Raw genomic sequence first — 115,343 nt, 5'->3', positions numbered from 1 at the left:
ACGCCCGACCCGTACAAATTTTTCTACCAGAAACGCGCCCTGGAAGTTAATCCGTTTGACTTGTATCCGTACCTGTTTCCGGAGCTGAGCGGCAAGCGTTCCAGCACCGGTGGCGACGGTTATGATTTGAGCAAACGCGTGAACCCGCTCACCAGCAAACGGGTGAAATTGGTAGCCTTTTGGAGCGGAAGACTCAAGGCCAATGCCAACGGTGAGATCAGCTACAAGGTGCCGGTACCGCAGTTCTCCGGGGCCTTGCGCGTGATGGCGGTGGCCTACAAAGACCAGGCTTTCGGGGCTTCGGAAAAGTTCATAAAAGTGGCTGACCCGGTGGTAATTTCTACGGCGCTGCCGCGTTTTTTGAGCCCCGGCGATACCGTTTCGGTGCCGGTTACGCTGAGCAATACCACTTCTAACTCCACTTCGGCTACGGCGAAATTGCAGCTTACCGGTCCGCTGCTGGCTTCCGGCAATACGAGCCAAACGGTGCAGCTGAAACCGAATTCCGAAAAGCAGGTTACGTTCAAGATCTATTCGAAAAACAGCATCGGCAACGGGTCGGTTTTGGTGAGCGTGAATGCGTTGAACGAAACGTTTCGGGAGAAAACCGACATTTCGGTAAGGCCGCCGGCTTCGCTGCAAAAGGTGGCTGGAAACGGTATGGTTGCGGGCGGAAAAAGTCAGGACATCAGTTTTAAAACCGATTTTATGCCGGGTTCTGCTTCGGCGCGCCTTATTGTGAGCAAGTCGCCGATGGTGCAGTTTGCCGGCGATCTGCGCTACTTAATTCAGTATCCGTACGGCTGCGTGGAGCAAACCATTTCGGCCGCTTTCCCGCAAATTTATTACGCCGATTTGGCCAAAGCCCTGAAACAAGACCGCAAAGCCACCCGCTACAACCCCGATTACAACGTGCAGGAAGCCATCCGGAAACTGGAAACGATGCGACTTTACAACGGCGCGATGACCTACTGGCCGGGCACCGACGACGAAACCTGGTGGGGTTCGGCCTACGCCGCGCATTTCCTGCTGGAAGCCCAGCGCGCCGGTTTCCAGGTAAACCAGAAAATGCTGAACAAGCTGTTTGAATATTTGCAACTGAAGCTGAAAACCCGCGAAACGGAACGGTATTATTTTACCGACGAAAAAGGCGCGAGCCAGACCAAAACCATTGCCAAAAAGGAGATTTTCTATTCGCTGTACGTGCTGGGGCTGGTAAATAAATACGACGTAACGGCAATGAATTATTACAAAGCCAACCCCGGTCTGCTCGCCATCGACAGCAAATACCTGCTGGCCAGCACCTTCGCGATGTACGGCAACAACCGCAATTTCCTGGCTTTGCTCCCGAAACAATTCTCCGGCGAAAACTCGAAGCGCGAATTTGGCGGCAGCTTTTACTCCGCCATCCGCGACGAAGCGCTGGCCCTGAACGCGCTGCTTTCCGCCCAGCCCAACCACCCGGCCGTTGGCGAAATGGCGCGGCATTTATCGCAGCAACTGAAGTCGGAACGCTGGCTCAACACCCAGGAACGGAGCTTTGCGTTGCTGGCGCTCGGCAAGCTTTCCAAGGCGAATATGCAGCAGAACGTAACCGCCACGGTAACCGCCAACGGCAAGCAGATCGGCAGTTTTAAAGGCGAAGAACTGGTGCTCACGCAGAACCTCACGAACCAGCAGATTACCCTTAAAACGAACGGCAACGGCAGCCTGTACTATTTCTGGGAGCAGGAAGGAATCAGCCCGACGGGAACTTACAAAGAGGAAGACAGCTACCTGAAAGTACGCAAGCATTTCTACGACCGCAACGGCACCGAAATTACCAGCAACCGTTTCGCCCTGAACGATTTAATTATAGTAAAACTCACCATCCAGACCTCCGACCTTACCCGCAGCGTAGAAAACGTCGCCATCACCGACATCCTGCCGGCCGGCTTCGAAATTGAGAACCCGCGCATCGGCGCCGTCCGCGAAATTGCCTGGGCCAAAGACGCCGCCACCCCCGATTATTTCGACATCCGCGACGACCGGATTAACCTCTTTACCACCGCTACGGGTAGCCCGAAAAACTTCTATTATTTAGTTCGCGCGGTGAGCAAAGGGCAGTACAAAATGGGTCCGGTAAGCGCCGATGCGATGTATAATGCGGAGTATCATTCTTACTGGGGAAGTGGGGTTGTGGGGGTTAGATAGGAAAGGAACTATCGAAATTATATATTTTAATCAAATGATTTTCAAAGACAAATTCTCAGACATCAATTTCACTATTGATTCTGAAATAAATAGGTAACTTGATTTAGCTCAAAAGAATCAAAAACATCGTAACGATTTACTATTATTTTTTATCAATGGCATTTATGATGAAACAATTAAAGATTTCTTTTTTGATGATGGTAAAAAATTAAATCCACATACAATTGGGCCAGGAATACAAGGATTATCAGCAGATGCTCATCAAACTTTTATTTTAAAATACAGGAAGAATAATTCTGAAAATATAACTCTCCAAGAATACAAAGAACTACTAAAGTCGGACTCAATTAAATCTAATGAAATTGATAAACTTACAGAAGAAGAGGAAAATTCCATCCGTTTTGAAATGCTGATTTATCTTAAATTTTGGGAAGGAGATTTATTTATTAAAAAACTTTATCAATTTACACGTCTTCTTTTAGGTGAACATTATGATTGGTATTTTAAAATTTCTGATTCTCCAAAAGATAAAAACACCAGTACAGGAAAAAGACACGAAATTATTCGCGAAAAAGTAAGGGATTTATTAAAGGGAATTTCTCCCATTATTTACAATTTACTGAAAGATAGCTACATCCCTCAACTTCGAAATTCTATTGCACATTCCAATTATTCATTTTTAGGAAGGGCAATACATTTAAATAATGATGACAAAAATTCTAAATTTCCTCAGCTAACTGGAATTAGTTTTGATAGTTGGATAGATATTTTCCATAAGACTTTAGTTCTACATCATCAGTTATTAAAAATGGACTATATGATAAATGATTATTATTCTAAAATCTACCTAATGGATAACTCTCCTTTACCAATCTTAATTACCGAAAAAAATGGAATGCAATACGAACTCCCTATTGAATATGATAAGGATTTTAATAGGTGGCATTACCTTCAAATAGCTGATTAAAATTCCTCCGCTAGAAGGATTGTTATTAAAGTAATGTCTGAATATGAAAGAATCTAATTCCTTACATCCCCAAGCTGACTATAGAAGAAAAGTCCCCCTTTGGAGGGGGTTAGGGGGAGGACCACGCATATAGAATCAAATTATCGGATAATGTAAAATCCTCCCCCTACCCCCTCCAAAGGGGGACATCGATTTGAACCAACTTTCTGCTAAAATTTATGTCGGAGCCGGAAAACCACCACTACAATAAAAACCTGAAGCCGCTGGCCCGGAACCTACGTAAGGATTCTACCAAATCGGAGATCAGGCTGTGGTGCGAACTGCTTTCCGGGAAAAGGATGCTGGGTTTCGGTTTCCGAAGGCAGCGGCCGGTTGGGAATTACATTGCGGATTTTCTGTGCAAAGAGTTAAACCTGATCGTGGAAGTGGATGGCTATACGCATAATTTTAAAACAGGGGAAGATGCCAAACGGGATGCAGATTTGCAGGTAATTGGCTTTAAGGTATTGCGTTTTTCAGACCGGGAAGTGATGCAAGATATTGAAAATGTGCGGCGGACGTTGGAGATTTGGATTGAGGAAAAGACTGGTAATTTGTCGCAATGATGTTTTCTCCCCTAGCCCCCTCCTAAGGGGGACTTGATCGTGATAAATTGTTTTTTACCATTGCCTTCCTTTCCAAAAATCCGTATCTTTAAATTATGAAAGAGCAAGCGCTGAAAGCATCCAGAAATATCTCGGTTTCCGAAACAGCTTATTTAACGAAGCGGGTTTTGCTGCGGGCGGCCGTTCCGGCTATTAAGAAAGCTTCGAAGGCGGCCATGGAAGTGGCGGGCTACGTGATTGAAGCGAAAGACGGCTGGCTGGTGCGCATCGATAAAGACGGGCACGAAGAAAAGCTTAGCCGGCTGAAGACCGTAAAACGTACCGGGAAAATTGCCCTCGACTAATTCCAATCTTCGGCTCCGCGTTTTTGCCGGGCCTAACGGTTCGGGCAAAAGCACCATTATCAATGCCGTTAAAGCTTATAAAGTAAGCCAGATTCCCGTAGATTTCGGCATTTATGTAAATGCCGATGACATTGCCAAAGCGGTGCGGGAAAATAAATTTACGTTCAATTCTTACAAAATTCAGGTTTCCGTTGAAGAACTTACCGAAACGGTACTGGCTTCGGGTTTACTTTCCGGTTCTTTCAAGCAAGCCGATTTTCTGAATTCCTTTCAGCTAAGTAATAATAAAGTAACACTGCTTGATGCTGCGTCCGATGAACGGCTGGCTCAGATCCTGGCCGATTTTCTCCGCAAAAAGTTATTAAAAGAACGGAAGAAATTCTCCTTTGAAACGGTATTTTCCCATCCTTCCAAACTCGAAATAATGCGGGAAGCGGCCGCAGCCGGTTATAAAGTGTATTTGTATTTTGTGTCCACCGAATCGCCGGAGATCAATAGATTCCGGGTTAGCGTAAGAACAAAGCAGGGGGGCCACGACGTACCCACCGACAAAATAGAAAGTCGCTATTACCGTTCCCTGGATTTGCTTTTCGAGGCTGCTCAATTAGTATATCAATGCTACTTTTTCGATAATTCCAAAGACGGCGAAATGTTCCGGTTATTTGCGCATTTCAAAAACGAAAAAGGCGAAAAGCACTGGGATGAAATTGATCCGGAAGAAGTGCCGGATTGGTTTATCAAATACTATTCGAATAAAGTTAAATCAGCATAGCACTCCTTTAAACCCAAACGCTATGCTTTCTTCGGGAAAATCTATACTCAAAACCTTCCTCCGCAACCGCTATCTCCGCGCCGCTGCCCGTTTGTTTTTAGCACCGGTTTTTGGCTTCCTTTCCCTGGCGTTTTTACTTAACTTCTTCTTCCCCCTAAAAGTCCAGCTGAATTATTCGCCTTTGGTAACGGCTGCCGACGGCACTGTGCTGCACGCCTTTCTGAACCACAACCAGAAATGGCGGATGAAAACAGAGTTGGATGAAATTACCCCCACGCTGCAAAAGGCCATTGTTTACAAGGAAGACAAATATTTTTACCGGCACCCGGGCGTAAATCCGGTGGCTATGTTTCGGGCTTTATTCAACAACGTGGTGCGGGGACGCAAAACCAGCGGCGCCAGTACCATCACGATGCAGGTAGCGCGTTTGATGGAACCCAAGGAACGCACCTACAGCAATAAACTAGTCGAGATTTTCCGGGCAATGCAATTGGAATATTATTTCAGCAAGGCCGAGATCCTGCAGTTTTACCTGAACCTGGCGCCTTACGGCAGCAATATTGAAGGGGTGAAATCGGCGGCGCTGCTTTATTTTCAGCAAGCGCCCAACTACCTGAGTTTAGCCCAGACCGTTACGCTGGCCATTATCCCTAACCGCCCGACTTCGCTGGTTTTAGGCAAAAACAACGACGCAATTTTAAAGGAACGGAACCGCTGGCTGCATTATTTCCGGCAGGAAGGTTTGTTTCCGGAAAAGGAAATTGAAGATGCGTTGCAGGAACCCTTAATTGCCAAACGCCACGCTGCACCCAAGTTTGCCCCGCATTTTGCCTATCGTTTGCTCAGGCAATATCCGCAACAGCCCATCGTCCGCACCCATTTAGACCGGCAGAAGCAAACCAAGACCGAAGTGCTTACCAACAATTACGTACAGCGGCTGCACAGCCTGGGCATTACGAATGCTTCCGTTTTGGTGATCGATAACCGGACGCGCAAAGTAGTTTCCTACGTGGGTTCTGCTGATTTTGAAGACCGCGAAAATTACGGACAGGTAGACGGCATTCGCGCGGTGCGGTCGCCGGGAAGTACGCTGAAGCCGTTTCTGTATGCGCTGGCTTTCGACCGCGGTTTGATCACGCCGAAGATGACGCTGACTGATGTGCCTACTGATTTTGGCGGCTACCAGCCCGAAAACTTCGACAAGAAATTCAACGGAAACATTACGGTGGAAAAGGCCCTGGCCTATTCGCTGAACGTACCGGCGGTGAAGGTCCTGGAGCAGATGGGCGTGAATATTTTTGTTCAACAGCTGAAGCAGGCTGGTTTTGAGCAGGTAAAGAAAGACGAACGAAAATTGGGTTTGTCCTCGGTGTTGGGTGGCTGCGGGGTGAAGCTGGAAGAACTGGCGAACCTTTTCGCTACCTTTGCCAACGAAGGAAAATACGCGCCGCTGCAATGGATCAAAACAGATTCTTTGGCCAAAAGCATCCCGTTATTTTCGCCATCGGCGGCCTATTTAACCACCGAAATTCTGGCGCAGCTTACCCGTCCGGATCTGCCGAATACATATGCCAGCAGTATGCATTTGCCGAAGATCGCCTGGAAAACCGGGACATCGTATGGCCGCCGCGATGCCTGGAGCATCGGCTACAACAAGCACTATACCATTGCGGTTTGGGTCGGGAATTTTAACGGCGTAGGCGCTCCGGCTTTAACCGGCACTGAAATCGGCACACCACTACTTTTCGACCTTTTCAATGCGCTGGATTATAATTCTTCGAACGACTGGTACACCCCGCCGGCTGCTTTGGCATTCCGTTCGGTTTGTACCGAAAGCGGTTTGGTGCCGGAGGAATTCTGCCAGAACGAGCAAATGGATTACTTCCTGCCCGGCATCACCCAAACGCCAAAATGCAGCCATTTAAGAAGAATGTTCGTTTCTGCGGATGAGCAATTTTCTTACTGCCGTGATTGTTTGCCTGCGAACGGGTACATCAAAAAATTCTACCCGAACGAACCGCGCGAACTGGTGGCTTTTTACGAACGCGAACGGATTCCGTATCAGAAACTTCCGGCGCACAACCCGGCTTGTTCCCGGGTTTTTGCGGAAAATGCGCCATTCATTGCTTCGCCGGCTGATGGTTCGGAATATTTGGTGGAGCGGGAAGAAAAGCAGCAACTCCTGCTTAGCGCGCAGGCCGATAAGGAAGTAAAAAAAGTGTATTGGTACGTGAACGATAAATTTTACAAAGAGGCTTTGGTGCACGAAAAGGTGTTCTTCTTACCGGAACCGGGGCAGATCAAGATTTCCTGCGCCGATGATAAAGGCCGGAGTTCGGATTGTTTTGTGCAGGTGAAGTATTTGAATTGATTCTTTTTTGTCATTTTCCTTTTTTGTCATTCTGAGCGCTAGCGAAGAACCTCGTCGGCGGTTAGCAGTTTTTTATCCAAAAGAAATACCTTTTTCATGCCGTTCCAGCGTCAGGAGAAACCGAAGTTCGGCGGTGCCAAATCGCTATAAGTTAGTAGTTAAGTATGCTGCTGGGTTTTTCTGCCTGAAAACATAGCGTTTTTAAAGCAGGCTTTTCTTTTTTAGCTTCCAACTTTTTACTTTCAATTGTGCTTTCTCCCTCAAGCCGGGTGGCTTCGTTTCTGCGTTCGCGGCTGCAACCTTACCTGCCCTTCCGGGCTGCCTCCTGCGTCGGCACCAGTAAGCTTGGAGGCCGCTCTCACAGAAACTGGTATCAGCACTCCTCTGTAGTGAGCATCTTTTAAGTTAGTTTTTATCCAGCTAACGTGGTTTTCAGGGGCGCTGCGCTGGCGATATGCGTGAAAACACAATATTTAATCAGATGTCAGGAGAAACATTCCTTTCTGTCAAAGCTCCAAATGTTGGATTTTGAGAAAAAATGATTCTGCTGTTGCTTTCCTTTTCTATCTAGCAGCATAGCGTTTTAAGTTTTTCTTTTCGCTTGAAAAGCAAAGCCTTATACTATTCCTTTCAAAAACCTTAAAAATAAAATAACCCAAACTCCTTGACATTACGTAAACGCTTAATAACTTTGGAATGCAAAGTACTTTTATATGAACCAGCAGCAAGACCAGTTAGCTACCCTGCACGAGATCCGCAACATCATGGATCGTTCTTCCCGGTTTATTTCCCTGAGCGGGCTTTCAGGGGTGGCAGCCGGGGTTTCGGCGCTTCTGGGGGCTGCGGTGGTGAAATGGTACCTGGTTACCCATGGTATAAATTATAATGAAAACTTAGGCCGCGGCCTGAGCAACGAAGTTATCTTTTTTATGCTTTCGGCAGCGGCCCTGGTGTTTATCCTGGCGTTTTGCTCGGCTGCTTATTTCACGATCCGTAACGCACGCAAATCCAATCATCGGGTTTGGGACAGCAAAACGGAGCGGATGCTAGTTAATTTGTTTATACCATTAGCGGCGGGTGGGATTTTTTGTGCGGTGCTCTTCTACCACAACCTGCTGTTTTTAGTAGCACCGGCAATGCTTGTTTTTTACGGTTGTGCTTTGCTGAACGCCAGCAAATACACCCTGAGCGACATCCGCTACCTGGGTATTTTCGAAATTGTACTGGGTTTGCTGGCCGGCTTTTTTGTGGGTTATGGGTTATTAGCCTGGACGGTGGGGTTTGGCGTGCTGCACATGGTGTACGGCATGCTGGTGTATTTTAAGTACGAACGCTAACAAACCCGTGAAAAGTTACCTTGAAAACATAAACAAAGCCTTCGAAAGCAGGGCGCGGCTCGGCATAATGTCGGTGCTGATGGTGGACGAACGGGTAGATTTCAATACCTTGAAAGATACGCTGCAATTAACCGACGGCAACCTGGCCAGTCACCTGCGCGCTTTGGAAGAGGCCGGCTACCTGCATGTAGAAAAGCAGTTTGTGGGCCGTAAACCAAATACTACTTACCAGGCCTCGGACCTCGGCCGCGAAGCTTTTAAAACTCACTTAGATGCGCTGGAGCAGCTTATTTTAAGCAACCGGAAAGAGAACTGATATTTTTTTAGATTTTCACTTTGAATTTCAAAGCACTTTAAACACAAACATTCTTATCCTTAATTTGAAAACAGGATTTTACTAATCAGCTTATTATCAACCTAAAAACAGAAAGATCATGATCATGCAAAACAAAAGACTTTACGGCATTTTGCTTACCGTAGCCCTTATCCTGAGCATTCCCTTAATTGCCATGCAATTCACAAATGAAGTAAACTGGACCCTATCCGATTTTATTATTATGGGTATTTTGCTCACCGGCACGGGGCTTTTGTGCGAACTTGCTTTCCGGAAGATACAAAAACCCACAACCCGGATCCTTATAATCGGCGCTATTCTGCTGGCACTCTTGCTGATCTGGGCGGAACTGGCCGTGGGCATTTTTGGATCACCTTTCGCCGGAAGTTAAAAGACTGCGCTATGAAAGATGTCAATTTAACGCTGCTTTTCAGCTGGCTGATCGGGCTGGTAGTTTTTATCATCGGCCTGTCGAATTTGCTGCTGGTGCACCCCGTTCCGGGAATTGTCTTCCTGTTGATTTCCGCGCTTCACTTTCCGCCTGCCGATGCGTTATGCATGAAGATCTTTGGCCGTCCGGTTCCGTTTTTGGCTAAAGTTTTCCTGGGCTTCGTTATTATCTGGTTCACGTTGGGCGTAAGCGATCTAGGGGATATGATCGATGACTTGTAAGGCGTTTCCGGATTCCTTCGGAGTTTTAGACCTGAAAAGCATAGCATTTTGACCCTACCTAAATAGCTGAAAACAGGGGAGGATTTGTGACCAGGAATGCGTGAAGGAATCACCCCCAGCCCCTCCTTGAAAAAAGGAGGGGAGCTTTTTGGTTCCAGCTACTTATGACTTTTGGAGCTTAAAAGGCTACCGTTTGCTATAAGCACATACTAAAAATTAAGCTACGCCGCAGCTCCCCTCCTTTTCAAGGAGGGGTTGGGGGTGGTTGACCTTACTGCAGCAAAAGTCCTCCCCCTACCCTCCCGAAGCAAGTTCGGGACAAGCTCTCCAAGGGGGACAATCGCATTACATTTTAATCTTATAACAACCCTTTAATAAACGCCGCTGCCTTTTCTAAAACCAGTTCCGGGGCTTCTTTGTGGGGCGTGTGGCCGACGTTGGGAATAATAAAACTGGTTGCTTTTCCGGTGGTTTGGTTTACGATGCCTGCTACTTGCGCCAGGGTACCGTATTCGTCGTTTTCGCCCTGGATAATGAGGCTGAAGCATTGGATTTGGGGCAGGAAGTTTTCGATGTTCCAAGTGCGGAATTGCGGGGTGAGCCAGGTGTGGGCCCAGGCCTGGAATACGGCTTCGGTTTTGTTTCCGTGGTATTTGGTGAGGCGGATTTTGAGGTCGGTGGTTTGGTAGGTCTTTACGGCTTCGCGGATACCGTTCAGGGTTTCTTCTTCCACAAAAATATGGGCGCCTTCGGTAACGATGCCGATGATCTGCTTCGGGTATTTGGCGGCGGCGATCAGGGCAATGGAACCGCCGTCGGAGTGGCCGAAGAGGATGGCTTTTTGGATGCCGGTGGTTTGCAGGAGGTGGTGCAACACGTCGGCTTCTTTTTCTAAATAGGTGTTATCTCTTTCCGGATGGGTGAAGGGTGCGGCCTGGCCATAACCTTGCCGGTCGTAAACCAGCACGTTACATTGGGTCAGGTTGCCGAGCTTTTCCGGGAAGTTTCGCCAGAGCTGGATGCAGCCTAAGGAATCGTGCAGGAAGATGATGGTGGGGCGGTTTGGGTAGTTTTGGTGGCGAGTGATGTGGAGGTTGTTTGTGGAAGGCATTCAGACACTGGGATTGTTTTTAATAACTATTCAGCTCTACAACATTTTATTTCAGCTGAATTATTATCCTTCTCCTTTTCTATTTGATTAGAATAGGGAATTGAAATGAAGCTTAAAACAATTATAAGGAAATGTAAATACACATAGATTAAACTTCGTCTAAACCAATCTTGATCGCTATTAAAAGAATACGTCTTTTTATAATAATATTTAGTTAAGAAGTTTTTACCTATATACCTATCCTTTACCAATTTCTCTGCTTTACCCTCAATCTTTAAAAGCTTTTTTGAATACTTTTCACTAGCTAATTTTGCTCTCTCTTGATGAAGTTTTACCCAAGGCCTTGTCTTCCAAACAAATAAAATTGAAGCAAAATTGATTAAAATAACAAAACAGGCTAAAATGTATAAATTTTCAAAATCTAACTTTTCCAAAAATGCAAAACCGGCTACATAAATTGCAGAGCTTATAGTTAATACATAATTGCAAAAATTTTCCCTTTTAGTTTCTAGTTTATCAATTCTATCAAATTGTAATAAGTAGAACATTCGATAATTTTCATATTCTTCATCTTGAAACTTCTTCTTTTCCTCCTGATTCAAATCCATTTATTCTAACTTATATTTATTGCAGTACTCTATTGAAAATAATATCTTTCATATGATTATATTGTCAGAATAAAATTGATAATAATTAGTGATTTAACTCAAGTTCAAAGGATACTACTTCAAAATAATCTTTTATAGATTTCGCCATTTAATGTTTGAGTGACTATTTTATCGACATTAAATCCATTTGGGTATAAATAAATAGCCTTAACCAATTTCAACTCTGACACTTTACTTTTCTCATCAGATCCATTTATATTTATTTCCCTTTTATAATATGCATCCGTTATATCTCCTTCTGAGATTGATAAAAAAATAGTCAATAAAGTTTTTAATGGCAAAAAGAAGATTCCTACTTTCTTTGTCTGATCAGAATTAATTAAAATCCCATCAAATTTATCTGTATCATCAGTTGAGTAGATTAAAGAAAAACTATGAATAAGCTGATTTAAAATAAATCGCCAATCTTTTTCAACTTTAAATACTTTATCAAAATCATAATGCTTTTCAAATCTATGCCAATTTAAATGATCAACTACCGTATCCTTTTTACTTCGAAAACTTAGTATTTCCTTGTTCAATAAAAAATCTGGTGGAATTTTCTGGGCTTCATCCAGTTTTCTGATAATATAAGCCCCCATTAATAAGGCCTTTTCAAGTTTGACAAGGGATTTTTCAGACACACTTTTTAAGTGCCTAAATTTAGCTACAGTCAAATAACTTTTATAAAGCTCTTCCTTCCAATAAAAACTTTCGTGTATCATTTAACCAAATAATCAACTTGTAACCTAATTAATAACCAAACTTTACCTCTCCCCTTTCTCCTTCTTACTTCCTCTATACAACTCATACTTCAGCAAACGGCTATCGATGGAGCCGTTGTAGAGCGGGATGCGGCGGGAGGTTTTGAGGCCGATGTTTTTGGCGGCTTCCAGGTTTCCGGTGAACACGTAGGCGTCCCAGTCCTGGTAATTGGTTTTCAGGGTGTCGCCGATCATTTTGTAGAGTTCGTTGATGTTTTCGTTTACCAGACGTTCGTTGTAGGGCGGGTTCACGATCAGGATGCCTTTTTCTTCGGGCTTCTGGGTTTCCTTGAAATCGGCGGTTTTTACCCGGATGTAATCGTCGAGCTCGGCGCTGGAAATGTTGTTGCGGGCGGCTTCCACGTAATCGCGGTCGATGTCGGAACCAATGATGGGCACGTCGTTGTCGGGGTCTTCCTGCTGGCGGGCTTCGCGGATCACCTGCTTGAAAAGTTCTTCGTCGAAATCCTGCCAGTGCGTGAAACCGAAATCGTGGCGGTACAGGCCGGGCGCAATGTTGTGGGCGATCATCGCGGCTTCGGTGAGCAGGGTGCCGGAACCGCACATCGGGTCGTAAAGCGGCGTTTTTTTGTCCCAGCCGGTAAGCAGGATGATGCCGGCAGCCAGAATTTCGTTTAGCGGCGCCACGTTGGTTTGCAGGCGGTAACCGCGTTTGTGCAGCGAATCGCCGGAGGAATCGAGCGACAGGTTCACGCGGTTTTCGAGCATGTGCAGGTTAATGCGCACGTCCGGGTTATCGAGGTCTACGGAAGGGCGTTTGCCGAATTTATCGCGGAACTGATCGGCAATGGCGTCTTTGGTAAGCTGGCTCACGAACAACGAATGCTCAAAGGTGCTTTGGTTTACCACCGAACTGATGGCAAACGTGCTGTCCACGGAAAGGTATTCGGTCCAGTCTATTTTCTGTACTTGTTTGTAGAGGTCTTTTTCGTCGCGGGCCGGGAAATTGGCGAAGGGTTTCAGAATTCTAACCGCGGTGCGGCACCACAAATTAGCTTCATACATCAGTTTGGTATCGCCCAAAAACCGTACCGCCCGGCTGCCAACTTCTATGTTTTTCGCGCCCAACTGATAAAGTTCTTCCGCCAGGATTTCTTCCAGCCCGAATTGGGTGGTGGCAGTCATTTGAAAGGTTTTTCCGGCGGTTGGTTTCATAAGGCGTGGTTTGTTTTTTGGGATTGTAAAGTTGCGAAAATTTGTCTGAATTACTTGTCTGAATTGGGATTCGTCAGATTAGAGGATTATAGGATTGTTGTCTGAACACGATTTTTGGGATTTAAGGGATTGCCAGGATTGGTTTTGGGAGATCGGAAGGCAGTTTGTGGTTTTTATAAGTTATTCCTTCTCTTACCTTTTATCTTGCAGCTCCGAATTCCAACCACCCCCAGCCCCTCCTTATCTAAGGCGGGGAGCTGAAACCGTCAGCTAAAGCAGACGGCAATGAAAGTTTTGCAAATTTCTAATTTGAGTTTTTCCGCCTGAAAGCATAGCGTTTTATAAGCATTAAAATAAAAGATCAGCAGTAACGCAGCTCCCCTCCTTTTTTCAAGGAGGGGTTCGGGGGTGGTTACACCACGCATTCCTGAACAAGATTACCCTAATCCTAGAACTTCACGCATTCCCGATCAAAAGTCCTCCCCTGTTTTTAGGGGAGGATTTAGGTGGGGTAAAACGCTATGCTTTCTGCCGGAAAAACTCACCCCGACAAACCAATCCAAAAATCCCTAAATCTGACGAATCCAAATTGGCTGCGCCGAATATTATTTCAGACATTTTCATTACTTTTAAAGGCTAAACACATACCATTTCCATTTTTATGGCAGCACCTGTTTCTTCTCCTAACCAAACTTCTGCAAATCAGGCGGTAACCCGGAATTACACCGGCCCGCTGATGATCGTGATCACGCTTTTCTTTACGTTCGGCTTCGTTACGAACATGAACGACATCCTGATCCCGCACCTGAAACGGGCCTGCGAACTGACCGATTTTCAGTCGAGCCTGGTGCAGTTTGCATTTTTCGGGGCTTATTTCCTGATGTCTATTCCGGCGGGCAATATCCTGAACCGGATCGGGTATAAGAATGGCATTGTGCTGGGTCTGGGCATTTGTGCGGTGGGCGCGTTCCTGTTTTTACCGGCGGCCATGACGCGGCAGTACCCGTTCTTTTTACTGGCCTTGGCGGTGCTGGCTTCCGGCGTTACCTTGTTGCAGGTGGCCGCCAATCCGTACGTTTCGGTGCTGGGGCCGGCGCATAAAGCGGCCAGCCGGTTGAGCTTGATGGGCGCTTTCAATTCCCTGGCCGGAACGCTGAGCCCGATCATTGGCGGCATGCTGCTGTTGAGCGGGGTAGATTATACGGCCGAGCAACTGGCGAATATGCCGGCGGCGCAAAAAGAGAATTTCCTGAATGCCGAAGCCGGACTGGTGATCCTGCCTTATGCCATTATCGGGGCGGTGCTGCTGGTACTGGCCTTTATTGCCAAAGCCACCAAAATGCCGAACATCGAAAGCCTGCAGGATGAACATACGCCCGTGGAAGCCGCTTCGGGCAAAACAAGCGCGCTGCAATTCCGCCACCTGGTGCTGGGTATTGTAGCTATTTTCGTGTACGTGGGCGCGGAAGTGGGCGTGGGTTCTTTCATAATCCGCTACGGCCAGGACCTGCACATTACCGACCTGAGCAGTTTCAGCAACTGGCTTTTCTCGCTGGGGCAATCTTCCAGCCTGGGCGGTTTCACGGAGCAGATCGGTTCTAAATTCGTGGCCTGCTACTGGGGCGGTTCCATGATCGGCAGGTTCATCGGTATTCCGTGGCTGACCAAAATTAACGATGCCAAAGCCTTGCGCATTGTTTGCGCGGTGGCTATGGTGCTGGTAGTTGCTTCGGTGGCTTTAACCGGTGAAACCGCTTTGTGGCTGATGGTGCTGGTAGGCGTTTGCAACTCCGTGATGTGGCCTATCATTTTCCCGCTGGCCATTAAAGGCCTGGGCATTTATACAAAACAGGGTTCTTCTTATCTCATTATGGCTATTGTAGGTGGTGCCTTAATTCCGCCGCTGATGGGTTTGATTTCCGATGCTTCGCATATTCAATTCGCTTACCTGGTGCCGGCGCTTTGCTATTTGTATCTGCTGTATTATGGTTGGAGTGGGTATAAGCAGCGGGGGTAACAGAATTTATAAATCATGAAGTTTTTTTCAAGAAGCCTATTTAATTCAAGGTTTTAGTTTTAAATTTAACAAGCCTTAAACATTTCAACATGAATAAATTTTCTTTTTTCTCATTTTTCTTTTTGGTTCTTTTGGTATGTAGCCTAACTGCGAATGGACAAAATAATGATTTGCCTCATGCTACTATTAATTTGGTTAGAACCGGGAATTATTTTGGCTCTGCCTGCAGATCAGATATTACTTTTCCAAATCAGAGAGAATTCAATCTAAGCTTAGGTTCTATAGTAAAATATAAAATTTATTCTGAAGGTGATATCGCAATTACTATAAATCAAAGTTGCCCTGCCAGCCAATATTCCCCGGCTACTTCACGTTCCGCCCAGATAAATGTTAACGTTAAAAGAGGTAATGAATATTACGTACTTTATAACGGTGGAAATTTTAATGAAGCGCAGAAAGCAGATGTTGAGAAATACTTAAACAAGATAAAGAATGTAATGAAACAGGAGGAAAATCTTGATTTTCCAATAAATAAAAGTTCTTTACGAGGAATTGCCAGTAAAAGCGGCGAGGGTCAGGGCACTTGCTTTCTAGTTTCTGATGCCGGGTATTTTGTTACAAATTACCATGTAATTGAAAATGCTAAAGAAATTACTGTTAAAGGCATTGATGGGGATTTCTCAACAAAGTATGGAGTAACCATTGTAAGCACAGATCCAAGCAATGATCTAGCGTTACTTAAAATCAGTAATAAAAATGTGAAGTTTAAGATCCCTTATGCTATCAGGAGTACTAATATTCAGCAAGGTGAAAAAATCTATGCTATGGGTTATCCATTAACCTTTGCCCTGGGGGATGAAATTAAATTAACAGATGGAATTATAAGTGCGAAAAGTGGCGTGCAGGGTGATATAAGTAAATTCCAGATATCTGCAGCCGTTCAGCCGGGAAACAGCGGCGGCCCTTTAATTGATGATGAAGGAAATGTTATTGGCGTAATTTATGCCAAATCAACTATTGCCGATGCCACCAACTATGCAATTAAAGCCAGCTATTTAGAAACCTTCCTTAAGAATGTTGAGGGATTTGATTATCCGGTTTATTCGAATTCCTTAAAAACGAAACCTTTAACGGCTAAAGTGGCAGAATTAAAAAACAATATTTTTATAGTTGAAACCAAGTAGGGTTTCCATATGACTCAAATTTTAGAACCAGCTTCCTATAAGCTGGTTTTTTTATAGGCTTTTCGCCTTAAGAACTTTAGACAAAAAATTGATTCAAACCTTGCGCAACCAAATAATTGCGCATATATTCGCAACCATATAGTTGCATATCAAGTATTCTTACCATGAAGCGCGATGTATTTCAGGCCATTGCCGACCCAACCCGGAGAGCCATTTTAGTGTTGCTCGCTGCCCAGGCCATGACCCCGAATGCCCTGGCCGAACATTTTGATTCTACCCGCCAAGCGGTTTCGAAGCATATCAATATACTGGCAGAATGCGAACTGGTGAAACAGGTAAAAGTTGGGCGGGAGATCTACTACCACTTGGAAGCTGCTAAAATGAAAGAGGTCGATAAATGGCTGGAGCAGTTCAAAGGGATGATGGAAAGCCGTTTCGATCAGTTAGATCAGGTATTGTTCAACTTAAATAAAATGCAAAATGAAAAGTAGCCTCCTAATGAATTTCACCGTCGACAAAGAAAACAACAAGCTGCTGGTAGAACGGGAATTTGCCGCGCCGCTAACCAACGTCTGGGCCGCCTTTACCCAGGCCGAACTACTGGACCAGTGGTGGGCGCCCAAGCCGTGGCAAGCCCGCACCAAAACCATGGATTTTCGCGAAGGCGGCTACTGGCTTTATGCCATGCAGGGGCCGGAAGGCGAAGAGCACTGGGGCCGGATGGATTATAAAACCATAAACCCGCAAAATAATTTTTCTGCTGTAGATAGTTTTGTTGATTCAGAAGGTACCATTAACCCGGAACTTCCGCGGGCTACTTTTAAAAATGCGTTCCGCGAAACCGGCGAAACCACTACCGTTACCATGGAAACGACTTACGAAAAACTGGAAGACCTGGAAACGGTGATAAAAATGGGCATGAAAGAAGGCCTGACCATGGCCCTGGAAAACTTAGATGGTTTGCTGGAAAAACAGTTGGCTTAGCTTTTTATATCTCAAATCTTTTTGTCATCCTGAGCGCTAGCGAAGGACCTTGTTGGCTTATAGTAGAAAAGCAAACAGCAACGTTGTTTAGAATTGCTATGGTTTGGAGCGCTAAAAGTGCTGCTTGGAAATAGCCCTTCTATGGGAAGCCGACAAGATCCTTCGCTAGCGCTCAGGATGACATTTTCAGCAATCCGCCAGGAAACCGGATCGGTTTTCTTATTTTTGCGGGCACCTTTTTCGTTTCCACAGCGCTTACCAGATGACTTCCCGAAAAACAATTGCCATTATTGGTGGCGGCGCGGCCGGTTTAATGGCAGCGGATGTGTTAAGTCCGCATTGCGAAGTGCACATTTACGAAAAAGGAAAAGCGCTGGGCCGGAAATTCTTAGTAGCCGGAAACGGCGGTTTTAACCTGACCAACAGTGCGGAGGGCGAAGAACTTTTCAACCAATACACTCCCAAAGATTTCCTGGAACCTGCTTTAGCAGCTTTCAATTCCGAAGACACGCGTAACTGGCTGGCATGTTTAGGCATCCCAACTTTTGTAGGATCCAGCGGCCGGGTTTTTCCGGAAAAAGGCATTAAACCCATTACGGTGCTGCAAAAGATCAAATACCGGCTTTTGCAAAATGGCGTTTCCTTTCATTTTCAGCACGAGTTTGTTGGGTTCAATGCTGCATATAAACCAATCTTAAAACTTCAGGAAACCGAAATTACACCCGAAGCCGATCATTATATTTTTGCTTTGGGCGGCGCTTCCTGGCCGGTAACGGGTTCTACCGGAAACTGGCTGGATGCTTTCAGACTTTTAGGCATCAAAACCCTACCGTTTCAAAGCTCCAATTGCGGCGTAAACGTAAACTGGCCCGAAGATCTCCGTAATAAATTCGCCGGTGCACCTCTGAAAAACCTTCAGGTAATGGTTGAGGATTTCAGTTTAAGAGGCGAAGCATTAATCACGGATTATGGTCTGGAAGGCAATGCTATTTATCCGGTTGTGCCGAAGATCCGGGAGGTTTTAAATACCGGGAAAGAAGCTTTTTTAACGCTGGATTTCAAACCCCTAAATTCAGTAGATCAATTGCTCCAAAAAGTGCAGGGCAAACAAATTCAACCGAAAAATTACGAGCAGGATTTTAAGCTTAGCAAAGCGCAATTAGCCCTCATCAAACTTTTCACTTCTAAAGAAGATTACCTGAATCCGGAAAAACTGATGCACAAGATCAAGCAACTGGAAGTTCCAATTTCGTCTTTGCGTCCCATCGAAGAAGCGATTTCTACGGTTGGAGGTATTTCGCTGGAGGCAGTGAATCAGGATTTTTCGCTCAAATCTTTTCCGCATATTTCAGTAGTTGGCGAAATGCTGGATTGGGACGCTCCTACCGGCGGCTTTCTGTTGCAAGGTTGTTTTTCAACGGCTTACTTTGCAGCTCAGGCTATTTTAATGAAAGCCCCGGTAGCGTAGGGTTTAAACCCTACGCTACCGGGGCTTTCCCGTTTGCCGTTGCAGGCTTCAAAAACCACGATTCTCCAGGAATTGCTTTTTTTCCAGGAATTTCAGAGGCATCACAATAATTAGGGCCTCCGCCCGTAATGGAAAAGCAACTGTTTTCCCAACTATGAAAAAAAACCTTTCTTTCCATCTTTTCCTTATTCCTTTCGCTGCAGGTTTTCGCCCAGGCGCCGCTTGAGCCTTCCGAAAAAAACATCCACAACCAGCAGAACTGGTTTACCTATTTCGGCCAATACAAATTGGGCGAAAAGTGGGGCATTCATGCCGATGTGCAGTTCCGCATGGATGAAGACGTAAAATTTGCCAAACAAAACCTGCTACGCGCCGGCCTGATCCGCTACCTGAACCCGCAACTTAATTTAACGGCCGGTTACGCGTATATCAATTCGCACAACGCCGGCCTGAATGCTTATGCCACGGAACACCGCATCTGGGAACAGGTGATCTTCAACCACAGGCCAGCCAACCTGAACATGACGCACCGGTTACGCCTGGAACATCGGTTTGTAGAACAACTCCGCCTTCATATGGATGGAAGCGTTTCTCCCGGATCCACCAAATACGGCAACCGAATCCGCTATTTCAACCGTACCATTCTGGATCTTACCAGAAAACCGGAGGCAAAAAATGTGGTTTATTTTGCCTTGCAGGACGAAATCTTTTTAAACGTAGCCGCCCCTGCGCTTAACAGTAATGTCTTCGATCAGAACCGTTTCCTGGCTGCCGTTGGGGTGTTCCACGATAAGAAAACCCGCCTGGAACTTGGCTACATGAACCAGTTCCTGACCCCTTACCGGCAAGCAAATGCCATGAACCATATTTTGCATGTATCGGTGCTACAGACCTTGGATTTTAGCGGCAATAAACCGAAAACGCCGGTGCAGGAAACCATTAACTAATATTCAGGATACCGGAAAAGAAACCTGGATCTCAGATTTTTGACGCAATATGCTTGCGGACAGGTCGCGACCTGTCCCTACATTTAAAAATAATAACGAAAAACCAATTCGCCTGAAAACCGGATTGGTTTTCGTATTTTTGGGACAAATCTGAATCCATGCTTTTACAGGAAAATTTTTCGCTTAAACCTTACAACACCTTCGGCATCGAGGTGAAAGCCCGCTATTTTGCTACGTTCGAGAATGTGGCAGAACTGCAGCAGCTTTTGCAACACCCGGAAATCAAAAACGCTGAAAAGCTGATCTTAGGCGGCGGCAGCAACGTGTTGTTTACCCGGAATTTTGAAGGCGCGGTGCTGAAAAACAACATCAAAGGCATTTCGCTAATTGACCAGAACGAAGATTATGCGTTCGTGAAAGCGGGCAGCGGCGAAGTGTGGCACGAAATGGTGCTTTTCTGCATCGAGCACGGTTTAGCCGGTGTAGAGAACTTAAGTTTAATTCCCGGGACGGTTGGGGCGGCCCCTTTGCAAAATATTGGCGCTTACGGCGTGGAATTAAAAGACGTGTTCGAAAGCCTGGAAGCGGTGAACGTGGAAAGCGGCCAAGTAGAAACCTTCAATAAAAATGCCTGCGATTTTGGTTACCGCGAAAGCTATTTCAAAAAAGCCGGGAAAGGCAAATACATCATTGTTTCGGTTACGCTGAAGCTGCGCAAAAAACCGGAATTCAACACTTCCTATGGCGATATTCAGAAAACCCTGGCCGCCATGGAAATTACCGACCTGAACCTGAAAGCCATCAGCGAAGCGGTTTGTGCCATCCGGAAAAGCAAGCTTCCGGACCCGGCGGTGATCGGCAACGCGGGCAGCTTCTTTAAGAATCCGGAAGTAGATAAATCGGTATTCGAAAGCCTGAAAAAACTGTATCCGGAAATGCCGGGCTACGTGGTTTCGGAAACTAAAATTAAGGTGCCGGCCGGCTGGCTCATTGAACAACTAGGCTGGAAAGGCAAACAGATCGATAACTACGGCGTGCACAAAAACCAGGCACTGGTGCTGGTAAATTACGGCGGCGCGGAAGGCAACAAGATCAAAGCTTTGGCCCACGATATTATTGCTTCGGTAAAGGAAAAATTCGGGATCGAGTTAAGCCCGGAAGTGAATATTCATTAAGCAGAAGAATTTACACATCGCCTCAAGGGCTAACTGCAGGAGAAATCCAACAAAATATACCAGCCTAAAAATTTGCATTTCCTTAACAGGGAAAAATGCTTTTTTTATTAAAAAACCACTATCTTTACCGGCTGCTTTTCAGAGAGATACTGAAAACGGACATATTCATTCAAATATATTTAGAATTCTATTTAAAGCAAATTTCATTACTCTAAAATCCAGATATGAAAAAAATTCTATCTCTGTTTTTACTGGGTGCTTTAGGCCTTGCTTCCCAGGCACAGGCGCAAAGCATTTCGGCAGCACGGGCTCAGGCCGTAAACAGCACTGTTACGGTGCGGGGCATTGTAACCAATGGCCCGGAACTAGGCGTGATCCGCTACCTGCAGGATAACGTGGCCGGCATCGCTGCTTATTCCTCCGCTCCCATGATCACCAACCTGGTTCCGGGCGACAGCGTGGAAATTACCGGCACGATGAAAAACTACAATGGTTTGCTCGAAATTGATCCGGTAACCAGCGTAAACGTACTGGCCAGAAACAAACCGCTTCCTGCCCCCAAGGTAGTAACGGCCGCAAACGCAGCAAACGTTTACGTAGAGCAATATGAAGGCATGCTGGTACAGATTACTGGCAACAGCAGCATTAAAACTACGGCTGGCGCCAATGTTACAACTCTTGCCGGCAATACAACCTATCGGCTGAATGGCGTTTCAGGTCAGGATGTACGGACCAACAGCGCCTCAACCGGACCGAACGGCATCGTGAACAAACCAGCCCCGACCAATACGTTCGGCCTGACGGGTATCATGAGCCAGTACACCAGCACCGGTACCGGCGGTTACCAGCTCCTACCGCGGGTTTATTCCGATTTCGACATGGGTGCAACTCCTAACGTAATTACGGCTCCTTATCCTACCAATATTACCACTTCCGGCTTCACCATTAACTTTAAAACCCAGAATGCCGGTAGCACCCGCGTAGATTATGGCACCTCGCCAACTGCGCTTAATCAGAATGCCACCAGCGCTGCAAGCGTAACTACCCATAGCATTGCTCTTTCCGGCTTGCAGCCAGCTACGGTTTATTACGTGCAGGTTACTTCTACCAACAGCATTGGCTCGTCGGTTTCTACCGTGGTTCCAATGATCACGGCCTCGAATTCAACCGGAACCATTAAGCCTTATTTCAACCGGTCGGTAAATACCGCTTATGGCCCGGCAAACAATGCCGCCACTACCCTTACCAACGCCATAGACGACACGCTGGTAGCCTATATCAACCGCGCAACTCAAACCATCGACCTTACCATGTATGGTTTCAACAGCGGCACTTTAGTTAACCTGCCAACCGCCTTAAATAACGCAAAAACGCGCGGGGTTACGGTACGACTGGTAATTGACGACTACGGCAGCCAGGGTCTGGCCGGCCTGAACGCCGCTATTCCGGTGGTAAAAAGAAATACGCCCCGCGGCATTATGCACAATAAATTTGTGGTGATCGATGCCAATTCCACTAACCCGAACAAACCAATTGTATGGACCGGTTCTACCAACTATACCGTAGGCCAGGTAAATACCGACCCGAACAGCGCCATTGTTATTCAGGACCAAAGCCTTGCAAAAGCCTTCCGGATGGAATTTGAAGAAATGTTCGGCAACGGTACTGCGACCGGCGGCGTATTCGGTCCGGCAAAAGCCGACAATACCCCGCACCACTTCAACATTGGCGGTTCGGCCGTGGAGCTTTACTTCAGCCCTTCCGACAACGTAAATTCCCGCCTGATCGAAACCATTGGTACTGCCAACAACGACCTGCATATTTCTACCATGCTCATGACGCGCTCCGACATTGCAGTTGCCATTAAAAACCAGATCCAGGCAAATCCAGGCATGGAAGCCCGTTCTGAAATGCTCATGGACGACAGCACCCAGGCAAGCGGACCGTTTATGACCGTGAAAGGAGTTTTAAACAACCGGATTCAGCTTTGGAAAAACACTGGCGGCATTTTCCACCACAAATACATGGTAGTAGACGTTGGGGCAACAAGCTCCGATCCGCTGGTTTGGGTTAGCTCTCACAACTGGAGCAACTCTGCCAACAACGAAAACGACGAAAACACCCTTGTAATTCACAACTTCAATATTGCCAATCAATACTACCAGGAACACGCAAAACGGATCCAGGATTTAAATAAAGGCTTCACGGCGGTTAATTTCCAGCTCCTGGGTTTAGGTAAAGACCTGAATGCAAGCGTGAAAACGGTGAAAGTTTATCCGAACCCGAACGCCGGTTCTTTCAACGTTTCGGTAACGGATAAGAATATTGGTTCTGTTCGCCTGATCCTGACCGATGTGGCCGGTAAAAAGGTTTACGAGAACACGGTAAAAGTAAACGGCGCCGAAGACATCAAGATCGAAACCAACAACTTACCGAAAGGCATTTACAACCTGCAGCTGAACAGCAGCAAAGGCATGCAAATGAGCAAAGTGGTGGTTTACTAAATTGAGATTCCCACATATAAAAAAGGAGCCCCTGAAAATTCAGGGGCTCCTTTTTTATATGTGGTTTTTAGAAAGAAATGCTACCGTTTCTACTTCAAAACCACCACCGTAGCCCCATCGCCGCCGCGCTCAATGTGCTCATCGGCTACGCTGGCCACTTCGCGTTGTGACCGCAAATAATCGCGGATCATCTGTTTCAGGATGCCGGTGCCGCGGCCGTGAATGATCTTGATCTCCGGGATTCCCAGCATAATGGCATCGTCGGTGAAGGCCATTACTTTGGTCAGGGCTTCCTCGGCGCGTTCGCCCCGTACATCGATCGTGGAGGTAAAATCGGCCATGCGTCTGGTCATATTCACGTTGGAACGGGAAGCTTCGGCAGTTTCCTTTTCCGGCTTCATTTTGGCGGCTCCCGCAACTGCTCGTTCCAGGTTGTCTACCTTCACGATGGTTTTCAGGCCACCGAACAACACTTCCGCGGTTTTGCCTTTTATGCCTACCAGTTCGCCGTAAGAATCCTGCCCGATCAGCGAAACCTTATCGCCGGGTTGCAGCGGCCGGTTATCTGGCGTGGTGCGTTTTACTTTTTTCGACTCCGGGGTTACCTTTTTCTCGGTAAATTCCTGCAGCTGCTGCCGGGCTTCTTTGGTTTTTTCCTTATCGGCCTGGCTTTCCCGGATCTGGGAAATGGTACTTTCGATCTGCTGATTGGCTTCCTTCAGGAGCAACTTCGCTTTGCCTTTCGCTTCCCGGATAATATCGGTCCGGCTTTCTTCAATGTGTTCTTTCAGTGCGGAATATTCCTTTACCGCCTTGTCGAGTTTGCGCTGCTGTTTCTCAAGGTCGGCATTCTGTTTTTCCAGCAAATTCTTTTCGCTTTCCAGCTGCTCCAGCAAGCGGTCGTAGCGGATCTTGTCTTTACCAACCAGTTTCGAGGCTTTCTCTACAATTTCCTTCGGAAGGCCGATCTTGCGCGCAATTTCAATGGCAAAGGAACTACCGGGTTTACCGATTTCCAGTTGGTAAAGCGGCTGCAGTTGCTTATGGTCGTAGCGCATGGCGCCATTCACGATGCCCGGCGACTTTTCCGCGTAATCTTTCAGGTTGGTATAGTGCGTGGTAATTACCCCGTAAACTTTCTGGTGGTTCAGTTTTTCCAGCACGGCTTCGGCAATAGCTCCGCCCAGGATCGGTTCGGTACCGGTACCAAATTCATCGATCAGCACCATGCTTTTCTTGCCGGCGAACAGCACGAATTGCTTCATGTTCTGCAGGTGGGAACTGTAGGTACTCAGGTCATTCTCGATCGATTGCTCATCGCCGATATCCAGGAAAATATCTTCGAAAATACCGGCTTCCGAGCCCTCTCCTACCGGAACCAATAAACCACACTGCAGCATGTATTGAAGCAGGCCAGCCGTTTTCAGAGCGACCGATTTACCGCCGGCGTTGGGTCCGGAAATAAGCAGGATGCGCTGATTTTGATCGAGTGAAAGGCTGAGCGGCACTACGCCCCGCCCCTGGGCTTTGTGGCTCAGGAAAAGCAAGGGATGGGTAGCCTGTTTCCACCGGATATGCGGTTGCTTTTGCAGCTTCGGCAGCGTAGCGTTCAGCTCTCTTGCCAGTACGGCTTTGGCCCGGATAAAATCGAGCAAACCTAAATACTGGTACGCTTTGCGCAAGTCCGGAATGTGCGGGCGCAGGTAATCGGTAAGCAAAGTAAGCAAACGGATCAGCTCGCGCTGGTAAGCATTTTCCAGGTCCTTAATGTCGTTGTTCACTTCGAAAACCGGTTCAGGCTCAATGTAAACAGTATGCCCGGTAGTCGATTCGTCGTGAATGAGGCCTTTCAGGCGGCGCTTGAATTCGGCAATGACCGGAATTACCAGACGGCCGCCCCGGATGGTAGGTTCGGCATCGTCCGGCGACCAGCCTTGCGATTTGGCGTGCCGTAAAATGCTTTGGATCTGTTTGCGGAGCGTGCTTTGCTGAGCGATCAGGTCGCGCTTGATGCGGCCCAGTTCCGGCGAGGCATCGTCTTTTACCTGGCCGTTATCGTCGATCACTTTATCGATGGCGGCCAGTAAAGCCCGTTCCACGAGTACATTCGCGCCCAATGCCTTCAGGGCCGGGTACAATTCTTCCGCTTCCGGGTTGGCAAAGAAACTCAGCGAAGCGCGCACCGTTTTCAAAGACATTTTGATCTCGAAAAAAGCCTGCGGCTCCAGGAAAGTATTCTGCACCGAAGCGCGGTGCAGGTGGGTATTCACGTCGAAGTAATACTGGGTCGGGAAATCGGTGCCGGCGTTCAGCAGGCGCACGTATTCGTCGGTTTGCTGCAGCAGTTTTTGCACCAGGTCGAAACGGTCCAGGAAACCCATCCGCTTCACGAAATAGAGGCCCAGCGGGCTCAGGCAATAGCTTTCCAGGATCTCGCGGATTTGCTGGAAACCTATTTTCTGCTCAAAATTCTGAGGATATAACAATTCGGTTCGTTCTTTATTTTTGTAAAATTAAGGCTTTCGGGCAGTATTGCGCCATTGGGGCCGGTTTTTTAACACTATTTTTGACTTTATAGTTTAGCTTCGCTGCCTTTGTTTTGGTACTTTAGTGCCTTGGCAGCCAAATTCCTGCTTTTACTTTTTTCGCCTGAAATCCTACCATTTATTATGATCCTCGATTCGATTCACAATTCCGCCAATTATACCAGCCTGCATCCGCTTTTCGAAAAGGCTTTAAATTATCTGCAGACTGAAAACCTGGAAACGCTGGCGCCCGGCCGCTACGACCTGGAAGGCGACAAACTTTTTGCCATTGTTTCGGAAGCATCGGGAGTTGCCAAAGAAGAGGCCAAGCTGGAAGTGCACCGCAAATACCTCGATATTCAGTACATCGTTTCCGGGGTGGATCACATGGGCTGGCGGCCGCTGGCTTTTTGCGAAGAGGTTTTTAAAGCCTACGACGAAGAAAAGGATTTCGCCCTTTACGCGGATAAAACCGAAACCTGGTTCGATGTTCCGGCCGGGCACTTTACGATTTTCTTCCCAACTGATGCTCATGCCCCGATGACGACGCTGGAAGCGGTTAGGAAAGTAGTGGTGAAGGTGGCGGTTTAGCTTTTTTTCATAAGGTTTCTTTGCTGAAACGCCCAATTCATCAATCAAGCTTCCACTCTTAACTAAATAGCTTATCACCTCCCATTGAGCTTTCTCCCTCAAGCCGGGTGGCTTCGTTTCTGCGTTCGCGGCTGCAACCTTACCTGCCCTACCGGGCTGCCTCGTTCCTCGGCACCAGTAAGCTTGGAGGCCGCTCTCACAGAAACTGGTGTCAGTTTCCCTTCGTAGCTGGCAGTTTATTAATTTAGTTTTAAGTTATCGTGGTTTTCAGGGGCGCTGCGCTAGCGATATGCGTGAAAGTTCTAAAAAGGGAAATTCTGAAAATTCTGATTCAGCCGAATATCATTGCCGGCTGCTTTAGCTAACGGGATAAGCCCCCTCTCCTGTTTTTAGGAGAGGGTTGGGGTGAGGTAAAGCTCCCCTCCTTTTTTCAAGGAGGGGCCGGGGGTGGTTTGTTTCCTTAGTAGCCCAAAGGTCACCTAGAACTTCTCCTCAATCCCCAGACCAAACAATGCAAAATCGTACTTCACCGGGTCGTTAGGATCAAATAAACGTAAGGCGGCGGTGAGTTCTTCGGCGGTTTGCCAGTCGGTTTGCTTGCGGGTGATGAGGTTGAGTTTGCGGGCTACGCGGTCTACGTGTACATCGCAGGGGCAAATGAGATCGGCGGGCTGCATGGTTTGCCAGAGGCCGAAATCCACGCCGGCTTCATCTTTCCGGACCATCCAGCGGAGGTACATGTTTATGCGTTTGCAGGCGGAATTCCGGGCCGGGGTTGAAATATGCTTGCGCGTGCGGTGCGGGGCTTCGGGCAGACTGAAAACCGTGTGGTAAAAGTGCATGAGGCGTTCGCGCTGGGTTTTGATTTCCTGGTTTGGACCGGTAAAGGCGGTTTCCAGGGTTTCGGACTGGCGGTAATGCTGCTGCAGAAAGTGCACCAGGTAAAGCAGGTCAGTATCGTTGAAGGTGCGGTGCTTGAAACCCAGCAAGCCTTGCAGGTCGGTGTCGCTGTGGTGCAGGATGAAATCGTGCGGGGCATTACCAAAGCGCTGCATCAGTTCCCGGCATTTATTGATAATGGTTTTACGCTGGCCCCAAGCTAAAATGGAAGCAAAAAAACCGCTTATTTCAATGTCCTGCTTTTTAGTGAAACCGTGCGGAATGCAGATCGGATCGTTGGGAATAAAGGCCGGATCGTCGTATTTCCGGTATCGGTCATCCAGTAAGTTTTTGATGTTTTGCAGGGCGAGTGTGAGCATACTTTTTTCGGTTAAAAGAATACTATTTTAGGCTGAGGCGGATAAAAAAAGCGCCCCGTTTTTCACAAGACGCTTTCTCATTCATTTCTAATTTTTAATTTCTAATTTCTAATTAATTACGGCATATACGAAACTTCTACCCGGAAGCGGTTATCCAAAGCAGCTAAACGCTGATAGGCTTTTTTCGAGATGCGCACCAGCACTTTGTCGTTGGCGCCGGTTTCCGGCAGTTTGCCGATCACGCGCACGTACACGTTCTGGCCGTTCATGATGTTTTTTACTTGCAAAATGGTACCGATCGGGGCGGTTTTGTGCAGCGCAAGGAACTTGTTGTTGTCGCCCGGCGTGGTGATCACTTCGGCCATGCCGGTTTCGGTAATCTTTCCGGCCGATTCCACCGTCCGGGTTTCGTAGCGGTCATCGTCTTTTTCGCCGGCCACTTCGCGGGCTGTTTCCTCTTTCGGAGTTTCAGACTTAACGGTGCTTACGGTTTCGGTCTTGATCTTGCCTTCGGCGGTTTTAACTTTGGTTTCGGTTTTGGTTACCGCAACGGTAGCTTTCGATACTTCCGTTTCTTCGTCTTTTTCCGGCACGTAATGCGGGGCATGCTGGGCTTTCTGGTCTACGCCAACAATCAGCATCTGGCCGGGCTGCAGGGCATCGGCTTTCAGGTTGTTCCATTTCCGGATCTCGGCCATGGTTACCCCGTGCATGATGGCTACGCCGTATAACGTTTGCTTGGGCGCTACCTTGTGCATTTTTTTACCGCCAGCATCTACGGTATAGGTGCGGCTTACGGGCGTTTCTGGTTCCGCTTTGGGAGCTGCTGTCGCCAGAGCAGGTGTTGGTTTAACCGGCGCTGGCGCAACCGGGGCAACAGGTTTAGCCTCGGAAGCCGTAGCGTTTGGTTTATTCGGCACTTTCAGGAGCTGCCCTTTTTTCAGGCCGTTTTTAAGCGAAGGGTTTAACTTCGTTAGTTCGGCTACGCTAACCCCATATTTGCGCGACAAGGAATAAAGCGTTTCGCCGGAAGCTACTTTGTGCGTGCCGTATTCCGGATCGTTCTGCACCAGTTTGTTCCCGGGCATAATGGAAAAGGCAGGAAGGGAAACAACAGATAAGCTTAAACTCAAACAAAGAATAACTCGAAACATAAAAACGCTATTACGAAAGCGAAAAAGCGGTTTATCCAGCTTTTTCTGAGTAAAAAATAATTCACCTGCAAAGATAAAAAAAGTATCTGTGCCAAACCTTTCAGCTTTTGCTTCCTGGCAAATCTTTGGCTGCAAATTCTGCCGCCCGACCAACAAATTACCTGCCAAACGGTAGGTTTTTCAGTAAAAAAGTAAACCAATTTCCGGATCTGTTCGCGATTTCTCGACTTCCCTTCCCTACCGGATTTTCAGAACAGATTAAAAAGGCCGCTCTTGCCCAACCTGTTACTGGTTCATTTATCGCCGGAAGCAGGTACAGGTAAAGATACTTATTTCTTGCTGTGCTTCAGCGGGTAAAAAACAAATTCCCGGTAAGTAATAAAACGATATTGGAAAAAGCCTAAAAGGTGAAAGCTCAACCTTACGGCCTGTTGTTTTGTCTGAAAATCGGTATGTTTGTGAAAAGGAAAACCGATAACATGAGTATTTTAGGAATAATCCCGGCCCGCTACGCTTCCACCCGTTTCCCGGGAAAACCCCTGGCCGACATCGGCGGGAAATCGATGATCCAGCGCGTGTACGAACAGGCTGGTAAAGCCCGGCTGCAGAAAGTAGTGGTTGCCACCGACGATGCGCTTATTCTGGAACACGTGCAAAGCTTTGGCGGCAGCGCGGTAATGACCTCCGGCTCCCACGAAAGCGGCACCGACCGCTGTTTTGAAGCTTATCAGCAAAACAACGAGGAGTTTCAGTTCGTCATCAACATCCAGGGCGACGAGCCGTTCATTCAGCCTGAACAAATAAACCTGCTCGCCGACCTGCTGCAGGATACTACCGTGCAACTGGCTACTTTAATTAAAAAGATCCACATCACGGAAGAACTGCATAACTCCAACCTGCCCAAAGTCATTACCGACAACCACGGACAAGCCCTGTATTTCAGCCGCCAGACCATCCCGTTTTTGCGCAACGTCCCCCCTGCCGACTGGCTGCTGCACCATACCTTCTACAAACACATCGGCATTTACGGTTACCGCACCGACATCCTAGAGCAAATTACCCGATTACCAGTTGGCGTGCTGGAAAAGTGCGAAAGCCTGGAACAACTTCGATGGCTCGAAAACGGGTTTAAAATCCGCACGGCCGTTACCGAACTGGAAAACCTGGGCATCGATACGCCGGAGGATCTGGAGAAGGCAAAACGGTTTTTGGGGTAAGGTTAGGTTATAAACCTCCGTACCTAGTGGTGATAAGCCGAATATTCGGTATATACAGTAGTTGTATGGTATTTAAATTATAGATGAAAACAGTACTTAAAGCTTTAGGAATAACAACACTAATAATCATTTTGATTGCATGTGCTATATATTTCATAGCCTTGAGTGACTTAGAAGATTCATTCGAACCAACTATCACTAACGTAGAATTAATTTCAGAAAAGGATAACTCTTTTCAGAAAAGGATAACTCTAAAATCTACATTAAATCTAAAAATTGGGGAGTTACTGATGACCATCAAATTACTATCATAACCTTGAATGGAGAAAGAGAAGTTGAAGTTGACTCAACAGTTCAGTTAGTGTTTCATGGCCTAGAACCATTTCTATATCAAGTGAAGGAAGATTCTCTAATCTTGTTTGTAAGAGAGAAGGTTGAGATTCCAGCTGGCTTCAATACAAATTGGATAATCATACAAAATGAAATAGAAAACCCAGAAATGATGCGGCTGAGAACTAATCCAGAATACAGAAGAATGTAAAAAAACACCCATACAACAAGGTGCAGCTTTAACCCTTGCTACGCTGCGGGCTTCTGCTACACAAACCGTTAGCAATATTTTTAAATGATAATAAAATTCTCAAGCATCCTTTTTCTTTTTGTCTTATCAACAATTTTTAGTTTTTGCCAAAGATCTAAAAAAGAGTCAGTAATGGTCCACCCCAAGGATTTTGGGATAGACATATATGTTGGGGGTGGAATATGGGGACCATCTTTCCAAGCTAAGTTATTTACTCCAGATCTGTTAGATCATAGAAGAAGAGGTTTTAAAGTAAATACCTTATACATATTAAAAGGGCATCGTAGTGGAGAACCTGATACTTTTAAAATTAAATTTAATAAGGATGAAATAGATTCATTATACAGACTTTCATACACATATTTATCTGAATCTTACAAATCAGTTCAAGTAAGGGATAAAGGTATGACCACAATGGATGGACCTTCCATATCTGTTTCAATAATTTATGAGAAAAAGGAATTGGCTTGTACTGAATGGGATATGCAATATATTACTAGTCCATCAAAGGAAGCAGGTAATCTGTTTAGTTTTATAAATAAAAGGCTTCCAAAAGAATTTAAACTTTATTAAATCTTTTGCCAACATAAGCTAAAAATCATTAAAACGTTTTTAGCACAGCCGTTTGGCGTAATTAAAAACCAAATCATTATAGCTTTTGTAGAGTTTATCGTGAAATATACGCTACTAAAACAACTTGAATCTCATTGTTTAGCAGGTTCATCACTTAATTATTCAGCCATAGTATCTTAATCTACATAAGCTCATTTTTTGAATGAAAATCTTAAGTATTTTATTAGTTTTTACTTCATATCTATCATTCGGTCAATCATTCAAAAGTGACTTAAAGGAAGGATTGTATTCATCTTCTCCAGATTGGATAATAGTTCGCCAATTAACTTCCGATACTTTACAAATGTATAAACTACTCGAAACTAAGGAGCACTTTAACAAAGTTGCTTTAGTTCTTTTTGATTTCGTACCGGAAATACAAAATATTAACAAAAGAAGGAATCGAGCCACGAAAGTTGACGAATTTATTGTAATAAATGACCACAGATTTGCTCTTGTTTTTGGCCGGGATAGTCTATTTAATATTCTTAACTTTTTAAAAAAGGATACTGGTTATGAATATTATGGTTCTTCTTATAAAGTAAAAAGAAACTTATTGGTTGAATCAATAAGGAAAGACACTACTGATTATTTTACATTTTCAGCATTCACAATAGCGGATTTAAAAAAAATAAAAAAACTAAAGCCACTAAGCGCCATTAATGAAGAGGAATTCAACATTGTATTAAATATCCTTAAAAATAGAGAGGAAAAATATTTTAAACAGATTGAAAATAATGAATCCAGGTCTATGTATGGAACAGTTGAAATTCACGAAATTTTAGTTAAAATACTGCTGGAATTAGGTTACAATCCAATTTTGAAGATAGGTGAGTTTGATCAAATCTATAAAAAATATAAGCCGGAAAAATAAGAATAACATGCACCAAACAAGGTGCATGAGCCGTGCCACGCCCCACGGTCTCGCACGTTTTTTAGCCCAGCCTTAAGCCTCAGCCCAAATTCAGCCCCTCCCAAGATGATCAGACCTTACATCCCAGAAGACAAACCCGCCCTTCTAGCCATCCTGAAGCAAAACACGCCCCGATACTTCCACCCTTCTGAAGCAAACGATTATGAAGCATACCTTGAAAAGCACCGGGAGGATTACTTTGTAGCAGAAGAGAATGGAAAGGTGGTGGGTGCCGGCGGCATTAACTACTTTCCGGCAGAAAAACTGGCGCGGCTTTCCTGGGACATCATCGATCCCGATTATCAGGGAAAAGGTATTGGTAAGGAACTCACCCGATTCCGGATAAACGTAATAAAAAGCAATTCCGCAATTAACCAGATCGTGGTAAGAACCACCCAGCTTACGTACCGGTTTTATGAAAAAATGGGCTTCCGCCTGGAACGCACCGAAAAAGATTTCTGGGCCGAAGGCTTCGACCTGTACCAGATGCACCTGAACCTGCCGGATAGCACCATAGCCTGAAATCTTATCCTCCACTTTATTCGGATCTCTCAGATAATTTCAGCCAAAAATGAAAGAGCACGCTTACGAGATAAACCTGGAATGGACGGGAAACACCGGGGCCGGAACTTCGGGCTACCGGACTTACAAACGTAATTACCTTGTTTCCGGCAACGGAAAAGCCATGCAGATACCCGGTTCTTCCGATCCGGCTTTTTTAGGCGATGCCACGCGGTTCAACCCGGAAGATCTGCTGGTATCCGCGCTTTCCGCCTGCCACATGCTTTGGTACCTGCACCTGTGTGCGGTGAACAAGGTGGTGGTAACGGCTTGCTCCGATAAGGCTACCGGCCTTATGGAAGAAGCAGAAAACGGCAGCGGCAAATTTAAGGAAGTGGTTTTAAATCCGGTGGTAACGGTCGCGGACGAAACGATGAGGGCTACAGCAGCGACGCTTCACGAAGAGGCAAATAAAATGTGCTTTATTGCCAATTCCTGCAACTTTAAGGTAAGCCATAACGCTACCACCCTCGTAAGTTCAGACCAGAAAAGTTAAATCTGCCCAGCTCCGAAATTTGCTGCATTAAACAAAGCGGAGCCGAAAAAACGGTAGCTTTTCAGCTAGAAAACCTCAGCCGCCGGCCTTCTTTGCTTTGTACTTATTTTCGAGCAGAATCTGCAGGATCTTATCGCGGAAATCGCCCTGGATCACGATCTCGCCGTCTTTTATAGTCCCTCCTACCCCGCACTTGTTTTTCAGCAGTTTGCCCAGCTCTTTCAGGTCGTCTTCCTTGCCCACAAAACCGGTAACGAGCGTGACCTGCTTGCCGGCGCGCGCTTTTTTATCGAGCATTACTTTCAGGTTTTGCTGCTGGGGCGGTAGCGTTTCGGTCTCCTGGTCCGAATTGTATTCGTAGTTGAAATCGGAATTGGTGGAATACACCACGCCTTCCCGGTCTTTGCGCGATTGCTTGGCCATACTTAACTTGCGGGTATTAGAACTTCTAAACTTAAGGGTTTTATTTGTACGTGAAATTCGCAGGCTTCGCCCACATATTCCCCATCGGCATGAAAAGGCATCTGCTCTTTGGTTTGGGCGGTAATTTCCTGGGTTTTAAAGAACTCGGCGTGGCCGGAAGTAGCAATTTTTTTAGTTAACAGGCCGTAGCTAACCGCCATTGCCTTCTGCAGCGACAGCTCCCGGATCAGGCAAACGTCCAGCAAACCGTCCCGGATATCGGCCATGGGCGCGATGTAAGCGTTATTGCCGTATTGCGAGGCATTGGCAAAAGTCAGCACAAAACAGTCGGTTTCGAAGTTTTCGTGGTTTAGTTGTACCGTTGCTTTGCCGGGTTTGAATTTCGTAAATTCTTTCAGGATCAGTTCCACGTAGCTCCGTAAGCCGCGCCGGGCATTCCGGGCAAAAATAGAACTGATGTACCCGTCGAACCCGAAACCGGCCGTGCAGAAAAAGGGGTGCCCGTTAATGGTACAAGTGTCGATGCGGGAAAAAGTACTGTTGTGAAAAAGGTCCAGCGCCGCCGGTACTTCTAAAGGAATGTTCAGATGGCGCGCCAAGCCGTTGCCGGAGCCTTTCGGAATAATGGCCAGCGCCGCTCTGGTTCCCAGCAGCCCGCGGGCCACTTCGTTTACCGTACCGTCGCCGCCCACCGCTGCCACTACCCGGAAACCATCTTTCGCTCCCTGCCGCGCCAGTTCGGTGGCATGCCCGGCAAATTCCGTTTCCACTATATCAAAACTGTCTTCCGGCAAATGCTTCCGGATCAGGTCCTGAATATTCAGCTTATTTTGCCTTCCGGACTTCGGATTGATAATGAACAGGGTTTTGGCAAAATGAGGCATTGGAACAGCTTTCAGGTTTCAGTTGCCGAATTTACACGTTTTTGCTTTGAATTGCCGATGCTTGCCTGCTAAATCTTGCCAACCTTCCGGAAAACGCTACCTTTTGGGCCTGAAAAACTGCTAAAAACAAAAATCCCCAGCGGTAAAGCCTGTACTTCACCAACGGGGATCTTCGTTACTTCCCTGTGAAAATCATTTCCTCATTTCCGCATTTTCAAATCTTCAAATTTTCAAATTATTTCATGTGGCAGGTCAGGATCGGACGCTGGGCGTGGTTTACCATGTCTTCGGCAATGCTGCCGCTTAACAGGTGCGAGAAACCGGTCCGGCCGTGCGTAGCCATAATGATCAGGTCAGCATTTACTTCGTCGGCAAACGACAGGATACCGTCTTCCTCTACCGAATCGTTGTGAATGTTGAGCGTGTAATTTTCCAGGTTGTAGCGACGCACGAAATCTTCCATACGGGCTTTGCTTTCGCGGGAAGTACCGAACGTAGTTGGCGTGTTAATGTACACCAGGTGCACGTGCGCATTGAACAGTTTCTGGAAGTATTTCAGCACATCTACCGGGTACGGTGAATCTTCGCGGAAATTAGAAGGGAACACAATGGTTCTTACGTCGAACGGGCCGCTGTTAGCTTTCACGGTAAGTACCGGGCAATGCGCCTGGCGAACCACTTTCTCGGTATTCGAACCGATCAGCATTTCGTTCAGGCCGTCGGCGCCTTTGGTACCCATCACCACCAGGTCAATACTTTCCTGGGTGATCTTTTTCCGGATATTGTGGAAGATATCGTCCACATCTACCTCATCTAGAATGCGCACATCCGAAAACTGGTTAGAATTCATCATGCGGCGCATCTGGTCGCGGGTAGATTCCAGCAGCTTTACCATGTACAGTTGTTCTACCCCGCCGGAACCCATATAGTCGCCGGTAGCGGCAAAGTTCGGCGTGCCGTTCATTTCAATTACGTTCAGCAATTTTAGTTCGGCGCCGGAAAGGTGGGCCAGTTGGGTAGCAATATCAAAAGCGTGCTGCGCTTCGGCGGAAAAATCGGTAGGTACTAAAATCTTTTTCATAGGATGATGAATTATATATCGGGAGTTTGTTTGCTACAAGTCAGAAAGCAAATATAGGCCAATTTTCATATAAACAAAGTGACAGGTATCACTTTTTGCAGGGCATCTTGCTGTTGCTGTTACGTGAAAGTCTTCGTAGAGGGATGCCTGGCAGAAAACCTGGTTCATATTATTTAAGAGGGAATGAGTTTATTTTAGACTACTTCGTTTGCCCTTTCTTCAAACGGACAACCAAAGAGGTCAAAAAACGAACCCACCCCTGGCCCCTCCGAGCAGGGGAATTATCGGATAACGCAATAATTACTCGAATATATTTTTTGATCGAATTCCCCTCCTCGGAGGGGTTAGGGGTGGGTAAAGGAAAGTAACCGGAATGAGATGCTTACCTATCTGCAAACGTAAAACAAAAAAAGGCCTGCCGAAGCAAGCCTTTCTTTTTTATGCTAAAACGTAGCGTTTAATTATTTTCCCAGACGGGCAATCAGGTCGGCAGCACGGTTAGAGTAACCGGCTTCGTTGTCGTACCAGCCTACCACTTTCACCAGCGTTTCGTTGGCAGAAGTCAGATCCGCATCGAAAATACAAGAGTGCGTGTTACCAACGATGTCGATAGAAACGATCGGATCTTCGGTGTACTCCAGAATGCCTTTCATCGGGCCTTCAGCAGCAGCTTTCATAGCAGCGTTAATTTCAGCTTTGGTAGCCGGCTTTTTCAACACAACAGTTAAGTCGGTCATAGAACCATCCGGAATAGGAACGCGCATGGCAACGCCATCCAGTTTACCGTTCAGGTGCGGCAATACTAAACCAACCGCTTTGGCAGCGCCGGTAGAAGTAGGCACGATAGAATAAGCAGCAGCACGGGCACGACGCAGGTCAGAGTGCGGCGCATCCTGCAGATTCTGGTCAGCCGTGTAAGCGTGAACAGTAGTGATATAACCTTTGTCGATACCGAAAGCATCGTCCAGTACTTTCGCCATTGGGGCTAAGCAGTTGGTAGTGCAGGAAGCGTTAGAAACGATCGTTTCGGAACCGGTAAGGGTATCTTGGTTAACGCCTAAAACTACAGTTGGGATATTGCCTTTTGCCGGAGCAGAGATAACTACTTTTTTAGCGCCAGCCTCTAAGTGACCGCCAGCCCCTTTTTCGTCAACGAAACGACCGGTAGATTCTAAAACCACATCTACGCCCAAAGTACCCCAAGGCAGGTTTTTCGGCTCGCGCTCGGCATAGATCTTAATGCTTTTGCCGTTTACGTTAATGCCGCCTTCTTCCGCTTTTACTTCGCCCGGGAATTTACCGTGAACGGAGTCGTATTTTAAAAGGTGAGCAAGGGTTTTCGGATCAGTAAGATCGTTGATCGCTACAACTTCTACCCCTTCACGTTCCTGTAACGCTTTAAAAGTTAAACGACCAATACGGCCAAAACCGTTAATAGCAACTTTAATTTTTGACATAAGAGCTTATATATAAGTCTGTGAATGAATGACGCCGCGAAGTTACAGTTCTGTTTTGGTAAAAACCAATTAATTTTTTCTTTCTCAGAATGAAGTTGTTAAGGGGAAGCGTTAAAAAAATTGAAAAAATATTTTGCTTCGAAAAAACAGCCCGCTATATTTGCACCACCAAAACAGACAAGGACGTTTGTTTTCCTAAGATGGTCCATTCGTCTAGGGGTTAGGACACCAGATTTTCATTCTGGTAACAGGGGTTCGATTCCCCTATGGACTACTAAAAAGGCCTTTATTTCACTGTAAAGGCCTTTTTTATTTATCCTGCGTACACATTTGCGTACGAACTCTTCGTTGTAATTGCCCTACAACTCTTTAGTAACTCATACCTTCCCCTTAAAAGAAGTCAAACTCCTGAGCTAAATTCCTGAAAGGGATCTGTTTCATTTGCTCCAGCACTTCAGCTACAATCGGAAAAGCAAAATCATCTTGGAACCAGACGATAGCTAAGGCAGCATAATCAGCATCCGGACAAGCATAATCATGAAGCCTCGCTAAACAAGTAATGCGGGTGTAAGTACCCCTTTTTAGAGCAATTATAAAAGTAGACTTTTTTAAAAATCATCTACTACCACTACTATGAAGTGGGAATGTGGTAAACCTGTTGTGGTGGCCTTGCGTGGCTGGTCAGGTTTTCCATATTTCCACTTTCTTTTTTGAGCGGCCATTCCCTTGGCGTGTGGTTTCTTAATGCTTCATGCGGCCTTTGGGTATTGTAATGCTCTATCCACTCATTGGTCAGTTGCCGGACCTCCTCAAGGTCAAAGAACAGTTAGCTATCCAGTATTTCTCTGCGGTAACTGCCGTTGAAGCGTTCTATATAGCCATTCTGCATCGGCTTGCCCGGCTGGATATATTGGATGCTGATCTTTTCCTTTTCACACCATAAGGTAAAGTCAGCGCTGGTAATCTCCGGCCCGTTATCCACTCGTATGGTTTTGGGCTTTCCCCGCCAGTCTATAAGCTGCTCCAGGCTGCGGACCACGCTTTTGGCTCCGATAGACGTGGACACTTCAATGGTGAGCGCTTCCCGGTTGCAGTCATTGATCACGTTCAGGGTCCTGAACTTATTGCCCGAAGCCAGTGATTCACTCATAAAGTCCATGCTCCAGCTGCTGTTGAGCTGCTGCGGTTGCTCTAAAGGCTGCTTTACCTGGGCAGGCAGCCTGCGCTTGCCTCTTCTTTTTTTGTTTAGCTTCAGCAGTTTGTAGACCCGGTACACGCGCTTGTGGTTCCATGCTTTACCTTTTCTCCTCAGGCAGGAGAATAGCTTCCTAAAGCCATAAGCCGGATGCGCAGCTGCCAGCTCCTGCAGGGCTGAGATCACTTCTGAATCATCCCGGCAGCTTTTATAATAGTATTTTGAACGCGATAGCCCGCTTAAACTACAGGCCCTGGAAACCGATAGACCATGATCTGAAACAATCTCTTCAGCTAAGGCTTTCTGCTGCCAGGGCCCCAACCTTTTTTGACCCGCAGACGTGCGTCAACATCGGGTCGATTACCTTCTTGAGAATAGCATGGTCCAGGCTCAGGGCGGTAAACATCTTTTTAAGCCGCTGGTTTTCTTCCTCCAGCTCTTTAAGCCGCTGCAAGTCCGATGCCTGCATGCCACCATAGCGGCTCTTCCACTTGTAAAAAGCTGCCCGGCTGATCTCCAGCTCCCGGCAAATGTCCTCGGCCTTACGGCTTACTGCCTGCTTCATGCTCCTTTAAAGCCTTTACGATCTGGCTCTCGGTGAATCTTGTCTTTTTCATCTTATCAGTTTAAAATTAAACATTTCTGTCTACTTTTAAACTGTCCCAATTTTAGGGATACTTATAGGGTACTTACACTTTTAATTAGTAATTAAAACCTTTTGGGCCTTAGTTCTATCTTTTCCTATAACCTGAACAAAGTAAATGCCGGCTGCCAAGTTACTGGTATCGATAGTAGTACTACCTACAATTGTTGCCGACTGAACGAGCATTCCATTACTATTCGTGATCATTATGTTCATCTCCTCTGCAGGATCAGCTTCAATAGATATGCTGGTACCTTTTTGCATATGGCTCGGGAAGATCCTTGGTAATTCACTGGCAGGCTTCAACTGGTTATCAATTCTTGTAACTGAATTATCTTCTGCAACATTAACTACTTTTGCGGGAGAAGTTACTTTTATTTTAAACACATCAGTCAGGCAATTATTACTATCAGTTACTTTAAAAGTGGTATCTCTGGTGGCATTAACGGTTATGCTTTTACTTGTTGCCCCGGTAGACCACTTATACGATCCCTGCCAGGATGCGCTTAGTTGTACAGGGGTATTAGAGGCAACTGTTTTAGTGCTGGTTTTATTAACGTTCTGCATAATGGTGTATTGATCAGCAATTTTGCCATCCTGGTTTAAAAACTTAGCATCCAGCCGGTTATCTGTTACTTCCAGGTAAAGCATGCCCCCCCGGTTGAAGGAAAACGGCATGGCATTGTGGGGCCACGCCGAAGCTACCTTTCCATCCGCACCTCCGGCAGAGCCGGCAATCGTATAAACAGTTCCATGGTTTTTTGCCCCTGTTACCGTTACGTAAGGGCATGAATTATTACTGCCATCGTATTTTCCGCTGGAAGTGCTTTTGGCATGCGCTGATTTACTAAATGATTTTTCCCAGCCATAATGTTTATTCAACAGATAAGACCGTTCATAGGAATGACTATGGCCACATAAAACCAGATCGACCCCACCCCGCTCCAGGATCCGGAGAAAGTTCTGCCTGATCTTGAACATTTGGTCTTCGGTATCTGAATTATGCGTACCCATAGAATATGGCGGATGGTGCCAGAACGCGATTACCCATTTCTTCTTATTTGCCGCCAGATCTTTCTTAAGCCAGTTAACCTGTACGCCAAGCGTATCATAAAGCCTGGTATTGCCTGGCTTTTCGGTACCGTAGGAATCGAGGCTGATAAAGTGGATGTTTCCCCAGTCATAAGAATAAAATGCTTCTGTACCGGAAGGTACGCCGCCACATTCCCCGGCAGTTGGCATTGAGAATATTTTATAGTAAGGATCAGTTCTGGAGGCCTGATTGCCATAATCATGATTCCCAGGGGTAGGAAAAATGATGTGGTTTTTAAGAATAGTAGAACCATACGGATTGAAAAAGTTTGCCTGATATTCGGCATCTGTTCCGTCATCATAAGCATTGTCGCCGAGTAAAAGCATGAGTTCTGCCGGGTTTTGCCCGGTATGGGTTAAATATGAATTTAAAGTTGCGGCCTGGCTACCTTTGTAATCCATTCCGCAATCCCCAAAAACAGCGATCCGGATCTTGCCGGTAGTTTCTGCCGAAGGAGCGGTTTTAAAAAAATTGTTTTTATCGCCTTGTAACACGTTTTTCGTACTGCCCAGCCGGTAATAGTATTTTGTATTGGTTTTCAACCCATTAATCCTTACCTCATGTTCGGTAGTAACAGTTGGGTTGGAGGCGCTGAGGGAATAGGTGCCATAAACGGTTCCTACTTCAATTCTGGAATCTGTAGGACCATTGGTGCGCCAGCGGACCGTTACCCCAGATTGATTTCCCATTTGCAGGTAGGGACCACGGGTTATTTTTATTGGTTTACCTACCAGTTTCAGGTCGAAGGCCATGTCTGCTGAAGTTGCGCCGTTCTGGTGAATCTCCACTGCAATTACATTGTTGCCATTTACAAAAGCTGTCTTGTTTATGGTAAAATTATGGGCAGTACTTCCATCCGTAGCACCTGAAGCCAGCGTCTTATAATTTATGGCGCCACCAGGCAAATTATTCCGGTAAACCTCTACGCCGTTAATAAATATCCGTACCCCATCGTCTCTTTTAACCGATCCTGAGAAAGAAGCATACTGGTCTTTATCTGTAATAGAGATGCTCTTTCTGAAATAAGTGGTGATATATTTATTGCTGGAAACTGGCCCGTAACCGATCAAGGTAGCCGCATCTTTAATTCCATAGCCAAATTTTGCCCGGCCGCTGGTCCATGAACCATCATTAAAAGAAAGGCCCGTCCAGGCTGATCCCTGATCTGTGCCCTTATCGTGATATTTCCAGATAGCGCCATAAGGGATGATCGTTCCTGGTTCGGGCTGAACAAAAGTGGCGCTAATGTTTTTGTGGCCGTCCATGGTAACTGTCAGCGGATTGGTTGTTCCGGAAGCATCACCTTGCCACCCCGTAAATTGAGCACCCGGATCGGGCGAAGCTGTAAGTAATACTTTAGTACCAGATGCATATGCGGCCTGGTTTGGGCTTTTCGTTACTACCCCACTGCCGGTGGAAGCTAAATTCAGGTTAAACTGCGAGGTGCTTGGCAAATCTGTTACTTTAAAAGTAAAGGTTACGGCCGCGCCGGCAATGCCTTTGCCATCAGGCTCTGCAAAACATTGCACCTTTAAAGTATAACTTCCTACTGTTGGCGTCCAGCTAAAATAATCCCCGGCTTTATCGCCCTGCAATGCATAATGAGGACCAATATTATCGGTTCTTACTAAAGTTTCCTGGCCGCTTAAATTAAAAACCACACTACCCACAGTTGCAGGATTGGTAACAGCCTGAATATTAAGCTTGCGGCCAGGCAAAGCCGCTAGGTTCAATACCTCTCCTGAAACCAGGGCTTTGATCTTCAGATTTGTAGTAGGGTTAATAAGGTTTAAACCTGTTACACTTCCGGCCTGACCGTTACAAACTGCTGCTGAGAAAATACTGATAATTAAAAACGCTATGCTTTTCCGAATAAAATCAAATAAGGACCCTGGCTTCTTTTTTACCTTCTTCATAAATTAAACAATAAGTACACTATAAACATCTGATATTAAACCTATTGAAACACATCTGATTCATAAGGAACTTCCTGTTACCTCATAATTGGATATTGCTCAGTTAAGCATTTATGTATCGGAAGGGTGGGTTCTTATAGAGGCGGTTACTACTGCTTTACGGCAATTCTTGGATTAGTTACATTTTACTTGGTCACACTTCAAGTTTTAAAAGACTACAGCCCTTTATTTGAGGATAAAGCTGGAGGTTAACTTTTAGCCCGCGTTAGCCTTAATTAGTTATGGCCAGAATAAAAAATGCCAGGTTGGTTAGGACAGCTTGTTACTGAACGGAATAGTAGTTCAATGCTCTTATTTGAAAGGTCATACTTAGAAAGCCCTAACAACAGAGCCTATATTTATTCCTTTCGTAAGCTGCCGGAATTCATGGGCGAATTCCGGTTAATGGATTTATGGAAGGGATAAACGGTCTGTAAACAAATTGATTTTAATCAGTACCGATATCCGGCTAACCCACGCTCTTAGAGCTTGTTTAAAATTCATCCTTTGCGCTGCAAATTTCCATTAACAGAACCTGAGTTCGTCTTTTTCTCGCACCATAGCGCTGCTATGCTGCTCCAAAAAGCCTCCCTCAGAACCTGGTAATGAAAACTTTCGCTTGCAAAAATAAGATTTAAACATGCTCTTAGTTAGTAACTACTACTTTCTGGGTTTTTACTTTATCTTTTCCATAGATCTGAACAAAGTAAACGCCCGCTGCCAGGTTGCTGGTTTCAATGGTAGTGGTACCAAAAAAGTTAGCAGCGCGAATAAGCGTACCATTGCTATCGGTTATTCTTATGGCCATTTCTTCGGCAGGGTTTGTTTCCACAGTTATATTAGTGCCTCTTTGAACCTTGCTTGGGTAAATTCGCAGGAAATCGGAATTGTTTCGTTTCCGGTTTTTGGTTTCCCCGGCTACTTTCCCTTTTGAGGAAGCCGCTACCTTGCCCGAGGAAGTTACCCTGATATCAAAAACATCGGTTAGGCAATTGTTACTATCGGTTACCCGGTAAGTGGTGTCTTTGGTGGCAGTTACGGTAATGCTTTTGGTTGTTTCCCCGGTAGACCATTTATAGGAGCCCACCCAGGAAGCGGTAAGTTTTACGGCAGTATTATAGGCTGCGGTTTTGGTGCTGGTTTTATTAACGTTCTGCATTATGGTAAACTGATCGGCTACCACGCCATCCTGGCGGAGGAATTTACCATCGAGCCGGTTGTTTGTTACTTCCAGGTACAGCATGCCGCCCCGGTTAAAGGAGTACGGCATAGCGTTATGGGGCCAGGCGGAAGCAATGCTGCCATCGGCTGCGCCGGCAGAACCTGAAACAACATAAACGGTACCATGATTTTTAGCGCCTGTTACCGTTACATACGGGCAGGAATCGGTGGTGCCATCGTATCTGGCGCTGGAAGTGCTTTTAGCGTGGATGGCTTTACTGAAGCTTTTCTCATTTCCGTAATGGTTATTCAGCAGGTAAGACCGTTCGTACACATGGCTGTGGCCGCAAAGAACCAGATCTACGCCCCCTCTTTCCAGAATGCGAATAAAGTTCTGCCGTATTTTTACCATCTGGTCTTCGGTATCGGAATTGTGGCCTCCCATGGAGTAAGGCGGATGGTGCCAGAAAGCAACGATCCACTTCTTGTCGGTCGCGGCCAGGTCTTTTTTAAGCCATTGCACCTGGGTACCCAGCGTGTCATACAACCGGGTACTTCCAGGGCTTTCCGTACCATAAGAATCGAGGCTGATAAAGTGGATATTACCCCAGTCGTAGGAATAAAAAGCCTTGGTACCGGAAGCTACGCCCCCGCATTCTGCTGCCGTTGGCATGGAGAATATTTTATAGTAAGGATCCGTTCTGGAAGCCTGATTGCCATAATCGTGGTTTCCCGGAGTAGGTAAAATGATATGGTTTTTCAGGATGGAACTGCCATAGGGGTTAAAGAATTTTGATTGATATTCCGAATCTGTTCCATCGTTATATGCATTATCGCCCAATAAAAGCATGAGTTCAGCCGGATTAGAGCCGGTATGTTTTAAGTAGGAATTCAGGGTTGCTGCCTGGCTTCCATTTTTGTCTAAGCCACAGTCACCGAATACCGCTACCCGCACTTTATCGGTTGAGGTTGCAGGTGGGGCGGTTTTAAAATAATTGTCGACACCATTCTGTAGCACGTCCCGGGAACTTCCGAACCTGTAGTAATATCTGGTATTGGGCACCAGCCCGTCAATCCGCACTTCGTGTTCTGTAGTAATTACCGGGTTGGTGGTGCTTAGCGTATAAGTTCCGGGAGCCGTTCCAACTTCAATCTTCGAATCTGATGGTACATTAGTTCGCCAGCGGAGCGTAACCCCGCTCTGGTTACCCATTTGCAGGTAAGGGCCACGGGTCAATTTTAGTGGTTCGCCAACTATCTTCAGGTCGAAAGCCAGATCCGAAGAAGTCTGACTTACCTGGTGGATTTCCACCGCTATTACATTGGTTCCGGTTACGAAGGCAGATCGGTTAATGGTAAAATTGTGGGCCGTTATTCCATCGGTAGAGCTGGAAGCTAAGGTCGAATACGATACCGTTCCGCCTGGCAGGTTATTCCGATAGACTTCCGTTCCATTTATAAAGATCCGCACGGCATCGTCTCTTTTAACTGACCCGGTATAGGACCCAAACTGATTAATATCAGCAATCGTGATCGATTTTCGAAAATAAGTTGTGATGTAGCGCGCACTGGAGCTGGAGCCGTAACTTACCACCGTTGCGGCATCACTAATGCCATAACCAAGTTTTGCGGGTCCGCTTTTCCAATTAGTATCGTTAAATGAAGGCGTCGACCAGGTAGTGCCCAGGTTAGTTCCCAGATCGTGGTATTTCCAAACAGAACCAAAAGGCAACAAAACACCCGGATCGGCCTGAGCGAAAGTGGCTGCCAGGTTTTTGTTGCTGTTCATGGTAACTGTCAGCGGATTTGTTTTACCTGTAGCATCTCCACTCCAGCCCGTAAATGCCGCTCCGGCATTGGGGGTAGCCGTAAGCAGCACAGCAGTACCTTGCGCATAACTTGCCTGGTCCGGACTTTTCGTTACTGTTCCGCTACCTTTTGTGGTAATATTCAGGTTGTATTGCGTAACTGAGGGGGTAAATGTAGCCGTGATATTATTATCTGAACTCATGGTAATGGTTACCGGATTTGTTGTGCCGGTTACATCCCCGCTCCAGCCGCTGAATTTGTAACCTGAATTTGGGGTAGCGGTTAGCGTAACGGATGTCCCGCTGCTATAAGTTGTCTGGTTTGGGCTTTTTGCCACTGTACCACTACCATTTGCCGTAACGTTTAAATTATACTGCTCCGGCAGGCCTGAAAAAGTAGCTGTAATAACTTTATCAGAATCCATAGTAACTGTTAGCGGATTGGTATTTCCGGCGGCATCGCCGCTCCAACCCGTGAACTGAGATCCAGGACCGGGAGTAGCAGTAAGTGTTACAGTAGCCCCACGGGTATAACTCGTTTGGTTTGAGCTTTGAGAAACTGTACCGCTGCCGTTTACGGATACACTCATTGAATACTGCTGCGGAGCTATCTGGTCGATAACCGTAAAGGAAATCAGGATGGCTGTTCCTGCCGTGCCAATGCCATTAGAACCCGAAAAACTTTGTGCTTTTAAAGTATAGCTGCCTACAGCCGGTGTCCAGGAACTGTAATCGCCGTTACTATCGCCCTGTAAAGAATAATGCGGCCCACTGTCATCGGATCTTGTTTTCGATTGCTGGCCGCTTAAATTGAAGACCACGCTGCCTACAAGGGAAGGATTGGTAACCGCCTGAATATTCAGCTTGCGGGTTGGCAATGTGGCTAAGTTCAGTACATCCCCTGAAACCAGCCCTCTGATTGGCAGATTTGTATTCGCATTGATCAGATTCAAACCTGTTATTTCGCCTGCCTGCCCCTTACATACCCCGGTAAAAAGGAAACAAACGATTATGAACCTTGCGCTTCTTTTGAAATAGTCAAAAAACAGTTTCGATACCTTTGGAATATTCTTCATGAAATCAACACTTAAATTGAAATAACTAATTGATAATAAACACCCTGAAACAAGTCCAAACTATAAAGCAGCTTCTGGCTACATTAGAGTTAGATCATGCTAAGTCAAGTATTTACATGTCGGAAGTGCAGATTTTAATAGAGCAGGATACTACTGCTTTTACGAATATTCTTGGAATAGTTTTATTTACAAACTAATTATATAACTATTTTAAGCTTTGATAAAATTTTGCCTGGTGAAGCGTCTTATTTAAAGCTTTGATCTTCTGCGCTTTAAGGTTCCTTATATAACTGAAAAAAGGAAACTGAATCATTTCAATGAGGAACTGGAATACAGGTTCTGATTTGAAAAGTAAGGATTACAATACTATTATATAGCATCCTGTTTTTAAATTTCATTTTTAGTAAGATTTTAGGGCTTGGATACTATTAGAAGCTATCTCAAAAATAGGAATTAAAGAAAAGAGTTACCTGTTTTTTGTTGATGGAGTTGACAAACGAACAGTGGGAACGGATAAAGGCTTTGGTTCCGGATCAAGTGAGGCGTGCAGATGGTCGTGGCAGGCCAGCCTGGGATAAGCGTCAGGTAATGGAGGCAGTGCTCTGGATATTACGTACAGGTGCTCCGTGGAAGGATCTTCCGGGCCGGTTTCACCCTTACCAAACCTGCCACCGGAGATTTCAGCAGTGGCAAGAGCAGGGCGTGATGCGAAAAGTAGTGGAAGATTTAGCCAGGGACCTGATGGCGAGAGGCGGCGTGGATTTGAGCGAGTGTTTTATTGACGGCTCTTTCTGCATGGCCAAAAAAGGGGCTCTTTTGTGGGAAAGACTAAGCGAGGTAAAGGCACCAAGCTCATGGCAGTCACGGACGCTTCAGGTATTATTTTATCTCTGTCAATCGAATCAGCCTCACCTCATGAAGTAGGGCTGGTAGATAAAGTATTTGAAGAACGATTTATCGGACCTCTTCCAAAGCGTTTGATTGGCGACAGAGCCTATGATTCTGATCCACTCGATGAGAAACTGAAAGAAAAAGGAGTGGAAATGATCGCTCCGCACCGGAAGAACAGAATAAAAAAGGCAAACCCAGGATGGAAGACCACTCAGAAGATTTAAAAGAAGATGGAAGGTTGAACGCTTCTTTGCCTGGCTTTTCAACTTTAGAAGAGCCCTGGTAAGGCATGAGTACAAAGCAGAAAACTACTTAGCTTTTTTACTCCTGGCTTGCATGAAAATCTTGCTAAGGTATTTTTGAGATAACTTCTAGTAAAATTTTAAAGTAATTGTCCGTTACACTTTCTGATAGTTTTAGCATTACCAGTTTTTCGATTTGATAAAGTCACGCAAAATGACTAAATCTTGGTGGATAAAGTTCGATATTTCACTCCTTCGGTCTACTGCAACAAAAATCCCGTTCATTTTTTATTGGAACGGGATTTTTTGCTTTGAAATTAGTTTCCCAATTGTTTTAATACTCTAGGTTATAGAAGATGCTTTAACCATGTTAAGGATTGCACTCCTTAAGGCAAAAGATTAATTTATAGGGTTACTAAGAAATTGTTTTAAAAGTATTTAGCATCGTTTGAGCATTATTGAAATCATGGCTAAATAAACCATAGACTGGCTATTGATTCTTTTCTTCTCATAATCCTTGCTCAACCTTCTTGATTGCAGTATGCAGGCAAAAGTTCTTTCCACCACCCACCTTCTTGGCAGGACCTTAAATCCTTTCTGGTCATCGGCTCTAAAAACCACCTGCCAGCACCATCCCCATAGATTTTTCATAAACTGCTGCAGGTTATTACCACGGAAACCGCCATCAACCCACACCAGCTTCACCCTTTTGCACAGATCATTCAGGCATGAACTCCAGCGCAGGTAGCGCAACAGGCATTTGGCCCCCATCTTCTCTGAAACGCTTGCCGCGCAAACCCAAACGGCCAGCAGCAAACCCTGAGAATCGGTCAGGATAAACCGTTTACGTCCATTTATCTGCTTTCCTGCATCATAACCGCGGTGCCGGCCGCCACAGGCTGTTGTTTTTGTGCTTTGCGAATCCAAGCAGCCGGCTGAAGGGCGCTTTTTCCGACCTGCCTTTTTCCTTATTTTCTTTACCAGCAGGCAGTTTATCAACTCCCAGGTCCCGTCCTTACCCCAGTCGCTGAGAGCATGTTTAAATTTTAACTATTTGTATTTCAAGGCATTCGACTTAGGATAAGTTGGCAATTATGCCAAAGCACCCAGCTTTCGGCACTTTGTGGTGTTTTTTCGTGGTCTTTATCCAACCTTCTAAAGAAGTTGAAAATGCCAAATGCCCGCTCTGTGACCCACCGCCACTTGACTGGCACAAAGCCATCTGTGGCTGGTGGTTTAGAGCTAACTTGCACCTCCACGCCTAAGAGGTTTTCACTTACCCAGCTCATAAATACCTTTTCATAAGCAGCATCAGCCAGGATTGTTTCCATGCGGTGCAGATAGCCTCTGAGCGGTGCTACCACCTGCTGCGCCAAAGCACCATCATGACAGTTGGCTCCGTGCACTACCACGCCCCAGACCAGGCCCAGCGAATCTGTGATCACGTGCCGCTTTCTGCCGTTTATCTTCTTATTGCCATCCACGCCGGTTTGCTCTTTTACAAAAGGTGCTACCTTAACGGTCTGGGTATCAATGCTCATCAGGCTGGGCGTTTCTTCTTTCTGCTGTCTCTTCCGCTCTAGCTTATTGAGCTGCCAGTTCAACTTTTCCACCGTGCCATTAGCCTTCCAGCTTCTGAAATAATAGTAAACCAGCTGCCATTTGGGAAAACCATCTTGCGGAAGATTACGCCATTGGTTGCCAACCCGAAGGCACCAGAAGATAGCATCCAGGATTTCCCGAACAGAATGTTTCCGCTTTCTTTGCTCCGGCAAAAAATCTTTGATAACTTCCCACTGCGAGTCAGAAAGTCTCTTGTATTGAGATTGCATAAGCCTTTAGTTTAGTCACTTTTGCTTACGCACTGGCTCGCTTTTTTTTGCCCTACCTAAAATTTAAACATGCTCTTAATTGAGTTTGAGTGTTTTGGATGTTTTTCATTTTTTTGTAAACACTTACTTAATAATATTCAATTTATTAACTCAGGAATAACGAGATCAATTTAAAATCGTGGTGGAGAAAATTTGATATTTCACTCCATTGGTCTGAATAGCCACCTTACCTTATGGATATGTCGTTTGGTCTCGCCAACAATACGCCAAATACTTTCTTTTGCTTTTCCATTTTCATGTGAATTAGATGATCTTATAAACTTGTAATCTTATATAAGCCGCAACTTCAAATAAGTCCGCTTAGTACTGAAGATCTATAAACAAATGCCTGCAAACTTCTTAATTAAGGCTAAATGAAAAGTTATGGTTTGGGTGAATTTAATGGTATAAACCTGCATAAACAAAAAAACCTTTCTGATAACTCGGAAAGGCCTTCTTGTTTTTACAGGTGTTTAATTATTGGACAAGAATTTTCTGGTGCTGGGCGCTGTTACCGTTGCGGAGGTTTACCAGATAAATGCCCGGTTTCAGGTTGTGCTTGCGAAGGTTCACCTGAATGGTTTGGCTGCCTTTAAGGATCTCGCTGGTGATTAGGCGTCCGTTTAGATCGAGCAATTCCACGGTAGCAATTTCGTTCTCATTCATGGCCTTTTCCAGTTTCAGGTTAAGCTGGCCGTTATTAACAGGGTTCGGAAAAGCCATTAATTTGGCTGGAGCAACTTTTTTGCTTTCCACTACAATTACTTTGCTGTATGCATATTTGCCATCGAAGTCAACTTGTTTCAGGCGATAGTAGTTTTTGCCACTGGCTGGTTGTGTATGGGTAAATCTATATTTATGGTTGCTGCTGCTGGTTCCGTTGCCTTCTACATAACCGGCAGATTCAAAATTACGGCCATCGGTGCTATGCTGAACAGAGAAATAAGCATTGTCTTTTTCGGTAGCAGTTTCCCAGTTCAGAGTCACACCTTCGCCGCTGGCAGCTCCGGTAAAAGATAAGAGTTCAACCGGTAACGGAACAATGATCATGTCATCGCATTCTTCAAGGTTAAATACGGCCGTTCCTACCAGGGTTCCTGCCTGAGCATATACTTCAATGATCGAGTTTTCACCATTGTGGAAGGTTGCACTGTCAACTACGTAGCGGAACACATCAGATTGGTCGTAGCGGAAAGTAGAAGTGTTCAGGCCGGTATATTTAATTAAAGAATCGTGATAAACATTCTGAACGCTGTATTTGTAACGACTTATATAGCTGGCTTTAGGAGACAATGCCGGCAGCTTCTGGCCCGGAAGTTCGAACATGGCATGCATAAACGGGTAACGGCTGGCGTTCGTGATTTTGAATTTTAATTGAGTGGTTCCGTTGCCCTGATCTACAGCGCCAAAATATTCGAAGCGGAAGCAATTGTCTTCAATAACGCAAAGGGGATCTGCGTCGCAGCCGGCAGGGCATGGAATGTTAGATTGAGAAAAGGCCGGAGTGGTAAAAAGACAAAATAAGAGTACAAAAATCGGAAGTAGTTTTCTGGTCATGGCTTTAAAAAGTAAAATTCTTTGATCCAATATTTTTAAGTTTGTTTTTGTTTGTTGTGATTTTTATGGATTTAACGCCGGTGTAAAAGGGAGGTTCCAGCCCGAAAAGCGTCCATGTCAAGGGTTATACACAATTATTCACAAAGTACTATTTGCGTGCCGCAAAATTGGCAAATACACATATTTTAACTTTATAAACAGCTAAAAAAAGCATCCTAAATAGTTTTATTTTTCGTTGCAGAGTTATGCAAGCCTGAAATGATTTTAAAAATATGGGGATTATTTAAAAGAAGAACAGCGAATAAGAGTTGATTAATTAAGTTATATTATGCCGATTAATTACATCTTAAGCTAATACTGCATTAGTACAATTCTTATTACGCGATTTCACAAGAATTATTTGAAGCAAATCACAGATTGAGCGCATGTTATTATAAAGAAGAGGCCAAGTCCATCAATTTACTAGAAACCGGAGCAATATTAGTGTCAATCGAAAATTTGATTGTCATAATAAACTTAACACTGTATTTACATAATTTGTAGCAACAAACATAATTTGTAGCAACAAACCACTTAACTTAATATATTTTTATTTTTTAAACAAACTATTATACCTTTGCAATGTTTATAAGTGTATCTTAAGATATTTTTTACCTTTATCAAGATTCGTTTGCTGGTTTGACTTTACAAACAAGTGCATTACTACGTTTCTCAATTAATATCCCTGCGGACATTATTAACTTATTCTTAATAAAATTTAGGTATGAAAAAGTTGCAAGACCTGGTTAGCTTTGTATTATTAGCATTGATAATTTTGAGCTTGCCACTTTCAGCTTTCGCCAGCTGCAATATTCCAGTAACCATTTATTCTGTTCGAAGTGGAAATTTTACCGCCGCTTCTACCTGGGATCGTAATATTGTTCCCTCTTCCTGCGATATTGTTGTCATTCGGCATAATGTTGTACTCAATCAGGGGTTCATGGTAGGAGATAATCAGAGCAAAGCTGGGCAGCTTATCATAGAGCCGAGTGGCACCTTGAATGGTATTACAAGGTCAATATCTATTGCATTGAATTCAGTAGTAAATAATCAAGGCACGTTGCACATTGGCGGTCTTGATTTTTGGGGCAACTCCGCAACTTTTCGCAATTATGGTATTGCTACTATTCAAAACACTATATATGCGAATGCCCTAAGCCATATACAGAACTTTGCTACCTTAACGTTAAATAATGGCTTGGACCAGAACGGAAATACATTCATTAATTACAAGGATGCTGTAGCCAGAATTAAAGGCGAACTGAAATTGCAAAACGGTACAATAGAAGCTCTTTTGCAAAATTTTGGTACTATTACTATCGAAAAGCCAGTAACAATTAACCAGGGAGCTGTAATTAATGAACCGATGGGCGCATTGAATATCCTTAGCGACCTAATTGTGAATTCCGGCTCCGGTACAAACAGTATAAACAACAAAGGAACTTTAAGTATAGGACAGGATTTCAGGACCAATCCTGTATCATCTGTTTACAATTCAGATAAACTAGTTGTGAACCGCGACTTTGATAATCGCTCTGCTTTTGTGAATGAAGGTGGTACTGTTGATATTATACGCAATTTTTTTCAGGGCAACCAGCAAAGCGCTCGCTTTGTGAACAATAAAGGAGGTTTAGTTACTTTCCATAATGATTTCTGGAACGATGGCCTGGTAAGTGGGGATAGAGGAATTTATATTATTAAGGGCATATCAACCATTACAGCTAACGGACGCTTTGACGGTGATATTGATATTTGCGACGAAACACTGACTAGTGGGGATATTGATAGACAAGACCCCAATAGTAAAATAGGAAAAGAAGTAACTTATTGCAATGCGTTCCGGTTTAATGCGCCATTGCCGGTTGCCTTGTTTGGTTTTAGTGCAAAAGCTGATAAGGGATCTGTAATTCTTAAATGGCAAACCGCCCAGGAAGTAAATAGCGCTGAATTTATTATAGAGCGCTCCATTAGCGGTATTCAATTCGAATCGATAGGATTAGTAAATGCAGCGGGCTCTTCAAGTAGTATTTTACAATACCGTTTCGAAGATAGGATGCCATTAAATGGGTTGGCTTATTATCGCCTGAAGCAGATAGATACAGATAATAGCTTTGAATATTCGTCTACTATTGCTGTAAAACAAAAAATGGAACTTGAGTCTATAAAGCTTTATCCACAGCCAGCAGTTTCAGGTAAGGCACTTTTTGTACAGCTTCAAAATTCAAAAATGATGCCCCTAAGAGCTGAACTTGTTTCCCTTGAAGGTAAATTGGTGCAAAGCCAAAATCTAGATATGATTTCGCCAAAAGATTTGTTCCAGTTTAATATGCCATACTTACAACCTGGCGTTTACTTTTTACAACTCCTTAACAGCAGCCAAAATATATTATATCGTAATAGAGTCTTGGTGAAGTAAATTATAGGGCCTTTATTTATTTCGCTAAAGAGGTTTCGCTGGCTACTATTTGTATCCAAGGTTAGCTGCTTTATTTGAAAAGCTTCTGCTGTTCCTTCAGCTGTTCTCCCCTTCCTTTGATTCAGGTTCTAATCCAGCTTCTATCATTTTCTCTTATACAGGTTTGAAAGTTTATATAAACTTGCTCAAAGCCTCTCACGAGCAAAGTATTTACAAATAAGTCAACGCCCTGTTTTTTAGCATATTATAAAATGTAACGTTTTTGTAACGCTAAATCAGAGGTTATTTTTAAAATAAGGTACCAAATTTAACGCGTATAAAATCAAAATGAATTTTGGTTAAATGATATTTTTTCCCTCAAACTAAAACGATAAAAATGACATCAGGTTTCAAAGTCTACATAAAGTATTTAAACTATTTTTTGTACCAGCCTACAGATTGAAATTCCCTAGAGTAGATATAGTAGTTTATAGTAATACTTTAGTTAATAATTTTTAACCGCCTAAATCCTGCATTCAACGAGTCAAACTTGGGTTTGAACGAATTGTTCAGACTGTAAATAAAATTAAAAGTTAGTTTTATTATTATTTAAAGGCTGAACAAATAAGAAGGGAAAAAGCAAGAAAAGGCTATCAAGTAAAATAGGCTTCGCTGCTAGTAGAATCCTGCTTTGGTCAACTGCTATATTTTATCAGCAATATTTATAATTAGTTAAATCATAGTTGAAATCGTGATTATAAATCACCAATTAAATAAGTTTAAAATGCTTTTTTTGTTACATGCTGTCAAAAAACAGCAAAGGATTCTAATTGCCTTACTTTTTCTGAACCTCCTCCTTATTATTGACGCTTTAGCCCAATCCTGCGCTTATCCAGGTAAAGATGGTGTTTTAAGCGGCAGCGTTCAATACGTGAATACTTATTATCCAGCAAATGTAAGCGTAACGCCCGGCACTAATAAGAGTATTACTTTAGGTGCGGCCCGGACAGTAACCGGGATTACTTTTGCACCCATTTCAATAGGAGATCTGGTACTTATTATTCAAATGCAGGGCGCTGAAATAAACTCAGAAAACACAGATGCTTATGGGGACGGCGTAGCCGGTAGTGATGGAAAAGGTTATTTGATTTCAAATTTAGCGGCTGGGCGATATGAATATGCAGTTGCTACGAATTCTGTTCCATTAGCAGGGGGGAATTTAACAGTTGCATCACTCTCTAACAGCTACACGAATGCAAATTATGGTTCCCAGGGACAGAGGCGATACCAGGTAATTCGAATTCCGCAATATAGTTCTGCAACGTTAGGCGCTACCGTTACCTGCCCGGCTTGGGATGGCGCTACTGGCGGCGTGGTTGGGATAGATGTAGCTGGCACACTGAATTTTAACAGCAGAACGATAGACGTCAGCGGTATGGGCTTCCGTGGTGGCGCTGGACGCTCATTAGCAGGTGGCACGGGCTCAAATTCCGGGTACCGCAGCTTATCTACGGTGAATAATAACGCTCAAAAAGGTGAAGGAATTGCTGGCACGCCGGCCTATGTTTATACCAATGGTTCTACTTCACCAACAAATACTTCTTCCGAAGGGTATCCGAATGGTAGCAGTGGCCGGGGAGCACCAGGAAATGCCGGCGGCGGTGGCAATGATGGCACCCCGGCTACCAACGAAGAAAATTCGGGCGGCGGCGGCGGCGGTAACGGTGGTGCAGGCGGTATTGGCGGCAACACCTGGAGATCAAATCTGCCTCTTGGCGGATTTGGGGGAACTTTATTTACTTTTATTCCCACTGGTTTCGAAACGGAAGCCTCCAGGATGATTCTGGGCGGCGGAGGGGGCGCTGGTACAACCAACAATGGAACCGGTGGTCTGGCTAATGGTCTATCCAGCAGCGGTGCAGCCGGTGGTGGTATTGTAATGATCCGAGCCGGAAGAATTACCGGCACTGGTACCATCAATGCCAATGGTAGCAACGCTAACACCAGTGTAGTGAATGATGGCAGTGGTGGTGGCGGCGCAGGGGGAAGTGTACTCCTTACTTCTGCTGAAACAAGTAATTTAAACAGGCTAAGGACTATAACCGTTAATGCCCGGGGTGGAAACGGAGGAAACAACACTGTGGCAAATGACCCGCACGGTCCGGGCGGCGGCGGCGGCGGCGGGGTTATTTTGACAAATGGCAACCTGGCGGCTTCCAGCGTAACAAATGGCTTGGCAGGCACCACAGGCGGCACAATTACTTTTGGTGCTACCAATGGCTCTCCTGGCATTATAAATCAGAATATTTCTAATGTGATACCAAACAGTACTTCCGGAACTGCGTGTAAACCGGTACTCTCGGTCATCAAAACAACATCCACGGCAAATGTTATCCGAAATCCAGTTAATGGCACAGCTACTGCAACTTATACTATTACCTTAAGCAATTCTGGTGGCGCTGCCCAGGGTGTAACTATATCCGATTTATTGCCAGCGGGCTTTAACTTTAATTCAAACGTTTCTGTAAACTTAACGGGTGGCAGTTTTGCAGATAACGGTGGAAATGCTACTACCGGGGTTGTTTCAGCCGCAGGTTCTTCTTCATCTTCTGCAGTTGGTGCTACCACTTTAATTTGGAATTATTTCTCTATTCCTACTGGTGGTTCGGTAGCAATTACTTTTATGGTGAATATTGCTCCTAATGTTTCCGCTAAAACTTACCAAAATAGCGCTACTGTTACCTACCTGGATCCGACCCGCTCTGCTGCAACCAGGAAAATAACGCCATTGGTTGGAAATGATGGTGCAACCAGCACTATATATCAAACAGGTATAACCGAAACTGTGCCGGGAGCCAATTACGAAGGGGTTGCCTTTAATGGCGAAGATGTTAACGTCCCGAATAATGTACCAGTAGCCAATAATGTTACTGCCGCATCTGTTCGTCAGGGAACTATAGCTGCACCAATCTCAGCTTTGAATGCTACCGATTTTGACGGCACTATTGTTAGTTATACCCTTACAACTCTGCCGAATGCTGCGCAGGGAGTTTTATTTGTAAATGGAGTTCCGGCTTTAACAGGCATGCAACTTACCTTGCTTCAGGCTGCCCAGTTAACTTTTACACCGGCAGCAACTTTTTCCGGAAATGCTTCTTTCACATTTACTGCTACCGATAATAACGGCGCAATAGATGCTACGCCAGCAACTTATTCGGTTCCGGTGGTAACTAATATGGCTCCAATAGCAAATAATATTACTTCTGATAAAATTACCCGAAATACTACAACTACCCAATCGGCCATTTATCCGTTTCAGGCAATTGATTTAGATGGCTCCGTGGTTAGCTTTACTATTTTAACCTTACCTTCTGCGGGTACTTTATATGTTAACAATGTAGCTGCTTCTGCCAATCAGGTTGTTACTTTAGCGCAGGCAAGCCAGCTAACATATGACCCGACCAACAATGCCAATGGCTACCCTTTTACCTATAGAGCAACCGATAATGATGGGGCTTTGTCTAATATAGCTACTTACACATTGATGGTAGTAAACAATAATGCTAGCGCAGCCGATAGAGCGCCTTCGGCCGATAACATTCTGAATGCTCCAATTGCCAATTCGGATGGTGCAACCTCAATAAAGCCTCTTAAAGGGTCAGGAAATCTAACGAACTACCGATTTGCAAGCTTACCGCAAACTACACAAGGCCAACTTAGAGTTAATAATGGAAATCCGGCGGTAAATACAAATTACACAGTTGCACAAGGAGGTCAGTTAACCTTTAATCCGAATACAACTTATAGCGGATTGTCAACTTTCACGTACCAGTCCCGAAACGCGCAAGGAAATTCAGCAAATACAGCTACATACTACATTCCGGTAAGTTATAAGCCCGTTGCTGATGCCATAACTTTTGATTCTCTTGCAAATACGGTTACTACTCCAACAGCACTTAGTCCTTTAACGGCTCTCGATCCTGATGGAAGTGTAGTAAGCTACACTATAGAAACACTGCCGAGCACCTCGGAAGGTGTACTTTTTGCCAATGGCACCCCATTAACTGCTGCACCAGTAACGCTTTCTCCGGCTTCTGCTACGCAATTAAGTTTTAAACCGAATGCTTCTTATAGCGGTACTTCGGTGTTTAATTATACAGCAACCGATAACCTGGGGCTGAAAGCCACCCCTGTTACTTATAGCGTTCCAGTTGGCAATAAGGTTAGCAGTACCCCATTGCCGGTAGAATTACTATCCTTTACCGCTAAAAATGCAACACCGGGAGCCTTATTGGAGTGGATAACTGCAACTGAAAAAAACAACAGCCATTTTCTGATTGAAAAAAGTTTTAATGGAAAAATTTTCTCCGTGATTGGAAAAGTTAATGGACAGGGCAATACTTCATCACAGCAAAATTATTCTTTCCACGACACGGAGGAAATCAATGGGTTAGTATATTACCGCCTAAAGCAAGTAGATTATGACGGTACCTATGAATTCAGCAAAATTGTGGTGTTGCAGGCGTACAAATCCGGAAAGACCACGCAAGTTTTACTTTACCCAAACCCTGCCGCTGAAGATTGCACCTTACTTATTACCGGAGACATAACTGAAACTGCTACGTTGTCGCTTTATGATGTTGTAGGCAATATAATTTGGCAGAAGAACGTAAATATTACAGTTGGACAAACAAAGCTGCCGGTAAATGTAAGCAGTTTAGCAAAAGGAGTATACCTGGTGAATATTACAGGAAGAACCATCCAAGCAACTTTGAAGCTCAAGAAGTTAGCTGAGTAAAAGAGTAATGTCTCGTCCTGCAATAAGTTGACGGATTTTAGACGAGATCCCTTAATAACTTTAGACCTCCAATGCTTTGGTATTGGAGGTTTTCTTTTTCCACTTTTTTATCTGAAGCCTGCTTTATTGGTGCATCTGCTCGGGCGTGAAATAGTGGCATGAGAGATGCGGCCTTAGTTTATTGTAAATGCCTACTGATTCGCTGATCACAGTCACTGCTTCCAGGTGGTGGGCAAAGCCCCGCTCAAAGACAAACTCATCTTTTAAAATGCCGTTCACCCGCTCGGCTACCGCATTCTGATAAGGGTCATACTCCTCAGTCATGCTCGGCTTTACCTGTGCCCGCTTCAGCAGCTGCTGGTACTCCTGAGAGCAGTACTGTAGTCCCCGGTCAGTTCTTCCAGTGGCCAATCTTAAAGCCTCCCCCCGGCCATCTAACAGCAAATCCTCAGCCAGATGGTAGCACATGATCTTTTTGGTATAAGCATCGGTTACCAGCGAAAGGTAGCTGTGGCCGTTGCTGGTGAGAATATAGGTGATGTCTGATACCCAAACCTGCTCAGGGCGGTGGATGGTGAGTGCTTCTACCAGGTTGCTGTGCTTTTTCAACCAAGGCTTTGAATCTGTGGTTCTATGATAGCTTTACTTTGGCTTTACTAACAGGCACATGTCCCGAAGGATGGTGAAGAGGTTGTCACGGCCTACTTTCAAGCCTTGGAGCTGCAAGAGGTAGTAGAGCATAAGAGTGCCAACGCGCAGCATTGGCAGGTGGATTTGTTACACCATCTCTATGCCTTCTGTATGGAGGCCTGCTCTAGCCAGCTTCGTTGCTGGCCCTGGTAGAAGGTTGGAGTAGCCAAACAATCTTCAGGCCTGCGCAAGGCACCTGGCTTCCTCTTTGCGGAGTTGGCAGACTGTTTGGGCAAGGGCATTTTTCGGATCTGGATGCCTATCTGGCCTTCGGCTACGTCAATGATAGTGTCCAGCAGTTTTGCCTTGAGTTCGGCTTCTCTGAGCTGCTTTTTAGTAGCGGCCAGCTGCTCTTCGAGTTCTTTGATTCGCTAGTTAGGGGGATGAGTCATGGCGGTTATGTTTATCTGCCAAGTTAAGCGTCCGTGCTTACAAAGCCAAACCAAAACTGTGCTCCGGCCTTGAATGCCATACTTCTGCTGGGCTCGTTTGTAGTACTGATCTCCGCGTTCTATCTCAGCTACTACCGACAGTTTATAGCCTAAGGTGTAATCACGCTGACAGCGCTTTCTTTTTTTCTCTTATTCTATTTCCAAGTAAGGCTGTTTTTTATGTCAACTTATTCTAGGACGGGACACACTAATTAAGCGGATTAGATTGCGCTTTACTTTTAAGCAATCATCAACAAACTATGTAAACTACATGATTAGCAGGTATATTTTAGATAAATTCTTCATATTAACTCAACTAGCTGAATCAAAACCTCATTCAACCTTAAGAATAAAGGGCAGTGGTAACAGAAGTATGATGGGATAAAAAAGCAGTGCTTGAGATTAAGATGATGAAATATTCGATGTTCGCATCACAATAAACTGCCCTCACTGCCAGAGCAGCAAAATAGTAAAAACGAAAAAAAAGAAGGGCACTCAAGGCCTGTAATGCCATGATTGTAAGAAGCAGTTTCAAACATATTACCAACAAAGAGGTGCATATCCGGCCATAAGGCAACTCATCCTGTGGCTTTTGGAACGCAATAGCGGTATCCGCGACATAGAAGAAGTGCTAGATGTAAGTCATCACTGCATTTAGCCAACCTCTGCCGCCATATGAATCAGCTTTTAGTAACGCCTTAGCACAAACATTATGAGAGGGTGCAAATAGATGAGCTATGGAGCATTGTGGGTAAACGTAAAAGGGTAAGTACTGACTTATTTATGGTTATTGCCTAGAAATAGACTAGATACTGCCTTTCAGTTGTGGCAGCAGGAGAGCTAAAGCAGTGAAAGTACTCTATAAAAAGCTGCAGGGAGTTGAAATTGATGAATTCTGTACCGATCGGTGTAAAGCATCCACTACCGTATTACCTGCTCATAAACATACCCTGGATAAAGTTATACGAAGAAAAAGGAAGGCGTAAATACCTGCCTCAGGGCTAGGAACAGAAGATTAGGCAGTAAAACAATCTGCTTCTCCAAAAAGAAAAAAAACCATTTAGCAGTTTTGAATATCATGTTTAACCATCGAAATAAAACTAAAGCTAATCAGCATATTTTTCAAACCACAACCGAAAGGCTTATCCTAAATATTGTAGAAAATCTATTGGTTAACATTTACTTCAAAAATATCATCAGGTAAAATATTTTCTTCTTCATCAATTAAGAGTAAAGAGCAATTTAAGACCCTAAGACCGGAGTATTTTCGACCATTTTTTAGTGCAATATCTACTATTTGATAGCCCATTCCTTGTTCTGGCTGCTTTATTAGATATTGAACGAAAGGCTCCGGCAATTCAATTTTCTGCATTTCTAATTTTAGTAGACAGTTTCTTTTAAAAATGTATTCTTGGACGTGCCATTTTCAAAATAGATTTCTTTGCCTCCTCCAATATGTCCATTTGCAGGTTCTACAATTCCACGTTGTAAGGGATCAGCCTTAGTTGGCATGATATAAAAAGCCCATTTAATAGTTTCATCATTAGGTAATGCATATCGACTAACCGGATTCAGACCTCTGCTTTTGCACAGCAAATAATCATCTATAGTCGTAGTAAAACTGCCTGGAAGCAAGCAATTATTAACTTTATCTATTCTCCGATCATTCTGGTAAGCAGATAATCTAACAAATGTTTCTGTACCATCTGTAAATTCTCTACGCTGATGAATAGCCCCTGTCTTAGCAGTAGAACGCTCATTGGCATAGCCAACCTTATTGGCTTCTTGTAAAATATGAATATTGGAGATATTTGTTAAATTTAAATAGGGACTCCTTGCTGCAATTATTTCAATTCTTTCTAATAATGGCTGATGTCTGAGAAAAATAAAATCATTTTCATTAACGGCTCGAAATGCAAGTTTGGCATTAAGGGCGACAAACTTCCTCTGTACATAATCTCCTTCTTGAAAACCCGTAAAAACCTGGTACCCCATCCCGGTTTCTGGAAGATGTAATAATTGCTCCTGTAGGGCTGAGTTAATATCGTAGAACATAGTTATATTTTGACAATATTGGGCCTCTAGATAATGTACTTAGAAAAAGATGCTAATGCCTCAGGGTAACTGTGAAATTTATCTCTGTGGCACCATCCAAGCACTTCTCTTTAATGAGTTTTCCTATTAATATATTTTAATTACTTGAATAAGTCAGGTTGAAATCCTGTCCCGAACCTTGTAGCGTGTTTAATTCTAAATTCATATGTAGAGGTACATTCATTCATTAAAGTTACCGCATCGTCAATATATTTCTCCAATTTCAATATGCCATCCTCGCCTAAAAACCTATAATTTTTATACTTCCTAATGCAATATTTAATATATGGGTTTTTTGAGTGAATATGCGAAATAACGTCTTCTTTAAACCTGCTATAAATAACTTCGTTTATAGTTTTGGCTGCTATTGGAGGTTTTTGATAGCACTTTTGAACATCTTCTGACCAATTCTCTAATCTACCCAAAGCAGGGAAGAATAGTGAGAATTTTGGCTCATGATCAAGTGGGAATTCTGAAAGCAATTTTTCATTCCTTTCCCGGATTTCATGGATAGAAGTTATTTCCCCATTTATTCGCTCAAACTTTTCTTTCTCTTTTTTCTTCTCATATTTAGCCCTACTATCTTTATCAGCTTGGCGAGTAACTAAATTTAAAAACGCTTGTACATCATCAAATACCTCATTATTTTTTTGAGGTTCTAATGGATTTTTTTCTTCTAAATTTTCAAGTTTCATTTTAACTTTTTAATAGGTTTATTTGTAGAGAATACTATTCTGCTTTAAAAAATTGATGTGTTCTGCTGTAGGTTTAGATTTATCCCATGGATTTTCAACAAGCTTAATAAATTCATCAAAGGAAGGATTAAATTTTTTAGCTTTAGCCCAGGCTTGCTTATCTTCCTTGCCATTGTCAAATGCATAATAAGTATAGATAAAGCTCGGATGGATCTGGTGCATTTCTGCAAAATCAGCCACAAACTTTTTATTGTTAATATGTGGCTTAATAATATTAGATTTTTCTTTAGAAAATAAGAATTCGCGGGCAAAACCATCTGCCTCCTTCTCTTTTTCCCATAATCCTAAATCTTGATCTCCTAAGTCTAGTGTATCAATATCAGACAAATGATATTGATATTTTTTATTTTTAATTAGCTCAAAATCAAACAAAACATGGTAAAGCTCATGTATTAAAGTATGCCATAAAGTCGAATAAAAACCCTTATAATCAGTCAGTACAATACAGGGTTTCTGGTTTACGACAATAGTGGCACCCTTAAGGTGGTTTATGGAGATGGAATCCTGATAAAATACTGTAACTCCTAATGTATATAAATCCCTTATTACAGATAAAAGACCCAATTCTACATTAGTTGATTTCCATCTTATCTCAGGAAAATATTTTGCTAAGGCAGCTTTATTATATTCGTGCGGATTAGCAATTACCTCAAAAGCTGTTCTTGCTGATTCAACCCATAAACCGCGCGTTTGTAGGTTCTTTGGCTTCGTAAGTCCAGCACTAAATGCCACATTATTAGAAGGCAGCTTAAACTCAAATATTGTCTTTAACCCGAAATGGGAATTTATTTTTTCTTCTATATGCTGATAATCGGTAATGCTTTTAATAAACCCAATTTTCCTTAGTGTTGCCAAGTCAAAATTTGCATTTATATAATCAATTTTATCTTGAGAATAAGGTGAAACTTCTGGAAAATTTTTTTCTAAAGCTTTCAAGTACAGGCTAAAAATTTTTTCATTCGGTAATTTCAAAAAACTGGCTAGTTTTATAAAATTTGTATTATCTACCTGCTTACTTGTTCCTTGCAAAATGCCTTGTAATGCTCGGTACTCTATATCTATTATTTCCAGGGCAGTTGTAGGAGCGATATTGAGTTCCTTAATTCTTTTCTCAAACATTTCGCTTAACGTCTCCACCGGAAATAGGCTGTTTAATAAATCATCGACATTAAAAACGTTACTTTTATTCTTAGGCATATTATTTTTATTGTAGAACTACAATTGTAAAAGTATAGGCGTTTTTCAGAAAAAGCAAGGGTTTTATAAAAAAAATATTGTAGAACTACAATTAATTAATTTTACCCCTTAATCTGAAGTATTGGCTGAAATGCCCTATTTTGCAAAGCATTATTAGTGCTACCAAAACACATGTCTTTTAACAAAATACTCGACAAATACCGCAAATTCTCTTTTTCTGAACGCGATAAAGGCGACCGCTTTGAGAGGTTGATGCAGGCTTACTTAAAAACCGACCGGATTTATTCCGACCGGTTTAAGAAAGTATGGCTCTGGAATGAGTTCCCGGGAAAAGAAGACCTAGGCGGCAACGATACGGGCATTGACCTTGTGGCTATGACTCACGACGGTGATTATTGGGCGATCCAGTGTAAATGCTACCAGGAAGGAAAAACCATCGATAAACCGGCTGTAGATAGTTTTCTTTCCACTTCCAGCCGGGCATTTAAAAACGAGAACTTGCAAAGTGTAAACTTTGCGCAACGGCTCTGGATAGATACCACCGGTAAAAAATGGGGTGCAAATGCTGAAGAAGCCATTAAAAACCAAACACCGCCGGTAACGCGCTTAAACCTGTACCAGTTACGTGAAGCCGCTGTAGATTGGAAAAAGCTGGAGAACGGTATTCATGGTGAACAATCCAGAATTGGTGATAGGAAACTGAAGCCGCACCAGGAAGACGCCTTAGCCAAAGCCCACAAACATTTTAAAACCAACAACCGGGGCAAACTCATAATGGCTTGTGGCACCGGCAAAACCTATACTGCTCTGCAAATTGCCGAAAAAGAAACAGGCGGCAATGGGATGGTTTTGTTCCTCGTGCCTAGCATTGCCTTATTAGGTCAGACCTTACGTGAATGGAGTGCCTTTGCTAAAGAACCGATCAACGCAGTTTGTATTTGCTCAGATCCGGAAATCTCAAAGAAACGCACCAAAAACGACGACAGCGACAGTTTTAGCGTAGTGGATCTAGCATTGCCGGCTTCTACTAATACCAACGATATTCTGCACCAGTTCAACCAGTTTATAGGCCGCGAAAGCAAAGGAATGACGGTGGTATTTTCTACCTACCAATCCATTGAAGTAATAGCGCGGGCACAGAAAGAACTTATTAAAAACGGCTTCGGGGAATTCGACCTGATTATTTGCGACGAAGCCCACCGCACTACCGGCGTTTCGTTGGCTGGCGAAGATGAATCTGCTTTTACCAAAGTACACAACGATAATTTCCTGAAAGCCAAAAAAGCGCCTGTATATGACGGCAACGCCCCGGCTTTATAGTGACGATACCAAAAGCAAGGCTGCCCAGGCCGATGCAGTGTTGTGCTCGATGGACGATGAAAAACTTTACGGCCAGGAAATTTACCGCATTGGTTTTGGTGAAGCAGTAGAGAAGGACTTGCTCACTGATTACAAAGTGCTCATTCTTACCTTAAGCGACCAAGATGTACCGCCAGCCGTGCAGAAAATGCTGGCCGGTTACGAAAGCGAAATTACTACCGACGATGCCTCCAAACTGGTTGGCTGCATAAATGCGCTTTCCAAACAAATGATCGGCGACGAAGGCCTGCTGAAAGAAAGTGATCCGGAACCAATGCGCCGGGCCGTGGCTTTCTGCTCTAATATTGCCGATTCCCGGAAAATAACCGGCACCTTCAACTCCGCTACGGAGGCTTACATCAGCGCTTTGCCAACAGAGAAAAAAGTAAAAATGGTTTCGGTGGGTTCGCAGCACATAGACGGCACTATGTCTGCCCCTTACCGCGATGAATTGCTGAGCTGGCTTAAAGCGGAAACCGAAGAAAACGAATGCCGGGTACTTACCAACGTGCGCTGTTTAAGCGAAGGCGTAGATGTGCCCAGCCTGGATGCCGTTATGTTCCTTTCGGCCCGCAATTCGCAGGTAGATGTGGTGCAATCAGTTGGGCGGGTTATGCGGAAAGCGCCGGGCAAAAAGTACGGCTACATCATTATTCCGGTGGTGGTGCCTTCCGATATGGATGCTGCCTTGGCCTTAGACGATAATGACCGTTATAAAGTAGTTTGGACAGTTTTAAACGCCTTACGTGCTCACGACGACCGCTTTAACGCCACTGTTAATAAAATTGAGCTGAATAAAAAACGCACCGACCGCATCATTATCGGCCGGCCGGAAGTAACTTTTAACCAGAATGGCCAGGTTTCGGTGGTAAACGACGACCCGGCAGGTTATGTGGCGGCCAAAGCCGTTAGCGAACAGCTGGCGCTCCAGTTTGAGCAGTTGCAGAACGTGGTTTTTGCCCGGATGGTAAACAAAGTTGGCGACCGCCGCTATTGGGAGCAATGGGCAAAAAGCGTAGCCGAAATTGCCGAACGCCAGGTTGCCCGCATAAGCAGGTTAATTGCCGAAGATAAAACCCATGAAAAAGCTTTTGCCAATTTCCTGGGTGGCCTTCAGAAAAATATAAACCCCAGCATTACGCAGCAGGAAGCAGTTGAAATGCTTAGCCAGCACATTATTACCAAGCCGGTTTTCGAAGCTCTGTTCGAAGGGTATTCGTTTGTGCAGAACAACCCGATTTCGGTGAGTATGCAAACCATGCTTGATTTGCTGGAAGACCAGAACTTCGATAAGGATGCCGAAACGCTGCAGAAATTCTATGAATCGGTGAAGATGCGGGCAAGCGGGATAGACAACTCCGAAGGTAAGCAGCGCATTATTATTGAATTGTACGATAAGTTCTTTAAAACCGCTTTCCCGAAAATGGTGGAAAAGCTGGGGATAGTTTACACGCCGGTTGAGGTAGTGGATTTCATTATCCATTCGGTAAACGATGTACTGAAAAAGGAATTCGGGCGCAGCATTTCCGATGAGAACGTGCATATCCTGGACCCGTTTACCGGTACCGGCACGTTTGTAACCCGCTTACTGCAAAGTGGCCTGATTAAAAAAGAAGATCTGCTACGCAAATACCAGCAAGAGATTCATGCCAACGAAATCGTTTTGCTAGCTTATTACATTGCGGCCGTAAACATCGAAAATGCTTACCACGATGCTGTGGGGGCCGAAGATTATCAGGCCTTCGACGGCATTTGCCTTACCGACACCTTTCAGTTAGGCGAAAGTGACGAAAGCGAAAAGCTGTTTTCGGAAATGTTCCCGCAAAACTCCGAACGGGTACAGAAGCAAAAGAAAGCGCCGCTGCGTGTGATTATCGGTAACCCGCCGTATTCGGTAGGGCAGAAATCAGCCAACGACAATGCGCAAAACCAAAGCTACCCGAAACTGGATTCCCGGATTGCAGTTACCTATGCAAAGGAGACCAATGCTACTAATAAAAATTCCTTATACGATTCATACATTAAAGCTTTCCGGTGGAGTGCTGACCGTATAGATAAAAGTGGGGGCGTAATTTGCTTTGTTTCTAACGGGGCTTGGTTAGACGGTAACAGTGCCGACGGTTTCCGGAAATCTTTAGAAAAAGAATTCTCTTCCATTTATGTTTTCAATTTAAGGGGCAACCAGCGCACCAGCGGCGAATTAAGCCGGAAAGAAGGCGGTAAAATATTCGGTTCCGGTTCTCGCACGCCCATTTCCATCACCTTATTGGTGAAAAACAGTATGGAAAACGGAAAAAAAGCCACTATACATTACCACGACATTGGTGATTATTTAAGCCGGGAAGATAAGCTTGCAATTGTAAAGAAGTTTAAATCTGTCGGCAACGAAGCAATGGAATGGAAAACGCTTGTTCCAAATGAACACGGTGATTGGATAAATGAGCGGAACGATGCATTTAGTACGTTTGTTCCGATTGGGGATAAAGATGATAAAACAAACAAAGCAACATTTTTTGTGCCTTATTATTCGAATGGAGTAAAAACTCAACGTGATGCCTGGTGCTATAATTCTTCAAAAGAAGTTTTAAACAACAACATTCTAACTTCGATTAATTTTTATAATAGCCAGCGAGAAGAGTTAAATAAAGTAATAGAGGATAACCCTGTTTCTGATGTAAAAACTTTTTTGAAATTTGATTCTAAGAAAATTAGTTGGACAAGAGCATTAATATGGGATTTAGAAAAAAACAAGACACATTCATATGACCCAACTAATACAACAGTAGGTATTTATAGGCCATTTTTTAAACAGCATTTATATTTTTCCAGAGTGCTGAACGAAATGGTATATTTAATTCCAAAGCTATTTCCTGCAAAATATATTGAAAATTTAGTTATCTGTGTTTCAGGTGTAGGAGTTACAAAAGAATTCTCTTCTATTATTTGCGATACAATTCCTGATTTAGAATTAATTGGTAAATCGCAATGTTTTCCACTTTACTATTACGAAGAGCGGCAAAAGCAAAGCCCCGGCTTATTCGATGCTGTTGGAGAAAGCGAATACATCCGGCGCGATGGGGTTAGTGATTTTATCCTGGAACGGGCGCAAAAACAGTATGGTAAAACCGTAAAAAAGGAAGACATTTTCTATTACGTGTACGGTTTTCTGCATAGCCCACAATACCGCACCCAGTTCGCCAACGACCTCAAGAAAATGTTACCCCGCTTGCCTTTGGTTGAGGACGTGCGTGATTTCTGGGCCTTCAGCAAAGCCGGCCGCAAACTTGCAGACCTGCACTTGAACTACGAAAATGTGCCAGCTTACGAAGGCGTAACCGTTACCGGAGCCGAAAACGGTATGTATAAAGTAGAAAAAATGCGCTTCCCAACAAAAGGCCAGAAAGAAACCATCCTCTACAACAGCAAAATAACCATAACCAACATTCCCGAAAAAGCCTATGACTACGTGGTAAACGGCAAATCCGCGATAGACTGGATCATGGAACGATATGCCGTAACCACTCACAAAGATAGCGGCATCAAAAACGACCCTAACGACTGGGCAATGGAAACCGGCAATGAAAGATATATCCTGGACCTATTGCTAAGCATTATAAACGTTAGCGTACAAACCATTGATATTGTGGAAGGTTTGCCAAAAGTAAAGTTTGAATAAATACCAGAAACAATTAATTGATAAACCTGCTATTGGAATCTTAATAGCAGGTTTATTATGCCGCTAATACATTAGCAATTCTTCTTTTTCTTAACGCAGTTCTTAATGCAGCTTTCATAATTTTAATATAGTTCTCTTTCTTGGGACTATTGCTGTTTTCCCAATTTTCAATCATTTTTTCAAGCTGCTCTACTGTTTGTTTTCCTACGTGATCGGTAAGTTGTTTTTCCATAGTTAATAATTTGGTTTCAATCTATGAATGGAAAACAAACCAGATCGTTCAAAACTAATTAATTTATTTAGCAAAACGGTGGCTTTTGATTTAAATTAAACTGTTACTAATCGTTACAACAGCTTTGTTGATAATACAATTTTTCGGTTCTACTTCTGGAGGATTAAAACAGAAGAAATCAGCTCTAGTACGGCATTATCTTTTCCCAAGTGAATGGGTGCAAGGTAACATCATTACTGAGCAAAGGAATAAAAATCAGATCGCGAATTATGCCTAAGTAGAATGGAGCAACAAAATTGCAATCCCAGATCAACACCCATCTGAATACTTGCCTTACTTGGAGAGACTGGATGTGCTAGAGAAGATAGATATGTACCACTTACACGCTTGGCAGGATTACTTGGAGTTCAAGAACCATGCAGATTTCTTAACAGAAAGAACAAAAACGATAGCTTCAGTGATTAAAAAGCTTACGCGAAAATCAGCAGATATCAGAAATAAATACAGTTTGATTAATAGCCAATTACTGGCTTATAAAGTCCTGTTACTTTTAGTAACAAACTAAATAATAAAGCCGTTGGCGCATTCCCGACTAAGGTTTTCAGGCTTGCCAGGTGCCCAACGGCTTATAGGCACTCTGATACGATTTAGGTTGCTTAGACCGACAATCACGGATGAAATGGTTTAACCAATCAACTGCCCTTATAAATATACGATAATTTTAAAAGTTGTTGCAGGTTAGCAGAAGATTTTGAATGGTTTCTGCATAAAGTAAATTTCATTGAAGATGTAAATATTAAAACAGGTTTCCTTGCAGCTTCTGTCCAATAAAACAAGCTAAAGAACCCTAGTAACTATTAGTTACACACATTTTTGAAGACTAAAATCACTTTCATTTAAAAGCAATTTCTATTAAATTTAACTGCAAAAGGACAGGTGCTTTTTAGAGTTACAAATTGTTACTCTATTATCCGGGAAGACTTAAAGAAAAAACAATTTTTAGCAATTTTAATCTTATAGGTTTGAAATTGTTACAAAAGTTAACAATCGGTTTCAAAATGTAACAATAGAATATCCAATATAATCATATTTAAATTTTGGAGTTTAAGCAAAGTGCTAGGTATGGTCTATGCAGTAAAACGAAAGGGCTTTACGTTTAGTGAAAGGCAGATGCCTTACTTTGACTGTAGCATAATCAGAACTTCTTTCTTTTACACAGTTTAAACTTCACTATAGGTTATTCTTCCTTTAGCCTCTTTTGCAGTTCCTCCGTTACAGTTAGCTTTTATTCTGCATCAGATCTATTCCGTGGAATATTGATGTTACAATTTGTAACTGGACATTATCGTTTGCCAAAGCTATATGCGGCTTTAGATTATCTTTACTCTTTGGAGTTCAACAAATACACTGGGTATTTTAGTACTTAGCCTTTGTAAGGATTAAGTAGGAAGGTGTCCTTGACAGGCATAGGGCAATAGAATTGTTGATGGCTTGTTTATGGTAACCTTAGCAGGATATTTCCTTCAGTTTTTTCTGGAATTCATTCTGATTTCTAACTCAACACTCTACAAAAACCTAAGCAATTTGAGGATATTGGCATTAGTTTTGTGCCACATCTTCATTCAGGGCAAAAAAATAGGGTACAAATTAAAGCACCCTTCTTAATTTCTCAAACCTGTTTTGACTCTCTTCATAGACCGGTTCTTTCAAGAAGTACCAGAATAGAAATCCAATAACTACTAATAATATAATCAGGATAAAAGCACCTTTCATACCTGAAAAACCACTTGTCTCCTTCAGGGTGCCTTCGAATTGCAGATCTGCCGGGTTTATGTCAAAAACTACATTTTCCATGGTTAAACCTTCTTAGTAATTACAACATACTTTTTAGAGGAGTCGGTAAAGGCCCAGCCGTGCAAACCGGTATAATAGTAATAAGTGCTTTCCAGATACTCACCTTGCAAAAGAACATTGTACTTGAAACCATTTTTTACCAATTCATTACTCAATATCGGCTTGTTACCATTTGTAACATAAATTTCTGCTAGTATCTCTTCATTCTTAAGAACAGCTGAAAGCATATCGGAAAATGGAGCTTTTTCCCAAACCGCTTTATCTTTCTTTTCTCGAATATTACATTGAGGATCCTCTTTCTTAACAGGCCCTAGTAACTGTGATTTTATTTTATAAAGGCCCGCTTCACTATATTCTGCCAGGTAAAGCATCATGGATACATATTGCGCTAAGCTTAAACCAAGCTCATCGGCAGCTTTCTCAAATTTTTGTTTTAAATCAGGGCTTACCCTACCTGCAACCGGCAGCGTAAGATCTTTTAACTTCTTCATAACTTAATCAATATTTTTTTTTATACTACTAAATCAGTTCTCTACTTTTGGGCTCCACAAGGAAAGTCATCCGGATCACTCATGCCGAGTCCTCGCTCAAAGTTTCTAATTTTAAAGACATCTTTTATTCTTGTCTGCAGTAGCTTGCTTGCTTGCTACATAAGTTCTCTAATTTCCCATAGAGTAATTATCTTCTTCAGGGGGCTGCAAAGGGGCACTTCCGCCTGAATAACTGCTTTACTAATTCTTTTTTGCCTTTTCATTATTTAGCTCTCCGGTTAAAGGATTGTAAAGCAGCCAGTATTTCCTGCCTGATAAAATAAACCCTTCTACCTATGCGCCTGTATGGAAGCTTATTGGTCTTCATCCAATCGTTTACTGTCGGCCGGGAGATTTTGAAAAGCTTACAGACATCAGCAATTGTAATGACATCTTCTTCTTTTGAGGGATTTGGGCTTGCCAGTGAAAGGCCTTGCCCTTGGTGGAGTAGTTGCAGCAGCGCCTGCTGCGCCCATTTCTTAAAGCAGCCCTCTGCTTCTTCAAGGCTTAGTTGGAAAAAGAATTTCTGTGACATAGTGGATTAATTTAACCAGGTATAAAATGTGTGAGACAATAAGCAAAAGAGGCAGGCTTTGGAAAGGATATGCAAAAGGCCTGCATCACCCTTTAAGAGTTGAAGCTGGTAAGCCAATCCAACCATTATGCTCTGCTTCAGTTTTTTAATCCTGGCAAGTGGACATTTGAATTGATTGATAAAAGGATTAAAAATGCTCTTGCAGACATGGCCAACAACCACCTTGTAAGGAGTTACATTTAGGAAAGCGAACCGATATTTTTGAATATTGGGGTAAAGAAGCTTGGAGCTAAATGATCTTGATTTCCCAAGTTTAAAGAAATGTGTTTTTTGTTTTGTGAACATTGTTTTGTTTTTATTTGGGTTATTAATTTTTACAACATTACAGCGCTAAAATCAGCTTAACAATGGCAGGATTTTTCTTAACCCGGTTTTGAAATACTTACCCCAGTTTTACTAAACTTACCCCAGATTTACATGCTTGAAAATTCAGAACATCACCCAGTTTTCCTTCAGCTTACTTTATTTACCACCCATAAAATCTTAAACCATAATTCATAAGGCAAAAAAAAAGACCGCAAATAGCGGTCTTTCCTGAATTGGCTTTTCTTCTTTACCTGGGTTTACAGGCAGCCGTAAGGGTTTCTTTCATTTGTATAAACCAGTCCATTTTTTGTAGTTTGTCTACCTGCCATTGACTGGCTGATTTAGAAAGCTGGTCTGTATTATACTTTTCACCCTTTTTATTCCTAAAGGTGCCTATCAGTCGAGGGAACAGCCAGTAAGAGGAGCTCCTGATTTCACTTTTGGAAAACTCATCCAAGATCGGCCCTTTGTTTGAAAATTTTAAAACATCCATTGCGAGCAATCTAAAAAGCATCACTAGCTTTCCGGAAGCTTTTAAAAATCGAATCGGTTCTAAAGGGCCTTTCTCGGAGAAAAGAGCCCTTAAATCAGATTCTGAGAGAGAAGGCTCAATCATTTTATTCTCTAGAAGATAATTATGAATGCTGATTATAGCCAGTTTAGTTGGCTCGTTTATCCAAGGGAATCCATGCAACTTTTCCATCGCCTCAGCTCTGGGGCTCTTCTTCTTTTGTCGCTTGATTCCATTACTATCCTCTGGGCTACTACCTTCTGGCGCTACTCTTTCAGCCGGACTGAAAGCATCAAGTTCTTTGTTCTCTGCATTAGATTGGTCTTCATCAGAAAGATTCGTAACTTCTGTTTCGGTAGAAATATTTTCATTTTCAATTATCCAGCCATCATAGCCTATGCTTAGAATCCTAACTAGTTCTTTCCTTAGTAAGTAATGGGAAACACCTACTGCTAAATCAGTAACCCGGACCTCATACATGTCTACCCCCTTGAGCCATTGAAGTACTTCTTCAGGAGAGGATGTTGATAGATAAGCTCTGGAAAACTTTTCAGCTAGCTGCTCCAAACTTAAATCCCCGCTTAACAATCTGAATGGATTGTTTAAGGAGAGCCTTAACTCCATTTGCGTTTTTAAATGGCCTTCCAGGGATAGCCTGAAAGTTTCCTCTGTAGAAGCAATGGCGGTTTGGTCCAGATACGAAGGAAGGATCCAGTTTGCAGTAGCTACCCCGCTATGATAAGCCATTTTAACGACCCGATGCAGCTCTTCTTGAATTTCGGGATATTCACCTTTCCAATAGTTAATTGTTGTTGTGTTCATTAAAAATTGTATTTGATTAAAGTGTTTCATGTTGATTACAGGCTTCATCCGTAATTTCCTCATCGGCTGCAACAATGAAAAAAGATAAATCCTTTTGTGTGGACACTCTATCTAAATGTAAAATTAAGAATTTTATAAAGTTGTATCTGGACAGTTAACTAACTGTTACACTTTTTTTCATATTTATAGAAGCGGGCTTTTCTTTGAAGGCATCTTCGTTCCAGGCCTGATGCATTTGCTGCTCTTTAAACGTGTCCGCTAATTTTACATACTTTGCAAAATCCTTTTCTGATTTATGGCCGGAGAATTCTCTTACGACTCTTTCAGGCATTCCCAAAATGAGCGAGGTGGTAATAAAAGTTTTCCGGGCAACGTGAAAGGTCAGGATCTGCCATTTCTCAACGTATTCTTCTTTTGTGCTGCTACCAACATGCTTTAAAACTTTCACCGGATCTTTAAACTCTAAAAGCTGCCCTATTTCCTTTAGGTACTCATTCGACTTCTGAGAGCTGATCACCGGCAGTGGCTTATCTTTCCCTTTGTAGCGGGCTAATATTTCCTGGGCAAAGCTGTTCAAGGGAATATTGATAGCCTTGGAATCCCGGTGCCGGGTTTTTACCGGGAGCACTTTTATGTGATCCTTTTTAATCGCTTCCCATTTCAGATTATCGACATCGGAAAAGCGCAAGCCGGTAAAGCAGGCAAAGCAGAATACATCCCGCACCTGGGCATGCCGGGAATGCTCAAATTCATGTTTGTAGAGCTTCATCAACTCCTCTTTCGTCAGGGTGTAGATTTCTTTTTCCTTTTCGGAAAGCGCTTTCCATTTTCTGAATTCTTGGAGCTGGTTATAGTTACGTTCATCGGTAGCGAAGAACAGGAACGTTTTGAGGATGCGCAGGTGCTTGCCAATGGTATTGTAACCAAGTTCAGCCTTCTGGCCTAAGTATTCAGAATAAGTATTCGGGAAGCTGGAAGTAAATAAGGAGAAGTCAAGAGGCTTTCTTTTTTCCTGGGTGTACTTTACAAGGTGATTCCAAACAGTTACGTAGTTCTTTTTGGTATTGGCTGCTTTAAGATGATCTGCCAACCGGAGAAACTCTTTATAAGCTTCATCCAAGGACACTGCTTTGGGCCCGGTTTCTTTCTCTTTTAAATTAAGTTTGTCTACGATCTCGCGAAGCTGCTCCCGGGTTGTCTGTTTGCCTACCAGTAAGTTTGCCTCATGTAATTTTTGAACGTCATTTAGCAGGTTGCCCAGGTACTGGTTAAGCTCGGAAGGCCCTGCTTTGTAAAAGTTAGGATTGACCCTTTGCTTGCCTGCATCCCATTGCTTTTGGGTAGCTTTACGTTCCACAAAAACCTTAAGTGTGTTTTTAGGGAAGCGGAGGTAAAGGAATATTTGAAGGGGTTTGGTAGCGATTTGCAGTTCTGCTTCCTTTCTTGCAGTTTGGTCTTGAGAAGCATGCAAACGGGTTAGTTCCTTCTCGGAAATAGCCCGGTCTAAATACAGGTTGATGGAGTAGCCCATTGTGTACGTGGTTTGAATAGTGCGTACAAATATGCGTACAACTTTTCTTTACTTCACTATACTAGCACTATATTTATTTATCCACACTATTTCTTTAAAACACTGATATCCAATATAAAATTAAAGATATTGTAAAGACATAAAAACTATTGCAAAGCCAATAGTAGTCCCCTATGGACTACTGAAAGGGAAAAATCAGGTTTATCACTGGTTTTTCCCTTTTTCATTTCCTTCAATCGCTCTGAAAATAAAGCAGTTAAGCTAAAAAAAACATTCACTCTGGAGGTTCGATAACCCTGTTTTTCCTTGTCAAAAGTCACTCCTTCCGGGAACACCACAGATTGAACTCTTCGCCTTTCCCTGTAATCTCCTTTTTCCCATGATTCACAGAGGTTTACGCCCATTTTCAGGCCCAGTTCGATGAAGTTTTTGCGGTTCGATAGCGGTTTTTCTGTTTTCTCCAGTTCTACCTCTATTTCCTTTCTTTCCCCCTTCAGCTTTACACTATATTTCTCATAAAGATCTTTATTCAGACCTTCGAAGATGTAGCGTTCTTCAAGCTTGTCCAGATTCTTTTCAACTTCCGTCAGTTGGCGTTTAAATTCTTTCTGCTGCTCAAGCTGCTGCGCATTCAGTTCATCAAACACCCCGGTTAAAGCCACTTTTAAGGCCGGCATTAACCTTGGATCTATCTGGTAGATCTTCAGTAGATCCACATACTGCTGGTGCAGGCTTTTGGCACTCTTATTACATTTACAACCTATGCGGTTGCACTTGTAATAATGCAGCCCTTTCTTCTTTACTTCGTAACCTGTGAACATCGTTCCACAGTCACATTTGATATGCTGGCGAAGCGGCAGGTTTTCATCTTCCTGCTGCACTACGTAGCCTTGGGGATTAGCTGACTGGATGTTGTTTACCTTAAAGAAGATTTCCTTCGAAATAAGCGGCTCGTGCCTGCCTACTACCACTTCAGCTCCCAAGAGCTTATTGGTAATAATACCGCAGTAAAAAGGATTGCGGAAGATCTTGGTCAGTGTCTGGTTGTGGAGAAACAAGCCCATTCTACCAAGCTTAGCAATGATTGCTGTATTACTCAGGCCTTCTTTGATTTTCATCATAAAAGCCTGCTTTATCAACTCACCGGTTTTATTGATACTCATCTGCTGCTGCCCGTTGCGCATCACGGAGTCATAGCCCATCGGAGCCTTCCCCATCCAATAACCTTTCTTCAGGGCTTCTATCATCCCGGCCATGCATTTCTCCCGCCGCTGTTGATTTTCAAACTTACCAAACAGGAACAGAATGCCTTGATTAAGCTCACCCGAAGCAGTGGAAGTATCAATCTGGTGCATGCAGGATTCCAGCCGAACACCTTCTTTTTTGAGGTTCTCTGCCAGGTAAATGGCATTGCCACCCGTGCGGGAAAAGCGGTCTACGGTATAGACTATAATTGTATCAACTTTATTCTTATGACGCTTAATAAAATTGAGCATCCGCTGAAACTCCTTTCTTTCATCGTCCTTGGCACTTTCATACGTACCGCCAAAATGCTCCAGCACTTCATAACCTTTGCGGGCTGCATACTCTTCGCAGGCTTTTAGCTGTGTTTCCAGGCTATTGCCGGTATCAGCCTGCTCTTTGGAGGATACACGGGTATAGATTAAAGCGTTAGTGTCTTGTCTTTTTTTAGCTGAATCCTTAACCTTCGTGAAGGCTTCAAAATATTTTAAATCATTCATGACTTCTTCTACTTAAGAAACTACTACTTTTTGGTTAATAGATTGCTTTTTAGGCTTTACTGCTTTGGCTGTTTTCGTATTGTTTACCCGATCTTTAGAATGAATAATTGAAATATCTATTCCTTCGGAATCTTCATGCGGCAATTCATCTGCTTCTGGCAGGTACTCCTTTTGAAAAATGCTATAGGAAATTCGGGCAAATTCCAGCAACCCTTCTTTCACTTCCTCTAACTCTTCAGGCGGTAAATCTTCATAGCCGGGAGTTGAGGCAATAACTTCAAGTAAAGCATCAGATAAGGATGGTTTCTCCTCCTTCTTTCTTCTGCTACCAAATGAAAACGCTGCTTTGGTTAAACTTTGCTCCTGACTTTCTTTTTGGCTTTGATTTTTTTCTTGATCTCTGTTTTGTTTAGTTAAAAGTAACACGTGTTTGAACGCTTACAGCTACCGCTTGAGGTTATCAGCCACGCAGCCAGGTTCTTTAATCAGGCCTGAGGTAATCAGGTCCTTTGCTTGCTGCCAGGCTCAGGCCTGGTACAGCATTACAGCAGTTAAATATTTTAATCATTTACTTCATTCTAGGTTTTAACCTCTCTTAAGCTTTACAGCATTCGCCGTCGCTCCCGTTCAAAGTAAACTTCGGTGCCGTTGATGTTTTTAGCTACAATGCTTTCATAATTCTTGCTCACCAGGCTGCCGGCTACCCTTCGGTAATCTTCCAGGCTCATCTTTCCATCCTTGGTGGTAATCAGGGTATATTTAGCCTTGCCACTTTTATCTCTTCCTTTAAGCTTAATCTTGATCTTTTTGAGCGTTTTATCGCGCATGGCATTCAGCACCATCCGCTCTTCATTCGATAGCAACTGAAGCGGGGAAATAAACTTCTCTTTCTCGGGCTCCAGCAAAAAGGAGACAAATTGCTGGGAAATGGATAGGTAAATATGGGACCGGTGATAAAGCTCAATGGCATCAGCATCAATAGTTAACACTTCATCTGCCCACATCAATACTTCCCCTTCCGGAAAGACGAATACGCCGGTTTCCTGGTGGCGGATCATTGAAGAAAATAGCATCACGAATAGCCGACTGATCCGCAGCCCCATAGCATCCAGTTGCTTGGTAAACTCATCTGACTTTACTAATCCGGTTATAATCTCTTTACTCTCCTTAGGAAGTGAGGATTTCTCTATTTCTTCTAAAGCAAGTGTTTTGTACTTCGGCTCATTTAAGTAAGCACCTAAGTCTAAAGAGGCAAACAGGTATTCCTTAACGCTTAGAATTATCTCAGTTGAAGCGCCTAGCTGCCGGAGCTGCTGAATAAATTTAAGCCACGTATATTCTTCCAGGTTCAGCCTGGTCCACTGCCTTTTTTCGCCTGGGGCGTAAGGCTGATACCAGAGGCCAGCTTTCTGCCAGTCCTGAAAAAGCTTCGAAACCAGCCCGGCATCTTTTAAGGTAAACAAGGGCTCCTGAAGCCGCTCAAAAAACTGAACATACTCCAAAACGGTAGTGAATTCAAGATCCGGAAGGAAGGTAGATTTCATAGAGAAAGCTGCAGCCTTTTTGGCTACTTATCTTTATATCGCAAAGGTTATTTTTTATTTCCTATTTCACAACATTTATGGTGTGCTTTTTTTCTCAAACGTGAGCTGCTAATGATTTTATGGCGAAAAGAAATATTTGCGAAGATTCCACCTTAAAGGATCAAAATCTTGGGGAAAAAGTAGGAAAAACAGGGAAACACTGAAAATTGGAAGCAAAAACAAGCTAATTTCTTAGAATCAGGCAATAAAACAACGAATGGACGTCAATGAAAAATAGTTAGAGTTAAGCAGCCCGATTTTAGCGAATATTTTGAGACAAAAGCACATGAGTTAACTCGATGGCTTCAAGCTATTTACATTCCATTAAACAAAACGAAAAAGGATATGAAAAATCAGATCAAAAACAAGGCTTTTTGTAGTTGAGAATTTGTGTTTCTGTTCCCAACAAATAGTACAATTACAAAAGTGGTAAATTTAGAAACGAGGGTAAAAAGCTTAAAACTGACCATTATTCGGCTTCTTTTAGCTCCCATTTAGGTCTTAAAAGTATCAGGCGAACGCAAGAACCACGAAAGCAAATTTTTTAGCTGTTTTTAAGGCTAATTCTACTGTTGAATTGGAAGAAAAATATACCCTAGGAGGAGCCAACAAGCAGGCGTTGGAATCAGGGAGATTTTATTGACCAAAAAGCCCACATTTTAGACGCCATTTTTCTACTCACAAACCACCATACAACATCTTTTCTATCACCGTTTTACACCCTTTTACAGGAGAATAAAAAAGCACCGCATCAGCCTTCTAGTTTTTGGCTAGCTAGAAAAGCAAAAACTTTGACGGAAACAGAGCTCTTTTTCCTCAAAAAATCTCTTCCCTTTTTCAGTAAATCTGAACAGGTCCTTCTCCACCCAAAAAAGGCTATAAACCAGCGCAAAATGGGAGCAAAATTAACTTCTAGAGTTTACTCAAGTTTAGTCCGTCCGGGTTTGGGAGCTAATTACTCCTAAGACAAGTTGTATTTCCAGCAACACAAATGGATTTTAAGGAGGATTTTCCCTGATTCAGGTTTACCCTATAAATCATAGGAAAATAGCAAATCCTGATCTATGTTCCCTCTTTTACGCCTCGAATCTTTATCAGCAAAAAGTATTTCAAGTCATTTTAAAAACAGAGAATTTTTAAAAGTGAAACTGCTCTTTTTAAAGTGCCTAAAATCCCGCTTCAACTTCATCAATTTCTCCCTTCTGATCATCTCCATTTCATTCTCTTCTCCATTCGGATAAAAGTACTGCTCTTGGTCATAATCAGTAATGGCATAGAAACACTGCCTCTCCTCAATAAAACCGATTTCTTTATACCTTGGCTCTAAAATTAACCTGCCCCTCTTGTCCAATACCACTACCTTTCTATCATCTTCATCCATGTTGAAGTGTAGGTTTTCCATCCCTAAACTTTTCCCCATAATATTGGCAATCATTACCTCGTGCTCCTCTATGTACTCTTCAATAAAAGTAATCGACTTTCTAAAAACCTTACCTTCCTGAGATACAAGTGCATAAACAGAATTGGATGCCCAGTCGCTATAATTTACTAGAAGCGTAGTTTCCTTTTCATCCAACCAATCGCATTCCATTATTCTTTCACCCAATAAATTCCCCAGGTTTATCTCATGAATTCCATCTTTTGAGAAGTACCAGCGGGTAACCTGATCTTCATTTCCGTCTTTCTCTATAATCTCTTCTCTGCTGATTATTTGTGGCTTCATAGTCCCTTTTATTGGCTTACCAGTATAACAATACTCAATTATACAGGAAAGAATGCATAATGACAAATATGTCATTAAAATTTTAGGGAAGGCTTTGCAGCTTGCACGGCAAGGCATGGCTAGAATTAAAAATCAGAAACTTATTGATGCAGTGGCCGCAAGGGTGAAACAACTTCGGGAAGCGAAGAAGGTCACACTTGAGGTTTTCTACCATGACACCAGCATTCACCTTGCCCGCATTGAATCTGGTAAAGCCAACATTACCATTAGCACGTTAGAAGCTATTTGCTCTTATCTAGGCATCACTTTGACTGAGTTCTTTTCCGAAGGGTTTAATTAATCTTTGACTACTGAAAAAATTCTATCAATCTCCTAAGTCGTATTGGTTGTAACATAGCAATTGTTTAAGTTCGCTTTTATATTGCTTACCTGCTATGAAACTGACCGAACTTTCCACTAAGAAAGCCTTGAATAAAGCTTATCGCCTAGTCAAACCTAAACCCGAACAGGTAAAAACTTTTAAAGCTGGCTTAATTACCTTACTTGGTCAGATTGAAGATAAGGAAAGCGAAGAGAACGTGAAGATCCATTTGATAGATTTTCTAAAAAATACTTTTTACCATCCCGATTATTTAATTGCTACTAAAGGTAAAACTGATTTCGTAATCAACACCGGCAAGGATGCAAACACGTCTGCAGGTGTAATGTTCGAGGTGAAAAAACCAACGAACAAGGCTGATATGATTACACGGCAGAACCTGAATGCAAAGGCGATGCACAAGCTTTTGCTTTACTACCTGCGTGAGCGCCTAAAACATAACAACAACCTGACGCACCTGGTAATTACTAATATTTACGATTGGTTTATTTTCGATGCGCAGGATTTTGAACGGCTTTTCTTTAAAAATACGCAACTAAAGAAGGATTACGAAGCCTGGCAGCAGGGCCAGAAAACCAGCACCAATACCAACCTTTTTTACAAGGAAATTGCCAAACCATTTATTGCGCAGCTGGAAGAAGAAATCACTTTTACTTACTTCAATTTAAAAGACTTCGAAAAACCGCTTCGGAATGCTTCAAAGGCCGCCGACAGTGAGTTTATTAGTTTGCTGAAGATCCTGAGCCCAGTGCATTTGCTCAAGCTGCCTTTTACAAACGACAGCAATTCGCTGGATAAACGTTTTTATGCCGCGCTGCTACATTTAATTGGACAGGAAGAAGTAAAAAAAGGCAATAAGAACCTGATCCGCTGGAAACCAGCTGGTAAACACAATCAAGATTCCTTGCTTGAAAACATATATGTGGATCTAAGTTACATCATTCACAATCCTTCCATCCAGCCACTGCAGCGACAAACCCTGCAGGATCCAATACTAAAGGGAAAGGTACTTTTCTGCAGGGATTTCTACGTGGTTCTTAACCACAAAACTGAAAAGATTATGCTAGCTGATTTTGGCATGGGCTTAACCGAAGCAGCCTTTGCCCCAATAGCCCAAGTAAATCCCAAGGTATTCCTATTCAATGCACGACCTAAGTAAAGAAGACCTATTTATAGAAAAGAGAATCTGACATTAAAACTTAATATATAAAGACCTTAATTATTACTTAGAAATTAATAAAGGTCTTTTATTAATGGAAAACCAAAATGAGAATCACGAAAATAAAAGTTAACAACTTTAGGTTACTTAAAGAATTCACCCTGGATGTAGAAAAAGAGCTTTCACTTATAATAGGTAAAAACAATTGCGGCAAAACTTCCTTGCTAACAATTCTTGATAAATTTTTAAGTGAAAAGACTACGAATTCCCGGGCATTTACCTGCGATGATTTTAACATTGATTTTCAAAAGAAGTTAAAATGCATTATCGAATCTGAGGATGATTTAAAGGTTCCTTTTTTAGGAATTTCTCTAAAATTATATATTGAATATGAAGAATCAGATAATCTCGCCAATATCAGTCAGGTAATGATGGATCTTGATCCGGCAAACAAAACTATAGTTTTAGCTTTTGAATACTCCTTGCAGAAAGAAAATCTAGCAAGAATGAAAAGTTCATTTAAGGCTTATGCAGCAGAACAGGAAACTAAAATTGAGGGAAGATATACAATACAAGGGGATATAACTGAAGAGGAAAAGAAGGAATTGGAAGCCTTAAAAGTGGAAAAGAAAAAATTCATTTTCTATGATTTCTTCAAAAGATATCACCAGGAATATTTTAGGATTTACAAAAAGACAGTAGCGTATAACCTTGCTACTTCAGCAGAAAATGATGATGAATTTCATGAACTAGACAATACCTTCCGCCTGGATAAAATTTTAAACATAAAAATAATAAGTGCCCGCCGGGATGTATCCAATAAAGATAATGACAAAACCTTATCTGTCTTATCATCCAAATATTATGAAAAAAGGGAAAGCCTTGGTAACGAATCCGCTGAAATCAAACAATTTAAAGATACTTTAAGTGAAACTGATAGTCATTTAGACGAAGTTTACAAAGGCCTATTTAAAGAAATTATTAGTAAAGTAGGAAAGTTCGGCGGAGTGAAGGACGGGGACTCGATTATTAAAATAGTCTCCACCTTACAGCACCGGGAATTATTAAAAGGGAATACCACAGTTATGTATGATCATAACGCGGAACATTCTCTTCCTGAAAATTATAACGGCTTAGGCTATATGAACCTAATAGGTATGATTTTCGAAATCGAGGTATTACTAACAGATTTCCGAAAGGAAAACAAAGAAAATGAAAAACCAGCCGATATAAATTTACTTTTTATAGAGGAACCAGAAGCCCATACTCATCCTCAAATGCAGTATGTGTTCATTAAAAATATTAAAGACATTCTCTTTTCTGCCAGTAAGGGTAATGGAGAAAAGACTCCGTCCTTCAACCTTCAAACTATCATTACAACCCACTCGTCGCATATTACTGCCGAGAGCGAGTTTGATGATATTAAATATTTCAGCAAAAAGAATAAAAATCAAATAACTGCTAAAAACCTCAAAGACCTGCAGAAAGCTTACGAAAGTGATGGGCAAACTGAAAGTTATAAATTCTTAAAGCAATATTTAACTTTAAACCGGGCTGAGCTATTTTTTGCAGACAAAGCTATTTTCATTGAAGGTGATACAGAAAGGATCTTACTTCCTGCTATGATGAAAAAGATAGATCAGGAAATACCGGACAATCCCTTACTTTCTCAAAATATTTCTATCGTAGAAGTGGGGGCTTACTCACATATTTTTGAGAAATTCATTGATTTTGTAGGAGTTAAATCTTTAATTATAAGTGACATAGATGGAGCTAAGGCAGTAACTAAAATCGGGAAAGACGGTAATCCTAAGAATAGCTGGGATAAATGTATCATGACCGAAGCCACAGATACAACCAATGCTTCTTTAATGTATTTCCACAACAACAATAAGGCAATTAATTATTATAAAGGTTTAACTTTAGATCTTAAAGTTTTAAAGAAGAATTCAAATTTAAATAGATGGGAAGTTGATAATGAAGGAAAATTACTTATGGTTTATCAATTGGATGAAACCAACAACACTGGGGAAACCTATCACGCCAGGAGCTTTGAGGATGCCTTCTTTCATTTAAATAGTAATTTACTCGAAACTCCTGAATACCCCTTTACTAGTTTAACCAAAAAATACGTCAAAAAATTTAAGGCAAATCATATAAACGTTTATGATTTTGTAAACAAGGCTGTAGGTAGCAAACCTACCCTGGCTATGGAAATACTTTTGAATAGTAAAGAAGACACGGAGGGAAAAAAATACAGTAATTGGCAAATACCTGCCTATATTAAAGAAGGATTATTATGGTTAAAGAAAGACTAGAGCCAGAAGTAGAGTCAATTTTTCATCAAATCAGCCTGGGAAAAAACTTTTTACTAAGCGGAGGAGCCGGAAGTGGTAAAACCTATTCGTTGGTGCATGTCATTAAGGGGGCAATTGAAATTGAACCTACAGCGCAAATCGCATGCATAACTTACACTAATGCAGCTGTTAAGGAAATAGAAAGTCGGATTATGCATCCCAATTTAACAGTTTTGACTATCCATGATTTTTTATGGGATTGTATAAAGCAATTTCAGAAGGAATTAAGACAATCCTTAATTAGGCTTATAAACGATCCAGACTCAAAAATTAAGATCGGGGATGAATTGGCAGACCCCAATTTTTTTGATCATCTTTCAAAGGGCATCCAATATAAGGAGTGGACCCGAATAAAAGAGGGCATTATTTCACATGATGAAGTAATCGAGCTTGCCCATACAATGTTTCGGGATTATAAAGTTCTTTGCGAAATAATAAAGGACAAATTTCCTTTTATATTTATTGATGAATACCAGGATACACATCCTTCTGTGGTAGCCATTTTTTTGGAACATTTGGCCCAAAGCCAAAAAAAAAATGTTATTGGCTTTTTTGGGGATGCTATGCAATCAATTTATGATGATAGTATTGGGAATTTAGGTACCTATTTGGCTGAAAATAAAGTTGTGGAAATTCAGAAGAAGCAAAATCGAAGAAATCCTAATTCAGTCATTTTGCTGGCAAATCAGCTTAGAAGCGACGGTCTGGAGCAAGAACCTTCCCAAGATCAAAACGCCCCAAATATGCGAGATGGATTTGTTAAAGATGGAAATATTAAATTCATTTATTCAAATTCTTCTGATTTATCTCTTATTAAAAAATCAATAAACTGGGACTTTGGAGACGTAAAGCAAACAAAAGAGTTAAATTTAACACATAATTTAATTGCTCCCCAGGCCGGTTTTGCAGAATTAATGGAAATATATGACCGAGATAAAATTCTTGAATTTAAAAGTAAGGTAACTTCCCATATTCGGAAAGAGAAAATAGATAAAGATTTTTCGGAATATACATTTGGACAAGTTGTCGATGAACTTTCCATTACTCCAACACCGGGACAAAAGGAGTTTATCCAACAAAATCCTGATTTAATGGAAGCTGCAAGGAATTCCCCTTTTTCCCAATTTAGTAAAATCTATGTTGACAAGGATGCCTTAATAGATGACAAAAAACAGGACGAATCTGAAGAAAGCAAAAGAGGTTCTAAGAGAGACAACCTAATTAAACATCTTTTTAAAATTCAACTTAATATTACCCTTTACAAAGCAAACAAATTCAACGAATTCATCCAGAGAACTGAATATCCTATTAATTGCTTTGAAGATAAAGCTATCCTTAAAAGAAGTATAGAAACCTTAGATTCTATGGAGGGTTCTAGCATTGAGGAAGTTATTTCATTCGCTGATAAACAGAATATTTGTAAGATTGATGATAAATTAACCGAGTTTATTCATTCCAAAACATATGTTTATAATCGGGTAAAAGTGCTTCCTTTTTCCGAATTTCAAAATTTATTTAACTACCTAGAAGGCCACACTCCATTTTCAACCCAACATAAAATCAAAGGTGAAGAGTATGATAATGTATTAGTTATAATGGATAGCGGGGGTTGGAATAAATATAATTTTGAATATGTATTTAGTGATACTATTTACTCCTCATTAACGCCGGCAAAAAAGAAAACCTACTCAAGCATTAAAGACAGGAGTCAAAAAATATTATATGTATGCTGCACAAGGGCAAAAGAAAACCTTGTAGTTTATTATAATGCAGCATCTCCCGCAGTAATAGAAAAAGCCAAGCAATGGTTTGGAGAGCAAAACGTTAAGCCTATTTAATCATATTTATTTTCCCAATAGTTTGGAACAGGGATCTTCTTAAAATTTTTGGCAGTAGTTTATTCTGTCTTTAATTTTTCATTGACTCTACCATTCGTACCAAATCGTTGGTTTCCTCCATTATCCAATTATTCTCAGTTATTAAGCTCACTATTAATGACTTCTCGCTGGCGGAATAAAATGCTGGGTCTAATCCAGATAATAAATTAGGGTTAGAAGGTGATTGCCATTGGCTATTGTGCTCAGTTTGCACTATACTTTTTGATGTTCCATTTGGATACAATAATCGGATAGAAGGTATTCTTTTCTTTACCTCTTGATAGGTAAGTAAGCCATCATAGTCCCAATCGCAGGAATAAAAGATCGGTAAGCTGACCTCTCCAATATAATTAAGCTTATCGATGTTCTTACCACCAGCATACCAAAGCTCAATATTGTGTTTTCTAGGCTTGGAAGGTCGCTTTAAAAAGTCTAGGTTTTCGCAAAGTACAATCTTTTTAGGCTTATGACATTGCAAAACATACTTGTATTGCTGTTCTTTATCATTAGCAAGTTCGGCAATGCCTAAGATATTTTTTACTGCGCGTAATAGGCTTTCCGATTTTTCCAAATATTTTTCATTTCTAAAAAACATCTGGGATACGCCTCTAACTGTCTCCTCTGCTTGGATGATCTCATCACGGATTGGAACTAGCTCACCACTTGCCATCCCACTCTGCAACTCCATTAAGACTTGAATATCAGACTCCTGATAACGTAACTGCGGTGTCAAAAGCCCTACATTTTCCAAAAATCGATTATAATTCAGAAACTTTTGTAAATGTCTTTTTTGATAATAGGCATCAAATCCATCACCCTTAAAAATTGTGCTTACGCCATCTTTAAGTTCACCAGTTTGTCGTAAAAGGAAGAGAATTTGACTATCCTTCATTAAGGTTTCCTTTTTCTTGGTTTCCCCTCGCTCGTAAATTTCATGTAACGCTTTTAAGGCAATCCAATTCATACAGAAACCCTATTAAGGTATGATAGCAAATCTTCCTTATTGGTATTCGTTTTAAAATAACTAGCCGGCACAGGATAATTAATATCCGGATCATGTCTCCCAGGCAATAGATGATGCAGATACCAGCCTTCCGTTGCGTCTGCACCAAAAGGTTTTGGGGTCATAGTTATAATTTGGTAACCAAATTCCTCGGCAATAGCTGGAAAATTATTAAAATTTGTTTTATCAAGATTCGCTGTTTCTTCTAGTATAATGAACCTGATTCCCTGCCGATTTTGGGCTTGAACCTTTGACAATCTTCCGATACCCAAAAGCACTTTTGCAGAGTAAGTTTCCCCAGTACTTCCAGGCACCTCATTACCTTTTTCATTAATAAGACCAGCATCCAAGGTAAAGTAGGTTTTAGGATCCAGCAAGTCCCTGAAGGCAATCTTTTTCTTATATCGAGCCGCAGTCTTAAAAAACTCTTCAATAAACAGTTCTACTGAGTTTCCCATTGGAAGCTCACCATGTTTATATAAATGTTGTGATTGACTTTGCAATTGGTTAATCCATTCAATAGGTACTTCTGAGTTAGGAACAAATTCAACCTGGAAGAAATACTTATTACTAATAGTTTTACCTGTAAAAAATAAATTCAGTTCACGGACTTGAGTTCGATATTCTTCATATTTTGTTTTAGTCCTGATGAAGATTTTAAGCATTGTTTCATGGATTGAATCAACTAGTTTATGTCGCGACCGATTTGCTGTGCGCAGTTCCTCAGCTATCTGATCGCGAAATTTGATTCTACTACCCAATAAAGCCTGCTCCATTAATTGAAAACTAAAATTGCCTTTATTTATTTCTAATGCAATTTCCATATTATTGCCATCAGCTGTTTCCTTGAATAATTTGCAAGCAGCCAGGTAGGCACTTTCATAATTCCGTCTCGCGTCATCATATTGTTGTCTATAACCCTGCAGCTCCTCTTCACTTATTTCCGAAAATGTTTCAGTTATTAGTTCCGGGTAGATCTTTTCTAAATCCCCCTTATCCTTGAGATACATTACTGTGGCGCGGTCTGCAAGCTCTTTCTTATCCTTAGTCTGCTGTTCCAAAGCAGGAATAGATGTTTCGCGCATAGCGCTTTCTTTTGCGCTGTCATTTATTACACGATTATGAAATTTCTCTGCTTTGTGTTGCCAGCACTCGAAATTAGAGTTTTCGATTTCAAACAACTTTTGCAAATCGAAATTTTTATCAATACCAACTTCAACTAATCGCAATGCTTTATTATTGTGTAGTTCGCTTCTTTCTTTTTGCAGGCCATCAATTTTATCTTCAAGCTGTAGTATTAATTGCGCTGTGATAGCTAGTTGATTTTTAAATTCATAATCATAAAGACGCGCATCAAGACCAATCAAAACTGTAGCATATTTCAATTCAAATTCTTTCCCTTTCTCAAAAAGATCCAGTTGCTCTAGTTCTTTATTTAAGGAGTTAATAATGGTTTCATTGTGTATTAAGAGGTCAGATATTGCTTTGCTACGTAATTCAGTGTTTCCAAGAACCGGCTCATGCTTTAAACTCTCAATATAAATACTTAAATCTTTAAGGCGTAGCCAATAACCTCCTAACCTTTCATCTTGGATAATTTGCTCATCATCAAAGAATTCAAACCCATCGGCATAGAAGGGAAAACCAGGAAGTTCGGGTTTTTGCCAGTGTGTTTGTAGAAAATGAAATAAAACAGCCTCCTGAGCAGTTGAAATAGTCTTATCTGATTTTAAAACCTGTGCAATTAATGACTTTTCGGTTGTACCTCGGAATAAATCATTTATAAGTTTGTAGTATTTAATATTTTTAGATACTACTGCTTTCCTTTCCTGGATTATTTGTTTCTGATTCTCAATTTGTTGCTCAATAGCGGATATAGATTTGTATTGCTTATATATAGGTACGAATGTCTTAAAACGTCTGATAATCTCACCAGTATCGTATTCATCAATAGGGTACTGTCCATTAAAAGGCTCCACAATAACCGGCAGGTTTGTGAAAGTAAGGTCATTAATTTGCTTTTCAACCTCTACAATGCTTTTCACAATTTCCGCACAAGTCTTAATTGCGTCCAGTCGCCTTTTACAGTGTGACAGCAAGGCTTTATATCCGTCCGCTAAAGACAGTAAGCGGGGAAGCTGCCTTGTAAGCAGCCCTGCTTTTTGCACAGCAGTTTTATATTCTCTGATTTTCAAGTCAAGAGCAACACTTGCTCTATTGCTATTGGCGAATGAATTGCCACAAGTGCCTATCAGTAATTTCCTCTGAGCCGTTTTCTGGAATTCTAATAGCTTGCTCAATTCCTCCAGCTCCAATTGTTTAGCTTCTAAGTCATTGATGAACAAATGAAGATCATCGTAATCCCGAAGAAGTTTATCTATCTCATTCTTATAACTATCAAAAGTATGCTCTAATTCGTGCTCAACGCCATCAAAAAGAAAATCTTTTAACTCTTCAGATTTATCACCGCCACTTCTTGCCCTCGAAAAAGATTGGATTATTTTCGCAAACGTTTTTAAACTGCTAGGAATACTCAGATTAATAGGCAAAAGGTGCTGGTCATATAAGCGGGCGTAGTGTTCGTCTTTTTGTTCTCGGTTACTATAATACTCGAAATACAGATCATATTTGTCGCGAAAATGACGGCCTAAATCCTCTACTATACAGATCTGATTTTTATCGTTGATAAAATGTTTGGCTTGGGGTATTTGCTCCTTAGAAAACGCCCTATCTGAAAAGGGCAGCTGATTGTTGGGGTCTAAAGTAATTAGAAAAGGCTTTAAGGGCCTGTTTGAGTTATTAGGAATGCTTACTCCTATACATATGAATTTATTTTCCTCAACTTCTACTGTCAGGAATGCATAGGCATCCCGACATTTGTATGGTAGCTTGTGGATCTGCCGGGCTTCTTTCTTATAACCTTCAGTCCCAAATTGAAAAAGTTGTCTATCGTTAATGAAAATTAACTGTAAAAGATCTGCTATGATGGACTTACCAACCCCATTCGCTCCGGTAAAATCAGTACGTTGTCTATGGATTAAGTAATCTTGATTATAATGTTTCAAGACACCAACAGTCGATAAAGCATGGATTAAAGGATATGTCATACCCTTATTTTTTTTGGTTTATTTGTTCAATGAAGATATCAAAATGGCTAATTTCATATTGATAAAGCTTCCCAAATCGATCAATACTTTCACGGATAAGAAAGACGAATTCACCTTCTTCGACGGTTTGTAATTTGATCCAGCCCCACCGATCAAAAATTCTTAGCACGCGTTTAAATTTGTCAAAAAGAACTTTCCATTCAGAGTTGGTATAAAATTCCCGGATTGAATTATTGAAAAAGGCTTTCTTATATAGTGGTGCCAATTCACTTTCCATGATTTCCTTTTGAATTATCTCCCAGTTAATGACCTTTGCTTGCTCAAAGGAACGCTCATAGTACATATTTAGCAGCATAAGGGCAACTATTATTTCCCAGGAGGTCATTTCTCTAAAGCGGTCAGAGGTGTATAGCTTTCCTTTCCCCTCTTCTGGAAAGTCAAGGTAGTAATAGTTGGTATTATCTACTTTAGCTTGTTTTAACTCCAAACCATAAAGGCTACGATAGAAAATTTTAAATTCATCTTGATAGTGGTTCACTAAAGTAAAAAGATAGCCTTCGCCAGTCTGAATATGCCGTCCGCTCAAAAGTGCAATATTCAAGTCTGCAAAATGTGCTTGTACATCTCGGTGGCCCAAAAAGCTAAAGTTCAAAATCACGTCATGCTCTTTAAATTGATTGTCCATGTGAGGATAGGTTTGCGTAGATAAAGTTTGTCAAGTTTAGGTAATATATTAACCAAGAAATGTGGGTTATCATGGGTATATTGGATAAGCTCATATCCCACTTGTAAAGCTACTTCTTCATCATGTTCAGTGTCTATTATACGATAGAATTCCATTGTAAAATCCAGGTTGCCCTCTTGTTCTAGGCGATTTTTGTATTGCTCAATCAAGATCGCAGTACGTTGCTGCCGTATAAGATCCGCTTCAACTCGAATCAGCTCCTGCCGATGATACGCTTGGTCTTCCAGATTCTCAACCACCATATTTCGTTGGGTAAACTCGCGCTCCAATTCAGGCATTACGGTGAGTTTGAAGCGTTCTTCAGGAATTCCTTTGAATGGAAACCAGGGAGGAAAAACAAGCTGACCCTTTTCAGGATTTACAACAGTTAGCGCATATTCGAGTAATCTTTTAAGATTTAACTTAAAATGGCTTTGGTAGCGAAAAAGCTCCTGTAATTCGTTCAGTTTATTGCTGGCATATTGAATTCGTTCGCGTAATTGACCAAGCTTTCCATCAACAATTTCAAAAAACGACAATACTTCCTGCTTTATTTCAGTAGCTCTTGTAAATGCGAAGTGTAAATCATTGAAATGGACGAATTCTTCTGCAGTCGAGGGATGTTTGAATTCTTGCGTTTGGTTATAAAATTTGGAGACGACGAGCTCAATTTCAAACTGTAATGAATTTCCTAATCGGAGAGTATCACGTATTTCATCAGCTTTTTCACCAAGGTCAGTAAAAATCACCGAAAAGTCTGCAACCATACTTTGAACTGATATTTCACCAGAATATAACAGTTTGTTTAAACGCTGGACTGATGATTGAACATCTGCTTTCAATTCTTCTAAGTGATCAACAATATTTTCCCTTGTAGTAGCTTGAAACCCTTGATTAAACCAGCTTTCTAGTTGATTAATTTGTTGTATCTCTTGTGCGTTAAAATCAGCATAACGCTTGAAACTTTCACGGAGTGGAAACTTACGGAAAGGGTTATTAATCTTATGTTCAAGAAGCAACACGAATTTTCGTGCGTACTCTGTAAGAGTATAACGACTCTTTTGTTCTGCTGGTCGCTCTATAAAATAAGAAAGTAGATTTTTCAGTAGGCGCTCCCGGTTCGGAACGCTTTCACTACCCGTATTAAATTGATTAGCTTCCTCTATAGCTCTTTGAATATCTTGAATTGAGAAATTTATATCAATCTCGCCGTTCTTTATTTTCTCATGTAAACGAAAAATTAGTAACCCTTCCTCTATTGGAGGAATGAGCTGGTAGTAAAGTTCGGCAATTTGGGAAGTTAAGTTTTGCAATGCTTAATATTTGAGTAATAAGATTAAACTATTGATATAACAATAACAAATCTACTGCATATAAAATATATCGTACCAGTTTTACTATTGTTTAACAATTCACGTCGAAAGCTTTCTTCTTCCAATTTAAATTAGTAAACCAATTAATTAAAAAGTCTTTGGGTAATGTTGAAATTAAAATCCGTATATAAAGTGCTATATTTATAGCCTTTCATTATATTATTCCAACTATTTCTCTTGGATAGAACTTGAATCATTTAATAATTAAGACACCTTTCCTCTATTGATATTCATCTTACAAATTACAAAAATTTTAAGATTTTATGCCCAAAAACTATCCTTGGCAGCGTCGTTGGCTTATTACTAATCCAGATCCTGCAGCAACAACTCTCCCATATGAGCTCGATAATGACGGTTATGTGCTAAGCTCAAAATTTATTACCAGTTTGACTGCAGAACCAATTGGAGTAACGCTAGACCAACTTGACCAAGATTTAAAATGTGCTGTATTGCTAGGAGAACCAGGGATTGGCAAATCTTTTGAACTGAATAAGCAGCGAGCCTTACTTATTGGTTTGCCAGATCATTTATTTTTGGATTTAGGATCAGTAACCACTGAAGATGTTCTATACCGGGAAGTTATGCATTCATCCAAAGTTGAATTATGGTTAAAGGTTGATTCTATTCTCACGCTTTGGCTGGATAGTTTAGATGAGGGCTTACTGCATATTAGCAAGCTTCAGGAAGCCATTCTGCGGATACTTCGAAAGCTTCCGATTGAGCGGCTAAGACTTCGAATTACTTGCCGTAATGCTGTGTGGCCATCCTCATTTTCTGAAGTCTTAAAATCTCTTTGGAACATTAAAAAGGATCTTTCTTCGCAGCAATTTGCTATTTTACTCCTCAGCCCGCTAACCCAAGAGCAGGTAAGAGAAGCAGTATCCCAAGAAGGATTCAATTCTGACCTATTCTTAGCTGCAATAGCCCAAGTTGATGCTCAACCTCTTGCAAGTAGTCCTGTTACTTTACAATTATTAATAAACCTTTATAAAACCCATCAGCCCAATTTTGGTATTTCCGAGACTTCGGGTCGGGCTGGATTATACGAGCGGGGCTGTTTGGAATTGTGCGAACTGCCAGACCGCACCCGAAATGAATCTCATCGGGGAGATCCGAGATCACGCCTTTTGCTGGCTGGTTATTTGGCTTTTTTAGCTGTACTTACGAATCGTCGCCAAATTCATATTGAACCCGTTTCGGGTATTCTAGGTCCAAATGAACTTGATCCATATGTGGTAGGAGCTGGTCACACAGTAACTTGGAATGGAACAAAAGCCCAAATTACAGCTGCAACAGTTCGAGATTTGCTTAGAAATACAGGTCTTTTCACCGATGTAGCAAATGGACGAATGGTGTGGACCCATCAATCTTATGCAGAATTTTTGGCAGCCTGGTATTTGAACCTAACTCAATTACCACATAATAGTTTGCGTCCACTCTTCCGGTCAGCAACAGATCCGACCGGCGGCATAGTACCAGCTTTAAAAGAAACGGTTGCCTGGTTAGCAGAGCTTCAACCTGCTTTCTGGCATGAAATATTAGCATTGGATCCTATGGCCTTAGTTAGGTCAGATCTGCGTTGACTTAATAATGATCAGCGTGAAGCACTGGTAGCTCGTCTTATTACTTGGATAAAGGACCTGGCAAATTCGCCTTACTCCTATTGGGATAATGGCGAAAGAGACTTTATGCATCAATTATGCCATCCAAGACTTGCCAGCCAATTACAAGCTGTACTTACGGATCCGGAAGCTCCCAGATCCTCATTACGCTTTGCTATTGATATGGTCTTGGCTTGTGAGGTAAGAGAATTAACTCCAATCTTGGTTAATCAAGCGCTCGATGTGAGGCTTCCTTTTGCTACCCGGTCCATCGCTCTGGATACTTTGGTTCATTTAATTGATAACGATTCCCGGGTAGCTTTAAGGCCACTTCGATTGCAAATACCTTTAGAAGATACAAGAGATGAATTTCGAGGTGATTTGCTCCGCATTCTTTGGCCCAGCCACTTAAGCCCGGAAGAATTATTACCATTACTCACTCCTGAAAAGGATGAACAGCTCTTCGGGTCTTACCGTGCCTTTTTACTTCAAATTGAAAAGGAAGATATTGCATTTTCTTTATCATCGGTGCTTGCAAGCCTTCAGTGGTTAAGTCAAAATGTGCCTGCGCTTGCCCACCAATATTCACGGGAAGATTTTTGGATCAGGATTAATAAACTTGTTTGGCGCAGTTCCTGGCAATTTATAAACGAGGCAGGCGTATTAAAAGCTATGACCAAACTCTTTATCGTAATGGATGAGCATCATCAACCATTCAGTTTAGAGGAAGCAAATGATGAAACTCGATTTAAGCTGTTTGAAAGTCTTCTACACCACAAGAATCGTCCTCACCCGCAAAGCCTTGTGTTCAATTTCCATAACCAGCCTACTCTTCTAAGCCAGGAAGACTGGGACAATGTTTACGCATTGGTTATGACACCACTTACTTCCAAGACCAGGGAGTGGCTTACGAAGGTACTGATTTTATTACTAGATCTAACACCTACGGACTCCCCTGGTTCAATTTACAGCAAAAGGTATGATCAGCTTCATGAAGCTAAACGAAGGTTTGCCTCAAGCAGAAGAGTATTATATCCAAGGTTTAAGGCCGAAGATTTAACAAGTGAAGACAACTTACAAAGTAGAAAATACTTTCAAGATATCAGGAATCGCAAGAGAAAGGATGTTTTGAAAAAGAAAAGGCGCCGTAAATTAAAGCTCCGTCAAATAGTTAAGGGACAAAAACATATTCAACTAATTTTAGTACAAGGAATTACTGCATCTTTTAGGGAATGGAATTTTCTGCTTCATTACTTGAGTTCGAAGAAGACAAATGCAGGGTTTCTTGCTGATACTGATATTAGTCAGTCTAATCGCTGGGCAAAGCTTTCAAGTACTCAAAAGAATAAAGTAGTTGACTTGGCCTACGATATTATTTTACGTCACCCAATTCCTCCACAAGAATGGTTTACCTTAGGTGGAGGCATAAATTACTTCGCAATTTCACTTTACCGGGCAATTCTGCTTTGTCAGAAACAACGTCCAGCTTACTTACAAAGCTTTCCAGCAAACTTTTGGGAAAATTGGTCAGGTTTCCTGGTTCAACTTGAAAGCACTTTGGATAATGACCATCAATATGAACTAGTTAAACTTGCTGCAATTTCTGCTCCAACCGCTGTAGACGTTGCAGTATTTCAACAAGCTGACGCATACGATGACAGGAAGGAATTTAGTAGTTTCTACCAACTTAAATTTTTGTATCAGGCGCTTCCAAAAGCCAAGTTTTCAAATCTGATGCTTCTGGCAATTAAATTTAATGCTTGGCGAGATGATTATAGTGCTTCAGTTTTAGTTGATATGCTTAATTTAAGCTACAAACCAGCAATGGATTATGCGATGCAGCTAATAAATGAACCTAACGATAGGCTACCTTTAACCATTGCAGTATATAAATGGCTATTGTTTAAGCCACGGACAGCTCGGACTGATTCTTGGGAGCACTGGGAACAATTAAGTACACATCCAAATTTAGCTGCAACAGTTATCAGGCAATCTGTAAATCATCCCAGAGCTGGGGAATTACAGCACCTTGCTATACTAGAAGAACAGCAGCTACATACCCTTATATTGTGGCTGACCTATGCATTCAAACTTATACCTGAAGATATAGATGATTGGGATAATTCAAATCCTTTAGGAAGTTTTGGTGCCTTGCGTACCGCTGCAGCTTCTGAATTGGCATCACGGGGAACAATATCTGCTTGGGAACTGCTCAAAGAGCTTTCAATCCATTTTGGAGCTCCATATTGGGTTCAAGTTCACCTTGATCAAGTACGAGAAAACTTACGGCGTAATTCTTGGGAACCAATTACGCCAGATGCCTTGATCGCTCTTAGTCAAGATTCAAACCGACGCTGGATTAAGTCCGCGACTGACCTTCAGGAATTAGTTCTGGAATCATTGAATCGTTTTCAGATAGATTTACATAATGAATTAATTGCGGCAGAGGTTTTGTGGATACCTGTTAAAGCTACGGACAGGCGTAAGAAGTCAGGTTATGAAGTACGGGATGAAAATTTCCTTTCCAACGTGATCCGCCGCCACCTCGTGCAGGATCTGCAAAGAACAGATATTCTAGTTAAAAGGGAAGTAGAAATTCGTTCTTCACTCGGCCGGGAAACAGGGCAACGAACCGACATCTTTGTAGATGCCTTTTCGCGAGAAGTTAATGGAAATAAAGCTGATATTGTCTCTGTTGTAATTGAAGTTAAATTAAGCAAGAACAAAGAGGTAGAAACGGCTCTTAATAATCAATTAATTCCTTATTTAATAGATCAAAAGTATAAGCATGGAATATATCTGATAGGTTGGCATTATGGGAATCATGATAATAAACCTTCAGATAAAAAATCTCTGCCTAATCTTTACAGGTTATTGGAAAAGCAAACTCAGGATGTAGACAAAGATTACTTCATCCGCACAAAATTACTCGATATTCGATTACCTGCTGATAAAGCAAGAAGTGAGGCAGATAAGCCTTTTTTCGAAGTTATTTAAATTTTGAGTTCTTATTTAATGGCCTATCTTATAAAAATGCCTTAAGAAAAATTTTTACTACACTATCTTGGTTACCTAATTTAAAGACTACTATTTAGAGAGTACACTCCATGATACTATTAAGGCAAGTCAGCATAGGGATTTCTGGGACCTAATCAAGCAAACGCAGAAGGAGCAAAAAGTGACGTGCGTTGGCTGACCGAGCAGGCACGCTAAGCAAAGGCTGCGTTGTTGCCATGAGGTAGCAAAACAGCATTAGGAAGCTGACAAAGCAGCAAGCCGCTAATGAAGCTACCAAGGTAGCGGTGGGACTGTTATAGGTGCAAGTGCTGCGAGTAAACGAAACGCCCCCCTGCACCATTGCCGGCTAGACCTAAGCAAGAAGCGCACGAATACGGCTTTACACGCTATATCAAGTTAGGAGTAAACAATACCTGGCTTTTTCTCAAAGTCTTAATAATTTCCCCTATATTTCGATTATAGCTGTTACACTAAATACTATGACCAGAAGCGCTATTATTATAGGAAGCCCAGGAGAACCGCAGTATGATGGTTACTTGGCCGGGGTTGAACAGGATGTTCCTAATATGAAAAGATTTCTGCTATCGCCAACTGGTGGCGGATGGCGCAATACAGAAGTTAAAACAGCCCGTAACCCTTCTGCTGGTGCGCTTTTTAAGTACCTGCAAAACATTAATACCGATTTTTCCTTAGTTTATTTTTCCGGCCACGGAAGCTTTCAACGTGGTGCAACATATATAAATGTGAATCTTCAGCAGCAGTATAAGCTTACACATTTAGCAACTAAAAGCAGGAAGCAGTTAATTATTATTGATGCCTGCCGCACGGTTGTTGAGCCTGAATTCTTAGGCATTTTAGGCGAAGACTTTTCTAAAACCTTTAGTTCTCAGCTTGGCCTTGCACAGGCAAGAAACCTTTATGATAATCACCTTGCCAAGTGTGAGAACGGCACTATTGTTTGTTACTCCTGCTCTGTAAATGAAGCTTCGGTAGAAGATTTGGCCGGTGGCTATTTCACCCGTTCTTTACTTGACAGCAGCAATAATTGGGTAAACAGGATGAGCCCTAATAATATTTTACCGATTGATGCTGCTTTTAACTTATCTAAATTTTACCTAAGAGATAATTTTCTAACCAACCAACAACCTGTAATTGTAGGCCAAAAACGTCAGCACTGGTTTCCCTTTGCATTAAGACAAAAGAATCAGTTGCTCTAATTTTAGGGGTGAAACAACTCTATATAAGCTTGTAAAACTCATTCCTTGTACATTAAATAATTTTGAAAAAGTTTAAGGATAATCCTTCTAACCTCTTAACTGCCTAAGGCTTTATGTATAACGGCAAATTCAACCAGTGCTTAGAGGTAGTCATCGCAACAGATGATCATAAAACTTGCCTCGACTTCACCAACGCTATTAAGAAGCAGTGCGATGCTAGGTTCTTCAACGTGCATTACATCGAGCATAAAAATACCCCGTAAAAATGATGTACTGCAAAGAACGCTGATGATCTACCAAACCGCCTACGCCTCCGACATCGTTATTTTTAAAGAGGCCGTCCGCAGGATCTGTTTTCACTTCAGCACCTTCTACAATGGGGCAGCGAAATTTACCGACCGGGGAGCTGAACCTGAGAATGAGCTGCGGGAACAAGCTTTTTGAATATTCCGGTGATGCTGACCCCGGTTCCGGGCGATACTGACCCCCTCAATAAGTTTTGGTTAAAGCACTCGATGGGCTGACAATTTTACTGTTTTTTTCTTAAACTTTCACCTTTCAACTCGATCCAGTAAGAATGGTGGACCAGTCGGTCAAGAATAGCATCTGCTATCGTTTCTTCTCCGATCACATCATACCAGTTCGCTACCGGGAGTTGGCTGGCAATAATGGTAGACGCTTTGCCATGCCGGTCCTCGATCAGCTCCATCAGGTCCAGGCGCTGTTGCTGCTCCAGGTGGGTGAGCCCAAAGTCATCAAGAATGAGCAGGTCCATCTTCGCTATTTTCTCGAAGAACTTATAAATGCTGCCGTCCAGGCGGGCCATCCTGGTGCGCAAGAGCAGTTTCTGCACATTGTAATAAGCTACTTTGTAGTCCTGGGCGCATGATGAGCACCGACTCAGCTTTGGCCAGGTAATCGCCGGTGGCCAGGTTTAGCACCAGGCCTTTATCCAGGCCCCGGGAACTTTCCAGCCGTAGTTCCTCGATGGAAGCCTGGTAGCGGAAGCGGGCGTTCATTTTAAGCTGGTCGAAGCGCCTGTCGGTCCGCTCCTGTTCTTCGGCCTGCAGCAGCAGCTCCAGGCCCTCGCTTAAAGTGAGTTCGTGGCTTTTGCGTGTTTCCAGTAAGGCCTGCCAGCTGCGGCACATGCCGGGCAGCCTGAGGCTGTTTAGTTGTGATTCTATCTGCGTCATGAATTAAAAGTTAAGCGTTATGATTTTAAAGGTTGTTTGTAAGTAAGGCGGTTTGTAAGTAATAGTCTTTGCCCCGGATATTGCCGTGGACAGGAAGCGGCTGGCTTAGTTTAGGTTCCTGCTGCTGCCCGGCCATGTTATTTTCCAGCAGCCTGAGCACGAAGCGGTAAGAGTAGTTCTGGTATTCGATAGCCAGCAGGCAGGCCTGCTCGAAAGCTTCTGCAGCGGACTTTCTTTGCAGGCCAAGCAACCCGTCGCAGGTGCGGTAGACCTGCTCGGGATGGGTGCGCTGTTTGAAAAGCAGTTCCATGATCTGGTAAAGCGCCGGCGATTTATCCCTGGCTTTTTCCAGGTAGTATTCCGGGCTGCGCTCCAGGTAATGCTGGTGGTGCGATCACATGTGCTCCCGGCTGGTGCTGTAGCCACCGGGCTGGTAGCTTCTCACGTGCACGGCGATCTGCTTGCCCTTGCCATAGATGTAAACCATGGAGCGGGTATAGATCACTCTGACTTTGGTGCCGATAAACGTGTAGGGCACGCTATAGTAATGCTTGTCCTGGGCCAGGTAAATGTGGTTGTTTTGCGCCACCTTCAGCTCCCGGTAATGCTTTAGCTCAAAGGCCTGCTCAGGCAGCGGGCCAAGCAGCTGCTTTTCCGTGAATAAGAAGCGTTCCTGGCGGCTGTAGGGCTTTTGCTGCATGCGCGTCTGGTTGTGCTCCTTTACCTTTTCTGAGATGGCTGCGTTTAGCGATGCCAGGCAGAAGAACTGCTGGTTGCGCAAATTGCGCAAACGGGCATAGACGCGGGTGTAGAGCACCTTTACCTGGTTCCCCACCAGGGCTTTATCTTTAGGCTTGCGGGCCCTGGCCGGAATGACGGTGGTCAGATAGTGGTTGGCGAAGTCTTCCAAGGCCCGGTTAATGTCGGGCTCATAGCGGCTGGCCTTCACCACGGCTGCCTTCAGGTTATCGGGCACCAGCACCCGGGGCACTCCTCCCAGCTCCTGCAGGCAGCAGCGCAGGGCATAAAGAAAGTCGGTGATGTGCTGGCTTCTGACGGCCATGGCAAAGCTGTAATCCGAGTAAGGCAGACAAGCGGTGAACACCTGGCAGTATACCACCTCGCCGGTGGAAGAATCCACATAAGAGAGCTTCTTGCCGGCAAAGTCTACAACGAGCTTTTCTGCCGGCTGGTGCTGAAGCACCATCGAGGGCTTGCGGGCAAGCAGATGCTGGGAAAGATGAAAACAGAACTGGGTATAGCCGTAGCCATCAGGCTGTTGCTGACGGTATTCTTCCCAGAGCAGCAGGCGGGTAACGCCCACTTGTTTAAGTTGCCCGGTAAAGTAATCGAAACGGCTTTTCAGGTACTCGAAACGCTCATCCTTGTAGGCCGGGCTGCCAGCGTGGTAGCGGGCTTCCAGCACCGGGTCCTCCAAGGCCAGCAGGGCTTCAATGGTGTCGGGCAGCGCAGCCGTTTTGGCCAGGTAAGCCTTGACTGTATTCCTGCTGATGGCAAGGCTGCGGGCGATAAACTTGATGCCTTTCCCTTGCTCGTGGAGTTTGAGTAGTTGTTTGATCTGGCTCATAGGTTTTGGTTTTCCAGCAATCGGTGCTCTTTATTACTGGTGAGAGATTAATCACCTAACTGGTGATAGATAAGCACCAAAGAACCAAAACCTATTGCAATCTTTTCCAGCCAGAGGGGTCAACTTACTCCGAAATCGACCCAAAGGGGTCAATATGGTCCGGAATATTAAAGGCAACTGCGGCTAAAAGAGGGGTCAATATCCGCCGGAATGTCAGAAGTTGCTTAAAAAACACCCCCTTTACCCGGCCTAAATTTTACCGGATGAAGGGGGCAGTATGCTCCGGAATATCCACAGGAAACAAAGGCATAAATTGATTCCAGCGGCCGGCAGCGCCATTCATTCATGACCGGGATCACCTTATCGGTAATGGAAGATAAGGCTGTAGCCGAGATATCCATCTGGTAGAGCTCTTTGATGTGTTTGGTGATATCCCGGGTGCTTAAACCTAAGCCATACAGCCCAATTATTTTATCTTCCAGTTCTTCGGTGATAATGAGTTGGCGCTTGGGCAGGATCATTGGCTCAAAGCTGCCTAACCGATCCCGACTGCTTTCCAGCTCAAACTCGCCCGAAAGGCTCTTTACCTTTTTACTGGTCTTGCCATTTTTGCGGTTGGGTCTGCCGGCTGCCCTTTCTTCCTGTAAGTGAGCGTCCATCTCTCCGGCCATTACCGCCTCTAAAAAATGCTTCAGTAAAGGAGCAAATTGCCTTTTTCTCCGTTCAGCGGCTTGCCCGCATACATCCCTTTGATCGCTTCCTGCTTGAAACTCTCAAAGTCAAATTCCTGATCTTTTTCCATAAAAAAACTGTGCCGTTAAAATTAAAAGTTTTTACCTTTTCCCTAACTTGACACAGTTCAGTTTACAATCTCAAAAGAATTAGTGACCTAAAAAGCTTTATTACTTTTTATTTTTTTAACTTTAACAATTACCTTAAAACAAGCCTAATCCCACATTAAAAATTTGGCCCTAAAAGTCCACTTTGTTTTGACGACGTAAATTTCCATCTCAGGGAGTTGGCTGTTAGTTTATTTGCATCTAAACCTTTAGTAAAATATGGAACAGGAACAAGTTAAGGCCCTACCAATCATTAACTGCCATACTCATATTTTCACCGGCGACCACGTTCCTCCTTATTTGGCGAAAACATTTCTGCCTTGGCCCTTATATTACTTGGCTTCAGTTTCAACAGTAATTAGAGTTTTCCGTTTCTGGTACAATGGTCCTTATACCTGGCAATTCAAAATTTGGTATAGGGCCATGAAAAAGTTTCTATACTGGGCTAAGATGACCTTAAGCAGAAACAATATTCTGAGGGTTATCAGCTTTTTTTTGGGGCTATTTCTAACAATTTATGTGTTTTATATTTTATTTGAATGGCTTTCAAAACTTCAGCAACCAGATGAAACAATTGAAGGCAGAATGCTTAAAATAAAAAACAAGTTAGAGAGCTATGGAATACTTAATATTCCCGAAGCCCTTTTTAGCAAGTTGTTACTTATCATTTTACTTATTGTTTTCTTTAAGCCGGGTCGCAATTTAATTTGGTTCGTTTTTAAAAAAGTTTGGTCTTTTCTAGGAGTTCTTCCTGGCCCAAAAAGCAAGGAATTAGCCAAACGATATTTGCATATCGGTAGGTTTGCCTTTTATAAGCAACAAGCAAGGATATTCGGACAATTGACAAACCAGTATCCAAAGGGAACTGGCTTTATAGTCTTACCCATGGATATGGAGTATATGGATGCAGGAAAACTTGGAAGGTCCTTTAGCTACCTACAGCAAATGGAAGGCTTAGCTGCTATAAAGCAAAAGGAAAATTACCGGGCAAATTTCTTCCCTTTTGTATTTGCAGAACCAAGGCGAATTGCTGCTGAAGGTAACGAGCATTTTAAGTATCAGATTCAAGAAGGTAAAATAATTCTTCAGGATTGTTTTATAAAAAAATACATCGAAGATTACCATTTTAATGGATTCAAAATATACCCTGCCTTGGGGTACTATCCCTTCGATGAAGAGCTTCTTCCGCTTTGGAAATATGCTGCAGATAATGCCCTCCCCATCCTAACGCATTGCATACGCGGGACAATTTATTACCGTGGAGTTAAGAAAAAAGAATGGGATAAACACCCCGTTTTTGAACAGCCTTGTGGCAAAGGTAAGTATGAGCCCATGCTATTAATGGAGACTAAGAATAGTGACTTTTGTAACAATTTCACCCACCCTCTCAACTACCTGTGTTTACTTGAGGAGCAACTGCTACGGAAGGTGGTGAAAAAAGCCAAAAGCCAGCAAATTCGTGACTTATTTGGCTATGTTGATGCGGATACACCTTTAAAATATGACTTAAGGCATTTGAAGCTTTGCTTCGGGCACTTTGGGGGTGATGATGAATGGAACAGGTTTTTGGAATTGGACCGCGATAATTTTGCAAACCAATTGGTGCGAAATCCAAGTAATGGGATAACTTTTTTGACGAGCAAAGGAGGGCAGCTTACTCCAGGTAAACTCGAACAGATCTGGAGATATGCGGATTGGTACTCAATTATCTGCAGCCAGATGCTTCAATACCCGAATGTTTATGCTGATGTAAGTTATATAATCCATAATCCCCGAATTCAGCCATTACTAAATCAAACTTTGCTTAATGATAATCTAAAAAACAAAGTTTTATTCGGAACGGACTTTTACGTGGTGAGGAATCGTAAATCCGAAAAGAATATACTGGCAGATATAGGCATCGACATAACTGAGAATGATTTTGACCAGATAGCGAAAGCAAATCCTAGATCATTTTTGTACAATAAGTTACACGGAGCGGTAAGTATCTGATTAGGGGTAAGGTTGGACTTTCTAAGAGAGAATTTTTCAGAAAACATCCGGCAATTGAAAATTATTAATCAGAGATTATCGAAAGCATTTAGTGTATTTTTAGGTGCTCTCTCGTTGAATTATTAAACCTTTGATAAAGTTGTACCAACCTTAGTTACTCATAATCTTTCTCTAAATGAAAGTTTTCCGCAATCTTAAGCTCTTTTCTAGTACTGTAGCAATGACCTGCATGTTGTATTCTTGCAGCGTTATTCGGGTTGTAGAAGTAGACTCACCCACTTCCAATTGTCCAGGTTCAGGCCAGAATTTCTGCAATAATACTACCATAAATAGTTCACTATGGAAAAGCAAAAATAAATTGAACATCAAAAGTAATTGTCCTAACGGCATCAGCAGGGTTAAAGTGACCACAAAACCTATTGATGTAGTAGTAGGTTTTTTAACTGCCGGTTTTGTAATAAAGCAACGCATCGATTGGGATTGCTCTCAGCGTAGCGGTAGCAGCGATATTGATCTCTAATCTTTCAAAAAACCATATACCATTATGAGACCTGGTATTAAGCCCTTTATGCCTCCTGCCCCGTGGAGAAATGTGCATGAAAATTTCGCCCATAATTTTACAGGCATCTCATGGCATTTAGATCATGTGGGCACTGGAATAAGCGAAGTCGAACTGTACCTTCGTGCTACTGAAAACCTGCAATGGGCTATAGGCCAAGCTATTGAAAACAGGCAAACACTACGTGCATTAGGTTCTAATTGGTCGTTTTCGTCGGTGGCTATGTGTAGCGGTGGAATGGTTCAGACAAAAGGACTTGACCTCATTTTTAATATTAAACGCGAACATGTCTCGCCTATTTTTACAAATACAGGTAAAACCCCCGCAGCCCTCAAATTGGTGGAGTGTGGCGTACAGATTGCACGACTAAATAAACTATTGGAGATAGAAAGCAACCCGGCTCGGTGCATCAGGGCATCTGGTGGAAGCAACGGGCAAACAATTGCGGGTGCAACAGCTACCGGGACACATGGTGCAGCATTGTATTCAGGTGCTGTACATGACGCCATTGTTGGTATCCACCTCATCACTGGGCCCAATAGTCATGTATGGTTGGAGCGAGCATCTTACCCGGTGGCATCCGATGCTTTAATAACCAGGTTGGGTGCAACCCTAATGCGCGACGATGCTTTATTCAATGCAGCCCTTGTAAGCTTCGGCTCATTCGGGATTATACACGGCATCATGCTTGAGACAGAACCATTGTTCCTTCTCAAAGAATACCGGATCAGTGGAATGGTTTATACAGATGATTTAATAGATTCATTTGCGGCACTGAATATCGCAAAACTAAAAACACTTCTGCCCGGAATGCCAGATAGTGTGCCAGGCCATGAACTCTATCATATGGAAATAAACCTCAACCCATATACAGTGGTGAAGGATGGAAATGAAGGCATGTACGTGTTTCTTTTTTACAAAGTGCCTGTACCGCCTGGCCATGTAGTAAACCACGGCGGAGGATACGATCCTGCACCTAGTCCTGAATTTATTTGGATAATGAAAAACTTGCTCACAGCGTTGGGTGGAAATTTTAGTTATGATCACGTAAAAAGGGCCACTACTCGGGAGTTTGAAGCAAATATCCGACCAGCTACACCAACACCTAAGTCAATTGGAGCTATATTTAGAGATACGAGGTTCACAGGAAATATTGCCAGTTTCGCATTGGCAGTGGCAACTAGCAGCCTGGCACAGACCTTGGAGGAGATATTGGCAGAAATAAAAGTGAATGCCTTTGCTGGCGCTGTTGCAATACGGTTTGTAAAAGGCACTAAGGCCACCCTAGGTTTTACAAAGTTTGACAACACTTGTGTGGTTGAAATGGATGGACTTGATACCAAAAGTAATCACCAAGTGTTTGCCAACGTTGTAAATAGGCTTACAGCGAAAGGCATTCCTCATACGATACACTGGGGCAAGCTGAATGGGCCGCTAAATGCTAACAATATGAAAAGAATGTACAGTCCAAACAAAGTACAAGCATGGAAGCAAGCGCGTGAACGCCTCCTCACGCCAGAAGTTCGTTCAGTTTTCACCAACCCATTTATGACAAAATGTGGGCTTGATACGCCAGTTGGATTTCCTGTATGAACTAAATTATTATGAGCCTGTTAAATTAATATTAAAATCCCAAGGTAGTTCTGAAAGATCTTTTGTATCAAAATACCTTATCATTCCTGCATAAGCTGCGAAATCAGCCCTCATTTCTTCCAATCTGTTTGAACAGGCCGTTAGAAGATTTGCTGGTAAATTTTGGTTGCTAAGAACATGTCGGAAGGTCATATATTGTATGTAAGCCTGGAAGCGAAGATCCATTAATTCTTGACGGTTTATACCATAAAAATCTTCTGCGGCTTTAACCATTCTGTTAAAATTTGGATTGGTAGGGATAACGACAACTTCTTTATTGGCCAGAATAGGCTCATATGCAAAAAACTCAGCTGGATTTTGGTGATAGGGGTGAAGAAGTAGGGCCGATTCACCTAGTATATCCTTCTCGAATTGTGCAAAAGGCATTCCTTCTCCGTCGGATATAGGGTCTGGCGTCAATTTGGCTGCTACCTCAATGAGTTCCGCTGCCGTCGTAGAATTTGTAACAGATGGACCTGTCAGTTTTTTGGAAGGAGTTTCCAATTCAAATTTGTCTTTCTTGTACTTTTGGTTACAAATAGTACAGGAAGCAAGGTAGTTCTCATAGCAATAGGCAAGCCACCAGTAAACGCTCTTTGGACGAAAATGCTCAACATCACCATATGCAACAACGCTAGTAGGAGTTTCGCAGTAAGCACACTTATTGTGAGTTTCTATAAGTAGTTGCTCCTTCGCTTCCTTCCAGATTTGGCTATTCCACTTATTACCTCCCTCTTCATTTAATTCTCCTTTTAATTTCTGTTTTATTAGCTCAAGGTTTAACTGTTTTCTTTTAGCTCCGAAAAAGTTTGAGTGTATAGGCGGAACTGTTCTAACTCTAGTTAACTGTATCATAGATCCGTCGATGTATCTTTTGGTTTAAGATGAGAATTGATTTCCTGAAGTAAAGAAATGTCTTTGCCTGAAAGGAGTGAATTTTCTCTAACATTAAAGGGGGTGTTATCAAGGAGCTCTTCATACTTTGCAAGCTCATTTTTATCTTTTTGACTTTTTAACCCTTTTGCTCTATACTCTCTAACGCCTGCTTTTGCCTCTTGAATTATTAGAGATTCATCTGTTTGTAGTCCGAATACTGGTGACATCAGTAGCTGGTGGATCAGCATCTTTGATGGATTACCTTTGAAAGCTATCAGATCCACTTTGCCATCTTCTCTTTTGAGAGCATAGAGTTCGTTTTCTTCAGCCTGCTGTGCTGTGAGTGGTGAGTGCGTGGTTGCTATAATTTGAAAATTAGGTAATTTATCTTTGAGGAAAGCATGCAACTGCCGTTGCCATTTTGGGTGCAAGTGAAGGTCAATTTCATCAATCAGTAATAATCCCCGGGCCTTCAATGGTTCCTTATAATCCTTAAAGGTTCTTGTCAGGTTATACATAAGATCCCCAATCCAAGCCGCAACATTTTGATAACCGTCGCTCAGCTGTTCAAGAGGAACGTCACCGTCAGGTGTTGAGAAGATTATTTTACCTTTTTCCTTATCAATAGCTTTAAATTTAACGTTCTCCAGAAGAAAGTTATCAAGAGCATCTTTAATAAGCTGTAAACCAACGGTGCCTTGGGAATAGTCAAGTTCCATGGCCCAGTTACTAAGCGAGACAAGCAACGCATCCGGATTGAAAAGTGAACGGATATTCGTTGATCGGAATGAATTTGACCGTTGAGAGTGATTAGGAAAGTAATTATCTCCAGACTTGTTTAAGCGTCTGGAGGCTCCATAAGCAATCACAAAATAGTTTCTATCAGCATTCTTAATAGCATTGTCAATCAATTCCAGAGTGCTTCGATTTTTGTTTACTACATCGGTCAGGTGAGAGCCCCTTTCCAACCTAAGGCTAATATTCCGAAGTTCACCTTCTGCAGTTGTTAAGACTGCCGCTATCTCACAGTAATCTTTGCCGTTTTGAATCCATTCTTCGATGTCTCCAAAAATATCACTCAAAGCGTTACTGCCTCCCGTCACCAAGGCAATTGCCTTTAACAGGGCACTCTTACCTGTACCGTTCTCACCTAAAAGGAAAGTGGTTTTTCGTATACGCTGTTTAAGCTCAGGAGGATTAGAAAAATCTAAGAAGAGCCTTTCATGGCACTTGAAGTTTTTAAGATATATTTCCTTTAAGAACATAATAATAAAAATTAGGAATGATGGCAGTCTGTTGGCCGTCTTTTAATTATAACTTTAATTGAAAACCAAATGTTGTAAACCAAAAATAATAAAATAAGGCAATGATATAATCACTTAGTGTAAACAGATATATCATTGCCAAAATAAATTTTAAACTGCAGGCAACCATTCAGGCAAAATCTTTGACTTGTTATCTGAATGTATTACATTTATTGTGACTATCTACCCTATAAATCTTCAGCACAAAGTGGACTTTTAAAGTCACTTTTTAAGGTGGGTTTTAGTAGAAAGACCACTTAAATTCAACGACAATATTCTGAAAGAACGGTTAAATCCTGGTGAATAAAGTTCGATATTTCACTCCTTTGGTCTACCAAAGTTAAAAGAGCCGCTTCACATTAAATGGGGCTTAGTTTTGCCTTAAAAATAGTTCGATAATTTCCCCAATAAATTGGATAAAGTGTCCTAAAGAAGCAAATAGACTTCTTCTCGAAAGCATTTAGCTAATTACTTAAATAATTTGAAGCTTTCCTATTCTGCCTGCTTGATATTGAATGAGTATTGAATGAGTATTGAATTTACAAACAGCACCTACCATAAAACAAATGGCCTGCCATAAGTAGGCAGGCCATTTGTTTTATTAGTATAGCAGCTCAGTGCAGTTACCTGCAAAGAACGTCGGCTTTACTGCACAATTATTTTCCGAACAGATCTGGCCGTGCCTGAAGTAAGGCTTAGCGTGTAAATACCTTTGGCCAGCCTGGCAGTACTGAACCCTTCGGTACCCTTTCCGCCGCTTACGCTAATATGGCGGGTCTGCACCTCCTGGCCCAGGCTGTTGTATAAAGAAGCAGTTAGCTTACTGGTAGTTAACCCCTGCATTACCAATGTAAAGCCTTCTTCTGCACTAGTGGGGTTCGGGTACACGTTTACCGCTATGCCGTTCATGGCATCGTTGGTACCGGAAACCCTGGCGTTTATGTGCAGCACGAACCGGTTGGCAACTACCCCTCCGGTATGGCTAAAACTATACACCGAAGCGGCAGAAAGCGTGGTGAAGCTATTGTTGATTTTATCTTCCAGCACGCCGTCGTAACCACTGAAATTGACCAGTCTTTCTACACTGATGACTAGGTTGCCGGCTGCGCCGCTAACTGCTAGCGGGACGCGCTGGCTGGCAGTTGTTCCGATTCCGTTTATTGATAAGGCTTCTGTTCCGGCCATGGTATAAAGCGAAACGTTACCGCCCGGCAGCTTAACCGCATCCATATTCCCTTCGAAACCGGTGGTGGCGCCGTTCTCCAGGTACACAAAAGCTTCATCGGCCTCATTCAGGCTGTTGGCAAGTCGTAACGTCAGCAAAGGACGGGTATCGGCTGCTACTCTATAGAAGGAAGGGTTGCTGTATGAAGTAACCCGCATCGCGTTGGTAAACATGAAGCTGGCAACATTGGTGGTACACTGCATAAAGAAACCCTGCATAGCCGGCAAGATCCCGTCCGGAATGCTGCCCACGCCATTTACGTAGCTTGCATAAGAGCCGGCATATTGCCCCGTCGACCGGAAGGTATGCACCGCCGGATAGAAACCTGCGGGAACAGCAAACCGGTCGATGGCAATCGGGGAAGGGTACGGGTTGCCTAATAAATGCCAGCCCGAATTGGCCTGACCTCCCGTGTTCAGGTTGGTTAACGTAACGTTGCCGTTATTAGGAGCGCCGACCAGGTCTACTTTGCTGCTGGCTTTCAGGTTTACGGTGTAGCCTTTTCCTGGAGCAAGCACATCGGTTAAAGCCCCCGGCGACTGCCAGCCGAACGTAAAATCGGAAGTAGTAGCGTTGGTAGCAGCAATGCGGTTTTGGTTGTAGCTCATTACGTTCGGGTATGGCTTCACGCTGGCTGGGTTAGCGGCAGTATTATAAACCGGGTTTACAACCGGGGCAAACCCTGAGGTGGTAAAATCGGCAACGGTAGTGTTTTGCACCGGCGACGAAAAATGGCGGTAGCCCGCTCCAGTGTTTACAGAAGCATCGATAAAGCGCTGCATGGTGATGTTACCGTTTACTACGCCGCCGCTGTTCACGATCATAGCCGTGCCGGAAGCATTGGAAAGCAGGGTAAGCACGTGGCCGGCAGTGGCTATGGAGCCGGTTAAAGTCAGTACGCCCTGTACGTTTACATCTGTGTTCATCACAGCGTTGTTCATTCCTACTGTTAAGTTAAAGAATGTGACCGGATTCGTTCCGCCAATGGCCTGGCTGGTAGTACCGTTCAGGTTAAAGGTTCCGCCAGTTTGGGCAAAATTGCCGTTGTTAGTAATATTTCCCGATAGGTTGAAGGTGCCGCCCGCTACCGTAAAGGATGTGCCGGTATTCACGATCAGGTTTGTAAGCGAAATGGTACCGCTGGTAATTACCGGCGGCGTTACGCCCGACGGAATGGTTGCCGTAGAAGTGGAAGTCGGCACGCCCACCGGGCTCCAGTTATTCGGGTCGTTCCAGCTGGTGGAAGCTGAGCCATTCCAGATTGAGGTTCCCGGGGCGGCACGGGTTATAGCTATCGTATAGGTTTTCGTGGTATTATTCTGCGCGGTAACTTCTACGGTAATCGAATTACTGCCAACTGCTAAAGCAATAGCACCTGACGGGTTTCCGCTCACAACCGTAGTTCCACTTACCTTTACCGTAGCGAAAGGGGCGTCTACCGTTGGTGTTACTGTTATAGAAGTAACTGCATTCGCTACAGAAGCCGTATAGCTGGCAGTATTAGAATTAAAAGCAGGCGATAAGGTGCCGCTGCTCAACGTCAGGTTAGCAAGATTAGCATTAGCTGAACCAGTCCTGGTTACGCTTATGGTATAAGTTTTTGTAGTACTGCCATCCTGAGCCGTGACTACCGTAGTAATGGTATTGTTGCCCACGTTTAAAGCAATAGGCCCGGAAGCGCTGCCGCTGGTTACAGCCGTTCCGTTCACCGTTATGGTTGCATTGCTTTCGAAAACGGTTGGTGTTACCGTTATAGAAGTGGTTGTATTGATTACAGAGGCTGAATAAGCAGTAGTTGCCGAAGCGAACACCGGGTTTAATGTACCGGCGCTTAAACTTAAAGCCGACAGGTTGGCATTGTTGGAAAGCGTTTTGGCCATAATGGTAGCTGAATAGGCGCCCTGGCCGGTTACCGAAGTTTTAGCGGCCCTTACCCGGTAATAGTAAGTAGTAGCCGGCAATAAACCGGTTATCGCTTCCGAAGTGGCCGTGCCTGCATTCTTGCCGTTGTAGCCGCTAACCAAGGCAGTAAAGGTGCTATTGGTTGAAACATCCAGCAAATAATTGGTAACCGTACCTATTGCCGGGGCAGTCCAGTTTACTGTAAAGCCGGTTGAACCAATGGCTGTGGTTGCGGTTGCAGTTGGAACTACCATCGCATAGCTTTCCACCCAGTTACTGCTGCTACCGGTTAGGGCAAAATTTGCCAGGCTGCCTGTATTCCCGTTTCCGGATAAATCAGAAACTGTATTTATGCCCGTATTTGTACCTCCTGCAATGCCATTATCAAAATCATAATGCAGGTTCAGGCTTGCCGGAACGGCAGCTGTAGTATTCAACATATCTGCTTTTACCTGGGCCTGACTTAACGCGGTGCTGTAAATCCGGAGTTCATCTATTGCGCCCGAAAAATAACGGTTAACGTTGGTTTGCGTGTTGTTACCAATCCTTAATGCGTTCGAATTAAAGGTCATGGCACCAGATGTAGGCGTGGTAGCAACCAATTCGCCGTTTAAGTACCCTTTTAAGGGCTGGCCGTTTTGGGCAACTATGGCAATGTGTTGCCAGATGTTTGAAGTGTATGGGAACGTTACTTTATACCAGTTTCCACTAAAGTTAACCCAATGGTCCCAACCGGCATTATTTCCTTCCATTACAAAACCATTATTATTGGCATCTCCCCGATGACTAATGGTAGTGGCCAGGGAAGCTGTCTGATTTACCGGCCGAACCCAATATTCAACAGTAAGCTGGCCGGTACTTACATACTGGTTTATAGTGGCCGAATTTGCAGCTTCTACGTGTTGATTGCCGGCGAAATGTAAAGCATTGCCCGGTGGGCTGTAAGCTCTGTTTACCACCACTGAATACGTTTTGGTTGTAGTGCCATCCTGGGCTGTTACTACCGTAGTTATGGTGTTGCTGCCAATATTCAAAGCAATTGCAACAGATGCATTTCCGCTGGTTACAGCCGTTCCGTTTACCGTAATTGTGGCATTAGCTTCCGCTTTGGTTGGCGTTACCGTTATTGAAGTGGTTGCATTGGGTACCGAAGCCGTATAGCTGGCGGTTGCCGAAGCAAACACCGGGCTTAGCGTACCGGAGCTTAGCGTTAAAGCCGACAAGTTGGCATTATCCGAAGCGGCAAATTTCATAACGGTTGCTTTGGTTGCATTGCCTCCATCCCGGTAAGCCAGGTAAGGCATGCCGGAAGCATCAAGCGCCAGGGAAGTAAAAGTAGCTGCTCCTAAAGAAAAGCCTGATGTCCCTACTGTTGCCCAGGCAGCGCCGTTAAATTTCATTACGGTAGCTTTACTGCTGTTGCTAGCATCTGTATACCCTACATAAGGCGTGCCAGCAGCATCAAGTGCTAAAGATATATATTGCGCAGCCCCAGCCGAAATACCGGCTGTACCCACGGAAGCCCAGGCTGAACCATTAAATTTCATTACGGTAACTTTATTGCCGTTTATAACATCAACATAAGCTACGTAAGGCGTACCGGCAGCATCCAGAACTAATGTATTATAATAGGTAGTTCCTGCTGAAAAACCGGCTGTACCAACTGCTTGCCACGTCGTTCCGTTAAATTTCATTACGGTAGCTTTGTCGCCGCTGGCGCCATCCTGAAATGCTAAATAAGGCGTTCCGGAAGGATCAAGGGCCAGGGAAATGTACCAGGCCATATCTGTAGTAAAGCCAACAGTACCTACTGTTTCCCAAAGGGAGCCGTTTAATTTCTTTACCGTGGCTTTATAGTTGTTGGTATTATCCATATAAGCTGCGTAAGGTTTGCCGGAAGCGTCCAAAACCAAGGAAGGATAATAGGCCTGACCGGCTGAAAAACCTGCAGAGCCAACTGTAAGCCAGTTTGTTCCATCAAACTTCTTAACGGTTAGCTTGCCGTTATAGCTGGCATCCTGGTAAATTATGTACGGTAACCCGGCGGCATCCAGCACCAGTTCAAGTGATTTTTCAGCCCCTGAAGTTGCAGGGAAGCCGGTTGTGCCTACTGCCTGCCAGCCAGAGCCGGTTTGCTTCATAACCATAACATTTTTGCTTGTGCTGCCTTCCAGAAAAGCTATATAAGGCGTACCTGCAGCATTTATTGCCATTGAAGTGTACGAAGCCTGCACGGTAGAAAAGCCTGGTGTTCCGGAGGCTATCCAGGTGCGGTTATTATTAAAAGCTGGCATCGTTACTGTTAAAGCCGCCCCACTGGAATTTACTGCGGTTCCGTTACTCACTATTGCCCTGTACTGGTAACCGGAAAGGGAAATGGGGGCGTTACTTATGGCAAGGCTGTTTGTAGTTGTTCCGCTATAAATACCCCCGTTGCCCAGGTTATTGAAAGTAGTTCCGCCATCGGTACTGACCTGCCACTGATAAGAGAGCGTACCGTTGCCGGTTGCCACTACCGTAAAGCCGGCTGGCTGCCCACCGGTAACCGCAATAGTTGCCGGCTGAAGCGTAATAACAGGTGCTGCTTCAGCCTTGGTAACCGTTACAATATAGGTTTTGATTGTGGTGCCATCCTGCGCGGTAACTACCGTAGTGATAGTATTGCTGCCCACATTCAAAGCAATTGCCGCAGAAGCACTTCCGCTGGTTACTGTCGTTCCGTTTACCGTTATAGTTGCATTGCTTTCGGCAACGGTTGGCGTTACGGTTATAGAAGTAGTGGCATTAGTTACCGAAGCCGTGTAGCTGGTGGTTGCCGAAGCAAAAGTTGGATTTAAAGTACCGGAACTGATAGCTAATGCTGAAAGATTGGCATTATTTGAAAGCGTAGTGACTATGGTTGTGCCCGAATTAGCACCCTGGCCGGTTACCGAAGTTTTATCGGCGCGAACCCGGTAATAATATGGCGTTGAAGGAGATAAACCGGTTACCGCTGACGAAGTAGCCGTGCCAACATTTCTACTGCTGTAACCGCTTACAAAAGTACTGAAAGCTGAATTAGTAGAAACATCAAGCAAATAATTAGTTACCGTGCCTACTGCCGGAGCAGACCAGTTAGCTGTAAAACTGGTAGCCGAAATATTGCTGGCCGCAGCCACTACCGGAACTACCATCGCATAACTTTCTACCCAGTTGCTGGTTGCTCCGGATAAGGTAAAGTTGGTAAGTGTGCCGTTGCGGCCGTTCGGGCTTAGGTCGGTTAAATTTGTTAAACCAGCATTGCTGCCGCTGGCTGCACCATTGTCGAAATTGTAATAGGCCAGCAAGCCGGTGGCCGACGGACTGATGGCATTTAACATGCCGGCTTGAATATCTGGTTGCGTTTTGTTGGTGCTCCAGACTCTTACTTCGTCTACGGCTCCATTAAAATACCTGATATCATACCCATACCATGCCCCTATCCGGAAATTACCAGCCGGGTTGCTAACCGAAGTCAGGTTGCCCACATCGGTGCGAGCTCCTACAGCTATTCCGTTTACATACAGCCGCATGGAAGCTCTGCTGGTACCATCCCAGGTGACGGCTATATGATACCATTTGCCCGTTTCTAAATTACCTATAGCTGGGTAAGTGATAAAGCTGAAATTGCTGGCGCTGTTCATAGCATAAAAACACAAATTGCTCCCAACGGTTACCAGTTCAAAACCAGAATCATTCACAGATTTGCTGAGTATTTCCTGGGTGCCGCTAAAACTGCCGAATTTTACCCAAGCTTCCATGGTTTTTATACTGGTTGCTGCAATGGCGGGACCTTCAACATAATCGTTTGCGCCATCAAAATGCAGGGCATTGCCCGGCGGGCTGTAAGCTCTGTTTACTACAACTGAATACGTTTTGGTTGTAGTACCATCCTGCGCAGTTACTACCGTAGTTATGGTGTTGCTGCCAACATTCAAAGCAATTGCCCCCGAAGCGCTTCCGCTGGTTACAGCAGTGCCGTTTACTGTTATAGTAGCATTGGCTTCCGCTTTGGTTGGTGTTACTGTTATAGAAGTGGTTGCATTGGCAACCGAAGCCGTGTAAGAAGCAGTAGCGGCCGCAAATGCCGGAGCTAACGTGCCGGAGCTTAACGTTAAAGCCGATAAATTGGCATTGGCAGATAATATAACCGGATTATTCCGAAGCACTGAAACGGTATTGGAGCTATTATTAGTTATAGCCAGGTCGGGCTTGCCGTCACCGTCTATATCCCCGATGGCTACGGAACGAGCACTACTTCCTGTAGTAAAATCGACTTTGGCGGCAAAACTTATCGTGCCGCTGCTGCCTATGTTCCGAAAAACTGATACACTACCGGCATTAATGTTAGCGATAGCCAGGTCGGGCTTGCCGTCACCGTCAATATCCCCGATGGCTACGGAAAAAGGACTACTTCCTGTAACAAAATCTGCTTTGGCGGCAAAGCTTACCGTGCCGCTGCTGCCTATGTTCCGAAGCACTGAAACATTATTTGAATTTGAATTAGAATTAGCGATAGCCAGGTCGGGCTTGCCGTCACCGTCTATATCCCCGATGGCAACCGAATAAGGATTAGTAACTGTGGTGAAATCTGCTTTGGGGGCAAAGTTTACCGTGCCGCTGCTGCCTGTGTTCCGAAGAACTGAAACAGTATTGGAGCTATTATTAGCGATAGCCAGGTCGGGCTTGCCGTCACCGTCAATATCCCCGATGGCTACGG

At 43.1% G+C, this 115,343-nt stretch carries 80 protein-coding genes, 1 tRNA gene and 5 pseudogenes (1 of these 86 running past the window's edge); 43 read left to right on the top strand and 43 right to left on the bottom strand.

The features are described 5' to 3' along the window. The 10 genes from F0P94_RS08650 to F0P94_RS08605 form a co-directional block, all read left to right on the top strand. Positions 1 to 2,193, top strand: partial view of an alpha-2-macroglobulin family protein gene (locus tag F0P94_RS08650; RefSeq protein ID WP_150903487.1) — the 3' end only. Its footprint begins 3,270 nt before the window's first position; the window shows 2,193 of its 5,463 coding nt (coding positions 3,271–5,463); the start codon falls outside the window, past its left edge; it ends in the stop codon at positions 2,191 to 2,193. 406 nt (positions 2,194 to 2,599) lie between these two features. After that, positions 2,600 to 3,160: a hypothetical protein gene (locus F0P94_RS08645; protein WP_150903486.1), complete on the top strand. Its 561-nt coding sequence runs from the start codon at positions 2,600 to 2,602 to the stop codon at positions 3,158 to 3,160. 218 nt (positions 3,161 to 3,378) lie between these two features. Continuing rightward, entirely contained in the window at positions 3,379 to 3,765 is a 387-nt protein-coding gene (locus tag F0P94_RS08640; RefSeq protein WP_150903485.1) for an endonuclease domain-containing protein, read from the top strand. A 95-nt stretch (positions 3,766 to 3,860) separates the two neighbouring features. Beyond that, positions 3,861 to 4,109, top strand: coding sequence for a hypothetical protein (locus tag F0P94_RS08635; protein WP_150903484.1), 249 nt, complete (start codon positions 3,861 to 3,863; stop codon positions 4,107 to 4,109). Further along, positions 4,096 to 4,881, top strand: coding sequence for a zeta toxin family protein (locus F0P94_RS08630; RefSeq protein WP_150903483.1), 786 nt, complete (start codon positions 4,096 to 4,098; stop codon positions 4,879 to 4,881). The genes F0P94_RS08635 and F0P94_RS08630 overlap by 14 nt, the downstream gene beginning before the upstream one ends. 22 nt (positions 4,882 to 4,903) lie before the next feature. Continuing rightward, complete coding sequence (gene pbpC, locus F0P94_RS08625; RefSeq protein WP_150903482.1) at positions 4,904 to 7,252, top strand: penicillin-binding protein 1C; 2,349 nt, start codon at positions 4,904 to 4,906, stop codon at positions 7,250 to 7,252. 713 nt (positions 7,253 to 7,965) lie between these two features. Further along, positions 7,966 to 8,589 carry a hypothetical protein gene (locus tag F0P94_RS08620; RefSeq protein ID WP_150903481.1) on the top strand — a complete coding sequence of 208 codons (624 nt, stop codon included), beginning with the start codon at positions 7,966 to 7,968 and terminating at the stop codon, positions 8,587 to 8,589. A 67-nt stretch (positions 8,590 to 8,656) separates the two neighbouring features. Continuing rightward, positions 8,657 to 8,905 (top strand): winged helix-turn-helix domain-containing protein, encoded by a 249-nt coding sequence (locus tag F0P94_RS08615; RefSeq protein WP_394349681.1) that lies wholly within the window; start codon positions 8,657 to 8,659, stop codon positions 8,903 to 8,905. Between the two features lie 118 nt (positions 8,906 to 9,023). After that, entirely contained in the window at positions 9,024 to 9,314 is a 291-nt protein-coding gene (locus tag F0P94_RS08610; RefSeq protein WP_191906977.1) for a hypothetical protein, read from the top strand. 11 nt (positions 9,315 to 9,325) lie between these two features. After that, on the top strand, positions 9,326 to 9,595 hold the full coding sequence (locus F0P94_RS08605) for a hypothetical protein (protein WP_150903478.1): 270 nt from the start codon (positions 9,326 to 9,328) through the stop codon (positions 9,593 to 9,595). 358 nt (positions 9,596 to 9,953) lie between these two features. On the opposite strand, the gene F0P94_RS08600 is transcribed toward F0P94_RS08605, so the two are convergent. The 4 genes from F0P94_RS08600 to F0P94_RS08585 form a co-directional block, all read right to left on the bottom strand. Further along, on the bottom strand, positions 9,954 to 10,706 hold the full coding sequence (locus F0P94_RS08600) for an alpha/beta fold hydrolase (RefSeq protein ID WP_150903477.1): 753 nt from the start codon (positions 10,704 to 10,706) through the stop codon (positions 9,954 to 9,956). Between the two features lie 26 nt (positions 10,707 to 10,732). After that, a complete protein-coding gene (locus tag F0P94_RS08595; protein ID WP_150903476.1) occupies positions 10,733 to 11,314 on the bottom strand; it encodes a hypothetical protein in 582 nt (193 codons plus the stop codon). Positions 11,315 to 11,433: 119 nt separating this feature from the next. Beyond that, positions 11,434 to 12,078, bottom strand: a complete 645-nt coding sequence (locus F0P94_RS08590; RefSeq protein WP_150903475.1) for a hypothetical protein — start codon at positions 12,076 to 12,078, stop codon at positions 11,434 to 11,436. Positions 12,079 to 12,120: 42 nt separating this feature from the next. After that, a complete protein-coding gene (locus tag F0P94_RS08585; RefSeq protein ID WP_150903474.1) occupies positions 12,121 to 13,293 on the bottom strand; it encodes a THUMP domain-containing class I SAM-dependent RNA methyltransferase in 1,173 nt (390 codons plus the stop codon). 661 nt (positions 13,294 to 13,954) lie between these two features. On the opposite strand from F0P94_RS08585, the gene F0P94_RS08580 reads away from it, so the two are divergent. The 8 genes from F0P94_RS08580 (at position 13,955) to F0P94_RS08545 (ending at position 23,572) form a co-directional block, all read left to right on the top strand. Continuing rightward, the gene (locus tag F0P94_RS08580; RefSeq protein ID WP_150903473.1) at positions 13,955 to 15,310 is read left to right on the top strand and encodes a sugar MFS transporter; all 1,356 of its coding nucleotides are present in this window, start codon (positions 13,955 to 13,957) and stop codon (positions 15,308 to 15,310) included. Between the two features lie 89 nt (positions 15,311 to 15,399). After that, positions 15,400 to 16,494 (top strand): S1C family serine protease, encoded by a 1,095-nt coding sequence (locus F0P94_RS08575; RefSeq protein ID WP_150903472.1) that lies wholly within the window; start codon positions 15,400 to 15,402, stop codon positions 16,492 to 16,494. 164 nt (positions 16,495 to 16,658) lie between these two features. Then, the gene (locus tag F0P94_RS08570; protein ID WP_150903471.1) at positions 16,659 to 16,985 is read left to right on the top strand and encodes an ArsR/SmtB family transcription factor; all 327 of its coding nucleotides are present in this window, start codon (positions 16,659 to 16,661) and stop codon (positions 16,983 to 16,985) included. Between the two features lie 7 nt (positions 16,986 to 16,992). Next, the gene (locus F0P94_RS08565) at positions 16,993 to 17,478 is read left to right on the top strand and encodes an SRPBCC family protein (RefSeq protein WP_225307167.1); all 486 of its coding nucleotides are present in this window, start codon (positions 16,993 to 16,995) and stop codon (positions 17,476 to 17,478) included. 262 nt (positions 17,479 to 17,740) lie between these two features. Beyond that, a complete protein-coding gene (locus F0P94_RS08560; RefSeq protein ID WP_150903469.1) occupies positions 17,741 to 18,946 on the top strand; it encodes a BaiN/RdsA family NAD(P)/FAD-dependent oxidoreductase in 1,206 nt (401 codons plus the stop codon). A gap of 176 nt (positions 18,947 to 19,122) precedes the next feature. Then, positions 19,123 to 19,893 carry a DUF2490 domain-containing protein gene (locus F0P94_RS08555; protein WP_150903468.1) on the top strand — a complete coding sequence of 257 codons (771 nt, stop codon included), beginning with the start codon at positions 19,123 to 19,125 and terminating at the stop codon, positions 19,891 to 19,893. A gap of 158 nt (positions 19,894 to 20,051) precedes the next feature. Then, positions 20,052 to 21,068 carry a UDP-N-acetylmuramate dehydrogenase gene (gene murB, locus F0P94_RS08550; RefSeq protein WP_150903467.1) on the top strand — a complete coding sequence of 339 codons (1,017 nt, stop codon included), beginning with the start codon at positions 20,052 to 20,054 and terminating at the stop codon, positions 21,066 to 21,068. Positions 21,069 to 21,292: 224 nt separating this feature from the next. Further along, the gene (locus tag F0P94_RS08545) at positions 21,293 to 23,572 is read left to right on the top strand and encodes a phospholipase D-like domain-containing protein (protein ID WP_150903466.1); all 2,280 of its coding nucleotides are present in this window, start codon (positions 21,293 to 21,295) and stop codon (positions 23,570 to 23,572) included. An 89-nt stretch (positions 23,573 to 23,661) separates the two neighbouring features. Here F0P94_RS08545 and F0P94_RS08540 read toward each other — a convergent pair whose 3' ends face one another. Further along, a complete protein-coding gene (locus tag F0P94_RS08540) occupies positions 23,662 to 26,058 on the bottom strand; it encodes an endonuclease MutS2 (RefSeq protein WP_150903465.1) in 2,397 nt (798 codons plus the stop codon). 183 nt (positions 26,059 to 26,241) lie between these two features. On the opposite strand from F0P94_RS08540, the gene F0P94_RS08535 reads away from it, so the two are divergent. Then, entirely contained in the window at positions 26,242 to 26,688 is a 447-nt protein-coding gene (locus tag F0P94_RS08535) for a YhcH/YjgK/YiaL family protein (protein ID WP_150903464.1), read from the top strand. Positions 26,689 to 27,167: 479 nt separating this feature from the next. On the opposite strand, the gene F0P94_RS08530 is transcribed toward F0P94_RS08535, so the two are convergent. Continuing rightward, a complete protein-coding gene (locus tag F0P94_RS08530) occupies positions 27,168 to 27,947 on the bottom strand; it encodes a TIGR02757 family protein (RefSeq protein ID WP_150903463.1) in 780 nt (259 codons plus the stop codon). Between the two features lie 116 nt (positions 27,948 to 28,063). Beyond that, entirely contained in the window at positions 28,064 to 29,035 is a 972-nt protein-coding gene (locus F0P94_RS08525) for a LysM peptidoglycan-binding domain-containing protein (RefSeq protein WP_191906975.1), read from the bottom strand. A 545-nt stretch (positions 29,036 to 29,580) separates the two neighbouring features. Here F0P94_RS08525 and kdsB point away from each other — a divergent pair. The 6 genes from kdsB (at position 29,581) to F0P94_RS08495 (ending at position 33,480) form a co-directional block, all read left to right on the top strand. After that, positions 29,581 to 30,318 carry a 3-deoxy-manno-octulosonate cytidylyltransferase gene (kdsB, locus tag F0P94_RS08520; protein WP_150903461.1) on the top strand — a complete coding sequence of 246 codons (738 nt, stop codon included), beginning with the start codon at positions 29,581 to 29,583 and terminating at the stop codon, positions 30,316 to 30,318. 316 nt (positions 30,319 to 30,634) lie between these two features. Beyond that, positions 30,635 to 30,859 (top strand): hypothetical protein, encoded by a 225-nt coding sequence (locus F0P94_RS08515; protein ID WP_150903460.1) that lies wholly within the window; start codon positions 30,635 to 30,637, stop codon positions 30,857 to 30,859. 171 nt (positions 30,860 to 31,030) lie between these two features. Continuing rightward, a complete protein-coding gene (locus F0P94_RS08510; protein ID WP_150903459.1) occupies positions 31,031 to 31,471 on the top strand; it encodes a hypothetical protein in 441 nt (146 codons plus the stop codon). 202 nt (positions 31,472 to 31,673) lie between these two features. Beyond that, complete coding sequence (locus F0P94_RS08505; RefSeq protein ID WP_150903458.1) at positions 31,674 to 32,384, top strand: hypothetical protein; 711 nt, start codon at positions 31,674 to 31,676, stop codon at positions 32,382 to 32,384. Positions 32,385 to 32,489: 105 nt separating this feature from the next. Continuing rightward, a complete protein-coding gene (locus tag F0P94_RS08500; RefSeq protein ID WP_150903457.1) occupies positions 32,490 to 32,945 on the top strand; it encodes a GNAT family N-acetyltransferase in 456 nt (151 codons plus the stop codon). A 49-nt stretch (positions 32,946 to 32,994) separates the two neighbouring features. Beyond that, entirely contained in the window at positions 32,995 to 33,480 is a 486-nt protein-coding gene (locus F0P94_RS08495; RefSeq protein ID WP_150903456.1) for an OsmC family protein, read from the top strand. Positions 33,481 to 33,555: 75 nt separating this feature from the next. Here the strand turns inward: F0P94_RS08495 and F0P94_RS08490 are convergent, their stop codons facing one another. The 4 genes from F0P94_RS08490 to gap all read right to left on the bottom strand — a co-directional run bounded on the left by F0P94_RS08490 (position 33,556) and on the right by gap (position 37,325). Next, positions 33,556 to 33,903, bottom strand: coding sequence for a translation initiation factor (locus F0P94_RS08490; RefSeq protein WP_150903455.1), 348 nt, complete (start codon positions 33,901 to 33,903; stop codon positions 33,556 to 33,558). Between the two features lie 2 nt (positions 33,904 to 33,905). Beyond that, positions 33,906 to 34,787, bottom strand: coding sequence for a diacylglycerol/lipid kinase family protein (locus tag F0P94_RS08485; RefSeq protein ID WP_150903454.1), 882 nt, complete (start codon positions 34,785 to 34,787; stop codon positions 33,906 to 33,908). 235 nt (positions 34,788 to 35,022) lie between these two features. After that, positions 35,023 to 35,868 (bottom strand): universal stress protein, encoded by an 846-nt coding sequence (locus F0P94_RS08480; RefSeq protein WP_150903453.1) that lies wholly within the window; start codon positions 35,866 to 35,868, stop codon positions 35,023 to 35,025. Positions 35,869 to 36,329: 461 nt separating this feature from the next. Then, a complete protein-coding gene (gene gap / locus F0P94_RS08475) occupies positions 36,330 to 37,325 on the bottom strand; it encodes a type I glyceraldehyde-3-phosphate dehydrogenase (protein WP_150903452.1) in 996 nt (331 codons plus the stop codon). Positions 37,326 to 37,527: 202 nt separating this feature from the next. Here gap and F0P94_RS08470 point away from each other — a divergent pair. Then, positions 37,528 to 37,599, top strand: a tRNA-Glu gene (locus tag F0P94_RS08470). 357 nt (positions 37,600 to 37,956) lie between these two features. Here the strand turns inward: F0P94_RS08470 and F0P94_RS08465 are convergent. From F0P94_RS08465 to F0P94_RS08455, 3 genes and pseudogenes are all read right to left on the bottom strand, one after another. Then, positions 37,957 to 39,137 (bottom strand): annotated as a pseudogene (locus tag F0P94_RS08465) (IS3 family transposase). Positions 39,138 to 39,217: 80 nt separating this feature from the next. Further along, positions 39,218 to 42,172 carry a metallophosphoesterase gene (locus F0P94_RS08460; protein WP_150903451.1) on the bottom strand — a complete coding sequence of 985 codons (2,955 nt, stop codon included), beginning with the start codon at positions 42,170 to 42,172 and terminating at the stop codon, positions 39,218 to 39,220. Positions 42,173 to 42,857: 685 nt separating this feature from the next. Beyond that, positions 42,858 to 46,133 carry an InlB B-repeat-containing protein gene (locus F0P94_RS08455; protein ID WP_191906974.1) on the bottom strand — a complete coding sequence of 1,092 codons (3,276 nt, stop codon included), beginning with the start codon at positions 46,131 to 46,133 and terminating at the stop codon, positions 42,858 to 42,860. Positions 46,134 to 46,736: 603 nt separating this feature from the next. Here F0P94_RS08455 and F0P94_RS08450 point away from each other — a divergent pair. After that, positions 46,737 to 47,510 (top strand): annotated as a pseudogene (locus tag F0P94_RS08450) (IS5 family transposase). A 317-nt stretch (positions 47,511 to 47,827) separates the two neighbouring features. Here the strand turns inward: F0P94_RS08450 and F0P94_RS08445 are convergent. The 3 genes and pseudogenes from F0P94_RS08445 to F0P94_RS08435 all read right to left on the bottom strand — a co-directional run. Then, positions 47,828 to 48,409 (bottom strand): annotated as a pseudogene (locus tag F0P94_RS08445) (transposase); the annotation flags it as partial. Between the two features lie 41 nt (positions 48,410 to 48,450). Next, a complete protein-coding gene (locus F0P94_RS08440; protein ID WP_150903448.1) occupies positions 48,451 to 49,221 on the bottom strand; it encodes an IS5 family transposase in 771 nt (256 codons plus the stop codon). Positions 49,222 to 49,737: 516 nt separating this feature from the next. Next, positions 49,738 to 50,817 (bottom strand): T9SS type A sorting domain-containing protein, encoded by a 1,080-nt coding sequence (locus tag F0P94_RS08435; RefSeq protein WP_150903447.1) that lies wholly within the window; start codon positions 50,815 to 50,817, stop codon positions 49,738 to 49,740. A gap of 763 nt (positions 50,818 to 51,580) precedes the next feature. Here F0P94_RS08435 and F0P94_RS08430 point away from each other — a divergent pair. Next, complete coding sequence (locus F0P94_RS08430; RefSeq protein ID WP_150903446.1) at positions 51,581 to 53,272, top strand: T9SS type A sorting domain-containing protein; 1,692 nt, start codon at positions 51,581 to 51,583, stop codon at positions 53,270 to 53,272. A gap of 730 nt (positions 53,273 to 54,002) precedes the next feature. Next, entirely contained in the window at positions 54,003 to 58,049 is a 4,047-nt protein-coding gene (locus F0P94_RS08425; protein ID WP_150903445.1) for an Ig-like domain-containing protein, read from the top strand. Positions 58,050 to 58,172: 123 nt separating this feature from the next. On the opposite strand, the gene F0P94_RS08420 is transcribed toward F0P94_RS08425, so the two are convergent. Beyond that, a complete protein-coding gene (locus tag F0P94_RS08420) occupies positions 58,173 to 58,658 on the bottom strand; it encodes a DDE-type integrase/transposase/recombinase (RefSeq protein ID WP_150903444.1) in 486 nt (161 codons plus the stop codon). A gap of 218 nt (positions 58,659 to 58,876) precedes the next feature. On the opposite strand from F0P94_RS08420, the gene F0P94_RS19655 reads away from it, so the two are divergent. After that, entirely contained in the window at positions 58,877 to 59,158 is a 282-nt protein-coding gene (locus F0P94_RS19655) for a hypothetical protein (RefSeq protein ID WP_191906973.1), read from the top strand. A 1,177-nt stretch (positions 59,159 to 60,335) separates the two neighbouring features. Here the strand turns inward: F0P94_RS19655 and F0P94_RS08415 are convergent. The 4 genes from F0P94_RS08415 to F0P94_RS08400 form a co-directional block, all read right to left on the bottom strand. After that, positions 60,336 to 60,542 (bottom strand): hypothetical protein, encoded by a 207-nt coding sequence (locus F0P94_RS08415; protein WP_150903443.1) that lies wholly within the window; start codon positions 60,540 to 60,542, stop codon positions 60,336 to 60,338. Between the two features lie 8 nt (positions 60,543 to 60,550). Continuing rightward, positions 60,551 to 61,225, bottom strand: a complete 675-nt coding sequence (locus F0P94_RS08410; protein ID WP_150903442.1) for a hypothetical protein — start codon at positions 61,223 to 61,225, stop codon at positions 60,551 to 60,553. 140 nt (positions 61,226 to 61,365) lie between these two features. Beyond that, entirely contained in the window at positions 61,366 to 61,959 is a 594-nt protein-coding gene (locus tag F0P94_RS08405) for a P63C domain-containing protein (protein ID WP_150903441.1), read from the bottom strand. A gap of 18 nt (positions 61,960 to 61,977) precedes the next feature. Beyond that, positions 61,978 to 63,216: an ImmA/IrrE family metallo-endopeptidase gene (locus tag F0P94_RS08400; RefSeq protein ID WP_150903440.1), complete on the bottom strand. Its 1,239-nt coding sequence runs from the start codon at positions 63,214 to 63,216 to the stop codon at positions 61,978 to 61,980. Between the two features lie 171 nt (positions 63,217 to 63,387). Here F0P94_RS08400 and F0P94_RS19890 point away from each other — a divergent pair, with 171 nt between their 5' ends. Next, entirely contained in the window at positions 63,388 to 64,536 is a 1,149-nt protein-coding gene (locus tag F0P94_RS19890) for a restriction endonuclease (RefSeq protein ID WP_225307166.1), read from the top strand. Next, positions 64,511 to 68,251 carry a type ISP restriction/modification enzyme gene (locus F0P94_RS08395; protein ID WP_225307165.1) on the top strand — a complete coding sequence of 1,247 codons (3,741 nt, stop codon included), beginning with the start codon at positions 64,511 to 64,513 and terminating at the stop codon, positions 68,249 to 68,251. Before F0P94_RS19890 ends, F0P94_RS08395 begins: the two co-directional genes overlap by 26 nt. Before the next feature lie 55 nt (positions 68,252 to 68,306). On the opposite strand, the gene F0P94_RS19650 is transcribed toward F0P94_RS08395, so the two are convergent. The 10 genes from F0P94_RS19650 to F0P94_RS08350 all read right to left on the bottom strand — a co-directional run bounded on the left by F0P94_RS19650 (position 68,307) and on the right by F0P94_RS08350 (position 79,680). After that, positions 68,307 to 68,483 carry a hypothetical protein gene (locus tag F0P94_RS19650; protein WP_191906972.1) on the bottom strand — a complete coding sequence of 59 codons (177 nt, stop codon included), beginning with the start codon at positions 68,481 to 68,483 and terminating at the stop codon, positions 68,307 to 68,309. Positions 68,484 to 70,130: 1,647 nt separating this feature from the next. Continuing rightward, on the bottom strand, positions 70,131 to 70,337 hold the full coding sequence (locus F0P94_RS08390; protein ID WP_150903439.1) for a hypothetical protein: 207 nt from the start codon (positions 70,335 to 70,337) through the stop codon (positions 70,131 to 70,133). 2 nt (positions 70,338 to 70,339) lie between these two features. Then, positions 70,340 to 70,828, bottom strand: coding sequence for a hypothetical protein (locus F0P94_RS08385; RefSeq protein WP_150903438.1), 489 nt, complete (start codon positions 70,826 to 70,828; stop codon positions 70,340 to 70,342). Positions 70,829 to 71,090: 262 nt separating this feature from the next. Beyond that, positions 71,091 to 71,402: a helix-turn-helix domain-containing protein gene (locus F0P94_RS08380; protein ID WP_150903437.1), complete on the bottom strand. Its 312-nt coding sequence runs from the start codon at positions 71,400 to 71,402 to the stop codon at positions 71,091 to 71,093. 613 nt (positions 71,403 to 72,015) lie between these two features. Beyond that, positions 72,016 to 73,131: a hypothetical protein gene (locus tag F0P94_RS08375; protein WP_150903436.1), complete on the bottom strand. Its 1,116-nt coding sequence runs from the start codon at positions 73,129 to 73,131 to the stop codon at positions 72,016 to 72,018. A 124-nt stretch (positions 73,132 to 73,255) separates the two neighbouring features. Next, on the bottom strand, positions 73,256 to 74,632 hold the full coding sequence (locus F0P94_RS08370; RefSeq protein ID WP_150903435.1) for a site-specific integrase: 1,377 nt from the start codon (positions 74,630 to 74,632) through the stop codon (positions 73,256 to 73,258). 146 nt (positions 74,633 to 74,778) lie between these two features. Further along, entirely contained in the window at positions 74,779 to 76,374 is a 1,596-nt protein-coding gene (locus F0P94_RS08365) for a recombinase family protein (protein ID WP_150903434.1), read from the bottom strand. Between the two features lie 12 nt (positions 76,375 to 76,386). Next, on the bottom strand, positions 76,387 to 76,800 hold the full coding sequence (locus F0P94_RS08360) for a hypothetical protein (RefSeq protein WP_150903433.1): 414 nt from the start codon (positions 76,798 to 76,800) through the stop codon (positions 76,387 to 76,389). Positions 76,801 to 76,976: 176 nt separating this feature from the next. Then, positions 76,977 to 77,918 carry a hypothetical protein gene (locus tag F0P94_RS08355; protein ID WP_150903432.1) on the bottom strand — a complete coding sequence of 314 codons (942 nt, stop codon included), beginning with the start codon at positions 77,916 to 77,918 and terminating at the stop codon, positions 76,977 to 76,979. 1,153 nt (positions 77,919 to 79,071) lie between these two features. Continuing rightward, complete coding sequence (locus F0P94_RS08350; protein ID WP_150903431.1) at positions 79,072 to 79,680, bottom strand: hypothetical protein; 609 nt, start codon at positions 79,678 to 79,680, stop codon at positions 79,072 to 79,074. 52 nt (positions 79,681 to 79,732) lie between these two features. On the opposite strand from F0P94_RS08350, the gene F0P94_RS08345 reads away from it, so the two are divergent. The 4 genes from F0P94_RS08345 (at position 79,733) to F0P94_RS08330 (ending at position 85,413) form a co-directional block, all read left to right on the top strand. After that, on the top strand, positions 79,733 to 80,020 hold the full coding sequence (locus F0P94_RS08345; protein ID WP_225307164.1) for a helix-turn-helix domain-containing protein: 288 nt from the start codon (positions 79,733 to 79,735) through the stop codon (positions 80,018 to 80,020). Between the two features lie 94 nt (positions 80,021 to 80,114). Further along, positions 80,115 to 81,218, top strand: a complete 1,104-nt coding sequence (locus F0P94_RS08340; protein WP_150903430.1) for a DUF7149 domain-containing protein — start codon at positions 80,115 to 80,117, stop codon at positions 81,216 to 81,218. Positions 81,219 to 81,325: 107 nt separating this feature from the next. Then, positions 81,326 to 83,536 carry an ATP-dependent nuclease gene (locus F0P94_RS08335; RefSeq protein WP_150903429.1) on the top strand — a complete coding sequence of 737 codons (2,211 nt, stop codon included), beginning with the start codon at positions 81,326 to 81,328 and terminating at the stop codon, positions 83,534 to 83,536. Continuing rightward, entirely contained in the window at positions 83,518 to 85,413 is a 1,896-nt protein-coding gene (locus tag F0P94_RS08330) for a UvrD-helicase domain-containing protein (RefSeq protein WP_150903428.1), read from the top strand. Before F0P94_RS08335 ends, F0P94_RS08330 begins: the two co-directional genes overlap by 19 nt. Before the next feature lie 70 nt (positions 85,414 to 85,483). Here F0P94_RS08330 and F0P94_RS08325 read toward each other — a convergent pair whose 3' ends face one another. The 4 genes from F0P94_RS08325 to F0P94_RS08310 are packed head-to-tail and all read right to left on the bottom strand — an operon-like array spanning position 85,484 to position 91,599. Continuing rightward, positions 85,484 to 86,416, bottom strand: coding sequence for a hypothetical protein (locus tag F0P94_RS08325; protein WP_150903427.1), 933 nt, complete (start codon positions 86,414 to 86,416; stop codon positions 85,484 to 85,486). Beyond that, positions 86,413 to 89,562: a hypothetical protein gene (locus tag F0P94_RS08320; RefSeq protein ID WP_150903426.1), complete on the bottom strand. Its 3,150-nt coding sequence runs from the start codon at positions 89,560 to 89,562 to the stop codon at positions 86,413 to 86,415. Before F0P94_RS08320 ends, F0P94_RS08325 begins: the two co-directional genes overlap by 4 nt. A 4-nt stretch (positions 89,563 to 89,566) precedes the next feature. Then, positions 89,567 to 90,247: a condensin complex protein MksE gene (locus F0P94_RS08315; RefSeq protein ID WP_150903425.1), complete on the bottom strand. Its 681-nt coding sequence runs from the start codon at positions 90,245 to 90,247 to the stop codon at positions 89,567 to 89,569. Continuing rightward, positions 90,217 to 91,599 carry a hypothetical protein gene (locus tag F0P94_RS08310; RefSeq protein WP_150903424.1) on the bottom strand — a complete coding sequence of 461 codons (1,383 nt, stop codon included), beginning with the start codon at positions 91,597 to 91,599 and terminating at the stop codon, positions 90,217 to 90,219. The genes F0P94_RS08315 and F0P94_RS08310 overlap by 31 nt, the downstream gene beginning before the upstream one ends. Positions 91,600 to 91,922: 323 nt before the next feature. On the opposite strand from F0P94_RS08310, the gene F0P94_RS08305 reads away from it, so the two are divergent. The 4 genes from F0P94_RS08305 to F0P94_RS19645 all read left to right on the top strand — a co-directional run bounded on the left by F0P94_RS08305 (position 91,923) and on the right by F0P94_RS19645 (position 97,939). After that, positions 91,923 to 93,242, top strand: coding sequence for an NACHT domain-containing protein (locus tag F0P94_RS08305; RefSeq protein ID WP_150903423.1), 1,320 nt, complete (start codon positions 91,923 to 91,925; stop codon positions 93,240 to 93,242). Between the two features lie 105 nt (positions 93,243 to 93,347). Continuing rightward, positions 93,348 to 96,257 carry a hypothetical protein gene (locus F0P94_RS08300; protein ID WP_150903422.1) on the top strand — a complete coding sequence of 970 codons (2,910 nt, stop codon included), beginning with the start codon at positions 93,348 to 93,350 and terminating at the stop codon, positions 96,255 to 96,257. A gap of 500 nt (positions 96,258 to 96,757) precedes the next feature. Then, a complete protein-coding gene (locus F0P94_RS08295; protein ID WP_150903421.1) occupies positions 96,758 to 97,495 on the top strand; it encodes a caspase family protein in 738 nt (245 codons plus the stop codon). 288 nt (positions 97,496 to 97,783) lie between these two features. Continuing rightward, entirely contained in the window at positions 97,784 to 97,939 is a 156-nt protein-coding gene (locus tag F0P94_RS19645) for a hypothetical protein (RefSeq protein ID WP_191906971.1), read from the top strand. Between the two features lie 85 nt (positions 97,940 to 98,024). Here F0P94_RS19645 and F0P94_RS19975 read toward each other — a convergent pair. The 4 genes and pseudogenes from F0P94_RS19975 to F0P94_RS08280 all read right to left on the bottom strand — a co-directional run. Then, positions 98,025 to 98,643, bottom strand: a pseudogene (locus F0P94_RS19975) (ATP-binding protein). A 70-nt stretch (positions 98,644 to 98,713) separates the two neighbouring features. Next, positions 98,714 to 98,998, bottom strand: a complete 285-nt coding sequence (locus F0P94_RS19875) for a hypothetical protein (RefSeq protein ID WP_225307159.1) — start codon at positions 98,996 to 98,998, stop codon at positions 98,714 to 98,716. An 84-nt stretch (positions 98,999 to 99,082) separates the two neighbouring features. Next, positions 99,083 to 100,276 carry an IS21 family transposase gene (gene istA, locus F0P94_RS08285; RefSeq protein WP_225307157.1) on the bottom strand — a complete coding sequence of 398 codons (1,194 nt, stop codon included), beginning with the start codon at positions 100,274 to 100,276 and terminating at the stop codon, positions 99,083 to 99,085. A gap of 299 nt (positions 100,277 to 100,575) precedes the next feature. After that, positions 100,576 to 101,078: pseudogene (locus F0P94_RS08280) on the bottom strand (transposase); the annotation flags it as partial. 256 nt (positions 101,079 to 101,334) lie between these two features. On the opposite strand from F0P94_RS08280, the gene F0P94_RS08275 reads away from it, so the two are divergent. The 3 genes from F0P94_RS08275 to F0P94_RS08265 all read left to right on the top strand — a co-directional run bounded on the left by F0P94_RS08275 (position 101,335) and on the right by F0P94_RS08265 (position 105,259). Beyond that, on the top strand, positions 101,335 to 103,107 hold the full coding sequence (locus F0P94_RS08275; protein WP_150903420.1) for an amidohydrolase family protein: 1,773 nt from the start codon (positions 101,335 to 101,337) through the stop codon (positions 103,105 to 103,107). Positions 103,108 to 103,282: 175 nt separating this feature from the next. After that, positions 103,283 to 103,627, top strand: a complete 345-nt coding sequence (locus F0P94_RS08270) for a hypothetical protein (RefSeq protein ID WP_150903419.1) — start codon at positions 103,283 to 103,285, stop codon at positions 103,625 to 103,627. Between the two features lie 24 nt (positions 103,628 to 103,651). Next, complete coding sequence (locus F0P94_RS08265; RefSeq protein WP_150903418.1) at positions 103,652 to 105,259, top strand: FAD-binding oxidoreductase; 1,608 nt, start codon at positions 103,652 to 103,654, stop codon at positions 105,257 to 105,259. Between the two features lie 9 nt (positions 105,260 to 105,268). Here the strand turns inward: F0P94_RS08265 and F0P94_RS08260 are convergent, their stop codons facing one another. The 3 genes from F0P94_RS08260 to F0P94_RS08250 form a co-directional block, all read right to left on the bottom strand. Further along, positions 105,269 to 106,153 (bottom strand): HNH endonuclease family protein, encoded by an 885-nt coding sequence (locus F0P94_RS08260; protein WP_150903417.1) that lies wholly within the window; start codon positions 106,151 to 106,153, stop codon positions 105,269 to 105,271. Continuing rightward, on the bottom strand, positions 106,150 to 107,439 hold the full coding sequence (locus F0P94_RS08255; protein WP_150903416.1) for an AAA family ATPase: 1,290 nt from the start codon (positions 107,437 to 107,439) through the stop codon (positions 106,150 to 106,152). Before F0P94_RS08255 ends, F0P94_RS08260 begins: the two co-directional genes overlap by 4 nt. A 684-nt stretch (positions 107,440 to 108,123) precedes the next feature. After that, the coding region (locus F0P94_RS08250) for a cadherin-like beta sandwich domain-containing protein (RefSeq protein WP_150903415.1) at positions 108,124 to 115,343 on the bottom strand (7,220 nt) is incomplete at its 5' end.

Origin of the sequence: Adhaeribacter soli, assembly GCF_008727925.1 — a bacterium.
Classification (GTDB): Bacteria; Bacteroidota; Bacteroidia; order Cytophagales; family Hymenobacteraceae; genus Adhaeribacter_A; species Adhaeribacter_A soli.
This window is presented reverse-complemented; position numbering and strand designations above follow the sequence as displayed.

Bases quoted from the DNA above. Each gene is read 5' to 3' on its own strand.
- F0P94_RS19645 (WP_191906971.1), top strand. From the start codon at position 97,784: ATGATCTACCAAACCGCCTACGCCTCCGACATCGTTATTTTTAAAGAG.
- F0P94_RS08330 (WP_150903428.1), top strand. From the start codon at position 83,518: ATGGTTAAAGAAAGACTAGAGCCAGAAGTAGAGTCAATTTTTCATCAA.
- istA (WP_225307157.1), bottom strand. From the start codon at position 100,276: ATGAGCCAGATCAAACAACTACTCAAACTCCACGAGCAAGGGAAAGGC.
- F0P94_RS08440 (WP_150903448.1), bottom strand. From the start codon at position 49,221: ATGCAATCTCAATACAAGAGACTTTCTGACTCGCAGTGGGAAGTTATC.
- F0P94_RS08545 (WP_150903466.1), top strand. From the start codon at position 21,293: ATGAAAAAAATTCTATCTCTGTTTTTACTGGGTGCTTTAGGCCTTGCT.
- F0P94_RS08385 (WP_150903438.1), bottom strand. From the start codon at position 70,828: ATGAAGAAGTTAAAAGATCTTACGCTGCCGGTTGCAGGTAGGGTAAGC.
- F0P94_RS19875 (WP_225307159.1), bottom strand. From the start codon at position 98,998: ATGGAACTGCTTTTCAAACAGCGCACCCATCCCGAGCAGGTCTACCGC.
- F0P94_RS08635 (WP_150903484.1), top strand. From the start codon at position 3,861: ATGAAAGAGCAAGCGCTGAAAGCATCCAGAAATATCTCGGTTTCCGAA.
- F0P94_RS08575 (WP_150903472.1), top strand. From the start codon at position 15,400: ATGAATAAATTTTCTTTTTTCTCATTTTTCTTTTTGGTTCTTTTGGTA.
- F0P94_RS08275 (WP_150903420.1), top strand. From the start codon at position 101,335: ATGGAACAGGAACAAGTTAAGGCCCTACCAATCATTAACTGCCATACT.
- F0P94_RS19890 (WP_225307166.1), top strand. From the start codon at position 63,388: ATGTCTTTTAACAAAATACTCGACAAATACCGCAAATTCTCTTTTTCT.
- F0P94_RS08380 (WP_150903437.1), bottom strand. From the start codon at position 71,402: ATGTCACAGAAATTCTTTTTCCAACTAAGCCTTGAAGAAGCAGAGGGC.
- F0P94_RS08580 (WP_150903473.1), top strand. From the start codon at position 13,955: ATGGCAGCACCTGTTTCTTCTCCTAACCAAACTTCTGCAAATCAGGCG.
- F0P94_RS08300 (WP_150903422.1), top strand. From the start codon at position 93,348: ATGCATCAATTATGCCATCCAAGACTTGCCAGCCAATTACAAGCTGTA.
- F0P94_RS08400 (WP_150903440.1), bottom strand. From the start codon at position 63,216: ATGCCTAAGAATAAAAGTAACGTTTTTAATGTCGATGATTTATTAAAC.
- F0P94_RS08270 (WP_150903419.1), top strand. From the start codon at position 103,283: ATGAAAGTTTTCCGCAATCTTAAGCTCTTTTCTAGTACTGTAGCAATG.
- F0P94_RS08350 (WP_150903431.1), bottom strand. From the start codon at position 79,680: ATGAAGCCACAAATAATCAGCAGAGAAGAGATTATAGAGAAAGACGGA.
- F0P94_RS08375 (WP_150903436.1), bottom strand. From the start codon at position 73,131: ATGAAACACTTTAATCAAATACAATTTTTAATGAACACAACAACAATT.
- F0P94_RS08480 (WP_150903453.1), bottom strand. From the start codon at position 35,868: ATGAAAAAGATTTTAGTACCTACCGATTTTTCCGCCGAAGCGCAGCAC.
- F0P94_RS08530 (WP_150903463.1), bottom strand. From the start codon at position 27,947: ATGCTCACACTCGCCCTGCAAAACATCAAAAACTTACTGGATGACCGA.
- F0P94_RS08495 (WP_150903456.1), top strand. From the start codon at position 32,995: ATGAAAGAGCACGCTTACGAGATAAACCTGGAATGGACGGGAAACACC.
- F0P94_RS08505 (WP_150903458.1), top strand. From the start codon at position 31,674: ATGAAAATCTTAAGTATTTTATTAGTTTTTACTTCATATCTATCATTC.
- F0P94_RS08565 (WP_225307167.1), top strand. From the start codon at position 16,993: ATGAATTTCACCGTCGACAAAGAAAACAACAAGCTGCTGGTAGAACGG.
- F0P94_RS08525 (WP_191906975.1), bottom strand. From the start codon at position 29,035: ATGCCCGGGAACAAACTGGTGCAGAACGATCCGGAATACGGCACGCAC.
- F0P94_RS08485 (WP_150903454.1), bottom strand. From the start codon at position 34,787: ATGCCTCATTTTGCCAAAACCCTGTTCATTATCAATCCGAAGTCCGGA.
- F0P94_RS08430 (WP_150903446.1), top strand. From the start codon at position 51,581: ATGAAAAAGTTGCAAGACCTGGTTAGCTTTGTATTATTAGCATTGATA.
- F0P94_RS08255 (WP_150903416.1), bottom strand. From the start codon at position 107,439: ATGTTCTTAAAGGAAATATATCTTAAAAACTTCAAGTGCCATGAAAGG.
- F0P94_RS08570 (WP_150903471.1), top strand. From the start codon at position 16,659: ATGAAGCGCGATGTATTTCAGGCCATTGCCGACCCAACCCGGAGAGCC.
- F0P94_RS08325 (WP_150903427.1), bottom strand. From the start codon at position 86,416: ATGAATTGGATTGCCTTAAAAGCGTTACATGAAATTTACGAGCGAGGG.
- F0P94_RS08590 (WP_150903475.1), bottom strand. From the start codon at position 12,078: ATGATACACGAAAGTTTTTATTGGAAGGAAGAGCTTTATAAAAGTTAT.
- F0P94_RS08620 (WP_150903481.1), top strand. From the start codon at position 7,966: ATGAACCAGCAGCAAGACCAGTTAGCTACCCTGCACGAGATCCGCAAC.
- F0P94_RS08315 (WP_150903425.1), bottom strand. From the start codon at position 90,247: ATGGACAATCAATTTAAAGAGCATGACGTGATTTTGAACTTTAGCTTT.
- F0P94_RS08415 (WP_150903443.1), bottom strand. From the start codon at position 60,542: ATGCAGAAAATTGAATTGCCGGAGCCTTTCGTTCAATATCTAATAAAG.
- F0P94_RS08600 (WP_150903477.1), bottom strand. From the start codon at position 10,706: ATGCCTTCCACAAACAACCTCCACATCACTCGCCACCAAAACTACCCA.
- F0P94_RS08610 (WP_191906977.1), top strand. From the start codon at position 9,024: ATGATCATGCAAAACAAAAGACTTTACGGCATTTTGCTTACCGTAGCC.
- F0P94_RS08585 (WP_150903474.1), bottom strand. From the start codon at position 13,293: ATGAAACCAACCGCCGGAAAAACCTTTCAAATGACTGCCACCACCCAA.
- F0P94_RS08560 (WP_150903469.1), top strand. From the start codon at position 17,741: ATGACTTCCCGAAAAACAATTGCCATTATTGGTGGCGGCGCGGCCGGT.
- F0P94_RS08490 (WP_150903455.1), bottom strand. From the start codon at position 33,903: ATGGCCAAGCAATCGCGCAAAGACCGGGAAGGCGTGGTGTATTCCACC.
- F0P94_RS08365 (WP_150903434.1), bottom strand. From the start codon at position 76,374: ATGAATGATTTAAAATATTTTGAAGCCTTCACGAAGGTTAAGGATTCA.
- gap (WP_150903452.1), bottom strand. From the start codon at position 37,325: ATGTCAAAAATTAAAGTTGCTATTAACGGTTTTGGCCGTATTGGTCGT.
- F0P94_RS08370 (WP_150903435.1), bottom strand. From the start codon at position 74,632: ATGGGCTACTCCATCAACCTGTATTTAGACCGGGCTATTTCCGAGAAG.
- F0P94_RS08345 (WP_225307164.1), top strand. From the start codon at position 79,733: ATGCATAATGACAAATATGTCATTAAAATTTTAGGGAAGGCTTTGCAG.
- murB (WP_150903467.1), top strand. From the start codon at position 20,052: ATGCTTTTACAGGAAAATTTTTCGCTTAAACCTTACAACACCTTCGGC.
- kdsB (WP_150903461.1), top strand. From the start codon at position 29,581: ATGAGTATTTTAGGAATAATCCCGGCCCGCTACGCTTCCACCCGTTTC.
- F0P94_RS08390 (WP_150903439.1), bottom strand. From the start codon at position 70,337: ATGGAAAATGTAGTTTTTGACATAAACCCGGCAGATCTGCAATTCGAA.
- F0P94_RS08355 (WP_150903432.1), bottom strand. From the start codon at position 77,918: ATGAAATCTACCTTCCTTCCGGATCTTGAATTCACTACCGTTTTGGAG.
- F0P94_RS08640 (WP_150903485.1), top strand. From the start codon at position 3,379: ATGTCGGAGCCGGAAAACCACCACTACAATAAAAACCTGAAGCCGCTG.
- F0P94_RS08500 (WP_150903457.1), top strand. From the start codon at position 32,490: ATGATCAGACCTTACATCCCAGAAGACAAACCCGCCCTTCTAGCCATC.
- F0P94_RS08395 (WP_225307165.1), top strand. From the start codon at position 64,511: ATGACGGCAACGCCCCGGCTTTATAGTGACGATACCAAAAGCAAGGCT.
- F0P94_RS08615 (WP_394349681.1), top strand. From the start codon at position 8,657: ATGTCGGTGCTGATGGTGGACGAACGGGTAGATTTCAATACCTTGAAA.
- F0P94_RS08295 (WP_150903421.1), top strand. From the start codon at position 96,758: ATGACCAGAAGCGCTATTATTATAGGAAGCCCAGGAGAACCGCAGTAT.
- F0P94_RS08645 (WP_150903486.1), top strand. From the start codon at position 2,600: ATGCTGATTTATCTTAAATTTTGGGAAGGAGATTTATTTATTAAAAAA.
- F0P94_RS19650 (WP_191906972.1), bottom strand. From the start codon at position 68,483: ATGGAAAAACAACTTACCGATCACGTAGGAAAACAAACAGTAGAGCAG.
- F0P94_RS08320 (WP_150903426.1), bottom strand. From the start codon at position 89,562: ATGACATATCCTTTAATCCATGCTTTATCGACTGTTGGTGTCTTGAAA.
- F0P94_RS08410 (WP_150903442.1), bottom strand. From the start codon at position 61,225: ATGTTCTACGATATTAACTCAGCCCTACAGGAGCAATTATTACATCTT.
- F0P94_RS08595 (WP_150903476.1), bottom strand. From the start codon at position 11,314: ATGGATTTGAATCAGGAGGAAAAGAAGAAGTTTCAAGATGAAGAATAT.
- F0P94_RS08435 (WP_150903447.1), bottom strand. From the start codon at position 50,817: ATGACCAGAAAACTACTTCCGATTTTTGTACTCTTATTTTGTCTTTTT.
- F0P94_RS08460 (WP_150903451.1), bottom strand. From the start codon at position 42,172: ATGAAGAAGGTAAAAAAGAAGCCAGGGTCCTTATTTGATTTTATTCGG.
- pbpC (WP_150903482.1), top strand. From the start codon at position 4,904: ATGCTTTCTTCGGGAAAATCTATACTCAAAACCTTCCTCCGCAACCGC.
- F0P94_RS08535 (WP_150903464.1), top strand. From the start codon at position 26,242: ATGATCCTCGATTCGATTCACAATTCCGCCAATTATACCAGCCTGCAT.
- F0P94_RS08335 (WP_150903429.1), top strand. From the start codon at position 81,326: ATGAGAATCACGAAAATAAAAGTTAACAACTTTAGGTTACTTAAAGAA.
- F0P94_RS08305 (WP_150903423.1), top strand. From the start codon at position 91,923: ATGCCCAAAAACTATCCTTGGCAGCGTCGTTGGCTTATTACTAATCCA.
- F0P94_RS08340 (WP_150903430.1), top strand. From the start codon at position 80,115: ATGAAACTGACCGAACTTTCCACTAAGAAAGCCTTGAATAAAGCTTAT.
- F0P94_RS08605 (WP_150903478.1), top strand. From the start codon at position 9,326: ATGAAAGATGTCAATTTAACGCTGCTTTTCAGCTGGCTGATCGGGCTG.
- F0P94_RS08265 (WP_150903418.1), top strand. From the start codon at position 103,652: ATGAGACCTGGTATTAAGCCCTTTATGCCTCCTGCCCCGTGGAGAAAT.
- F0P94_RS08510 (WP_150903459.1), top strand. From the start codon at position 31,031: ATGGTCCACCCCAAGGATTTTGGGATAGACATATATGTTGGGGGTGGA.
- F0P94_RS08260 (WP_150903417.1), bottom strand. From the start codon at position 106,153: ATGATACAGTTAACTAGAGTTAGAACAGTTCCGCCTATACACTCAAAC.
- F0P94_RS08405 (WP_150903441.1), bottom strand. From the start codon at position 61,959: ATGAAACTTGAAAATTTAGAAGAAAAAAATCCATTAGAACCTCAAAAA.